Genomic DNA, 111,906 nt, shown 5'->3' with positions numbered 1-111,906 from the left:
GGATGCGTCGGCGTGGGACCGACAACGCCATCGAACGGCGCAAGGGCGGACCGCGAGCGACCCGCAAGGAAGGCTCCGAGCGCTGGGTCGAAACCGTCTTCTTCGGTCTCGCGGAGGTCGTCATATTCGGCTTTCCAACGTTGCTGGCGCTGCTCGATACGCCGTTCGACGCCGAACTGAAGTTCGCCGCACTGGTTGCCGTCACGACGCTCTCGCTCGCTATCGGTACGATCCGCTGGAGCGAGTCGTTCGACTGGCCGTCGCTGAGCTACGAAACGGCTCTCGTCCGTCTCGTCTATCACAGCCTCGCCATCGCGTTCGCGGCCGTCGGCGGCGCTGCGGTCGGCGTGTTTCTTGGCTCGGCGCTCGGTTCGCTCGTGGTTGCAACACTCCTCTCGATCAGTGCTGTCAGACTGTTCCCCCGGCTGGTCGCCGTGCTCGAACGGCTGCCGCCGTGGTGGCAGTGGGGCCAGTAGTTCAGAAGCCGGCCATCCCTCGTGAACGTCCACGATAGAAATATCGGTAGAACATAATATTCAAGTTCGAGTAAACCCTTTATTCGAATATGAACTGGCAACACCGCAGGGATCACACGAGAGCCGAGGAGAAAAACGACGAACCAACGTCGGGAACGAGCTGGTGGTTCGTCGCCGGCGCGGTTCCCGGCGCGTAGACCGACATACTGCTACGAGTTTCGACCGTCCCTTTTCATACGGAACTATCGCGGAACGCAGCCACTGCTTCGCGATCGGGCAGCGCGGCGATCGCCCCCTGTTCGGTCGTCGTCAGCGCGGCGACGGCGTTGGCGAACGCGAGCGCCTCGTCGATCGGTTCGCCGTTCGTGAGTCCGTATAGCACTCCTGCGAGAAAAGCGTCGCCCGCACCTGTCGTGTCGGCCGGGTCGACCGCGTAGCCACCGTGCTCGTATTCGTCGGGTCCCCAGGATGCGTCCTCGCCGGCGACGACATGCGCCCCGTTCGCACCGCGGGTCGAGACGACGGTGTGTGGCCCGGCATCGAGCAGCGAGTCGAGTGATTCGTCGGCGAAGCGCGTGCTCACGAGGTCCTCGTCCGAAACCTTGCAGATATCGGTGAACGTGAGTACCTTGCTGAGCACCCGTTCGTAGGTCGCCGCGTCGGGCCAGAGCTCCGGTCGCCTGTTCGGATCGAGGACGATCGTACAGCCGTGCTCGCGCGCACGTTCGGCGAAATCGAGCAGTCGCGTGCGTGCGGGCTCGCTCGCGAGCGCGACGCCGCCCAGAACGACCCACGAGATAGTTCTGAGTGCGTCGTCCTTGACGACACTGGGATCGATATGCTGATCGGCGGTCGCAGTGCGGTAGAACTCGAAACTTCGGTCGGCGTCGGTGTCGTGAGAGACGAACGCGAGCGTTGTTCGATGCTCCTCGTCGCAAGTGAGGAACCGTTCGGGGATCCCTTCGGCGGCGAGCGTGTCGGCAAGGAACTCGCCGAAGGCGTCGGTCGAGAGGTTCGAGAGGAACCACGGCCGCTCGTCCAGTCGGGCGAGCGCGATGGCGACGTTCGCCGGTGCGCCACCCGCTCGTCGGCTGAACATCTCGACATCCCGGAGCGGCCCTGATCGGTCGGGCAGGAAGTCGACGAGCGCCTCGCCGGCGACGAGAACGTCGGGATCGGGCATACCCGATCGTGTCGGCGGGAGCTATTTGAACGTCGCCCACCGCTCGGTGCGGTCGTTCGTTTACGATGCGTTGCCTCGTTCGGGATCGTAGTTCACTCCAGCTCCGCCTGGCTGAACGACCAGTAGCCGAGCGCCAGCGGAACCAGGGTCCAGAAGCCGAGCACCACGAACCCGTACCAGTCGACCCAGAAGCTCGTCTCCAGATAGGGGAACATCGTGATCGAACGGACGTCGGGGATGACTGCGATCGTCGCGTGGGCAAACGCCGTCGATGGATTCAGATACTTGAGCAATGACACCCACGCCGGGAGCGCCCCCGGCTGGACCACGTAGCCGACGAAGACGACCTGGAGCAGCGTCACGGCCGCGTCCCACAGCAGCAGGAACGTCGCGTACACCGTGGCCGCGCCGGCGAGCGCCCGATATCTCGATTTCGTGCTCGCGGAGAACCCAATCGCGATCGAGATGCAGACCGCCGCGTAGAGCATCGAGAGCAGCGTGTACGTCACGAACTCGGCGAGCGCGAAGGAGTCGTACGAGAGCACGGCGACGAGGGCGGCACAGCCGTAGCCGATCGCGATCGCGACCGTCACAACGGCGGTCCGACCGACGAGTTTCCCGACGAACACCTCTCGTCGCGTGTTCGGCAACCCAAGCAGGAGTTTGATGCTGCCGCTCGCGCGCTCGCCGGCGATCGCCCCATAGCCGACCACGAGGGCGATCAGCGGGACGAAGAAGACCGACGGCTGTCGCATGCTGTTCAGCAGCGCCAGCGTGCTGCGATCGCCGGCGGCGGTCCGATAGAGGTTCGGGATCCACTGGATGGCTGCGAAGAAGACGCCGAAGGCCACGAACAGCGCGACGAGCCCGACGAACGTGTATGAACGACCGGCGTCCAGGAACTCCTTCTTGGTGACGGCGACGACGCTCATTCTCCTGTCGTCGTTCCAACTTCTTATTAATGCTATCGATTCGATCGTTCGTCTTACTACAACACTTCTGAAAACGGTTGATTCACGCTGGTTCCACCGATTCGACGATCAGTCGAGATCGACGTCGACCCACTCACCCGTGCGTGCGGATTCGTAAGCGGCTTCGGTGACGGCGGTGACGCGCAGCGCGTCGTGGACCGTCGCGGGCGGCGCGCTCCCCTTCTCGATGGCCGTGAGGAACGCCTCGGCCTTGTTCACCTGATCGTCGTGATCGATGTAGGGGACGTGTTCGGTGTTGTCGGTGTCGACGTCGGTGACGCTGCGGGGCTCCCACTGCCGGCCGTCGAGCGAGACCGCGCCATCCTCGTTCCAGAGGTGGATATGCTCGCGGACACAGGGGAGATCACCCGAGACCGAGACGTTCGCGGTCGCACCGTTCGCGAACTCGATTAATACTGTTGCTTCGCTGTCGACGCGCCGCTCGTCGTCGACGAACTCCATCCGCGAGAAGACGGCCGTCGGCTCCAGCCCTGAGGTCCAGAGCAGTCCATCGAGCAGATGACTGCCCGTATCGTAGAGCATGCCGCCGCCCGAGAGGTCGGGATCCGTCCGCCAAGTGTCGGTGAACTGGGGGAGCCAGTCCTGGGTGATCTCGGCGGTGATCCACGTCGGTTTCGTGTCCTCGAACCGCTCACGTGCGGAGATGAAGGCCGGATTGAGGTGGCGCTGGTAGCCGACCATCAGCGTGCGATCGCTCGCTGCGACGCGCTCGGCGATCTCCTTCGCGTGGCCGAGATCGGTCGCCAGCGGTTTGTCACAGAAGACGTGCAGATCCGCGTCGAGCCCCGCCATGATCTGCTCGTAGTGGAGCGTGTGCGGCGTCCCGACGAGGATCGCGTCGAGCGCCGCGTCCGCGATCATCTCCTCGTAGTCGTCGTAGAGCGCCGCCGATGGGACCGAAAACCGCTCGGCGGCGGTCGTACGCCTGTCAGCGTCGATCTCGGTGATCGCCGCCACCGTCGATTTCGGATGGTGATGGAACTGGCCGCCGACGGTCGTCCCGATGTAGCCGGTGCCGATGAGACCCACGCGGAGTGACTGGTCGTTCGTCATGGTCGAAACGAACCGTGAGCCGCGGATAAGCGTACTGTCGCCGGCAGATCCACCCGTTATTCGACGGCGACCCACGCGCCGCGTTCGTCGCTGCGTTCGATGGCCCCGAGCACGCGCTGGACCTCACAGGCCGTCGCGAACGACGGCTCGTAGGGTTCGCCCTCGGCGACCGCCGAGAGGAACTCGTAGTCCTCGTGGACGAACGTGTGCTCCCAGCCCAGGACGTGGCCCGGCGGCCACCAGTGCTCAACGTAGGGGTCGGACTCGTCGGTCACGAGGACGGTCTCGTAGCCACGGCCGTCTTCCAGGAGCAACTCCAGTTCGTTCAGCCGTTCGAGCGAAAACTTCAGACTGCCCGCCGAGCCGTGGACCGCGATGGTGTGATCGTTCTTGTGGCCGCTCGCCATCCGGGAGGCCTCGAAGGTGCCCATCGCACCGCCCGCGAATTCGGCCTGGGCCGAGTAGGCGTCGTCGACGGTCACGGGCCGGCGCTCGTCGCTTCCGTCCACCGGTCGCTCCTCGATGAAGGTTTCCAGGTGGCCGCTGACGCGTTCGATGTCGCCGGCCTGCTCGCCGACCAAGAAACGCGCGAGATCGACGGTGTGCGCGCCGAGATCGCCGAGCGCACCGCTCCCCGCGAGCTCCTCGTCCATGCGCCACGACCAGGGGTCCTCGGGGTCGGTCCCCCAGTCCTGGAGATAGCGCCCGCGGACGTGACGGATCTCGCCGAGTTCGCCCGCGTCGATCAGGTTCTTCGCGTACTGGATGGCCGGCACGAACCGGTAGTTGAACGCACAGCCGGCGATCGCGTCGCTCTTGGAAGCCGCCTCGGCCATGCGCTCTGCGTCTTCCACCGTGGGCGCGAGGGGTTTCTCACAGAACACGGGTACGTCGGCGTCGAGCGCCGCGATCGACGGCTCGGGGTGGAGGTGGTTCGGTCCGAGGTTGTAGAAGACATCCACCTCGTCGATGGCTGCCTCCCAGTCGGTCTCCGTGTTGGCGAAGCCGAACCGATCCGCGGCAGCCGCCAGCGCGTCCTCGTCGCGCCCGACGAGCGTGTGGCGCTCGATGTCCGGTGCGTCGTCGAAGAACATCGGGAGGCGCGCGAAGGCGTTCGAATGGGCCCTGCCCATGAACCGATAGCCGAGGACGCCGATTTGCAGTGCCATATCGGGCGTACAGTCGAGGGCGTCTTAGGTTTCAGGGTCCGAACCCCACGTGCATCTATCCAACAGTATCAGTGCCAATCGGCGAGAAATTCGACGACGTTATCGAGCGACGGATACGCACGATCGATCCGTTCGACGGTTCGACGCACGTCCCGCGGAGCCATCCCTTCGTCGGCGATGAACACCCCGACATGATCAGTCACGCCGGCGAAATCCTTTCGATCATAGGTCACGACGATCCGACCGGTGTCCCGGCCCGCAGCGAGCACTGCCCCATCGCTTGCGCCCTTTTGCAGGAGATCACCGACCCGTTTCACGTCGTGGCCGGCCGAATCGAGCGCCGATACGTGTGCCGGCCGGCAGTTCTCGTCAGCGAGGAGCCGCATTACGCCCGCTCGATGATTTCATCGGGATCGACCGGTCGCTCGTCGCGAATCCGATCGACCGCAACACGAGCCTCGCGATCGATCTCGCGCAGTGTTTCAGGGTTGTCGAACGCGTAAGCGAGTGCGGCGTGGACATCGGCGACGGAGATCCCATCGTAGCCCGCAGCGATCTCCTCGGGGGCTTCGCCGTTTTCGTACCGACGGTAGACGTGTGCGACCCCGATGCGCGTTCCGGCGAGACGCGGATCACCGCCGAGCACGTCTGCATCCGTCGTGATGGACTTCATCAGTATCACTACACGGCCGATCGTCCTTAAACTCTCGTGAGGAGTTCACTCCGCCCAGTAGGCGTCGCCGGGCGTAGTTTCGAACACTGCTCGCGAGAGCACGTCGACGGCTTTCTCCAGCCCCTCGCGCGAACTCGTCAGCGAATCCTCGTGCTCGATCGACAGCGCGCCGTCGTAGCCGACCATTCTGAGGGTCGAGACGACCTCCTTCCAGTGGGATTCGCCGTGGCCGTAGCCCACGGTTCTGAACAGCCACGAGCGCTCTGCCTCCTCGGTGTAGGGTGTCGTGTCGAGATAGCCCTTCACGTCGGCGTTGGCCTCGTAGAGCCCGGTATCCTTCGCGTGGACGTGGTGGATCGCCTCGCCGAGATACCGGATCGCCCGCGGCACGTCGATGCCCTGCCAGTAGAGATGCGAGGGGTCGAAGTTCGCGCCGATGCGCTCGTTGGTGGCCTCGCGCAGTCGCTCCATCCCCGTCGGCTCGTAGACGAGCATGTTCGGATGCATCTCGATGGCGACGTTCACGCCCTGATCATCGGCGAATTCGGCGAGCCCCGCCCAATAGTCCTCGGCGATCTCCCACTGGTAGTCGTGGGCCTCCTCGTGCTCAGCCGGCCACGGTGCGGTGATCCAGTTGGGCACCTCGTCGTTCGGTCCACCGGCAGGCAGCCCCGAGAACGTCGTGACGGTGTCGACGCCCAGCTGGGCGGCGAGTTCGATCGCCTCTCGGAGTTCGGTGTCGGCCGCCGCGGCGCGCTCGTCGTCGGGATGGATCGGGTTGTTGTGCGTCGCGAGCGCGCTCACTCGGAGATCGTGCTCGTCGAGTCGATCCAGCAACTCCTCCTGGGCGGCCTCGTCGTCGAGATACTCCTCGCGCACGAGGTGGTCGTCGCCGGGGTTGCCGCCACAGCCCAGTTCGGCGGTGTCGACGCCGAGATCGCCGAGATAGGCGAGCGTTTCGTCGAGCGGCTGGTCGCCAAGGGGCACGGTGAGCACGCCAACGTCCATATGAACGGTTCCCGTGGGCGGGCGAATAAACCTTCACCCTGTCTCCCCACCGACCGACGGACGGGATCGACGAGCGCTCGTGCCGCAGGTTTTTCGTTGCTCGGTCGTTACGCCCCGTCATGGGTGTCAGACCGCCGCAGGACGACGCCGACGAGCCGGAGAGCCTTGCGTTCGGTATCGCCGCGCTCGCCGAGCGCCTCGACCGCGCCAATGTCTCCTATCCCATCGGCTCGGCGGAACTGGTCCGCGTGCTCGACGACCCCGAGATCCCCTGTGATCCCGCCGGCAACGGGCTGGCGCTCTCGACGGCGCTCGACCGCGCGGAGCAAGAACGGTTCGACTCCGCGGACGAACTACACGACGCGCTCCATCCGGTGTTCGAGCGCCATCGCCGTTCGAGCTCGACGGGAATTTTGGGGCGGCTCCGCTCGCTCTTCTAGTCGCGTTCGCCCGCCCGCCCGCTCACGCGTTCGCGCCGGTCGTCCACGCGAGCGCGCTCGGCTCGCGGCTCGTCGTCGGCCGTCGGTCGCGAATCGTCCCGTGCGTTCGCGACGAGTCCCTCGAACCGGCGCGTCTGCTCGCGGTTGATCGCGAGGATCATGTCCGAGAGCACGCCGAACATCACCAGCTGGACGCCGACGATGACCGCAAAGGCCGCCGCGACCGCGAGCACCTCGTGGGAGATGCGAAGCGTGAGCCACTCGACGAGGACGTAGGCGGCCAGGATCGCACCGACGAACCCCGAGAGCGCGCCGGCGCTGCCGAAGTAGAACAGGGGGTTGTTCGTCTTTGCCAGCCGATAGAGCGTGAGCAGGATGCGCGCGCCGTCACGCACGGGCCGGAGGTTCGTCTCCGACTCGGCGGGCCGGGCGCGGTAGGTGATCGGAACGACCCGCGTGGGGATGCCGTGTTTGACGCACTCGACGGCGAGTTCGGTCTCGATGCCGAACCCCTCGGCCGTCGGTCGGCACCGCTCGAACGACTCGCGGGTGAACGCGCGATAGCCGCTGAGAACGTCGCCGACATCGCGGCCGTGGACGGTGCGGAAGGCACGGTTGATGAGCCGGTTGCCCAACCCGTTGAACCGCGTCATCGCGCCGTCGGCCATATCGGCATACCGATCACCGATGACGTGATCGGCCTCGCCAGCGAGGAGCGGGTCGAGCAGCGCCTCGGCGTCGGCCGGCCGGTAGGTGCCGTCACCGTCGAGCATCAGAATGTAGGGGGCCGTCGAGTGGGCGATCCCCTCGCGGACGGCCTGACCCTTGCCGGCACCCTTTCCCTGACCGGACTGTTCGATGACGCGTGCGCCGTGTTCGCGGGCGAGTTCTCGCGTGCCATCGGTCGAGTGACCATCGACGACGAGCACGTTGGAAAAGCCGCGCTCGACGAAGCCGTCGACGACGCCGCCGATGGTCGCGGCCTCGTCGAAGGTAGGAATCAGGACGCAGACGTCACCGCGATCGGCCATTGCCCGCTCTCGTCGGGCCACGCGCAAAACCCTTTGGCACTCCCCGCGCCGGCCTCACTCCTCGTCGCGCTGTTCGCTCAGGTGCTCCCAGATCTCGGTGCAGCCACAGCCGTCCGGGACGTCCGCGAGATGCTCGTCGTCGCTCGACGTGTCCGTTTCCATAGTTACTCGTTCTCCGAGTAACTCCTAACGCCGAACTATTAAATAGCTTTCCCCGACGGCGCGTTTACAACCCCTCCCGCCGGAGGGCGACCATGAGCGACCCCACCGGGACCCTCGACAGGCTGGGTCTCACCGAGTACGAAGAACGCGCGCTGACGGAGCTGTTGACCCTGGGTCGGACGACCGCCCCGACGCTCGCCGAGAGCACCGGCATCCCCAAAGCCCGCATCTACGGCGTGCTCGACGCGCTCGCCGATCGCGGGTTCGTGAAGGTGATCCCCGAACGCCCGAAACGCTACCAGCCCCGCTCGCCCGAGACGATCCTCGAACGCGCCGTCGAGAACCGACGCCAGGAGTACGAGGGGTTTCGCGCCGATCTCGACGAACAGCGCACGGCCTTCTTGGAGGAGTTCGAGCCCCGCTACGAGCGCGCGAGCGAGGACGTGACTCCCACCGAGGAGCTGTTCTCGGTCGTCGACGTTGGCGAACCGAGCGAGTCCGCGACCCGGCGGCTCTACCACGAGGCCGACGAGCAGCTTCGCATCATCTCCAAGAGCTTCGAGTATCTCGACACCGTCGCGCCGACGCTGGCCGACGCCATCGAGCGCGACATCGACATCTCGGTACTGCTGCTCCATCCCGACCAGCTCGACGCCGACAACGCCACGATCCAGGCCGATCTCGTCGATCGCATCGAGACCGAGTATCCGGCCGTCGGCGTGCGATTCAGCACCGAGAAACTGCCGTGGCGGGGCACGCTCGCCGACCCGAGCATGGACTACGAGAGCGGGCGGGCAATTCTCCTCGTCGAGGAGAAGGACGTCCCGTTGTCGATGCGACAGGCTGCACTCACCGAGAACGGTTCCTTTGTGGCTGGGCTCAAGCGCTACTTCGACCTGATCTGGGAGCACGAGAGCGTCGCCGAGTATCCGAAATCGAGTGTGGAGAAAGAGTAATACAGACCCGGACGATAGCGGTGGTGATGAACGTCGCGCTGGTGGTGTTGGATACACTCCGATACGATGCGTTTCAGCGCCATTTCGACTGGCTATCGGGAATACGGTTCGAGAACATGTGGGCAACCGGAAGATGGACGATTCCCGTGCATGCATCGTTGTTCACCGGGAAATACCCGAGCGAGATCGGCGTTCACGCTGGGAACACGACACTCGACTGTTCGGAGCCAACGCTCGCCGAGACTCTCAGCGAATCCGGCCACACGACGCGCGGATTCTCGAACAACGTCAACATCACTCCCCCCTTTGCGTTCGACCGTGGCTTTGATTCCTTCGACGGCGGGTGGCGAGTACAGAACCTCGACACAGACACCTTCGACTGGGAAACGTTCGTCACGGAAACACGCAACCGCGGGCCATGGCGATATCTCACCGGGCTTCGGCGTTGTGTCACCGAAGACTGTGCGACATGGCCGTCGATAAAACGTGGTGCGTTGCTCAAACTCCGGGATCTCGGTATTTCCCAACAGCCCGACGACGATGGTGCGAGTGAAACGCTCGAGTTCGTTCGGGAGACCTCCTTCGGTAGCGACGAGTTCCTCTTCGTCAACCTAATGGAGGCTCATTGGCCATACGAACCACCCGAATCGTATCGACGATCCGATAGCGATTCGTTACAGGACGGTGATAGCTACAACGGTCTCGCCGCAACTCTTGGCGAGGGTCCACCCATCGATTCCGCACTCTTGGAGCGGGCTTACGACGATAGTGTCCGTTATCTCGCCGATATTTACGAGGAGATTTTTTCGGCGCTTCGTGAGGATTTCGATTACGTCATCACGCTCAGCGATCATGGAGAGATGTTCGGTGAACACGGCGTCTGGCAGCATGCATATGGAGTATATCCGGGCCTCACACACGTACCGTGCATTATTTCGGGAGAGGGTGTTCCCGACCAGCAGTGTGCCGCGCCAACTAGCCTTCTCGATGTTCACCAAACGGTACTGGCACTGATGGAGGAGGACGCTCCATCGGATGGCCGAGTTCTTCCAACCGAATCGGTCGGCGAATGGGTAGCCAAGCAGTCGGACAGTGCCACCGACGAGCCGTACGCTTGTTTCGCGGAACACCACGGTATCAACCGCCGAAGCGCTGCACGAGTCACCGCCGACGGTGGAGACCCATCGGAGGCCGATCACGAACTGGCCGGCGTCGCAACGGCATCGGGATACGGATACGAAACACCAGACGGTCTCTCGATAGCAGAGATCGTCGGTGAGAGAAGTGGCGAGTATACGGCCAGTGCGGAGAAGTTCCGGAATCATCTTGCAACCCATCGCGAACGAATTCAACGTCGTGCCGTTGAGGAAACCACCACAACATCGTCCGTAGTTCAGCAACGGCTCGAATCGCTCGGATACGCGTAGATAATATTGTGTATATTACGTACCTTCGTCTGCATAGCCGAGTGCTTCGAGTCGCTCGGCAACCGTTTCGTCGGACGGTTCCGCACCAGTCATTGAATCAACATCAGGATCGCGCGTCCGGTGATCGGTCGCGCTTGTCACGAACCATGGAACGTTCCGGAGGACGTTCAGGGGAACGTTCGGGTGGCCATAGATACCACACTCACCCTTGGCGTTACCGTGGTCGGCGGTGATAGCGACGCGCTCGGCATCGAGGTTTTCGAGAAGAATCGCCACGTCGTCGAGTACATAGCGGAGGTTTTCCACGTATGCCAGCCAAACGTCGCGTTCGGTGAACTCTCCTCGACGTAAGCCCTGCCACGCATGCTCGGACCCGTCGAGCCAATCGTCGAGACCGACCCCGTTCATAAGCGGTGCGGGAACGGAAGGGAAGTGTGGCTGCATGTAATGAACGAGAAGACGGTCATCAGTTCCGACTTCCTCACGGCCAGCGACGATAGCACGGTCCGTCACCGAACGTGCGAGCACTGTTCCGCGAGTTTCGTCCCATGCATCACGCCAGACTGCATCGATTTTTCGAAAATCATCATCGTCGAAAAACCGCTGGGAATGTGGGTTCGCGGTAACCTGCACGGTCCGTTCCATCTCCTTGCGATATTCCTCGGTGAACGTCCGCTCCATCCATTCGTAGGAGGTCGAACCGGGCGAGTGGTGGATGCCCGGGTTATCGAGGAACTCGTATTCGTGGGCGATGCCGTGGAGAACGTCGGCGCGACAGCCGTCGAGGATCACGAGCGCGTCCCACGGGCGGTCGTAGATATTGACGCCGGAGTCGGCGAAGCGGTTGGTCCGGCGGAGCGCGCCGATCCACAGTTCATACGCACTCGCGCAGACGCCAGCCATTCCATCGCTCTCGACCCGCGCTCCGGTCTCGGCGAGCCAGTCGGCGAACGTCATTGTCCCGAAACCGCGTCGCAGCGCCAAACGCCTTCGGCTTTCACCACACAATAGATGTCGACAGTCATCCGACAGCCGGTAGGTTCCGCCGGACGGTCGCCCGGAACCGCCGCGAGAGCGCGGTCAGCGTGGCGAAATAGGCAGCGCCGCCGACGGCGACCAGTGCGACCGTCCACGCGACGCCCGCACCGGCGAACCCGCGGCCGACGAGGACGACGACGCCCATCGCGACCGCGGCGAGCACCTGGCTCGCCAGTTCGCCGAGGGGAATCGGGATCGTGACGTACTGCCGGAGATACCAGTACGAGAGCACCAGTCCGATCGTCGCCGAGGTCGCGGTGGCGACGGCCGCGCCGAGCCAGCCGACGAGCGCGACGAGCGCCACGTTGAGCACGAGGTTGGTGGCGACGAACGCGACGTTGACCCGAAAGGCGCTGTCGGGTCGGTCGATCGCCGCGAGCACGTTCGTGAACTGTGACTGGTAGACGTAGAGCAGTCTGGCGGCCACGAGGACGAGCAGGATCGTGTAGCCACGGGTGAACTCCGCGCCGTAGATGGCGAGCACGCGCCGGCCGACGACCGCACAGCCGACGAGACCGGGGATGACGAACAGGCCGGAGTAGGCCACCGCGTCGTCGATGAGGCCCTCGATACCGTCCTCGCCGGCGCTCGACAGCCTGCTGATCGCCGGGAACAGCGTCGTGCTGACCGACGCGCCGAACACCGCGAGCACCGACGCGAGGTTCCAGGCGACCTCGTAAACGCCGATCTGGCCCGACGAGATCGCGAAGGCAGGGATCGCGAGTACGAGCGTGTCCATCGAGGCGAAGGTACGCGATTCGATGCCCGAAAACCAGGAGTATTTCGCGTAGTCCAGCAGGCTCCAGAGCTGTTCGCGGGTCGGCAGCCGCGGACGGATGGCGAGCAACGAGAGGCCGACGAGCCCCGTCAGCAGTTCGGCGACCGCGTAGCCGGCCAGCAGCCAGCCAACAGTGCCGAGACCGACGACCACGACGCCGATCTGGAGCGCGCCACGGGCGGTGCGGTCGAACGGGCCGAGCAGCGAGGACAGCGCCACCCGATGACGGCCTTCGAGCGCCGCTCGCACCTGCCAAACGAGGAGTCCGGTGGCGAGCAGCGCGATCAGCCCGAGCGCTGCGTCGGTTCTGAGGTAGTCGTTGACTGGCCCGCGGAAGACGAGAATCGTACCCGCGAGCACGACGAACGCGACCAGTTGGAGGGTGAGTCCCGCACCGAAGAACGCCGCCTCCGATTCACCCTCGCTCACGCGCTTGCGGATGGCCATCTGGATGCCCTGCCCGCCGAGCACCTTCAGCCAGACCAACACCGCGACGACGAGGAAGTAGTTGCCGAGCACCGCGTCGCCGAGTTCGCGCGCGAGATAGACGGTGACGACGAAGCCGAAAATCGACGTCGCTATTTGCGAGAGGAAGTTGACGATCGACGTCTGTCCGATGCGCATCGCTGCCGCTCACTCCGCGTAGCCGAGGTCGCGGAGGCGTTTTTTGGTACTCTCGTTCATCTCGACGGTCCGAAGGTCGTCGGCGCTCGCCGCGATCCGCCCTCGATGCTCGTCGAGCACGCTGTGAAGCCGTTCGCACACCTCAGGATTGGCGTCCGCGACGTTCTCGTGCTCGCCGGGGTCGGCCGCGAGATCGTAGAGCACGCGCCCGTCGCCGCGCTCGATGTACTTCCAGCGGCGGTCACGGTAGGCGAACCGTCGCTCGCCGCCGCCACGATTCCCGTCGGCCCAGTCACCGACGACGTGCTCGCGCGGCCAGTCACCCTCACCGTCGAGCAGCGGGTGGAGACTGTGACCGACGAACGAATTCGCCTGCTCGCCACCCGCATAATCGACGATGGTCGGCGTGAGGTCGGCCAATCCGACGAGTTCGTCGTGGGTCGTTACTCGGGAATCGCCCCCGCAACTCACGATCAGCGGGACGTGGAGCATCTCGTCGTGGAAGGTCTGTGTGTGGCTATAACCTCCGTGCTCGCCAAACGCCTCGCCGTGGTCGGCGGTGACGATCACCATCGTGTCGTCGCCCCACATCCCCCGAACGCGCTCGATCAGACGACCGATCTCCGTGTCAGTGAAGCGGATCTCGGCGTCGTAGAGGTCGATCAGTGTCCTGCGTTCGTCGTCGGTGATCTCGTCGGGGGCCTCGATCATCTTCCGGCGGAGCCTGATCGCCTCGCGCTCGGGGACGGGATCGATCCCGAGCGCGCGCTGATGGCGCTCGGGTGGACGGTAGGGATGGTGGACGTCCATGTAGTGTGTCCAGAGGAACCGGGGGCCATCGCGCTCGTTCTCGGCCCAGTCGATGGCCTTCTCGGTGATTTCATCGGCCCTGACGTAGGCCGAGCCGACGTTGATGCCGGCCTCTTTCTCAGCCGTGTCGACCGCTCTCGACAGAACGCCGTAGAGCCAGCCGTCTTCGTCGAGGCGCTCCTCGACGGCTCCTTTCACCCGGGCCGCTGGCGATGGGTCACTCTTCGAGTCGAAAAAGGCATCGAACCCCCGCGAATAACCGAACTCCGCCGAGAGATAGAGGTTCGAGTGAAAGCCCCCCGCTCGGTAGGCGGCGGGGAGCGCCTCGGTGACGAGGGTTCGGTTCTCGGAGAGGGATTCGTACCCGCCGTACATGAGCGCGGTCGACGAGGTGAGGATCGATGGAAACGACGCACGGGTCGCGCAGGCGTGGGCGAAGGCGTTCGCGAAGCGGTGGCCGTTCGCCGCGAGCGCGTCGATGGCCGGCGTCGTTTCCCGCTCGTAGCCGTCACACCCGAGATGGTCGGCCCGGAGCGAATCGACGGTGATGAGCAGCACGTCCCGCATTCGCTTTCGTGTCCTCACCACGTCGGTTAGTACCTTTCCGTCGCCGGCGCTCGTCGAGCGGACTCCGAACGTTCAAGCGAGTGGCCCGATCAGGGACGGCGATGCCCGATTCAGCGGTCTCGCTGCCCGAATCGCTCCAGCAGGGTGGGGGACCGCTCGTATCGGTGATCGTTCCGACCTATGACGACAGCGAGTTGCTCGGCCCGGCGCTCGAATCCATCGCGGCACAGACCCACGGGAACGTCGAACTGATCGTCGTCGATAGTTCCGACGTGTCCTGGCTGCGCGAGCTCGCCGCCCGTGTCGAGGGATTCACCTATCTGAATCAGAAACCCAGCGGCCTCGCGGCGGCACGCAATCGCGGACTCGATGCCGCCACCGGAGAACTGATCGCCTTTCTCGATGCCGACGATCGCTGGCTCCCCGAAAAACTCGACCGACAGCTCGCGGCCGTCGCTGACGGTGCCGACATCGTCTACTCGAACGTCTATCTCGTCGAGGATGGGAGGAAACGCCGGCAGTCCGCGCTGTCGGTCCGCAATCCTGACAGCCACCATGTCGACTTCCTCTACGAGGGCGGGGTGCCGATGCCGACCGTGCTCGCCCGCCGGGAGTGCTTCGCCGACGAGCGCTTCGACGAGCGCCTGCCGGTGGCAGAGGACCGCCACCTCTGGGCACGGCTGTTCGCCAGCTACCGACCCGCGCGCGTGGCCGAACCGCTCGCGTGCTACACCCGTCGAGCAGGGTCGATGAGTTCGGACCTCGAACTGATGTACGAGACCGAACTGACGGTGATCGCGGACCTCGCGAACCGAGTACCTGATGTTGCGGCCCACCGCGCGGTGCTCGAACGCAAGGCGAGATACAAATACGGCAAGCGGCTGCTGCGGGCCGGCAGGAGTTCGAAAGCACGGCGCGAACTCCGGCGAGCGGTCGCCGCCGGCGAGCACGACCCGCGTGCGCTCGCCCTTCTCGTACTGGCGTACGCACCCGCTGGCCACGCACAGCTGCTGGAACTGCTCGAACGGTTCCAGGAGCGTCGCCGATAACCGCTGGCGACGATTTCGAACGGAACGGCGCAGCTACCGCCGGAGCGCCTCGCGATCGCCGAGGAACACGTCGAGTTCGCGCTCGGTCGGTAGTCCCTCGACGTCACCGGTCACAGTGGTGGCGAACGCACCGACAGCGTTGGCACGCTTCGTCGCTTCGACCGCATCGAGGCCGCGAAGACGGCCGTCGAGGAAACCGGCGGCGAACCCGTCGCCGGCACCGATGGGGTCGACGACGCGCTCGACCTCGTAGCCCGGCACGCGGGTGGCCTCGCCATCGTCGACGAGCGCACCCTCGGCACCGAGTTTGACGACCGCGATGGCAGCTCCCCGATCGCGACACGCGTTCGCAATCGCTTCAGGTGTGTCAGTGTCGAACAGCGCCCGTCCCTCCTCGATTCCGGGAAGGACGATGTCGCTCTTCTCGACGAGTGCGAGCAGCGTTCGTCGCATCTCCTCGTTGCTCTCCCAGAGTTTGTGGCGGATGTTCGGGTCGAACGATATCGTCGTCCCCGCCTCGCGTGCGCGCTCGATGGCCGCAAGGGTCGCCTCACGACAGGAATCGCTCAGCGCGGGCGTGATCCCAGTCAGATGGAGATAGTCGGCGTCCGCGATGGCATCGGTGGGGAGATCGTCGGCACTCATCGTGCTCGCGGCCGAGCCGTGGCGGTAGTAGTAGACCGAGGTCTCCCCGAGCGCGCGCCGTTCCTTGAACATGATCCCCGTCGGCGCGTCGTCGGTGAATTCGACGGTCGCGGTATCGACGCCTTCGCCGCGGACGAACGAATTGATGTAGTTGCCGTGCGGGTCCGCACCGAGCTTGCTGTACCAGCCCACGTCGTTGCCGAGCCGCGAGAGGGCGATCGCGACGTTGCTCTCGGCACCGCCGAGGCTCTTCTTGAACGTCTGCTGGTGTTTCGTCGGCCCCGGCTCGTCGGGACTGAACAGCACCATCGTTTCGCCGAGCGTGAGTACGTCCGGTGTCATGAATCGATCTACGGGGGCGGCACGGTAGGCGTTGCGGAATCCGCTCCCCGGACGTTTATGATTACACACCGAGAACGAACGCCATGAGCCACGATGCGACTGCGAACGACGATCCGCTCGATCTCGGCGGCGTCATCCCGCCGATGGTGACGGCATTCGACGAGGACGAATCGGTCGATTACCAGACGACGGCCGACCACGCCCGATTCGTCGTCGATCGGGGCGTCCACGGCGTCTTTCCGTTGGGAACGAACGGCGAGTTCGCCCTGCTCGACGGCGACGAACAGGCCGGCGTCGTCGAGGCGGTCGTCGACGAGGTCGGCGGCGAGGTGCCGGTCATCGCGGGCGTCGGTGCGCCGAGCACGTATCACACGGTCGACCGCGCCCAGCGTGCCGCCGAGGCCGGTGCAGACGGACTCGTCGTCGTCACACCCTACTACTACCCGGTCGACGAGACGGGCGCGGTCGAACACTACCGTCGCGTCGCCGAGGCCACCGAGCTCCCGATCTACGTCTATCACATCCCCTCGAAAACGGGCAACGCACTTAGCCACGCGACGCTCGACGCGCTCGCCGAGATCGACGGACTCGCCGGCGTCAAGGATTCGAGCAAGGACGTCCCCTGGCTCAGTCGCGCCATCGACGACCATCCCGAGTTCGTCTTCCTCGCCGGCTCGGACTCGCTGCAGTTCCCCGGCCGGCTCGTCGGCTGTACCGGCGGCGTGAGCGCGGTGGCGAACGCACTGCCCGAACTGCTCGTCGATCTCCACGAGTCGTACACCGCGGGCGATATCGAGCACGCACGCGAGTGCCAGAGTACCCTCTATCGGGTGCGCGACGCGTTCAAGGGCGGGCCATATCTGGCGGGTGTGAAGGCCGCGCTCTCGCTGCGCGGGTTCGACGCCGGCCCGCTGCGGAGCCCGCTCCGCGGGATGGACGACGAGGAGCGATCGGCGCTCGAAGCCACCATCCGTGCCGAGGGGTTGCTCTGAGTCGGGCGGGCGAACACGCTTATGCGCTCGGCACCCCCGAGGCGACTATGGATCGGTACGATCTCCTCTACGAGCTCTACGAGTCGTTCGACACCGACGGCCTGCGCGACCACCAGCGGTTCATCGACGTCTTCCCGCCCGTCGATTCGCGCGTCGCGCTCGAAGGCTACCAGGAGATCGCCACCGAACTCGACGAGCGAAAGGACGAGATCCGTGACGCCTTCCAGTACGGCGAAACGCTCGCAAATATCGCCGCCCACGCCAGCCGCGAGGAAGCGTTCACCGCGCTCGATCTCCTGACCAAACACGACCGCGGGGTGAACGTCCTCGTGCTCGACGTCGACGAAACCCTCAGATCCGCGGGCGGCACCGACAACGAGATTCCGCGCGAGACGCTCCACTACCTGACCGAGCTCCACGAGGCGGGCATCCCGGTCGTCATCTGCACCGGCCAGACCCTGGAGAACGTGAAGGGGTTCGCCATCCAGGGGCTCGGCAGCGAACTCGTCCACTCCGGAACGTTGAGCATCGTCTACGAGGCCGGCACCGGCGTGTTCACGCCCGGTCACGGCTCGGAGACGAAGAAATTGCTCTACGAGCGTCTCGACGAGCGGATCCAGGACGTCTTCTACGCGTTGCGCTCGCGCGTGTTGCCCGAGGCCCCCGACGGCGTTCGCGAAGGATGTCATCTCCAAGGCAACGAGTTCAACGTCACTCTGAAGCCGAACGCCGAGACCGGCAGCCCGGAAGCTCGGGAGATCATCGATCAGGCGCTCTGCTATCTCGTCGATCTGCTCGGGACGATCGTGGCGGAGGGGACCGACAGCGAGGAGGGAAGCGAGTGGGCACGGGCGTTCTACGCCGCGGCCGACCCCGAGATCCGTGGCGTGCTCGAACGACGTGACCGACTATCCGAACGTGATCCGGACGAACTGCCGGCGGCGCTGTCGGAGGCTTTCGAGCGCATCGACGTCGCCTACTACGAGGCCGACGCCGCCGAGGTCGGCAGCCTGGAGCTGAACAAGGTCGCCGGCGTCGAGACCGCCTTCGACGTGCTCGGTGTCGACGATCCGTTCGCGCTCGTGATGGGCGACTCGAAGTCCGACCTGCGCGTGATGGAGTGGGTCGCCGACGGGAAGGGGATCGCTGCCGCACCCGAACACGCCTCGCGGGCCGTGCTCGATCACGTCATCAGAACCGACGAACTCGTCTACGATCGCGGTGAAGCCGCCGCCGTCCTGCGAATCGTCTCGGCGCTCAATCGGTTGGCGACACTCGACTGATCCGGTACGACATCGTTTTATTAGAATACGAGTAAACATCGAATCATGGGTATCGACTACGCCGACCTGCACGACCCGAACGCCGAGTACACGATGCGCGAGCTCTCGTCGGAGACGATGGGCGTGCGGGCCAAACGCGGCGGCGGGCGCGACGTCGAGATCACCGACGTGCAGACGACGATGGTCGACGGCAATTTCCCGTGGACGCTGGTGCGAGTGTACACCGACGCGGGCATCGTCGGCACGGGCGAGGCCTACTGGGGTGCCGGGGTGCCCGAGATCATCGCTCGGATGACACCGTTCGTCGTCGGCGAGAACCCGCTCGACATCGATCGGCTGTTCGAGCATCTCGTCCAGAAGATGTCCGGCGAGGGCTCGATCGGCGGGACGGTCATCACGGCCATCTCGGGTATCGAGATCGCGCTCCACGACCTCGCCGGCAAGATCCTCGAACTGCCCGCCTACCAGCTACTGGGCGGGAAGTATCGTGACTCGGTGCGCGTCTACTGCGACTGCCACGCGGGCGAGGAGGAAGACCCACAGGCGAACGCCGACGAGGCCGAGCGCGTCGTCGAGGAACTGGGCTACGACGCACTCAAGTTCGATCTCGACGTCCCCTCGGGTCATGAGAAGGATAAGGCCAACCGCCACCTCCGGAACAAGGAGATCGAACACAAGGCCGAGATAGTCAGAGCAGTGACCGAGCGCCTCGATGGGCGGGCCGACGCGGCCTTCGACTGCCACTGGGCGTTCACCGGCGGGAGCGCTAAACGCATCGCGCGGGCGATCGAGGAGCACGACGTCTGGTGGCTCGAAGACCCCGTCCCGCCGGAGAACCACGACGTCCAGCGCGAGGTCACGCGCGGGACGACCACCCCCATCGCCGCCGGCGAGAACGTCTATCGCAAACACGGCTACCGTCGGCTCCTCGAAGAGCAGGCCGTCGACGTCGTCGCGCCCGACCTCCCGAAGATGGGTGGAATGCGCGAGACGAGAAAAGTCGCCGACATGGCCGACAGCTACTACGTGCCGGTGGCGATGCACAACGTCGCCTCGCCCGTCGGCACGATGGCGAGCGCCCACGTCGGCGCTGCCATCCCCAACTCGCTCGCCGTCGAGTACCACTCCTATCAGCTCGGCTGGTGGGCAGAGCTCGTCGAGGAATCGGTCATTCAGGAGGGCGCGATCGAGATCCCCGAGCGACCGGGGCTCGGGCTGACGCTCGATATGGATGCCGTCGCCGAGCATATGGTCGACGGTGAGGAGCTGTTCGATGCAGCGTAGCCGCATCGAGCTCGTGGAGCTCCGTTCCACGGCGTTCGACTGAGCGAGGCGCAGTCGAGCCAGCGGCTACTCAGCTCTCGAAAAATTTCCCGAATCGAGCCTGAAACCGAAAGCGGGCGGTCCGTTCGATCCGTCGAAAAGTATATGATGGTTCGTTACGCCGTTTGAGGCGAACGATGTCTGACTCCGAATCGAACTACTCTCGGCGGACGTATCTGAAGGGCACCGCTGCGGCGAGCGCCGGCGCGATGGTCGGTCTCGCCGGCTGTGTCGGTGGCGGTGGCGGCGGTGGTGGGAACGGGAGCGGTGGAAACAACAGCAGCGGTGGCGGCTCGTCCGGTGGTGGCGGCAAGCTGCAGGTCCTCCACGGCTGGACCGGCGGCGACGGCAAGAAAGCCATCAACAACCTCATCAAGACGTTCGAGGAAGCCCATTCCGACGTCGACACGAACTTCCAGGCCATCGGCGGCGGCGGCAACACCAATCTCGACACGACCATCTCGAACCGTGCACAGAACGGCAACCTCCCCAGCTCGTGGGCCGACTGGCCCGGCAACAACCTCGTCCAGTTCACCAGCGCCGGGCTTCTCGGCGACATCAGCGACGACGTCTGGACCAAGGACCTCAAGCAGAACTACACGAAGGAGGCCAAACAGTACTCGCAGGTCGGTGAAAGCTCGAAATCCGTCGGCTCGGGGCCATACGTTGCGGTACCGATCGGCTCCCACCGGATGAACGACCTCTTCTACAACGTCTCCGTCGTCGAGGAAGCGGGTGTCGACCCGACGAGCTTCTCGAAGCCGAGCGATCTGACGGCCGCGCTCAAGAAGGTCGAGCAGAACACCGACGCCGTCGGTCTCGCACAGGGGCTCGAAGCGCCGTTCACGACGCTCCAGCTCTGGGAGGTCGTCATGCAGGGACAGGCCGGCTATCAGGCGTTCATGGACTACATCAACGGCGAGGGCGACGAGAAGGCGGTGCGCAAGGCGTTCCAGACCGTCCAGAACTACTACGACCACATCAACGACGACGCATCGAGCATCGGCTTCACGCAGGCCAATCAGAAGTTCATGAGCGGTGACGCGGCCTTCGTCCACAACGGCAACTGGGTCGCCGGCTCCTACCGCAACCAGGACGACTTCGAGTACGAGGACGACTGGAACAACGTCACCTTCCCCGGTACCGACGACATGTACGGGATGCATCTCGACTCGTTCCCGTTCCCCGCCGACGGGCCCGCTCCCGAGGCCGCAAAGACCTGGCTCTCCTATCTGGGCACGACCGAGGCACAGGTCGCGTTCAACCAGTACAAAGGGTCGATTCCCCCGCGGACCGATGCCCCCACGGATAAGTTCGGTCCGTATCTCACCAAGACGATCAAGGAGTACAGCGAGGTCTCGCAGAAACCGCCGACGATCGCCCACGGGCTCGCCGTGCTGCCCGATGTCCACTCGGATATCGACGGCGTGATCACCAACGAGTTCCTCGGCTCGGGGAACCTCGACTCCGCAACCAAGGGGATGCTCGATGCCGTCTCCGGATCGAACTGACGTGGGACGGTCGATCCGATCACGGCTGAGTGACCTTCGCACCCGACTCGTGGGCGACACCGGCGACGACGAGAGCCCGGTTCGCACCGACGGCGGGGCGACCGTGAGCCGTGGCTCGGCCGGCACAGGACTATCGGATCGACTGCGATCGCCGCGCAACAGCCGGTTCGTCGGCTCGCTGCCGTTCTGGCTCCCGCCATTCCTGTTGATGGGGCTGTTTGTCTACGGGGCGATCGGCTGGAACTTCCTCATCTCGCTGACGGATATGGAGGGCTTTGGTGATCCGGACTACTCCACGCTCGATTTCCAGCAGTACGCCGAACTGTTCGGTAGTGAGGCGTTCATCAACGCCGCGCGCAACACGTTCGTCCTGCTGATCGCGTTCACGGTCCTCTGTCTCGTGCTCGGGCTGGTGCTCGCGATCCTGCTCGATCGGACGCTTCGATTGCAGAACACGTTCCGGCTGGTGTATCTGCTGCCGTTCAGCCTCTCGTTCGTCGTGACCGCCCAGCTCTGGGCGTGGATGTACGACATCGACAACGGCATCATCAACTCGGTGCTGAGCCTCGGCGGACTTAGTCCGGACTGGATCGGCAACCCACAGCTCGTGCTCGGAGCGGTCATCTTCGCGCTGGTCTGGCAGTTCAGCGGCTACGCGATGGTGGTCTTTCTCGCCGGATTGCAAGCGATCCCCGACGAACACTTCGAGGCGGCGCGTATCGACGGCGCGAGCACGATCAAGATGTACTGGCGAGTCATCATCCCCCAGCTCAGGGGCTCGGTCATCAGCGCGCTCGTCGTGCTGATGATCGGTGCGCTCAAAGCGTTCGACTTCCTGTATGCGCTGTTCGGCCAGTACCGTCCCGCAGCAGGAGCCGACATCCTCGCGACGCTGATGGTTCGTGAAGCGTACTCGAACCAGCACTGGGCGTACGGCTCGGCGATCGCGATCGTGCTCTACGTCCTCGCGTTGCTCGTCGTCATCCCGTATCTCTACAGTCAGTACCGCAGGGGTGCACTATGAGTCAGGAAACCGTTACAGCCGACGCGACCGACGGCGAATCGTCGACGAGCGATCTGCGCGATGCGATCGGCGGGAAACGAATCCTCCTGTACGCAGTACTCGCGCTCATCGCCGTCTACTTCCTCGTGCCCCTCGAAGCAGGGCTCGTCACGTCGTTCAAGACCAACGAGGCAGTCATCAACACCGCGCCGTATCTCCCGCCCGGACCGGACGGGTTCACCCTCCAGAACTGGGCAGAGGCGCTCGATACACTCTCGTCGGGGTTGGTCAACAGCCTCGTGATGACGATCCCGGCGACGGTGCTCGGCGCGCTGTTCGGGAGTCTCGCGGCCTACGGACTGACACAGATCAGCTGGAAGGGGCAGATCCCGATTTTCGCGCTGTTCGTCGCCGGCGTGTTCATCCCGTACCAGGCCGTACTGGTGCCGCTGTCGCAGTTCTGGTCGATGATTCCGCTCGAAACGGCGCTGTCGCCGCTGTGGGCGCTACCGTTGCTCGAACCGTATCACGCGGACCTCATCGAACTGATCGTGACCCACACCTCCTACGGAATCCCCATCAGTACAGTGCTGTTCAGGGGCTACTACATGGGGCTCTCCGACGAGATGGTCGAGGCGGCGCGCCTCGATGGCGCGGGCGTCTTCGAAATCTACCGCCGGATCGTCCTCCCGCTGTCGGGACCGATGTTCGCGGTGGTGTTGATCTACCAGTTCACGCAGATCTGGAACGAACTGCTGTTCGCACTGATTCTCGTCGGCGGCACGGGACCGTCGGCCCCAGTGACGCTCTCGCTCGTGGGACTGGGGACGAGCCTCGAAGGCGTCGACTTCGGGCTACGGATGGCCGGTGCGTTCCTGACCGCACTGCCGACGCTGCTCGTCTTCATCATCTTCGGCGATCAGTTCGCACAGGGTGTTGCCGGTCGAACGTAGACAGACAACGATGATCGAACTACTATCCAAACCAACGAACGGAGGTATCGAATGGCCGAACTGAGTCTCGATGGCGTCACGAAACGGTTCGACGACGGCGGCAACGACATCATCGCCGTCGACGAGGCCTCGCTCGAGATCGACGACGGCGAGTTCCTCGTTCTCGTCGGGCCGTCGGGCTGTGGGAAGAGCACGACGCTCCGGATGATCGCAGGGCTCGAATCCGTCTCGTCGGGAACGATCAGTCTCGACGGGACCGTGATCGACGACCGCCAGCCCGCCGATCGCGACATCGCGATGGTGTTCCAGAGCTACGCGCTCTACCCCCACATGACCGTGCGCGAGAACATGAGTTTCGGGCTCGAGGAGAGCACGGAGATGCCCGACGACGAGATCCGCGACCAGGTCGAATCCGCCGCGAAGATGATGGGCATCGAACAGCTGCTCGATCGAACGCCCAGCGAGCTCTCGGGCGGCCAGCAACAGCGCGTCGCGCTCGGCCGTGCGATCGTCCGTAGTCCGGCGGTGTTTCTGATGGACGAGCCGCTGTCGAACCTGGATGCGAAACTGCGCTCACAGATGCGGACCGAACTCCAGCGGATGCAGGAGGACCTCGGCGTGACGACGGTCTACGTGACCCACGACCAGACCGAGGCGATGACGATGGGCGATCGGATCGCCATCCTCGACGACGGCCGGCTCCAGCAGGTCGCCACACCACTGGAGGCCTATCACGAACCCGCAAACCGGTTCGTCGCGGGGTTCATCGGCGAGCCGTCGATGAACTTCTTCGAGATGGAAGTCGAGGACGGACGTCTCGTCGGCGAGAACTTCGAATATCCGCTCTCGGAAGACACGAGCGCGGACATCGGCGATGTCACCGACGTGACCCTCGGCGTCCGTCCCGAGGACATCGAACTCGTCGACACCACCGAGGGCGATGGAAGACACGATTTCCGTACGGTGGTCGACGTTGTCGAGCCGGTCGGCAGCGGCAACAACGTCTATCTCGCCTTCGAGGGCGACGAGAGCGCCTCGGAGCTCGATATGGACGAATCTCGGACGTTCGTGGCGACGATCGGTGGGCTGCGCCGCATCGATGCGGGCCAGCCGGCGACCGCACGGCTTCCCGAGGACGCGATCCACCTGTTCGACGGCGAGACCGGCGAGGCGCTGCACAACCGTAATCTCGACGACACCGAAAGGATCGAGCCGCAGCTCTGATCGACTCGGTGTGTTTTTCAGCCGTTCGCACCGACCAGGGATATGAGCGAGATCACCGACTACGAACTGTTCGCCGTCCCGCCGCGCTGGCTGTTCCTCCGCGTCGAAACGAGTGACGGACGCGTCGGCTGGGGCGAACCCGTCGTCGAGGGACGGGCACACACGGTCAGAGCGGCCGTCGAAGAGCTGTTCGAGAGCCACCTGCTCGGTGCCGACCCGGATCCGATCGAGGATCACTGGCAGGCGATGTACCGCGGTGGGTTCTATCGCGGCGGGCCGGTACTGATGAGCGCCATCGCGGGCGTCGATCAGGCGCTCTGGGATCTCAAGGGCAAGCAGTTCGACGCGCCCGTGCACGAACTGCTTGGTGGCCCGGTCAGGGATCGGATGCAGGTGTACAGCTGGGTCGGCGGCGATCGGCCGAGCGACGTCGCCGAGGCGGCGAGCGAGCGCGTCGGGGCGGGCTTCGACGCGCTCAAGATGAACGCGACAGCCGAATTTCGGCAGGTCGAATCACCAGCGGCGATCCAGGACGTCGGCGAACGACTCGCGACGGTGCGCGAGGCGGTCGGTCCCGAGGTCGGGATCGGCGTCGATTTCCACGGCCGGGTCGCAAAACCGATGGCCAAGCGCCTCGCGGCGGTGCTCGAACAGCACGACCCGATGTTCATCGAGGAGCCCGTGCTGCCCGAGCACGACGAGCTCCTGCCGGAGATCGCCGCCCATACGACGACGCCGATCGCGACCGGCGAGCGCCACTACTCGCGGACGGATTTCGCGCCACTGCTCGCTGCCGGTGGTGTGGACGTGATCCAGCCTGACCTCTCACACGCCGGCGGCATCACCGAGGTCCGCAAGATCGCGGACATGGCCGCCGCCCACGACGTCGCGCTCGCGCCGCACTGCCCGCTCGGCCCGATCGCGCTCGCCTCGTGTCTCCAGGTCGATGCCTGCGCGCACAACGCGCACATCCAGGAACAGAGTCTCGGGATCCACTACAACGAGGGTAGCGACGTGCTCGACTATCTCGCCGAGCCGTCGGTGTTCGACTACGAGGACGGGTTCGTCGAGATCCCCGATGGTCCGGGGCTCGGCATCGAGATCGACGAGGAGCACGTCCGCGAGCAGGCGGGCGAGATCGACTGGCACAACCCGATCTGGCGTCACGACGACGGTTCCGTCGCCGAGTGGTAGCGGTGCTCTGAACGGCCGACTCAGAGCGAAACCGGCGAATCACTCTCTCCGGCCTCGTAGATGGCTTCAAGCGCGCGCATATCGACCAGTCCGTGCTCGCCATTCGGCTGTGGCTCGGTTTCCGAGAGCACGCGGTCGGCGAAGTAGTCGAACTCCTCGGTCATCTGGCTGCGCTGGTCGAAATCGATCGTGGTGTCGAGATCGCCCCGCCGCAGCCGGAGTTTTCGGGGTTCGTCGGGGAAGAAGACGGGATCGAGTTCGAGTTCGCCCGCCGTGCCCGTGATCCGGAGATGGCTCGACTGGGCGGCGTTTTGACTCGCCGTGCACACAGTCGAGACGTCGTCGGGGAAGTCGACGCGGAAACTCGCGCGTTCGTCTGGCACCGCCGAGAAAGCGTCGTGAGACGAACTTATCGACGCCTGGACCGAGGTGGGATCCGAATCCAGGACGAACCGGGCAGTGTTGAGCGGGTAGATGCCCAGGTCCATCACGCTCGCACCGTAGCCCGCGAGATCGGGGTCGAGCCGCCACTGGTCGGTGTCGGAGTTGATGTCGAGCAGGCGCTGGGTCATCGCGCCGTGGATCGCCACGGGGTCGCCGACAAACCCCTCACGGACCAGCTCGCGCGCCCGCCGGACGGCCGGTTCGGTCTGCATCCGATAGGCGATCATCAGCGGCACCGACTCGCACGCTTCGACCAGTTTCTCGGCACGCTCGACGCTCGCCTCCATCGGTTTCTCACAGAGGATCGCCTTGTCGAGCTCGGCGGCCGTCTCGGCGTACTCCAGGTGGACGGCGTTCGGCGTGGCGATGTAGACGGCGTCGTATTCTTCGCTTGCCGCGCCGTCGTGGAACGCCTCGTAGGAGATGCCGTCCTGGATCGTCTCGTGGCGTTCGGCGGTCGCCGTCGCGCGCTCCGCGTCGCTGCTGACGAGCACCGTCGTCTCGCACAACTCCGCACGCTCGACGGCCGGGAGCGCCTTTTCGAGCGTCCACCAGCCGAGACCGATCATCGCGATCCTGACCGTGCCGTCCGCGTCGCTCCGCCAGTCGCGCTCGGTGAACTCGTCGAAGAACTCGGGGAGGTCGAAGGTACTCATCGACGACGGTTGTCGGGCCGTCGGGGTGAGTGTGTCGGTGCTACCCCTCGACGCGCAGTCCGTCGTAGAGATCACACAGCCGTTGGCCGTCGCGCGCCCAGTTGTACTCGTCCTCGACAGCCGCCCTCCCGTTCGTCCCACAGTCGCTCGCCCGATCCTCGTCGGTGAGTTCGGCGAGCGCCGTGCCGAGCGCGTCGCCGTCGCCGGCCGGCGTGACGAGCCCACAGTCGGTGCGACCCACGATGCGCGCGAGCGGTGCGACGTCGCTCGCGACGACCGGGACGCCCATCGCCATCGCCTGGAAGAGCTTGTGCGGGACGGTCGTCTCAGTGTGTGCCGTCGCGGCGTGGGGCACGGCCGAGACGTCGCTCGCGGCCAGATAGCGGGGAACGTCGGCGAAATCGACCCAGCCGGTGAACGTGACCCGCTCACGAATGCCGAGCGAGCGGGCGAGCGCCTTCAGCCCCCCGACGTAGTTGTCGTTGCCCGTCCCGACGAGCAGGAGCTCGGCATCGGGGCTCTCCTCGACGAGTCGCGCGAACCCCTCGACGAGCGTGTCGAGCCCACGGTGACGCGTGAAGTTGCCGACGTAGGAGACGACGAACGAGTCGGGAGCGAGATCGAGCGTCGCGGGCGGCTCGACGTCGCCGGCGAAGGCGTCGAGATCGACGGTGTTCGAGACGACCGTCACGTCAGCGGGCTCCGCGCCGCAGTCACGGATGTAGTGTGCGCGGGCCTCCTCGCAGACCGTGACGGTGCGATCGGCGTGCTTCACACCTGTGCGTTCGAGACGTTTGAGCCGCCAGGGTGCGAAGGCGACGCGCTGGACGAGCGCCTCCGGATCGCGGGCGATCTCGCCCCAACCGCGCATTTGCTGTATCTGCCGGGCCGCCTCCGGGTAGTTCTCGTGAAGGTCGGCGACGACCGGCACGTCGAGCTCCTCACCGAGCGCCAGCCCCGTCTGTACGAGCGGGAGATCGTGGACGTGGAGGGCGTCGATCGGGTTCTGTCGATCGAGTTCCCGGACGGCGCGCTGCCAGGCCGGATGGACGGCGCTCGCGACGTAGCGGAGCCCGTCGATCATTCCCGAGAGGCCAGCGAACAACCGATCGGCGGGCAGGCGCTCGACGTCGATCCCGTCGAGGCGCGCGAAGCTCTGCTCGGTCGGCCCGCCGCGACAGAGCAGCGTGATGGTGTGGCCGGCCATACGCAGCGCCGACGCCTCCTTCCGGACGCGGATATCCGGCGGGAAGCGCTCGGGGAGGAGCATACAGACGTGCATACCACCCGGAACACGCTCAGGGACTTAAGGCTGGGTTCACGCCGCGACCGCGACACGAGGGGTTTTCACCGTGATGGGTCGAACCCGGTCCATGACCCTCGTCAGCGCTATCCTCCCGACGTACAACCGCGCCGACTACGTTTCCGGGGCCATCGACACCGTTTTGGAACAGAGCCACGACGAGATCGAGGTCGTGGTCGTCGACGACGGCTCGACCGACGACACGGAAGAACGGCTCGCGGCCTACGAGGACGACGACCGCGTGCGCGTCCGCCACAACGGGGAAAATCGCGGCATTTCGGCGAGCATGAATCGTGCGGCAGAGCTCGCCGACGGCGAGTTCGTCTGCGTGCTCAACGACGACGACCGCTGGCACGAGGAGAAGGTCGAAAAACAACTCGCTGCCTTCGAGCGCGCGAACGACGAGGTCGGTATCGTCTACACCGGTGGAGTGGTCAAACAGGGCGAACGAGTGGTCAGAGTCTATCGCCCCGAGCGCCGCGGCGACATCTATCCCGACGTCATCGCCCGGTTCGGTCTCCATCCCCATTCGAGCCACATGCTGCGCGCCGAATGTTTCGAGCTCGGTGGGTTCGATCCCGGCTTTCCCCGCGGCGTGGACTGGGACCACTGCATCCGTCTCGCCAAGGAGTACGAGTTCGAGTACGTCGACGAGCGCCTCGTCGAACGCATCTTCCATACGGACAACATCTCACAGCAGCTCACCCACGGCGTCGATGTCAATCAGATGATCTGGGAGAAGTACCGCGAAGAGATCGAGAGATACCCCGATATCGAGCGTCGCCTCCGCGAGAAGCAGTGTCGAGCGCACGCGCGAGTCGCGCTCGAACGCGGTCAGCGCCGGCGTGCGTTCGCCTATGCACGCCGTGCGATGGGCTACAAGCGCTCCGCCGAGAGCACGTTCATCATGCTGTTCGCGCTGCTCGGTCAGCACGCGCTCGGTGCTGCTCGCCGCGCACGCGACACCGCGATGAACTGGCGGGCGTCGCACGACGAATAGCCGCTATCGAACCAGCGAGTAGCCACGCTGCATCGCGTCCATCCCCACCTGTCCGAACAGCGAGGCGAACAGGGGAATCACCGTCCGGAGCGAGGGCGCGTGATAGCACGCGAGTGCGAACGAACGCACTGTCGAGAACGACCACCGCCGGCCGCGCAGTTCCATCCGGGCTTCCAGTTTGTCGGTGTTCGCCAGGGCGTTCGCCCGCACGGAGGACGGAAAGTCGTCGTAGAGATCGTCGTATTCCTGGATGATCTCCCTGCGCCCGCGGATGAGCCCCGGTGATTTGCCCCGCGAGTCATCGATGACGCCGCGATCGACCAGCGCCTCGTCGACGTACTCGAACTCGTGCTCGCGCGCGAGATCGATCATCAGTCCGAGATCGTCGCCGCCGGGGCGGTCGGGTAGCGGCAGCACCGCTTCGAGCACATCGCGCGCGACGAGCATCGTCGAGGTGACACACGGCGAGAGGGAGAACTCGAGCGCGCGAGCGAGCACGTCGCCACGGGCGGACGGATCAGGAAGGATCGTCGTGCCGTCCTCGTAGGTCATTCCGCAGTAGGCGACGCTCGCACCCGTGCGTTCGAGTAGCGCTACCTGATCGGCGAGTTTCGTGGGCAGTAGTCGGTCGTCGTCGTCGAGGAACTGGACGTACTCCCCCGATGCGCGCTCGGCACCCACGCTGCGGGCGGGGTTCGATCCGATATTGCTATCGAGCTCGACATACGTGAGGTCGTACTCGTCGACGACGGGCTTTGCGTGGCCCTCGCCGGAGTCGTCGACGACGATGATCTCCGTCGGCTGCGTCTGTGAGACGACGCTCTCGATGGCCTCGCGGAGGCGATCGTTGCGGTAGTAGGTCGGGATCACGACCGAAACGAGTGAGTCGTCGGACATGGTCGAGACGAGCGAAGGAATAGCTAAATGTGTGCCGAGAGCGCGTTGCCGACAGTGACCCGCGACGCGATCCTCCGGAAGTGGGTGCGCCAGCCCCCGACTACCCCGCTCATCCAGCAGCTCCGCGACGAGGAACGCCGGCGCGCGCTCGCCGCACTCGGCGGCGGGCGCGTGCTCGATCTCGCCTCCGAAGCGAACGTCACCCGCGGCGTCGCGGCCGACTCGCTCGCGCGCGTCGATTTCTCCGACGACGCGAGTGCCTACGCGAGCGAGACGATCGGCGACGCCGTCGACGAGTACCGAAGCACCGATCCCGAACGGCCATCGCTTCCCTTCGCCGACGATGCGTTCGACGCCGCCGTCTCGATCGGTCCCTACGACTGGAAGTTCCTCGACGTCGAATCGCTCACCGCCGAGGTAGGGCGCGTGATCGACGATGGCGGGAAGTTCGTCTTCTCGGTGCCGACGCCGCGCTCGCCCTACGCCGCGAACGGCTGGCCCGACAACCACTACTACGAGCCGCGCGAGGCCCTCTCGCTGCTCGCACCCGACTGGCGACTGCTCGACGCCGATCTCGTCTTTCAGTATCCCTACTACGTCCACATGGCGCTCAATACCCTCCCGGCGAGCCTTCAGGAACCGTTCGTCGACGCTGCCGAGCGCGCGAGCGACGAGCTCACCGCCCGCAAGCGCTGGGACGACGCCTCGTATCTCGTGCTCGCGGCCGAACCGCTCGACTACCAGGGCTATCTCGACGACGCGCTCGACTGCCTGTTCCGGCCGGTCGACGAAAACGGCTTCTGGGACACTGAGGACGGAAAAATTCTCCGCGGGCTCGACTACGAGATTGCTGGCGGTAGCGGTAGTGGAAATGTCGAGTTCGAGTGGACGCCCGACGACCGCGAGCTGTGGCGCTACGCGCCCTTTGGCCTCATGGGCGCGCTCCAGTGGCGCGTCTCCGCGCTCGGCACCGATCGGTACGACGACGAACTCCGGCGCGCGCTCGACTACTTCGCCGAAGAGATCGAGAACGGGACGCTCTCGGCGATGCCGAGCTACGGCATCGGCCCCCTCATCTGTGCGTTCTCGCTCGCGGCCGAGGTGTTCGACGCTACCCACGAGCGCGTCGCGTGGGAACTGTTCGAGCACTCGCACGACCGCTTTGATTTCACCCACGCTGAGGACAGCTTAGTGGCCTACGGCTGGTCGTATCTCGTCGAGCGCGAGTCCGGATCGGTGGTGCGAGAGGCGCTCTCGGAGGCGTTGGCGCTGATGAACGACCGGCTCACGCCGGACGGACTGTTCGTCTTCGACAACCACACGACCCGTCGCCACCAGAACCAGATGTACGCCTGCTGGGGGTTCGCCCGCGCGATCGAGGTGACCGGACAGACGGGCTACCTCGAAAACGTCGAGCGCGTGTTGGAACGGACGATCGACAAGCGCATGCGCGACGACGGCGCGTTCGTGTGGGAGGACGAGGTGTCGTCGGTTCGGCGCGCGCGCCGCGGGACGACGAAACGCCTCGGCTTCCGCCCGCCCTACTGGGATTTCCTCTACGAGTGCCACCAGACGTTCTTCGTCAACGCGGTCGCCCACTACGAGGCGGCGGGCGGCGAGCGCGACTTCGATCCCGAGGTGAGTCGCGCGATGGCCTGGATCTACGGCGACAGCAGTCGTGGAAATCTCGTCGAGCTGAGCGAACTCGGCGTCCCGATGCGATTTCTCACCGTCGACGATCGCCTCGACATCGACGACCAGATGTACAAGGGTTCCTACGAGATCGGCTCGTATCTGATGGCGCTCACGAATCTGCTCGCGGAACCGTAACGTCGGGTTCCGGCGTCACGAGCAGCGATTCGTACAGTTCACGCAGTTTCTTGGCATCGCACTCGCTGTCGAACACACCCTCGGCCGCCACGCGGGCGTTCGCGGCGAGTTCGTTTCGCCGATCCGGATCGGCAAGCTCCACCAGCGCCCCCGTCAACGCACCCGTTCCGTGTCGCACGCACAGCCCCGCTCCGGTCCGGTCGAGCAGTCGCTTCAGCGGTGGCGTCTCGCCGGCGACCACTGGAACCCCGAGCGCCAGCGCAGTGAAGAACGCCCGTGGAACCGTGGTCTCCGTCGCCTGCGAACGCTCGGGCAGTACGCAGACGTCGCTCGCGGCGAGATAGTTCGCCAGCTCCAGGTTCTCCGTGCGAAAGCTGATCCGACCGGCGGCCAGTTGTCGCCGCGCGAGTCGTTCGAGATCGTCGAGCGCCGCCTCCTCGACGTCGCCGACGATCAGCACGCGAAGGTCGGCAGCACGGTCGGCCGCCCGCGCCGCGGCCGTGACGACCGTTTCGAGCGAGTTCTGGGAAACGCCATCGGCGACGACGGTGACGACGAACGCCGTCTCGTGATCGAACCCGAGTCCGTCGACCGGCTCGGTTCTCGCGGCGAGATCGGATTCGACAGTCTCGCAGACGATCGCGACGCGCTCGGGATCGATCTCCCGCTCGCGGACGTACTCGGCACGCGCCTCCTCACAGGTCGTCACCAGACGATCCACGTCGGGGACCCGCTTGCCGAGCAGTCGGCCGCGTCGCCACGAGGAGTGGAACACGCGGCGGCCGTACTGTCGCAGCCGACCGCCACGCGCGGCCTCGGCTGTCGCGGTGGCGGCCGGGGCGCTCGGCAGATCGGCGACGACGGGGACGTCGAGTTTCGATCCGATTTTCAGTCCCGTTTTCAGCAGGTCGAGATCGGTCACACAGCAGACGTCGATCGACTGTTCGTCGTCGACCGCGCTCGCGGCACGCAGCCAGGCGGGCTGGACGTAGCTCAGCGCGTAGCGCGCGCCGTCGAGGATACCTTTGGGCCCCGAGTAGAGGTCGTCGTCGGGCAGTCGCCGAACGTCGATACCGTCGACGATCGCCTCGGTCGGCCCGCCCGTTCCGCGCGCACAGACCGTCACCGCGTGGCCGCCCGCCCGCAGCGCCGCACCCGCCTGTGCGAGACGCTCGTCCGGCGGAAACGTTCCTGCGGTGAGCAGACAGACGTGCATCTATCGCGGCCCTCCGGACTCTCGGCTGTCGGTCATATCACCCTTCTCTCACGGGTCGGGTTTCGCTCTTGTGGTCGTGCTGGCGGACGGCCGTCGACGAGAACAGTCCTCAGCGGAGCGCCTCGGCCGCGAGATTGCGGTCGTAGGTCGCGAGCAGTTCCTCGGTGACGGTCTCCCAGGCGTACTCGTCGCTTGCCGCTCGTCGGTTCGCCTCGCCCATCGCGGCCACGCGCTCGGGATCGGCGACGAGTTCCGCGAGCGCGTCGGCGAGCCCGTCGGCGTCGCCCGGTTCGACGAGCAGGCCGCGCTCGTCGGCGATCACTTCCGGAATCGCGCCCACCGTCGTCGAGACGATGGCGTTGCCCGCGGCCATCGCTTCGAGCATCGCTATCGGCAGCCCCTCGGCGTGGGAGGGCAGGACGAAGATCGAACCCGCGCCGAGCAGCTCGTGCTTTTTCTCCTCGGAGATGTAGCCGAGATACTCCACGTTGTCGTAGGTCGTGGCCAGCCGCTCGGAGTGGTTCGAGAGCGGTCCCTTGCCCGCGATCGTCACCCGGAACTCCAGATCGCGGTCGGTGAGCTCGTCAACCGCCTCGGCGAACTCGACGACGCCCTTGCGCGGGAGCTGGTTCGAGACCGTCACGATGTGCGGGACGTCGCCGTCGAACGACGGCGTGTAGTCGGCGGCGTCGACCGCGTTCGGGATCACGGTGAGTTTCTCGGGGTCGGTGTGTTTCGAGAGCGTCTCCTTCCAGTATTCGGAGAGGACGACGATCTCGTCGGCGGCACCGAACACGACCGACTGGAACCACCGCACGGGTCGCGACTCCGTCGAGACGAACACGTCGAACGAGGAGCCGTGGACGTGGAAGACGACGGGACACCGCCAGACGTACTTGCTGAAGAGCACGTAGTAACCCGCCCGGTAGAACGAGAACCGGTGCGAGGAGTGGATGTGAACGATATCCGGCCGCGAGCGCACCGTATACGAGAGCATGTTCCAGACGATGACCAGCAGCGAGCGGACGAACGCGCCGACGCCCTCGGTGTCGAACGCGCCGCTCTTGTGCGCCGACACGTGGAGCCGGCCGGCGAGGTGACGGCGCTGCTCGCTGATGTACTGGCCGATCCCGCCCGGTCCCTGCCGTCCGACGATGAGCAGTTCGGTGTCGCGCATTACTCGACGTACCCCAGCCCTCGCAGGCGTTCTTCGACGTCACTGAAGTCCTCGCCGTCGGTGCGTTCGTCGCTACGCGACCCGCTGTCGGAGCTCGTGATATCGACAGTTTCGATCGATCGGTCGGCAGCCGACGAATCGGGTGCGAACAGCTCGTCGAGCACGCGCCCGTCGACGGTCGTGGGCACCGCTGCACCCATACTGTGGAGCACCGTCGGCGCGACGTCGAACACGCTCGCGTCGGTCGGCGTCGCGCCGGCGGCGATATCGGGACCTTCCGCGAGGAAGATCCCCTCTGGACGGTGGTCGGCGGCGTGGCTGCCGGGATCGGAGAACACCGTCTCGGAGAGCGAGGGTTTGACGTAGTAGCCCTCGCGCGGCTCGACGACGAGATCCGGCGCGGCGTCGTCGGTCGGGAACAGCTCGTCGCCGTCGTGGACGTCGAGAACGCGCTCGTCGGTGTCGGGATGGCGGACTCGCGTGAAGGTATCCGTCAGTTCGGCTTTGAGCGCGTCGATCCGCCCCGGCGGGACGATCCCCTGCTCGAAGCGCTCGGTGTCGTTGACGTAGAGAGTTCCCTGTGCGTGGACGAACGCGGTCGTCTTGTCGTATTCGACGTCGTAACGCACGTTCTCGCCGGGGATGCCGGCGGCGAGGCGATCGACGAGCGCGTCCGGCAGCCGTGTGGCGAGTTCGTCGACGTCGATATCGAACCTGTCGAGCGTTCCGAGCACGCGCTCCTTGGTGAGGCCGATCCGCGAGAGCGTGCTGCGCGTACCGGTGTCCGATTTCGGCGTGAGATAGCCGGCATCGGCGAGCACCCGATTGACGTGGACGTTCTTCTTGATGGGGCCGAACCCGTGGTCGGAGACGACGAAGAGGTTCGCGTCGTTGTCGGCCGCCGCCTCACGGGCATCGCCGAGCACGGCATCGAGCTGTTTGTAGTGATCGAGCAATATCTCCTCGTCCCAGAGGAGATGCTGGAGGCGATCAGGAGCGGTGTAGACGAAGAAAAACAGCCGCCAGTCGTCCGCGAGGAAGTCGTTCATCAGTTCGCGACGGGCGGCGACCAGCGACGCGAGCGCGTCGGGGAACTCCCCGGGCCGGTCGCGATACTCGTTCCAGTCGAGCCCGATCTCGTAGTCGGGCACGCGATCGGCGATCGTCGTGGCGAGTTCGGGCGGGTGGGTGAACCCCTCGTCCCGGCTCGGCGTCATCATCCCCGTGACCATCCGCCCGTCGATGGACGATGCGGGGTAGGTCATCGGCATGTTGACGACCGTCGACGGCGAGACGAGCTCCCAGAGCGCGGGCTGGGCGACGTCTTCGCCGGTGTTGACGCGATGGCGGTAGTTCGTCCCGAGCTTGTAGAACGCGTAGATCCCGTGTTTGTCCGGCCGAACGCCGGTGGCGATCGAGGGCCACGCGAGTGCGGTGTTCGCGGGCTGCGTGCTCGCGAGCGGCCCCGCCGCACCCTCGTCGATGAGGGCGGCGACGTTCGGCAGCTCGCCCGCCGCCGCCCACGCGCGCAGGCGCTCCCAGGGCACGCCGTCGAGACCGAGAACGAGCGCTCGGCGTCTGGCATCACCCTCGTTCATAGTTGGTACATACTGGCTGGATTTCCTCTCGTGACGCCCATTACCGTTTCCATTCGCGTCGTCGCCCACACACCGTCCACAACGCCCGTCTACCTGCCGACAGTCGGTCCGCTCGTCGGCGTCGGCGTGTCGTTCGACGATCCGTCGATGATGCCGAATATCGAGTCGGAATCGGTGGTCGTCGGCGTTGCCGTCGGTGTCGCGGTGGCAGTCGCCGTGGCGGTTGCGGTAGTGGTTGGCGTCGCGGTCGCCGTCGGCGTGCGCGACGGCGTCGCTGCGTTGCCGAACACCGAGCGATTCGCCGGCGGTGCCCGCGGCGTCGTCCCGTTCGGACCGGCGGTACGGGTTTCGTTCGCGACGGTGGCGCTCGCTCCGTCGGCGGGCGAACTGCCGGCGACGTGATACAGGTCGAACTCACCGTTCGTCTGAACGAGACTGACACCCGACTGGTGATCGAGCGCGCTGACGTTCTCGCGGCTGTAGCGCAGGCTCCGGTAGACCTCCACCTCGCGCTCGCGGGCGGCCTCTGTCACGGCCACGTACCGATCGTTCGACGTCCGACCCGCGAGCGCACTGAGGTTCTCGCCCGGGATCCCGCGACCATGCTGTGAAACGGGCGTCCCTTCGACACCGAGAGCGCCGTGTTTGTACCGCCACGGCCCGCTCCGCAGTCCGTAGATCGGCGTCTCCTCCACACTGTGCTCGAAGGCGTACCCGTAGCCGGACATCTGGGTCTCGCTCACCTGATCGTTCGGCTGGAAGATGTACGGCGACGGGAAGACGACCACGACCGAGAGCGCGAGCATCGCGACGATAATCACCGATAACACTGCGCGAACGCTGCCGATCGGGGCGATCTCGGAAAGTCCGGAGACGTAGCGATAGAGCGCGATCGAGCCGAGGATCGTCGCGAACAGCATGATGAGTCCAGCGTTGCGGAAGAACAGCTCGGAGACGGTACCGATGTAGAACAGCAGCGAGTACGGGATCAACACCACCAATCCGATGGTGAAGTATTTGATCAGCGCCGTCGTGTCGGGCGCGTCGCGCAACCGACCGAAGAGGCTCGTCACCATCAGGAGGCCCGCAAGGGCGGCGACCACGAGGCTCACGCCGAACAGTTTGAGAAACAGCTCGACGATCGAGCCGCCGATGGCGGTCAGCGACGACGCCTGGCTGGCCGTCGAGGCACCGAGCTCGGCCCCGCCGGTGAGGAAGCTCAACAGTTCGCGAAGCACCGCGTTGACGGAGCTTTCGTACCGCCCCCGGCCGATCGACCAGAGCATGAACGAGCCGATGAGGAACACCGTCGGCCCGTACATCGTTCGGTGAGAGGCGATGGCGCTATCCGGTCGTATGGACCGATAGAGAAGCTGCACGCCCGAGAGCGTGATGAACAGGATGATGAGATTCGCGGCCTGCTGTGAGTGAAAGAGCACGAGGCCACCGAGCGCGACCGCGAAGGTCGCACTCACCGCCGATATCGGCAGGCGTGACTCGAAGACATCGGTCGGACTGGTGAGATAGTTGATCAGCAGATAGACGATGATCGGCGTGATGAGAATCGAATCCGAGATCGGGTGGGGCGTCATGTAGTTCACCCCCATGTGGTTGATCGGCAGCACCAGGAGACCGGCGAGTCCGCTCAGCAACATCGCGCCGCGATGGGAGGTCATCGAGCGGACACAGAGCGGGATGAAGACGAGATAGGCGACGACGTACGCGAGTACGATCAGCAGCAGCGAGCGTGGGACCGTGGTGTTCGCGACACCGCGGACGAACAGCGACGATGTGTGGACGCCCGGATAGAACAGTCCGAACGCGCTCAGCGATCCGTCCAGGAGGTCGCGCGTCCAGCCGAGATGTGTCAGGCCGTCGCCGGAGCCATAGTAGAAGTAGCTCCGCAACAGGGGCAGCCCCGCGATCGCGACGATCCCGCCACCGCCGAGGCTCAGACCCGCGAGACTGACGTAGCCCTCCGGCGCGTACAGCGTGACGAACACCGCGACCAGCAGTGCGATCGCGATGCCGAGCCAGAAGCCGATCGGCGTCGAGCCGTAGATGTCGATCTCGTAGCCCGTGGCGGGCTTTCCGTAGGCGAACAACACGCCGCCGGCGAGGGCGAGATAGCCGACGACGAGCGCGAGTTTCTGTGCGCGGTTGTTCGGTTGTGAGGTCGTGAGCGTACTCATCGTATCAATCCATGCCGCGTCCGTGGCGCAGCCAAACGTACTCGCACTCTCGAAGCGGCGTTATAAACGTTTACCGCTCTCGACCGCCGCGTGGTGTGTCCACACGCGATCGGTGCCGGCGAACGACGCGCCATACCGAGGTGCATAAGCCACCGAGCGTGAAACCCTTCCGGAAGAATGCGACAGCCAAACGTCGTCTGGATAACCCTCGAAAGCACCCGTGCCGATCACACCACGATGGGTGGCTACGCACGCGATACGACGCCCAACCTCGACCGCATCGCCGGGGCCACGCGCGGACGCTCGTTCGACAACTGCCACACGCACGGCATCTGGACGCTCGCGTCGAGCGCGTCGATCCTCACCGGCACGACACCCACCCACCACGGGGCAGGCATGCAGAACGACGCCATCCCCGATGAGCTCGACACGGTGCCCGAACGGCTTCAACGCGCCGGCTACCGAACGACCTGTCTCTCGCCGAACTCTCATCTGAGCGGTGGCACCGATCTCGATCGCGGCTTCGACGAGTTCACGTGGCTGAGCGCCGACACGCTGGTCCAGGAAGCCGGCCCGCGCATCCTGCTCAAATACTTGCGCAACTGCCGTCGCCACGGCCCCGGGCTGACGACTGACACCAGGAAACACGGGACCGGGTTCGTGATGAACGAGATCGCGAAGCGCCGCATCGGCTCGTACGCCGGAAGCGACGAGCCGTTCTTCCTCTACGCCCACTACGGCGACCCCCACCATCCCTACCACCCGCCACGGCGCTTCTTGGAACCCTACGCCGACGATTTCGAGATGAGCATCGACGAGGCGCTCGCGTTCGGCCAGTACCACCACGACAACTTCCACCAGCTCATCGCCGACGGCTGCGAGCTCGGCGACGACGAGTGGAACGTCCTCCACGCTCTCTACGACGCCGAGATCGCCCACACGGACGAGCTGGTCGGCGATCTCTTCGCCCACATCAGGGGGCTCGATCTCGATAACACCGTCTTCGTCGTCACCGCCGATCACGGCGAGCTGTTCGGCGAACAGGGGATGCTCGCCCACCTCGTCGTCGCCGACGACGCCGTGACTCACATCCCCTGCATCGTCCACGGTGCCGACGCGCTCGTCGATCACGACGGCGAGACCGTCCAGCACGCAGATCTGATGACGACGCTGCTCGAATCCGCCGACGCGAACACGACGGGGATGCAGGGTGTCGATCTGCGCGAGGAAACGCGCGAGCACACCCTCACCCAGCGCGGCGCGAAGCGCACGCTGAAAAACCTGGATCGGTTCGAAGAACTGAACCCCGAATTCGATCGGGAGCGCTACCACGAAGCGACGCTGCACGCGCTTCGCACTGACGAGTTCAAATATCTGAAAAGCGAGGAGCGCGCCGAACTGTTCGCTCTCCCCGACGAGACCAGCGACGTCTCCGACGGTGAGTCCGCGGTCGTCGAGAATCTGGACGACGAACTCGAAACGATCCTCGAAACGGATGGCCAACCGATCTCGACGGAGGATCGCGACGGAGAGTTCACGGACGCGATGAAGCAACAGCTCTCCGATCTCGGCTATCTGGTCGACTGAGGGGTCTATCAAAAGACTGCGGTTGTGACATTCAGTTCTCGTCAGGGATGTACCGCCGAATATACGGGATCCGAACCCCGAGGCGATCCTCGACGAGTTCGAGTGGAATTTCGTCCTCAGGCTGGAAACAGCCCGTCATCGCACAGACCACGAGTGTAGCAATCCCTGCGGCGACGCCAAAGACCGGGATCGTCAGCAGATTTAGCGAGACGGCCGACGAGAGCGCGAACGACGGCGGGAACAGGAGCAGGGGAAGGAACACGTACATCTTGACGGTGTAGCGCGAGAACGGCGAGATCCCGGCGACGCGATAGAGGAAGGCGAACGCGACCCAGTTGAGCGTCGCGAACGAGAGCGCCGAGGCCGCCGCCGCGCCGACGATGCCGTAGCGCGGGATCAGAAGCACGTTGAGAACGATGTTGGCGATCGCCGAGATGACGTTCACCGCGAGGATCGAGCGTGTGTAGCCCAGTCCCGAGAGCGCGTTCTGACAGTAGCCGGCCATCCCGCTGACGAAGAAGCCGCTCGACAGGATGGCGAGCGTGGCACCGACGCCCTGACCGATGTATTCGTCGCCGAAGACCACATCAACAATATCCGTCGGAAACGTGGCGAACGTCAGAAAGACCGGGAAGCCGACGAGCACGGTCCATTTGGCGGTGAGTTTGTGGACGCGATCGAGCTCGCCGCGGCGTCCGCTCGCGTCGAACCGCGAGGTCAGCGGGAGATAGATGAAGCCGAACGAGGAGAAGATCACGCCGAGACCGAGCGCGAGCGGGTAGGCGACGTCGTAGATGCCGACGCTCGCGTTGGAGAGGTAGGCACCGAGCATGATCGTATCGATCTGCGAGAGCAGTTTCGTCACCGCCGCCGAGAACAGCAGCGGGAGCGAGAACCAGAGCAGCTGCCGGCCATGCATCCGTACCGGGCCGCGCAGCGACAGTAGCCGATTCAGGAAGTAATGGATGGCGATGAACCCTGCCGCGCCGGCGATGACGTAGGCATAGCCCGCGGCAAATACGCCAAAGCCCGCGAAGAGGAGGGCCACGAGCAGGCCGAGGCGCAGCCCGTTGTAGAGCAGGTCCCGCGCGTACGTCCGATAGATGGTGTTCTCGAAGCCACGAACCCCGCCGACGCCGATCTTCTGGCCGACCAGCACCGGGATGGCGAGGACGAACAGCGCGACCAGCTCCAGCGGGGCCGTGCCGTCGAAGATCGTGTCGATGATCCATTCGAGGCGAAAGAGGAGCACAGCCGTAACGATCAGCGTGACGACCGCCGAGAGGGCCAATCCGGTGAGCCACGTGCCGCGTCTGTCGCGCTCGTCATCGAAGCGCGACATGAATCGCGGGACCCCCTGATCGAAACCGGCGATGCCGAGAGTGAGCCCGAGACTCATCACGGCGATGCCGAGGCTGACCTGGCCGTAGGCACCGGGTGGGAGCAATCGTGCGATGATGACACGCTCGACGAGTTTCGAGGAGGAGCCGAGCAGACTTCCGACGAGTACGAGGCTGGCGCTCGATACCACTCCCGTGAGACCGGTCCGGTCGTCGGCCATGTCCTCGTTGCTCGTCATCTGTCAGTAATTACCGTCTCTGCATACCATCCAGGCTCTCGACCGCGGGGTCGAACAGTCGATGGGCCGTCGATACTACACCCTGAAAAACGGTCGGGGGATTAACGCACCGGTTGCAACCTCACGACAGACGCTTTTGCAGCCGCCGCCAGTTGTTCTTCACGAGCAGTCGCGCGACGAACCGCGGGTTGCGCTGCTGGAGACTGTGTGGGTAGTACGGTCCCAGTTCGTCCGGCTGTGACGGACTGTCTCCCGCCTGGAGTTGTTCGATGCCGGCGGCGAAGACCTCTGTCTGGAGCGTGTAGACCGTGTCCCACACGTCGTCGAGCGTGGGTGTGGGAGGCAGTTCGCGTGACATGACCGTGACGATGCGCCCGCCGTCGATTTCCTCCGAGAGTTGCTGGAGCGTGATCGCGGCGCTCGGATCGTCGTTCACGAACGAGATCTTATGGCCCATACCGCGATACTCCCGGATATCGCTCGTGTGAACGCTGAGAACGCCATGTTCTGGAGCATCTAGGATCGGCCCCTTGAGCAGGCCGAAGCCGAAGCGAATCACCACGTCGCAGGAGTCACCGAGATCCGAAGTCACGTCGTCGGGCAGCGTGTTCCAGGCTCCGCCGGCCGACACCGGCTCACACTCGCGAATCGATGCCTCTCGCAGGCAGTCGACTTCGGTGACGGGTCGGGACTGAAGCCAGTCCATCTGCTCGGTCTCGCCAAGCAGCCAGCCGAGCTTCTCGTCGCCGTGGATGAACGCCTTCAGCCCGCTCTCGTGGACCACGTCGACGAACAGTTTGAGATCCGAGAGCGAGATGCTGGTGCCCTGATTGACCGCATCGGCCCCCGCCGCGAGCGCCGATCCCTCCGTCACCGATCCATCGACGACCACCTCGTCGATCGTCACCCCGTCGAGCGCGGCGACGTTTTCGAGCGCTTCCTCTTCGAACCGGGTGAGCATCGGGTTCGCCAGCACGCCGACGCGCAGTCGTTCGCTCATCGGCGTGTCCTCGCAGTTCCATCGGTATCGGCTGCCCGGTCGATACCGTCGTTCCCGTCACCGTCCGCGCACGTGTCGGTGTACCGCCGGAACGCCCGCTCGTCGAACGCGGCGGGCGGGATGGTGACGATATCGCCGTTGTCGTCGGTCGTGTTGTAGGGGTTGATCAGCAAGCCGCGCTCGGGGTCGGTCGCCAGAAACAGATAGCCGTTCGACGACGGGACCGCATCGACGTGTTCGCCGACCGCGTCGCGGCGCTCGGTCGCGTAGAGTTCGTACCAGTCCTCGTACTCCGACGCCGAGGAGGCTGTGAGCACCCTGGCGACGCCGTCACAGGTGTTCCGTTCGACTCCCGCGGGGGCGGTGCTGTCGATCCGACCCGTCGATGTCGTCGAGACCACGAGCCAGTGTTCGTCCGGCCGATCGACCGTCTCGGCGTAGTACACCGGGCAGGCGGTCGTCGCGAGCGTCTCCAGTTCGGGATCGGAATCGTCGATGCGCTCGCGCGGCAGGCGGAGGATCGCCGACCGATCGGTGTACGAACTATCCACGCCCCAGAGGATCGCCGCCGGCGTGAAGGCGAGACTGACGGCACGCCAACGCTGGCTGCCGCTGCCGACCGGCTCGAACCCCTCTTCCGAGAGCACGCCGATCGCGCTCTCGGTATCGGTGTCGCCGGTCGTCGCCCAGAGCCGGTCGCCATAGGGATCGGCGAACAGCCCGTGGAAATGCCGGACGTCCGTTTGCTCGACGAGCGGTTCCCACATTCGCCCGCCGTCGTCGCTCACGAGCACGCGCGCCGGCTCGCCGCCGAGCGGGTACTCGGCGAGATACACCCGTCCATGGTGCTCGCAGAGCGCCGTCGGGAGAACGCCCATCGGCCCCGAGGAGTCCGGGAGTTCGTGCACGACCGTCCATGACCGCCCGCCGTCGGCGGAACGAAACAGCCACCGCGAGACCGTCGCGAGCAGCTGGCCATCGCCGAGCGGCCAGACGTTCGCCGTCGTGTACAGCCCCGTCAGCGGCCGGAGCAGGCGTTTTGGAGCGCGCCGGTTCATCGCGTCGAAGCGGAGTTTCTCGCCACCCGACTCGGGGTTCGGTAGCGAGCCGAGCGTCAGAAATCCGTCGTCGGCGCTCCACGTTCCAACGTCGAGTCCGTGCGTGCCGTACACCGTTCCGTCGCGGACCCCGCCGAGTTTCATGTATGCCTCAAGACAAGATATCGAGGTATATGATTTGCGACCCAGCTGATCACGACGCCCGCAGCGTTCGCAACACTGCCGCCCAGTCCTCGGCGGCGCGTTCGGCCGAAAACCGATCACTGACGGCCGGCGCGGCCGCCGACAGCCGTTCGGAGATGTCGTCGTCGAGCCGTTCGAGCGCGGTCGCGAACGCGTCGGCCGTCCGGTCGTCGAGGACGATCCCACTCTCGCCGTCGGTCACGGCGTCGCGAACGTTGCCGACCGCGGGAACGACAGGGACAAGTCCGCACGCCATCGCTTCGAGCAACGTCAGCGGCAGTGCATCCCGTTTCGAGGTCAACACGAACGTCCGCGAACGGTGGTAGTAGTCAGCCGGCTCGTCGACCCATCCGGGAAGCTCGATCCGGTCGCCGAGATCATGGTCGTCGATCGCCGCGCGGACGTCCTCGACGAGCGGGCCGCGTCCGAGCATCACTGCTCGCGGTGATTTGCCGCGCTCGACGAGTTCGGACATCATGTGCACGAACAGCAGCGGATCCTTTTCGGCCGAAAACCGTCCCACCCAGATGTAGTCGTACTCGGCGGGAGCGTCGGCCGGGCTGTAGATCGCGCGATCGACGCCGTTGGCCAGGATCTCGATGCGCTCGCCGGGAACGCCGAGCCGTTCGAGCTGGTCGCGATGCGTGGTGCCCGGCACCGTGATCGCATCGAACCGGCGAAAGAGCGCCGCGGCGAGCGCACCGTAGCCGGCGCGGGCGTGGACGTCGAGATCGACGCCGATGATGGCGAGATGCGTCGGCAGTCCACAGACCCGGCCCACCGCCAGCGCGAAGCAGCCGTAGGGGACGAGCGAGATCGAGACGACGCCGTCGTACTCGTTGCGCAGCCCTTCGAGCAGCGCAACGGCGAACAGCGAGAGCAGATCGAGCGCGCGCACACCCGTCGTCGGTGCCTGTCGGTAGGCGAGCTGTTCGACGCTCTCGTCGGGAGCCAGGCAGACGACGGTCGTCTCGGCATGCTCGCCGAGCGGTCCGAGATGTTCGGCCATCCGCCCGGTCTCGCTGACGCCACCCGAAAAGTCGCTGATGGCGAGATACGACTCGGACACTACCCGATCGATGGTCGTGGCGATGACAAATATTTTGTGGAGGATATCTGATAATCCAATCCACAGCCGGTTCGCGACACCCGGGGACAGCTATCCTCACCCGCAAGCTGCTCGATCGAGGGTGTATCTCTCGTCGCTATCTAGAAATATCTGTTCGCGGACCGGCGGATCGCCCACCGCAAACCGTCGTCAAGAGCGGTCGGCACGCTGGCGCACCGCCGACGCGAGCGCGAAGCACATCCAGGCCTGACTCCAGCGGATGTACGGCGTTTCGTCGTCGATGAACCGTCCGCGCTGGCGGTAGAAGTAGCCCGTCTCGTCGAACAGTTCGTCGAGACTCCAGTCGAGCACCTGCTCGGCGAGTTCGACGCTCTCCGGTCGGCCGTCGCGAACGAACGTCCGGATCGACTGGGCAGCTGCGTGAGCGTCGTGAGGGTAGCTCTGATCGTGTTCGAACTTCGGTGCGCCGTCGGCCTCGAAGAGGTGCTCCCGATAGAACGTGAGCCCGCGCTCGTAGCTCGCCGCCGCCCCGGCGACGTCGCCGCCGGCGTCGAGATACTCCCGGATCGATTCGAGCACGAACCCTGTGTGGAAGTTGTCGTGGCTGATATGCGAACGGTCGGCCGGCATCGAGTAGTGCCACGCACCGCTTTCCTCCTGGGCCGTGAGCACGAAACGGACGAGCTCGTCCGCGCGCTCCATGAGCGCGTTGTCGTCGTTTTCGGCCGCGACTAGGGCGAACAGCCGGGCGGCGAGGGCGTTGACGTTGATGACGACGAACGAATCGTCGGTGGTATAGGTGTAGGCCTCGTGGCCGGCGACCTCGCGGGTGTTGATCTCGTTTCGGATGAACTCGCAGGCCCCTTCGGCGATCGCCAGCGATTCGTCGTTGCCCGTGAGGCGATGGTGCTGGACGAACGCCTGGGCACAGAAGACCGTCACGACGACCGACGGCCGGTAGGCCGGCAGGTAGAACTTCCGCGCGTTCTGCCAGTCGAAGTTGTAGCCCCAGCAGGGCTCGTCGAACGCGCGTGACTGATACTCGCGCAACCAGTCGAGCAGCCGCTCGGCCTCCTCTAGATCCGCTTCCTCGCCCGTCGCCTCGTAGCGGTGGAGATAGGAAAGGACGAACAGCGCGACCCCCTTCGGGTTGCGCTCCTCGGGGATCGACAGCGCCGGCCGGAGATTGATCGGGAACCGACTCACCGCGTGCGTCCAGGCGAGACGGGTGAACCAGTTCCGTTTGAACGGCTCCGCGTATGGGCTGTTCAGCCCGTCGTATGGGTCCCAGCCGGCATAGTCGCGCTCGCGCGCCCATTCCAGCGCACGCGTCAGCGCGTTCGCCGGCACGAAGGGATCGTCGTTCATCGTTCCCCACAGCACGACCGCAGCAGTTCGTTCGTCAGTGCGACGAGCTCGTCGCGCACCGCACGCGCCCGGTCGCGATCGGGGGCGACGTCGCTCTCGTCGAGCCCGGTGATGTGGTCGATGATCGCGTCCGCATCCCGCGAGTGGAAGATGCGCCCGTCGGCGACGAGCTCCTGATCGACCGACAGCAGCGTGTTCGGGAAGAAGGAGACGGCGGGTTTCTCCATACAGGCGGCCTCGCGCGACATCGTGCCCGAGCCCGTGAGCACACAGCGGGCGTGCCACGCCAGCTGGAGTCCGTTGACCGCTCCGTCGGGGACGAACACGTCGTCGTCGGCGTAGTCGTGTGCGTGAACCTCGTCGCCACGCCCGCGCGGGAGGTAGACGACACCGATGTCGCGCTCGTCGGCTGCCGCGAGCAGTTCAGGGACGATCGAATCGGCATCGACGTACGCCGCCGTCAGCGCCTCCGGGCGGACGACGATATACTCGCCGCTCGCGAACGGCAGCCGCTCCGGGAACTCCGGGTCCGGATCGAAGTTCGCGACATAGACGTCCTCCTTGTAGCCGTCGTAGGTGTGGATCGCGCTCTCGTCGGCCCCCCAGCGCGTCAGCTCGTGGGTCGCGAACGCCGACGGAACGACATTGTGCGTCGCGGCGGCCTCGAAGCGGTTGTAGAGCTCCTCGACCCAGAGTCCGTCGATGTGGGCGGTGATGTCGTTGTCGGTGAAATGGATCGAAGGGATGCCCCGGAGCTTCGAAGCGAGCACGCACATCGCGTTGCGCGAGGAGAGCGAGACGTCGCCATCGGGTGCTTCGAGGGCCAGCTGGGCCGTCCGCAGCGGGATGCCGACCTTCCGCACCAGCGCGTTGTCGAAATCGCGACCCACGACGCGATGGGTGAAGCCGACCTCGCGGGCGAGCGAGACGGTCTCGGTCTTCTCGCGCACCGTCGTCGCCACCGCTACGTCGTCGAGTCCCTCCGCGAGCGCCGCGAAGAAGAACGGATGTGAGGGGCTCACGAGATCGATCCACGCCCGAATCGGCCGCGTTCGCGTGGCTGCTGTCTGGTCGGCGCGCGCCCCGTGACCGCTCATAGCCGGACAACCCGCAGTCCGGCCGCTTCCCATCGATCCCTGTCGAGCAGTCCCTTCGCGTCCACGACGACGTTCCCCGCGAGCCGCGCCGCGACGTCCTCCGGATCGAGCGCGGCGTACTCGTCGTGGTTGGTGGCGACGACGATCGCGTCGGCCCCTGCGAACGCCTCGTCGAAGGGGGCGAGCGCGAACCGCTGATCGGTGACGTACGGATCGTGCAGGCGAACGTCGACGCCCGCCGTGCCCGCTCCGGCGGCTCCCGCCACCTGCGTCCGGGCCTGGAGCACCTCGGCGAGGCGCAGCCCGGGGCTCTCGCGTGCGTCGGCGACGTTGCCCTTGTAGGCGACGCCGAGGATCGCCACCGACGACTCCGCCAGCGAATCCAGTTCGTCGTCGAGCAGATCGGTGACGTACTCGGCCATCCCGTCGTTGATCTCACGGGCCCGCTCGATGAGGTCGAGGTTCTCCGAGCTCTGGCCCAAAAAGAGCGGATCGATGGGGATGCAGTGACCGCCCACGCCGGGACCAGGCTGGTGGAGCTCGACCCGTGGGTGATGGTTCGCGAGCGAGATCGCCTCGCGCGCGTCGAGTTCGTAGTCGGCCGCGATCATCGCCAGCTCGTTCGCCAGCGCGATGTTCACGTCGCGATACGTGTTCTGTATGAGTTTGACGAACTCTGCAAGCGTCGGGTTCGCCGTCGTTCGGAGGTCGCCCTCGACGAACGAGCCGTACAGCGCGGCCGCGCGCTCGACCGACCGCTCGTCGATGCCGCCGACCGCGCGGTCGTTCGCGCGTAGCTCCGCGATGACGTTGCCCGGCAGCACGGTCTCGGGCGAGTACGCGAGCGAGAACTCGCCGACGGAGTGGCTGGATCGTTCGAGGATCGGCGCGACCGTCTCGACCGTCGTCCCCGGCGGGACGGTGGATTCGAGGATCACCGTGTCGCCCGCCCGGAGCACTTCGGCGACCGTCCCGGCGGCGCTCTCGACGTACGCGAGGTCGGCCCGATCGCCGTCGAGCGGCGTCGGCACGCAGACGAGGTGGTAGTCGGCCGCCGGCACGTCGTGGGAGACCGACAGCCCGTCCGCGAGCGCGTCCGTGACGAACTCGTCGAGCCCCGGTTCGTCGACGGGCACCTCGCCGCGATCGAGTCGGTCGATCAGGTCCGTATCGACGTCGTAACCCGTGACGTCGTGGCCGCTGTCGGCGAGCATCGCCGCCGTCGGCAGACCAATATAGCCGAGTCCGTGCACGCAGACCGAGCTCATCCGTGCACCTCCCCGACCGAGGTGGCGGAGCCGATCCCCGCGATATCAAGAATGCGCTCGGCGCTGTGGCCGTCGCCGAAGGGATTCTCCCAGCCGTTCTGCTCGGCGAGCGCCTCGCGCGCGCCGGTGACGATCCCGTCGGCGGTGACGCCGACGACACGGTTCGCCCCCACGTCGACCGTCTCCGGCCGTTCGGTGTTGTCACGGAGGGTGACGCAGGGCGTGCCGAGAATACAGGTTTCCTCCTGAACGCCGCCGGAATCGGTGAGCACGAGCGTCGCCGTGCTTTCGAGCCGGAGGAAATCCAGGAAATCCTGTGAGTCGATCGGCGTGATCTCGTCGGGCATCGCGAGATCGAACGCCGCGAGGCGTTCGTTTGCTCGCGGATGGACCGGATAGACGACGTCGAGATCGGATTCGCTGGCGAATCGGGCGACGCCGTCGAGCAGGCTCGAAAAGCGCTCGCGATCGTCGACGTTCTCGGCGCGATGGGCAGTCAGAAGACAGAAATCGCCGGCATCGAGATCGAGCTCGTCGAGAACGTCGCTCTTTGCGGCCGCGAGATCGCGATAGCCCATCACCGCATCGACGATCGTGTTGCCGGTCACGTGGATCGCGTCGTCGGCGATCCCCTCCTCGCGGAGATAGCCGGCAGCCTGTTCGGTCGGCGCGAAGCGGTAGTCGGCGGCGTGGTCGGCGAGCACGCGATTCACCTCCTCGGGCATCGTCCGGTCGAAACTCCGCAGGCCGGCCTCGACGTGGCCGACCTCGCAGTCGAGCTTGCCCGCCGCGATCGCCCCCGCGAGAACGGAGTTCGTATCGCCCTGAACGAGCACCAGTTCGGGCTGCTCGTCGAGCAACACCGTCTCGATCTCGCGGATCATCGCGCCGGTCTGTTCGCTCTGGGAGCCGGAACCGACGCCGAGGTTGTGGTCGGGCGCTGGCAGTTCGAGCTGGTCGAAGAAGACGGTGTCCAGCTCCTCGGAGTAGTGCTGGCCGGTGTGGACGACGCTGTAGGCGATCTCCCGTTCTTCGCAGGCGTCGATGACGGGCGCGAGCTTGATGATCTCCGGGCGCGTGCCGAGCACGATCGTCACGGTCGTCCCGTCGGTCATCGACATCCCTCCCCGTTCGGTGCACCCAAACCGCAGGGCGACCCACCGATCGTGGGTTCGTCGCTCACAGCACCGCCCCTCTCTCTGACGGTGGCCATACACAAAGCGGCGGCATCATTACCCCTCCTTCTCCAGCAAGCTTATCAAACCTGTCGAAACCGACCGGCGTCGTTCCGGCTTGGACGCACGTTCGGCTCAGGCCGACGACGCGCGCTGCTCGAGATAGGTCGCCAGCGCGTACGCCATCGACGCCTCACACCACCGCATCAGCGTGACGCGCCTGGTGAAAAAGCGCTCGCGCCGGAAGCGGAACTTCCCGTCGCCGGCGTACAGCGTGCCGAGCACCCAGTCGATGATCCGCTCGGCAGCCGCGAACTCACCGGCACGACTGAAGACGATGATCCCCTGGGCGGCGGCGTTGATGTCCCGCGGATAGCTGTTCGATTCGTCCCAGTTTGGCGCACCGTCGTCCGCGAACAGCTCCTCGCGATAGAACGCGAGCGCGTCGTCGAGCACCCCCTCGTACCTGTCGGCACCGGTGAGCTCGCGGTGGCGCAGCAGCGACTCGATGATGAACCCGTTGTGATGGTTGTCCATCGATAGATGCGACGCCGACGGCGGATCGCGATACATCCAGCCGCCTTCGGGCCGCTGGCACGAGACGACGTAATCGAGCAGTTTCTCGCCGCGCTCGCGATGCTCGCCGCCGAAGCGCGCGCCGAGTTCGAGCAGCGTCACGCCGCCGAGTGCGACCGCGTTGAGCGTGTAGTGGTCGGACGACCACGTCGGAACGTACTTCATCCGCGCACCATCGTCGATCTCCTCGTATTCGAGATCCTCGTCGATGAAGTCGGCGACCGAACGCACGGTCTCGGCATAGTCTATACCGCCCGTATCGAGCCCGGCGTCGTGGGCCGCGAGCAGCGCTCGCACCGCGTATGCCGTCGAGACCATGTCGGGGTAGGAGGGCAATCCCTTGATGTCGAGATGCTGGATTTCGTGGCGGTGTGCACCACAAAAACCCGCATAGCCCGGCGTCCGCTCTTCGACGAGCCACTCGGCGAGATCGTGCGCCTCGCGCCCGTAGTCAACGCCGCTGCCCTCGCCGAACTCCAGTTCGTGGGCCGCGAGGTTCGCCATCGTGAACATGGCCGTCCCCTTGTAGTTGCGGCGCTGTTCGACGAGAAAGAGCGGTCGAACGTTGACCGGCGCGCGCTTGATCGTCTCCTGAACCGCGATGTTCACCCACTTGTTGTCGACGGGCAGCGCCTGCAACAGCCGGCTGCTCATCCCGTCACCGTAATCCCAGCCGGTGTAGTCGCGCTCGCGGGCGTAGCCCAGCGTCTTTCCGAGCAGCTCGCCCGTGAGTCCGGTCGGCCGGAGTTGCGATGCTGTCATCACCCGACCGCAATCGGTCGAGACAAATCCGTTCGTCGGAAGCCGATCGAAACGGCGGGTCGGTTAGCGCCCGCGTCGCGTCGCGAGCAGCGCAGCGCCGAGCAGCGCGACGACGGCCACCGCGATGCCGAAGCCGGGGCCGCTCGAACTGCTGCCGCTACCGTTGCCCGAGCCGTTCCCGCTGGCGTTGCCCGAACTGTTGCCGCCGGCATCGTTGCCACCGGCAGCCGTGCTCGCGCCGCCGCTCGCGTTGGCACTACTGTTGTTCCCACCACCGCCGGCCGCGGTCGATTCGGTGAACTGCTGACCGGTGATGGTGATGCTGTCGTCCTGCGCACTGGTCGTGCTGTCGTTGTCGAGACTGACGACCGAGCCGTCGTCGATCCGCGTGATGACGTACTGCCCCTGCTGGAGGTCGGTGGTGTCGATCGTCGCCGAGCCGTTCGCGGCAGTCTCGAACTGGTTCACCGTTCGCCCGGGGCTGCCGTTCTCGACCGCACGGAGCTGATAGCCAGTGCTCGCTTCGCCCTGGTCGAGGTAGAGCCGCGCACCCTGGTCGTACTCGCTGCCCGACTGGACGCGGCCGTCGGCGTCGACGGTGGTGACGTAGCCGGTCGCGTTCGCCGGCTGACCGTTGTTCGTCACGACCGCATCCTCGTTCGGATCGAACGTACCGTTCAGCCGTTCGGACTGGCTGCTCCCGCTGGTCTCGTAGTAGGCAACCGCCATGAGCTGCTGACTCTCGTTGACGTTGCCGTTGAGATTGACGGTGTAGTTGCGCTCGTTGTACAGCGCGACGATGGGCTGGCTACTGCCGACCGGCTGCCCGCGCGAGCCGTTGTCGGCCACGGTAAATATCCCGATGTAGCCGGCGTTCGGGACGACCCCGGAGACGTTCACCGACTGGTTCGCGCTGAACTGCGAGGCGCTCTGGTTCGGGAACGACAGCGAGGCGCTCTCGATGCGATAATCGTCGGTCACCGGGCCGTCGGTCGTCCCCGAGGGCGTCGTCGTCGAGACGCCGACCGAGTAGCTACCGTCGCTCGTCGGCGTCGTCACGTTCGCGACGTTGGCGATGATGCGGTCGTCGGCGCTCACCGACACCGGCTGCTGGAAGGTGAGCGTGATCTGGCCGTCCGACGTCGTCGAGACGTTCGACGGATCGATCGTTTGCTGCCCGTTCGAACTGGCGACGGTGACCGAGACCGACCCGACGCTGACGTTCTCGACACTGCCGTCGAAACTGCCGCTCGCCCCGAAGTCGACCGTCATCGATTTCATCCCGTCCTGCGTGATGGCATCGCTCCCCTGAGCGACGACCGAGACGGGGAAATCGGTCGCGCTCGTCCCCGGCGAGTGCGGGTATGGTGCCGCCGTATCGGAATCGAGCGCCGCCGCCGACCCGCTGACGGCGATGCCGCCGACGAGTGCTGAAACGAGCACTACGGTGATCATGAATGCGCTGCGTCGTACCGTCGTCATGGCTGTAGGTCCTTCATTGGTTGGTCTCCGAGAGCCGCCTCTGACCGGTGCAACGGCCGATAGCAGCCGTTTCGGTCACGGTTCGGCTCTCCGTTGGCGTAACTGTCAGCCCCATCATACTCATTTCTATCGGTTCGTATCCACATACCGTGACCGATCGAGATCCGTCCACATGCTACGCTGCAACTATCGATTCGAGAGAATAGTCGGAAAATGCGGATGCCGCAGCGTCCGATTCAGCGGTTGCGTCGCGTCGCGAGCAGCGCCGCGCCGAGCAGCGCGACGACGGCCACCGCGATGCCGAAGCCGGGACCGCCCGAGCTGGTGCCGGTGCCCGAGCCGTTCCCGCTGGCGGTACCCGAACCGTTTCCGTTGGCGTTGCCGCCGGTTGCGGCGTCACCCTCGCCGCTGCTGGCGGTCGCGGTAGCACCGGTATCGGTCGCACCACCACTCGCGTTCGTCATGTTTGCCTGTGTGGTCGCCTGCTGGCCGGTGATCAGGATACTGTCGTCCTGTGCGCTTGTCGTGCTGTCGTTGTCGAGGCTCACGAGCGAGTCGTCGGCGATCCGCGTGATCGCGTACTGCCCCTCCGAGAGATCGCTCGTGTCGAGGATCGTCGTGTCGTTCGCGCCCGTCTGGAACTGTGTCGCGGCGGAGCCGAGTTCGCCGTCCTCGACCGACCGCACCTGGTAGTTCGTTTCCGGTTCACCCTGCGGGAAGTAGAGCCGTGCGCCCTGTGCGTACTCGCCGCCGGCCTCGACTTGCCCGTCAACGTCGAGCGTCGAGACGTTCGCGGTCGCGTTCACGAGCGTGCCGTTGGTCCGCAGCCGTTCGTCGTCGTTCGGATCGAACGTCTGGTTCTCGCGGAGGCTCGCCGAGCGACCGTTCGTCTCACTGTACGCGACGGCCATCAGCTGTTGGCTCTCCGTGACGTTGCCGCTCACGTCGATGCTGTACTGCTGGCTCGACGTGGCCGTGGCGACGTCCGTCGAACCGACGAGCTCACCCGGCGAGCCGTTCGGGGCCGTGGTAAACAGCCCGACGTACCCGCCGCCCGGTACCGACGCCGAGACGTTGATCGACTGCTGATCGCTGAACTGCGAGAGGTTCTGGTTGTCCATCGACAGCTCCGGCGCAGTCGTCGAGTAGGAGACCGACGTCGGTCCGTCGGTGCTCCCCGATGCGGTGGCGAACGTCGCGTTGACCGAGTGGCTGCCCGGTCGGTCCGGCGTCGTGAAGTTCCCCACCTTGACCGCGACTTCCGCCCCGGTGTTCGGGCTATCGGAGGCGAACTGCGGCTGGACCGGCCGCGGAAGCGTGATGGTGACCTCGTCGCCAGCCTGATTCGAGGAGACACTGATGTTCGCGACATCGACGATGTCGGTGTTGTTCTCGGCGATCTCGATGCGCTGACCGCCACGCACCGCGATGAACACGTCGTCGTCGGTCACGTTGGAGACGTCGGCATTCGGCCCTGCATCGAGCGTGATCTCCTTGATGCCGTTCTCGGCGACCGAATCACCCGGTCTGACGACGTAGACGAACGTTCCGAGCGTGTCGGAGCTTGGCGTCAGCGGATAGGTCGCGCCCGCGCCGGGATCGAGCGCCGCCGCCGTTCCACCGAGGGCGACGCCGCCGACGGCCGCCGAGAGCAATACCACCAGTACCATTCCCGCAGTTCGTATCCGTGTCATGATTGTCGTCCAACAGCGTCGAGCGTATCGCTTCAACTGGCGCGGCCCGATCGTATATGAGTAACGGCTTCGCCCGACCGATGTCGGGACGGGCGGACCGACGTGTTTAGGAGCATCGAGTTCCTCGCCGGAAGCAAGACTGAATGAACTATCTGTTTTTCACGAACACTCCTGCGCACGTCCATCTCTACAAACACGCCGTCGCGGCCCTCGAACGTCGCGGTCACGACGTGTTGATTCTCGGTCGTGACTACGGCTGTACGAAGGAACTCCTCGACTATCACGATCTCCCCTACCGGCTCTACGGACGGCTGGCGACGAAAAAGCGGTCGCTGTTCTACCAGCTCCCGCGTCACTATCTCTCGATCCTCCGACAGACGTGGCGGTATTCTCCTGACCGTATCTTCGGCATGGGTGCGTACGCCGCCCACGCAGGCGCGCTCTCGCGGACGCCGGTGACGCTGATCCTGGACTCGGAGCCGACCTCGATCGATCACACCGTCTCGCGGCCGTTCGCCGACGCCATCCTCACGCCCGACGCCTTCGGCAAGGATCTCGGGGCGAACCACTATCGCTTTCGCGGCTTCAAGGAGTGTGCCTACCTCCACCCCGACGTGTTCACCCCTCGCGACGACATCCGCGAACAGCTCGGCGTCGGCCCCGACGAGAAGTACGTCATCTGCCGGTTCAACGCCTTCGGCTCACATCACGACGTCAGCCAGTCGGGCATCGGCCCGGCCGAGCGACGCACGCTGATCGAACGCCTCGGCGACGACGCGACCGTCTTCGTCTCCGACGAGAGCGGGACGATGGAGTTCGACGGGATCGACGCCCGGCCGTACGATCTCCATCCCGGGCTGTTGCACGACGCACTCAGCGAAGCCCACCTCCTGGTCGCCGACACGCAGACGATGGTCACCGAGGCCGCGCTGCTCGGGACGCCCGCCATCCGGTCGAACTCCTTCGTCGGCGAGGAGGACATGGGCAACTTCATCGAGCTCGAAAGCCAAGGGCTGATCTTCAACATCGCCTCCTTCACCGAGGCGATCGAGCGCGCGGAGTCGCTGCTCGACGACGATAGCCTCACAGAGACCTGGGCCGCCAAACGCGACGCGTTCATGGCCGACAAGGTGAACCTCACCGACGTCATCGTCGAACTCGCCACCAGTCCGAACGGGGCCGCCGGGGTCGACGGCCTCTCGCACGGTAGCCCGCCGCGACGGACCGACCCGCCGACGCCCGAGCGTTAGAACCGATCGATGGCCCGATTGACCAGCTGATAGCCGCTTTTTGCGACGTCCATCGCCATTCCGCCGGATTCGGCGACGTAGTAGGGCGTCAGCTCACCCCCGAACTTCGATTTGTACCGGCAGAGCTGTTCGGTGTTCGCGCCGACGAGGTCGTACTGGTTCACGGAGTCGATCGGCGGATCGTCGGCGATATCGTTGATGATCCGCCAGTGGAGCAGGCTGTTGATGCTGACGTTCTCGTGGGTCGCGCGCGTGCCGCCGAGCCAGTAGTACGCCGCATCGTTCGAGAACAGCGTGATGACCCCGCCCAGATGATCGCCGTCGGCACGGGCGACGTAGACGCGACAGCGCTCGCCCAACTCCTCGATGACGTCACGCACGTACGGCCACGTCGGGCCGAACGATTCGGATTGTTCGGCGTAGCGGGCGGCGGTCTCTCTGAAGACGCGCTCGCCGCCCCTGATTCCAGCGGTCTCGATATCGATATCGAGGTCAGCGCCCGAGCGGATCTCCCGGCGGAGGCTCCGGCTAAAGGAGTCGATGAGTTCGTCGGGATCGTCGGCCGTAAGGCGGTAGGTGAAGGCCGGTTCGACCGACAGCCCGTTCCAGCGGTACGGGCGCGGGTCGGTGTAGTCGGGCGGGCAGAGAATGCGGACGAACGTTCGCGGCGAGTCGGCATCGAGCGCCTCCAGGAGTTCTGCGGTGAACTCGCGGTTGACCTTCTCGCGCTTTCGCTGTTTCGGGCTGGTCGGCATCACGAGCGGTCCCAGATTGGGGATGGCCATGCCCGGCGGTGGCGAGGAGACGATCCGCAGCCCGCCGACGTGGCGGACGAACAGCGGCACCATCGCCACCAGCTGCTCGCCGCGATAGCCGCCGAAGAGATGGCAGTCGCCGGATGCGTGGCGATCGAGGACGGACAGCGCCTCGGGAGTGTGGAAGACCTCGAAGCCACGCTCGGGAAGCGCCCCCGCCCACGTGTCGCGATCGAGCCGCTCGATTCTCATTGATCGAACGGGCGTGCGCTGGCGTTCATCATTCGGTGTCTATTACGCCCCGGCAGCCGAATAAAGGGGTTGTCCTTTGCTCGTCGTGCCGTACTCTGTTTGTCATGGCAACGGCTACCGAGTGGAACGAAACGGACGGGACGGGGTGGGTCGAGTCCGGATCCGAGTGGGGGTGCGCGGCGGGACGAGCGCTGTGTGCCGGCTGCGACGAGAAAAGCGTCACGTACCGGCAGTTACAGGAAGGCGTCGATGCCTGATAAGCCCCTCGCTTCTATCGCCGATCACGGAGCGCCGGGAACTCCTCGCGCACGCTCGTCACGCGTTCGGGATCGATGTCGGCGGTGACGATCGTCGGTTCGTCGGCGGCGTGCTCGCCGGCACCCGCTTGCGCCGAAATCTCTCCCCAGGGATCGTAGATCGCCGATCGCCCACAGAGTGCAGTCTCGCCGAACACGCCGGAGCCGTTGCAGGCCGCCACGAACAGCTGATTCTCGATCGCCCGCGCCCGCGGAAGGAGTCGCCAGTGGTCGACGCGCGGATACGGCCACGCGCTCGGGACGAGAATCAGGGTCGCCCCTGCATCGACGAACTCGCGATACAGTTCGGGAAAGCGCAGATCGTAGCAGGTCGTGGTACCGATCGTGAACCCGTCGAATGCGGTCAGTCCGAGCGAGTCGCCGGGAACGAGCAGTTCGGCCTCCCGCGACTCGTAGCCGAAGAGGTGGTGTTTGCGGTAGATCGCTCGCCGCTCGCCGCTGCGATCGAAGAACACCGACGTGTTCGCCAGACCGCTCTCGCTCGGTGTCTCGAACCCGTCACGCGTGCTCGCCGCGAGGTCTTCGACGATCGAGCCGGCGAGCACGCCGACGTTGTGGGCGCGCGCCGTGTCGGCGACCCGCGCGAGCGTCGGTCCGGTGAGCGACTCGGCCGCCCGCTCGTACTCGTCGAACGCGAAGTAGCCGACGGAGAATATCTCGGGGAGACAGACGAGATCCGCGCCGTCGTCCGCAGCTGTGGCGATGGCCGCGAGCGCGCGTTCGACGTTCGCCTCGATCGCGCCGGGTTCGATGTCGTGTTGACAGCAGGCGAGGCGCATCTACGGCTCGGCCGCCGTGTCCGCGCGGATGGCGGCTTCGAGGTTGTCGAGCTCGTCGTCGAGGTTGCGTTTGAAAAACCCCTCGACGCCCGGCATCTTCCCCTCGACGGTGAAGCGATTTCGCAGGCGAGTGCCGTCGTCGACGGCTTCGAGATCGTGTTCGCCGACGACCCGGAGCACGCGCGAGCGCCCGACGAACTCCACGTGGGTTGGCGGGTCACGTTCGGTGTCCTCGGTCTCGACGGCGATCGTGCGATCGACGAACGGGATCGGCAGGGAGATATGCCAGGTAGCGTGGGTCTCGTCGTGGATATCGAACGAGTCGACGACGCTGATCGCTTCGGCGCGCTTGCCCGGATCGGCGATGAAGGCCCAGACCTGTTCGGGCGGGACGGCGAGCTCGAACGTGCGTTCGATCCGGACTGTCATATCATCAGTAGACGTTCAGTCGGTAAAAATCCGCCGACCCGAACGTGAGAGCGCCCGATCACTCAGCCGGGCGTGACGCGCCACGTGGTCGATTTCGCACGACTCCATTTCTCGATGTCGATCTCCTCGGATTCCTCGTCGAGCCGCGGCAGCCGGACGCCGACCTGTTTGGCGCTCAGCCCGAGCTGGTCGGCGATGTTCTTCGAGCGGAAGTAGCGCTCGCCACGCGCGACGCTGTCGTGGAGATACGCGAGGATCCGCCGATCCTCGTCGGAAAAATCGGTCATTACGATCACTACGGTCGTGAGACTCTTAACGCTTTGTGGCAGCCGCTCACCCCGACAGATGTATCGCCACGATCGCGATCGCGCCGGCGATCGAGGCCGCGGCGAACCCCCAGGCGGCGGTGAGTTGGGTTTCGAGCAGTCCACCGACGAGCGCGGCGAGCGCGCCGACGAGCGCGAGGACGACGAACAACACGGCGAAGCCGACGCCGCGGTCGGTCCCGACGGATGTGGCCATGCCGGCGCTATCACCGGCGGGGACTTAGTTCGTTCCATCACGGCGGGTGCTGTGGCGGCTCACAGCTGAATCGTGGCGGCCGATCGACAGCCTATTTCCTCCGACCGCGAAAGCATACCCGATCGAATGAATCGTACGCGCGCCGCCGTTCTCGTGATCGTCGTTCTCGCCGCGATCGGCGGCGCAGCCGTCCTCACCGTCGATCGTCCGTCAGTCGCGGGAACCGAGAGCCGCTTTGCGGGCGTGAACGATTCGACGACGCTCGTCACGACCGAACTCCGCGTCACGAACCCGAACCCGGTCCCGATCGAGCTCGGCAACACGACGGTGACCCACTCGATACGGATGAACGGCATCGAGATGGGCACCGGAAGCCGTGACGACATCCGGGCCGCACCGGGCACGTCGACGGTGAACTTCACGACCGCCATCGACAACCGGAACATTCCGGCGTGGTGGGCGAGCCACGTCGAGCGCGGCGAGCGCACGCGGGTCGTCACGGGTGCGGCCGTCGACGTGCCGGTGTTCGGGACCGCGCGCGTGAGCGAGAACCGAACGCTGACGACCGACATCACCGGCGCGCTGAACACGAGCGAGCCACGGCCGATCAACGCGAGCCTCCCGTTCGTCGACGATCCCGTCCTCGTCGTCGAGCGCACGTCGGCGACGTGGGGGAACGTGACACGCGAGACGACGCCGCTCGACATCGCCCTCCAGATACGGAACCCGACCGAGATCCCGATCCCCGTCGCTCGCATCGACTACACGCTCACGATGAACGGGATCGCCGTCGGCAACGGCACGACGGGCGAGGGAACGGTACTCTCACCCGGCAGCGAGCAAACGATCACGGCAAAGGCAGCCATCCGCAACGACGAGCTCGACGACTGGTGGGTCAGCCATATCGAGCGCGATCAGCGGACCGATCTCGGTATCTCGCTTACCGCCGTGCTCGAACTCCCCGACAACCGAACGGTCGAACTGCCGCTCGACGATCTCGGCGGCAACACCACCATCGACACCGACGTGTTCGACACGGGGAACGGGCCGAACGGCTCGACGAGTTCGATTCGACTGACGCGCTGAGGGTGCTCCTGACCGACAGGATATTACCCTCGGCTGTTCCGTCGTTGGGTATGGATGTCCGTCTGCTCGAAGCGACAGCGGATCCGGAGCGAGTGATCTGTACTGCCGCGCGCAGCGATTATTCCTCGGGCTTCGTCGGCGAACAGTCGTTCGCGGAGACGATGAGCACCGTCGACGGGGAGACGACCGAGGAGAAAAAACGTACACTCATCGGCCGCCTGCTCGATCACGGCCACTTCGGCCCGTTCGAGCACCCCCAAGCAACCTTCGGCGTCAAGGGGATCAGCCGCTCGTGTATGGCCCAGCTCACCCGCCATCGCCACGTCTCCTTCGACGTCCAGTCGATGCGCTACGTCTCCTTCGACGAGGTCGATCCCGCCGACGTGCGTGAGGGTGCGATGGTCGTCACGCCGCCGTCGGCGACCGATCCCGATTGGGTGGGACGCAATCAGAGCGGTGGTGCGGTCGACGACGAGGTGGTCGAAAAACGCGAGCGGATCTTCCGCGAATCGGTCACGGAATCGGTCGAATCGTATCAGGAGCTGCTCGATACGGGGATGCCCCCGGAGGACGCCCGGTTCGTGCTGCCGATCGGCACCGGGGTGAACATGGTGCTGTCGATGAACGTCAGAATGTTGATGCACGTCGCGGACATGCGCGCCGCCGCCGACAGCCAGTGGGAAATTCGCCATCTCACCGAGTCGATCCTCGATCACGCCGCCGAGTGGTGTCCGCTGACGTTCGCCCACTACGACGAGCAGATGAAGGGGCGCAAGAACCGGCTCGCGCCCTGAGTTCGGACGGTCGTGGTCATAGCGTTTTTATATGATGGTCCGATCATCTACGATGGATGAAGCGGCTGTCGGTGCTCGGCCTCGTCGCCGCGATAGTGCTCGGAGCAGTGTTGCTCCCCGCCGTAGCGGTCGGCGACGCACAGGCCGCCCCGCCGAACGGCTCCGACACCGCGACGTCGTTCAACGACGCACGGTTCGTCGTCACGGTCTACGAGAACGGCTCTGCGCGCTGGACCCAGCGCTACAACCAACCGCTCACCAACGAGAGTCAGACCAGTCGCTTCCGCGCCTATGCGAACCGGTTCGGCAGCGAAGAAACGCCGTTGTACACCGATTTCAGGGAGCGAGCGACGACGCTCACTGCGGGCGGCTCGAACGCGACGGGACGGTCGATGGACGCGCGCGATTTCAGGCGTGACACGCGCGTGAGTTCGCAGCCACAAACGACGGGCGTCGTCGAGATGTCGTTCCTCTGGACGAACTTCACGTCCACCGAGGGCGGCCACACCGTCGGCGAGAGCTTCGAGAGCGGGCTCTATCTCTCCAGGGGAATGTCACTCGAATTCCGTGCCGGGCCGAACCTCGAAGTCGACTGGGAGTCGGTCGAACCCGCAGCCGACGCCTCGACCAACGGCTCGGCGAACACGACCGATTCGCTGACCTACTTCGGGCCGGCACAGTTCGCGAGCGGGCAGCCCCACGTCGTCTTCACCGAGGAATCGGCGCTGGCGGACGACGAGGGCTCGTCGTCAGAACTGCCGCTCCTGTGGGGTGCTGGTATACTCATCGTCATCCTCGTCGGCGGCGTGATCGCCTGGCGATCGGGCATCGCCGGGACGGGTGACGAGCCGCCCGATCCCGGGGCGGCCGCCGAAGCCGAGACCGGTGACGACGCCACGAGCGAGGACGGACCCGCGACGAGCGCGCCGCCGGAACCGGCCGTGAGCGCCGCCGAGATGAAGACCGACGCCGACCGGATCGCCGAGCTGCTCGATGCCAATGGCGGGCGGATGCAGCAGGGCGACATCGTCGAACGGACCGACTGGTCGAAATCGAAGGTGAGCACGCTGCTCTCCGAGATGGCCGAAGAGGGACGGGTGAGCAAGCTCCGCGTTGGCCGTGAGAACATCGTCAGCCTCGACGGTCACGAGCCCGACATCACCGGCTCGCCGTTCGACGACGGGTAGGCCCAAAGCGCAACGGTTAAACCCGATTCGTCGCTACAAACGAGTGCAGTCACAGAGGCGTGCTCTGGTGGTGTAGTCCGGCCAATCATATCACCCTCTCACGGTGATGACCAGGGTTCGAATCCCTGCCGGAGCATTCTGCGACGAACACGAGTGAGGAACCGATGCGACGCGGATTCGAGCACGCGAGTCGCAGCGCGCGGGCGCGACCGTCTCGCGCCAGTTCGAATCCCTGCCGGAGCATTTTCTGGCGATCACGATACGTAGCGATCGCTCGGTCGCGTGCCACAACAGCCAAAAGCGTGCGCCCCCTTCGATAGGTATGTCGAACGAACCGGCGACGACCGGCGAGAGTCTGCCCGAGACCGACGAGGAATGGCGCGAACTGCTGACCGACGAGGAGTACGAGATCCTGCGCGAGCAGGGGACCGAACCGAAGTTCAGCGGCGAACTGCTCGACGAGGACGACGACGGTACCTTCGTCTGTGCCGGCTGTGGCACCGAACTGTTCTCCTCGGACACGAAGTTCGACTCCAAAACTGGGTGGCCGAGCTTCTCGGACGCCGCCGACGAGAACATCGAGTTCCGGCGCGACACCAGCCACGGGATGGAGCGCACCGAAGTCGTCTGTGCGACCTGCGGCGGCCATCTCGGCCACGTCTTCGACGACGGTCCCGAGCCGACGGGCAAGCGCTACTGCATCAACTCGGCAGCGCTCGGTTTCGACGAAGAGGACGCCTAAGTCCGCCAGCCGTGCGGACCCGTACCGCTATATAGATTTCATAGTAGAGTATTTATCCTCCCTGTGGCTACCGACAGACGATGCAGGGAACGCCTGTGAGTCGGCGTACGGTACTGGCTGGCGGGGCCGGGCTGTGCGCGGGGCTCGCTGGCTGTATCAGCACGAGCGCGACGCCGCCGGACAGTGCCAGCGGGAACGACTCCGAGGGGGGTGGGGCGGGCGACGTCCCAACACTCCAGGCCGGCGGCTCCTCGACGGTGTACCCGATCGTCGACAGAGCGGCCTCCTTCTGGGGAACGAACGCGGCCCCGCCCGATGGAAAGTACTGGAAACCCGGGAAGTACGGCATCGAGACCGAGGAACGGCTCGCCGACTACTGGGCCGGGCTGTACGGCTTCGACGCGACCGAGAGCGACTCGCCGCCGATCGCGATAAGCGTCAGTCTCAGCCACTCGGGGACCGGTCTCGAAAAGCTGCGCAACGGTCGCCTCGATATCGGTAATTCGAGCGCACCGGTGAAGGCGGAGTTCCCCGATCTCGCCGAGAAGAAACTCTCGAAATACGTCGATCACGTCGTCGGCGTCGACGCCCAGCCGATCGTCGTCAGCAAGGCGATCAAGAAGGCTGGCGTCACCGAAATCTCGGCGAAGACGTTGAAAGCCATCTACAAGGGCGAGATCACCGACTGGAAGGGAGTGCCGGGCTACTCCGGGCCGAGCACGGAGATCCAGGTCGTCGGGCGCGCGGAGGGGTCGGGCACCGACACCGCCTTCCGCAACAACCTCTTCGGCGACCCGAACGCCACGATCCCCGGCGTCGACATCCGGAAGGGCGAGAACCAGCAGGTGAAACAGATCGTCACCAACTCCGAGAACGCCCTCGCGTACATGGCGCTCGCGTTCGTCGACGACTCGGTGCCGGCCATCGCGCTCACCTTCCAGGGGACGAAATACGTCCCCGGTGAAAACCTCGCCGAGGGCGGCTACCCGCTCGCACGTGATCTCCACTGTTACACCTACGACGGCACCTCGAAGAAGGAGGCCGCGCTGCTCCGGATGCTCGTCAGCGAGTACGGCCAGCAGTCGTTCGTCAAGGCCGTCGGCTACTCGGCACTGCCACCGAAACGGCGGAAGAAACAACGGCGTAAACTCCCAGACACCCAGCAATGAGCGTCGAACGCGGGCTCGTCGGCCGGTTGGGTCTGGGTGACAGCCCCATCGGCGTGCTGCTCGGCGTCACGCTGCTGGCGGTCGCGCTGACCTTCTTCCTCGCGCCCGGGCTGGCGATCTACCCGCTCGCGGCGTTCGCGATCGTCGTCGTCTACGGGATCTTCAGGGAGCAGGGGACGACCGCCCGCATGCTCGCGCTCGCGGCGACGGTCGTGACAGTGCTCGTGCTCGGACTGATCACGATCTATCTGGTGGCGCAATCGATCCCGGCCTTCCGGATCATGGGCATCGACATTCTGACGAAGACGGGCGGCAAACTCTGGAATCCGAGTTCGGCGATCTATTCGCTCGTGCCGATGATGTGGGGCACAGTTGTAACGACGCTCATCGCCACCGCCATCGCCGCCCCGCTCGGCGTCGCCGGCGCGGTGTTCATCGCCGAGATGGCCCCCGACTGGGCGCGCGGCCTGCTCAAACCCGCCGTCGAGGCGCTCGCGGGCATTCCTTCCATTGTGTACGGCTTCATCGGCTTCGTCGTCCTCAACCCGTTCATGGCCGAGGAGCTGTCGCTGCCGACGTTCGGCAGCCTGTTCGTCGTCGGCATCGTCATCGGCGCGATGGCGCTTCCGACTGTGGTCTCGGTCGCCGAGGACGCCATCGCGAGCGTTCCCGGTCCGATGAAGGACGGTTCGCTCGCGCTCGGCGCGACCGACTGGCAGACCACGACCGCCGTGACGCTGCCGGCGGCATTTTCGGGCGTCTCGGCCGCCGTCCTGCTGGGCATCGGCCGCGCCGTCGGCGAGACGATGGCCGCGACGGTGATCCTCGCGCACGCACAGGTGCTGCCCGACCCGCTCTACGACGTGTTCGGCAACACCGAGACGCTCACGAGCCTCATCGCGAGCCAGTACGGCATCGCCAGCGGCTCGCAGATGAGCGCGCTGTTCGCCGCCGGCGTCGTTCTGTTCGTCACTGTGCTCGGCCTGAGCATCGGCTCGCAGTACGTCGAGCGGCGGATGGAGCGCACGCTCGGAGGCGACACATGAGCACGGACACGGGCGTTGCGAGCGCGCTTGACCGAGGCAGCACCGGCCCGCTGCGGTACGCCGGCGGGGCGGTCGTCGCGCTCGGTGCCATCGTGCTCGTCGCGAGCCTGCTCGCGTTCGTCCAGGTCGTCCCCACCACGATCGCGGGCGCGTCGCTGTTCGACGTGCTCGCGCTCGCGCTCGTCGCGGCGGCGTGCTGTCTGATCGCGGTCGTCGTCGCCGCCAAGCTGGGCGTGCTCGACACCGCGCCAGATCACACCGCCGGCACGTCGCTCGCGGCCGTCTTCGGTCTCGTCGGGGTCGTCACTGGCGGGCTCGTGAGTGCACAGACGCTCGGATTCGGTACCCTCTGGCCGATCGGTGCGCTCGTCGGCGCGGCACTCGGGATCGTGCTGGCGATCGTCCCCCGGGAGGATAGCGCGCTCGCGGCGACCGGTGGCGGGTTCGCGCTTCTCGTCGGCGCGATCGTTTTGACCGACGTCATCGGCCCGGACTGGCGATGGCAACCGGAGGGGCTGTCGGCCGCGTTCACGCCCGAAACCACCATTCCGATCCTGCTCGGCGTCACCGGCCTGCTGCTCGCGTGGGTCGGCGCGCAGGCGGCTGCCGGCTTCGGCACGCAGGGGAAGGCGCACGGCGCGTCGCTGCTCGTGAGCGCGAACGCGGCGGGCATGATCGCGCTGCTGGTCGTCCTCATCTCGTTCATCGCCGTGCGCGGCTGGGGACCGATGACCGAGGGCATCCGTTTCGGGCTGTTCTGGGAACCGGTGACGTGGTTCCAGCCACCCGGCTGGGATAAATACGTCATCATCAGCGCCCCCCTGCTCTGGTTCCACTGGCCGTTCGTGATGGAGGGGTTTGCGATCACCAACGCGATCAACGGCGTCGCGCCGGCCATCGTCGGCACCGTCTGGCTGGTCGTCGGCGCGGTGTCGGTCGCCATCCCGCTCGGGGTCGGCACAGCAGTATTCCTGACCGAGTACGCTGAACAGGGTCGAATCACGTCGCTCGTCGAGATCGCCACGAACGGGCTCTGGAGCACGCCGAGCATCGTCTACGGGCTCTTCGGGCTCGCCTTCCTCGTGCCGCGCATCGGCAACGGGAGCAGTCTGCTGTCGGGCATGCTGGTGCTCAGTTTCATGCTCCTTCCCCTGGTGATCATTACGAGCCGCGAGGCGCTGCTCAACGTGCCCGACCAGTACCGCGACGCGAGCGCCGCCCTCGGCGTGAGTCGTTGGCAGACAATCAAGAGCGTCGTCCTGCCGGCGGCGATGCCCGGCGTCGTGACCGGCGCGATCCTCGGCGTGGGCCGTATCGCGGGCGAGACCGCGCCCATCCTGCTCGTCCTCACCGGCGAGCCGTTCCCCGAGACCGGACCCGATCTGCTGAACTTCGGGGCGGCGTTCACCTCGTCGTTCCCGTTCGTCGAACTATCGTTCCTCAACACTGACGCACTGCTCCAGCCGGCGACCGCGCTCCCCTATCAGCTGTTCGCGACCATCACCGCCGGCGTCGGCGACGTCGGCGAGGGATTCTCGTGGGGGACGGCGCTCGTTCTCCTGCTGGTGGTCTTCGCCTTCTACGCGGTCGGCATCGCCTCGCGGCGCTACTTCGACACCAAACTCCAATCATGAGCACGCTACAACAGGACCGAGACCGGACCGCCGGCGAAAGCGACGAGCGCATCGAACCGGAGTGGACGAACTACGACTTCGACAACGGGACGAAGTTCGCCGTCGACGACCTCGACGTCTTCTACGGCGACGAGCAGGCGCTCGAAGGGATCGAACTCGACATCCCCGAAGAGAGCGTCACGGCACTCATCGGCCCGTCGGGCTGTGGGAAATCGACGTTCCTCCGCTGCCTGAACCGGATGAACGATCGCATCAAGGCCGCACGCGTCGAGGGGAGCGTCGCACTCGACGGCCAAGAGATCTACGGCGACGACGTCGATCTCGTCGAGCTCAGAAAGCGCGTCGGGATGGTGTTCCAGCAGCCGAACCCGTTCCCCAAATCCATCCGAAAGAACGTCTCGTACGGCCCGCGCAAACACGGCGACGTCGAGACCGGCCTGCTCGCGCGGCTGTTCGGCGACGACGCCGGCGACGAGGACGCGCTCGTCGAGCGCGCGCTCCGGCAGGCCGCCCTCTGGGACGAAGTCGACGACCGCCTCGGCGACAACGCGCTCGGATTGTCAGGAGGGCAGCAACAACGTCTCTGCATCGCGCGCTGTCTCGCGGTCGATCCCGAGGTGATCCTGATGGACGAGCCCGCGAGCGCGCTCGATCCGATCGCGACCGCGAAGATCGAGGATCTCATCGAGGAGCTCGCCGACGACTACACCGTGGTCGTCGTCACCCACAACATGCAGCAGGCCGCGCGCATCTCCGATCAGACCGCCGTCTTCCTCACCGGTGGCGAACTCGTCGAGTACGGCGACACCAACGAGATCTTCGAGAACCCCGAAAGTCAGCGCGTCGAGGACTACATTACTGGTAAGTTCGGCTGACCCCAGGAACCTTTTTGCGTCCGTCACCGTAAGGTGAGTTAACGAACCGTGAGCGAGCCACGCGAGGAGACGAAAAGCATCTGCCCGCTCTGTGCGGTCGGCTGTAGCGTCCGCTACGACGGAGCCACGGGCCGGGCGCGTGGCTGGCCGGGCGCGCCCGTCAACGAGGGCGGCGAACTCTGCCCGAAGGGGATCGCCGCCTTCGACGTGTTCGACGACGCGGAGCGCCTCACCCGTCCCCTGATGCGCCGGAACGGTGACCTCGAACCCGTTTCCTGGAACGAAGCCTACGATCGTATCGAGCGCGAATTCGGGGAAATCGTCGCCGACCACGGCCCGGACACATTGGCTTTTCTCGGCGCGCCACACTGTACGAACGAGGAGAACTACCTCTTCGGGAAGCTCGCGCGGAGCCTCGGGACGAACAACGTCGACAACCGCGCACGACTCTGCCACGATTCCACTGTTTCTGCGATGGAAGAGCGCCTCGGCTCCGGCGGGATGACGAACTCGCTCGCCGATCTCACCGAGGCCGAGGCGTTCATCGTCATCGGCTCGAACCCGGCCGACCAGCAGCCGGTCGCCTTCGATTCGTACATTCGACCCGCGGTCAACGCGGGCGCACAGCTGATCCATATCGATCCGCGCGCGAACGCGACGACCCGCCTCGCCGACACCCACGTCGCGCCACGGCCGGGCACGGACGAACTCGTCGTCGCGCTACTCGTGAAGACGATCTTGGACGAGGGGCTGGTCGACGAGGAGTTCGTCGCCGATCGGACCGATGGATTCGTGGCGTTCGCCGCGTCAGTCGACGAGATGGATGCGGAGATCCTCGCCGAGCGTGCCGATATCGACCCGGCGGCGATCCAGGAAGCCGCCCGTGCGTTCGGCGGGGCCGAGCGGGCGGCCGTCGTCGCGGGCACCGGCGTCGAGGGCGACGGCCCCGACGACAGCGCCACCGCCGACACGCTGTTGAACCTCCTCCTGGTCACCGGAAACCTCGGCAAGCGCGGCGCAGGCATGAATCTCTTTCGCGGGCTCAACAACGAGCAGGGTGCCTGCGATGCCGGCGCGCTCCCTCACCAACTGCCCGGCGGCAGATCCGTCACTGACTCGGCGGCGCGCGCGCAGGTGACTGACGTCTGGGGCGTCGAACCGCCCGCCGAGCCCGGACCGACGGAACTCGACCTCGTGCGCGGGTTCGGCAGCGAGGTTCGCGGCGCGTTCGTTCTCGGCGAGAACCCCGCCGTGACGAAACTCGACAGGCAGGGCGTCGCACGCGGCCTCCGGTCGCTCGATTTCCTGCTCGTGCAGGACGTCACCCACACCGAGACGACCGCCCACGCCGACATCGTCCTGCCGGCAGCCGTCTGGTCAGAGAAGACAGGAACCGTGACCAACCTCGATCGACAGGTTCAGCGAACGCGCGTGCTCGAATCGCCGCCGGGCGCGGCACGCAGTGATCTCGAAATACTGTGTGCGCTCGGCGAACGCCTCGTCGGAGACGGATTCGGCTACGAAAACCCACGGGAGGTGTTCGACGAACTCACTACCGTCAACCCGCAGTACGCGGGCATGAGCTACGAGGGGATCGGGATGGACAGCCAGCGCTGGCCGTTCCCCGACGATGCGGACGCGGGAACCGACGTGCTCCACCGCGAGGAGTTCATGACTGGCGAGCGCCGCGCACCGTTCGTCTCGATCCCCACCGCCGAGCCCGATGAAGAGGTTGCGGACGACGAGCTCGTGTTGCTCACCGGCTCGCGCAGCGGCGACGTCGCCACGACGACGATGGGGAGCGAGGTGGGGGCACCAGACGACACCCTCCTCGTCCACTCCGCGGACGCCGACGCGCGAGGCGTGGCCGACGGCGAGCGGGTCGTCGTCGAGAGCCAAGATGGGCGCATCGAACTCGTCGCCGAGCGGAGCCAGGGCGTTCGACAGGGAACCGTCTTCGTCCACGCCGGCGTCGCCGACCCGCTGCTCGGTGCCGGACGGACGCGCGTCCGAATCGCATAATCGCAGTGGCAAGACGCCGGTTTTGCCGTCAGCCAAACCCAATACTTCCCGCAGTTCGACTGTGAGTGTGTGTCTACCAAAGACGCGACCAAGAACCGGTGGCTGATCGCGGCGTCGGCCGTCGCGATCCACCTGTCGATCGGGAGCATCTACGCGTACAGCATCTACCAAATACCCCTGAACGAGGCACAGGGCTGGAGCACGGGAAGCGTGACGACCGCCTTCTCGATCGCCATCTTCGTCCTCGGGATCACGGCCGCCTTCCTCGGGAGCTACGTCGAGAAATACGGCCCACGAGCGTCCGGGCTGGCCGCGGCCGTCCTCTACGGACTCGGGATGATCGGCTCCGGCGCGAGCGTGCTTCTCGGAAGCCTTCCGCTGTTCCTCATCACGTTCGGCGTCGTCGGCGGGATGGGGCTCGGTCTCGGCTACATCTCCCCGATCGGGACGCTCGTCGAGTGGTTCCCCGATCGCCGCGGGATGGCGACCGGGCTCGCGGTGATGGGGTTCGGTGCTGGCGCGCTGCTCACCGGTCCGCTCGGCAACTTCCTGATCCAGGGCTACGGCGTCGCGACGACCTTCTTCGCCCTCGGCGTGCTCTATTTCGTGTTGATGACCGCGGGCGCGAGCTATCTCGCCAAACCGCCAGACGGCTGGCTGCCAGCCGGGATGGAGGACACGCCGGAGAACCAGGAGGAGGCGAGAAGCGCGCTGTCGGGGCTCACCAACCTCACCGCGACGGAAGCGCGCACGTCGCTTCGCTTCTGGATGGTCTGGCTCATCATCTTCATCAACGTCTCGGCGGGGATCATGCTGCTCGCGTTCGCCTCGCCGATGCTCCAGCAGATCGCCGGCGCGAACGCGACGACCGCGGCGTTCATCACCGGCTACATCGGCATCTTCAACGGCGGTGGCCGCATCGTCTGGGCCACCCTGTCGGACTACATCGGCCGGACGACGACCTACGCGGCGTTTTTCGTCATCCAGATCGTCGCCTTCTTCGTGATGCCGCAGGTCGCGGGCGTCTGGCTGCTCGCGGGACTGATCTTTCTCGTCATCACCTGTTACGGTGGCGGCTTTTCCTGTTTGCCAGCGTATCTCAGCGATCTCTTCGGCACTGCGGAGGTCAGCGCGATCCACGGCTACGCGCTCACGGCGTGGGGATTCGCCGGCGTCGCCGGTCCACAGCTCGCCTCGACGATCCTCGAATCGACCGGGAGCTACACGAGCGCGCTGTACGTCATGAACGGAGCGCTCGTCGTCGGGCTCGTCACGGTCGGCCTGCTCCGCTGGCGGATCGGCAAGCTCCAGAGCACGAACCGGACACCGAGCGCCGCGGAGGCGGCGACCGACTGACGATCGATATCGCTTCGGATCGTCCGGCCCAGCGTGCCGAAACGCCGAAGCGCCTGCGCTCGAAGACGTCGTATCGACTCTCAGGATACGTCGGCGCGGCGCGGCGCGCTCGTCCTCGCCGGCGGTCACTCGACACGCTTCGGTGAGCGCGACAAAGTCCTCGCGGAGCTCGCTGGCGTACCGCTGGTTCGACGGGTCGCCGAGCGACTCGCGGCCCTTGACGAGATCGTCGTCAGCTGTCGGGCCGACCAGACGGCGGCCATCGAGCGCGCGCTCTCGGGGATGGAGTTCCGCTATGTCGAGGACCCAGACCCCGACGGCGGGCCGCTCGTCGGCGTCCGAGCCGGACTGCGCGCGCTCGGTACCGACTACGCAGCCGTCGTGGCGGCCGACATGCCGTTCGTCGATCCCGAACTCGTCGCCTTCCTGTTCGCGCGCGCGGCTGGCCACGACGCGGCCGTGCCACGATACGATGGGTGGCTCCAGCCGACGCAGGCGGTCTACCGCACTAACGCGATGGCCGACGCCTGCGCGGTGGCGTTCTCGTGTGGCGAGCGTGAACTCCGCGCAGCGCTCGACGCGCTCGATCACGTCGTCGTGACAGCAGAGGAGATCCAGAAACACGCCGACTCGCGAACGTTCACGAACCTCAATACGCGCAGGGAGTTCGCCGCCGCCGAGCGCGCGCTCGAAACGGACGACTGCTCGTGAAGATTCTCGATCCGCGCTCTACGCGCCGACGTACTCCTCGTTGACTTCCCAGCCACCGTCGCCGTCGCGGATCATGTACTCGCCGTAGTAGGGCACTCTGTTGTCGACGACCTCGCGGAAGGCCGTGCGGATCTCGTCCTTGCTCATCGCGCCCATCGGGCGGAGATCGTCGTTGCGATTCAGACAACCCTTGAGATAGCCCTCGTGAGTGACTCTGACCCGGTGACAGTTCGCACAGAACGTCTCGTTCTCGACGGGATCGACGATCTCGACCATCCCGCCATCGACCCAGTAGCGCCGCCGATCGTGCATCTCGCGGTGTTCGATCCGGTCAGCGCGCTCGGAAAGCCACTCGTGGACACGCGCGATATCGATCGCCAACTCGGGATGGCCGGCGATCTCGGGCATGTACTCGATGAGCTGGAGCCTGAGCCCCGAACTGCCCCCGACGTGCTCGACCATCTCCGGGATGAACTCTGCTGTTCCCTCGAAGACGACCATATTGAGCTTCACCGGATCGAGCCCGGCATCGAGTGCCGCCTCGACACCTTCGAGCACCTTATCGTATGCGCCGGATTCGGTGATCTCGGCGAACGCTTCCCGATCGAGGGCGTCCTGTGACACGTTCACCCTATCGAGCCCCGCTGCGCGGAGCTCCTCGGCACGACCTGGCAGGAAGGTGCCGTTAGTGGTGAGCGAGGTTTCCATTCCGTCCGGCGTGCGCCGGATGATCTCCGCCAGATCCTGGCGGAGCATCGGCTCGCCGCCGGTGAACTTCACCTTCTCGACGCCGAACTCACGGACGACTTCGAGGAATCGCACCACGTCGTCGGTCCCCATCTCGTCGTCGGCCGGCTCCATCGGGCCGCGCGTGTCGCCGAGCCCCTCGTTGTGACAGTAGACGCAATCGAAGTTGCAGCGGTCGGTCAGCGAGATCCGCACCCCCGAGACCTCGCGGCCGAACCCGTCGACGAGCATACTCACCCGTTCGTTCGTGAACGGTTAAAACTGCGCGCCGCTCACGGGCTCGCGTAACCGAACATCGTTACAAAATCACGGATACGAAACGACACGTGCGGTCGCGAAGTCGACACTGATCCATCGCCTACTCAGTCGAGGGTCGCGAGCGAGCGAATCCTCGTCGAGATGGTGCCGAGCGTCGTCCAGCCATCGACTTCGCGGGCGAGCAGTCGTCCCTCGTTGGTACCGGCGAGTACGCGCCCGTCGCGGACCGTCCACGCGAGGACGACCTCGGTCGGTGCGCCCGGATACGGGACGTTGCCGAACGAATCACCCCCGTCGGTCGACTCGAACAGCGCCGCGTCGGCACCGCGCGACCCCTCCCAGTTCGGCGGTGCCCCGCTCGCCGCGGCGGCATACAGCCGTCCGTCCGCCACGATCGTCTCGCGGAAGTAGCGCTGATCGACATCCGTATCGAGTCTCGTCCACGATCGGCCGGCGTCGTGAGTGCGATAGCAGCCGTCGCCGCAGGCGGCGACGTAATCGTCGGGTCCGACGACGAGCACGTGGTGAACGTCGTCGTGGAGGCCGTCGCGTCGCTCGGTCCACGTCTCGCCGCGGTCCTCGCTCACGTGGACGCCACCGACCTCGACGCCGGCGACCAGCCGATCGGGCGCATCGGGATGGACGCCGAGGCTGCGAAGGTGGGCTTCGTTGCGATGGCGCGGCGTGTGCCACTCGTCGCGACTGGGCAACTCCAGAAACCCATCGAGTTCGCGCCACGTCGCCCCGTCGTCCGTCGAGACGTACAGATGGGCGGGATGCGTCCCGGCGTAGAGGCGTTCACTGTCGGGGCTCGTGACGACCGAGAACACCTCCTCGCGCGGCACGCCGAGATCCGTCCACGAGTCGCCGTCGGTCGATCGGTAGAGCCCGCTTCTCGTCGCGGCGAAGGCGATGCCGTCGAAGATTCGAACACGGAGCGCATCGTCCGCACCGAGCACTCGTTCGGTTTCGTCGAGCGTTCCCGCTGCGGATCGAACGACGCCGTCGTCGGTACCGATGAGCAGCGCCATGCGGAAAGAATACCGCGGGTAGACATAAGCGGTACTGTGATGTCTCGCGATGTCGCGGGCACTCGTTACGAAACGGTTTCACGGAACATCGCCACGTTCCACCCAGTAGGCGGTCCGAAAGCATATCACCGTGGCATGCTATAATTTACCACGACTATGATGGACGTTCAGCTCACGCTCGGCGAACTGCTGGACCGCGCCGTACGTCTCTTTCCCGACCGGGAGATAGTTACCAAGCAGCCGGATGGAGACCGTCACCGCTACACGTACGGCGAGGCGGGAGCGCGAATCAATCAGCTCGCACATGCGCTCGACGAACTCGGAGTGGAGTCGGGTGAGCGAGTTGCGACGGTGGCACTCAACCACTACCGCCACTTCGAGTTGTACTTCGCACCACCGTGCTCGGGGCGGTCGATTCACATGTGCAACATGCGTCTGCCCGACGAGCATTTCCAGTATATCATCAACGACGCCGCCGACCGCGTCGTCTTCGTCGATCCGGCGTTCATCGAGAAGATCGAGGCAAACGCCGATGCCTTCGAGACCGTCGAACAATACGTCGTTCTCGCTGACGACGTCCCGGAGACGTCGCTCTCACCGGTCGTGGCCTACGAGGACCTCATCGAGAGCCAGCCCACGGCGTACGACTGGCCCGCCATCGACGAAGACGACGAGTGTGGAACGTGCTACACCTCCGGAACCACGGGCAAACCGAAAGGTGTCAGCTACTCTCATCGAGGGGTCTATCTCCACAGCATGATGTCCGGTCACACCGACACCAATGGCATCAGCCAGCGCGATACCGTTCTCCCCGTAGTGCCGATGTTCCACGCCAACGGCTGGGGAGTACCCTACGCTGCGACGTTCGTCGGCGCGAAGCAGGTGCTTCCCGGTGTTCACACCGACCCCGGCCCGGTCGCAGAGCTCATCGACGACGAGGGTGTCACGATGTCCGCCGCCGTCCCGACCATCTGGCTCGAGATGGCCGAGTATCTGGACGACAACTCCGGCGTGGACATCTCGAACATCGACCGACTCACCGTCGGCGGGGCTGCCCCACCCGAATCACTGATTCGCCGTTACGACGAGGAGTACGACGCCCCGATCATACAGGGGTGGGGAATGACCGAAACCAGTCCGCTGGGAACGATGAGCACGCTCCGCAAAGAACTAGAAGATCGCGATCCCGAGGAACGGTATGCCTATCGGGCGAAAGCCGGCATACCTGTCCCCGGATTCCGGACGCGCATCATCGACGACGATGACGAAGAAGTCCCGGCAGACGACGAAACGATGGGCGAGTTAACGGTGCGAGCGCCATGGGTTGCCGACACCTATCATGATCGCCCGGCGGCGAACCGCGAGTCGTTCACCGAGGACGGATGGCTCTGCACCGGCGACATCGCCACCCACGACGAGCAGGGCTATATCGACATCGTGGACCGAACGAAGGACGTCATCAAATCGGGCGGCGAGTGGATCTCCAGTGTGGAGCTCGAAAACGAACTGATGGCCCACGACGCCGTCACGGAGGCGACGGTCATCGCTGTTGCCCACGAGAAATGGCAAGAACGACCGTTGGCGTGTGTCGTCACCGGCGAGCACGAGGTGACCGCCAACGAACTCCGTGACCACCTCGGCGAGCGGTTCCCCGACTGGTGGCTCCCCGATGAGTTCGAGTTTCTCGATGAAATCCCGCGCACTTCGACCGGAAAGTTCGACAAAATGGCGCTGCGCGAGCGACTCGACGACGCGACCGTCGACACCGAACCCTGAACCAACCCGGCTGGACCACCTGTTACATGTCGCTCCAGGAGCGTGCCGCGCGCTGCACCGACGTGATCGACTCGATCCAGCGCGCCGAGATCGCCTTCTTGACGATGCGCGCGCCGAGTCCGCCGAAGGTGTTGATCGGGATACCGATGACGTCGTGGGCGACGGCCGCATCGCCGATCGAGACGACCGTACCCTTGTTCATGTACGCCCAGTGCCCGCGATCGCGGCCCGCGACGGCGCGCGCGACGTTCTCGCCGATGTGTTCGCCCTCCTCCCAGGCGGCCTCGGCGGTCGGCGGCGGCACGTCCGCGAGGTCGTCGTCGACGATCGTCTCCCAGACGGCCTCCTCGGTGAGCGGTCCCCCCTCGGCGTCCTGATGGACCAGCGCCGAGTCGCCGAGCGCGAACACGCGATCGTCGCTCGTTTCGAGGGTCGCGTCGGTGTAGAGTCGGTTGTGATCCTTGTCGACGTCGGTCGTTTCGAGCGCATCCCGGCCAGTGACACCGCCGGCCCAGATCAGCACGTCGTACTCCATCGGATCGCGCTCGTCGAAGGCGATCCGATCGTCCTCGACGGCCGTTATCGCGGTCCGGGTGTCGATCTCGACGTCGTGGGCTTCGAGCTGATTTCGGATCGCTCCCTGAAACTCGTGATCGTGGCCGGGGAAGACGTCCGCCGAGTGTTCGACGAGATGGACGTCCATCGCTGCGTCGTGCTCGTCGATCCACGATGCCACCTCGCCAGCGACCTGAATACCCGTGAGACCCCCACCGCCGACGACGACCCGTGCGGGATCGCTCCGCGAGGCCTCGCGCGTGGCGTCGACGAGATGCTCGTTGATCGCCAGCGCGTCGCCGAGACTCTTGACCGTGAGCGCGTGTCCTTCGAGCCCGTCGATGCCGTGGAAAGCGGTTCGACTCCCGAGCCCGACGACGGTGTAGTCGTAGTCGATATCCTCGCGATCGGTGAGTTCGACAGTCCGATCGTCGACGTCGATGCCGGTCACGGTCGCCTGCACGAACCGGGTGTCGTCGTCCTTGATCTCGCCGACCGGGATCGTGACCGATTCGCGAGCGTCGGGCGTCCGGATACACCGGTGGACCTCGTGGAGCAGGAGATGGTAGTCCTCCTCGGCGATCCAGACCAGTTCGTTCTCGTCGTCGAGTTCGTCTTCGAGGCTACGAACGGCGGCGGAGCCGCCGTAGCCTGCGCCAAGAACGACGATGCGCTCGGTCATCGCGTCCCGAAATCCGACGGATCGTTCGTCGCGCCGTCCGTCCGCCATGCGTCGTCCGTTGGCCGTGCGCCAGCCGTCGGCCATGCGGCGTCGCTATCCATGCCCAGTCGTCTTCGGCGGTCAAGTAAACAGTGGGGCTTGAATCGGCAGGCTCAGTCGTCGACGGCGGGCGCACCCGATGGGGCGCTGTCGTCGCTCGCCCAGACACCGTCGTCGAGATCGATCGCGTCGTTCCATTTCGCTGCGAGCGTCGAGACCGCGAGATCGCCGGTGACGTTGTTGAGGGTCGCCACGCGCCCGAGCACCGGATCGACGGCCGCGACGAAGCCGACGATGGTGAGTGGCAGTCCGGCCTGCTGGAGCACGACGGTGAGCATGATTAGCCCCGCACCGGGGACGCCGGCGGTGCCGATACTGATCAGCACGGTCACGAGGAGGATGGCGACCTGTTCGCCGAGGCCGAGCGACTGGCCGACGACGTTCGCGGCGAACACCACAGTCACGGCCTGGCGGATCGCCGCGCCATCCATGTTGGCGGTCGATCCCAGCGGGAGCGAGAAGCCGTAGATGCTCTCGTCGATCTTGAGGTTCTCCTCGGCGTCGCTCATCGTCACCGGCAGCGTCGCGCTCGACGAACGGATGGTAAACGCCGTCACCATCGCGTTGCGCGCGCCCTGGAGGAACGAGCTCGGGGATCTGCCGACGAGTCCGGAGACGATGACGAGCAGATAGGTGAAGGCGATGTGGATGGCGATCGCGAGCGTGACGACGGCGACCAGCGAGCCGAGTGCGACGATCGCGCCGACATCCTTGCCGGCGAGCTCGGCCGCGACGAGCGCGAACACGCCGAGCACGCCGAACTCCATGACACCCCAGACGATCGTGAACATCGCCTCCATGCCGGCCTCGGCCAGCGAGAAGAACGTCTCGACACCCTCGCGCACCGTCTCGTCGTCGGTGCGATCGCGGACGAGCGCCAACGCGATGGCGAAGACGATGATGAAGAAGATGATCGCCAGCAGATCGCCGCTGGCCAGCGCGCTGATCGGGTTTTCCGGGACGATCCCGAGAACGACTTCGCGCAGGCCCGGCGGCTGTGCGGAGTCGCTGCCGCCACCCGTGAGCATCACGCCGGTTCCCGGATCGAGCAGGTTCGCTACGGCTAGCCCGATGATCCCGGCGATCGTCGTCGTTACCGCGTAGAGCCCGACGACGATCCCGCCGACGCGACCCATCCTGGCCGGCGAGAGCCGCCGCACGCCCGATAACAGGCTGAAGGCGACGATCGGGACGACGATCATCCCGAGCAGCCGCAAGAAGAGATCGCCGATCGGCGCGAGCGCCGACGCCGGCGGGCCGACGGTGAACGCGACGATGACCCCAAGAACGAACGCGGCGGCGAGGCGATAGACGATCGGGACGGAGCGATACCGATTCCACACGCTGACGACCGTACTGCCAAGAGCCGACATCGACGGGGATTGTACGTCGAGAGGGCTATGGCTGTCGGCTCCGCGCATATTTTCGCGCCGGTCGGGCTCGGTATCGATCGTCTCACCGACATCGTATTGGCGCGCTCGATCGAGGCGCAAGCATGGACGACATCCACGAACGGATCGCGAACGATCCGTACTGTTCCCACCTCGGCATCACCCTCGAAACGCTCGCTGCAGGTCGGGCTGTCACCGCGCTCGAACTCGACGAGGCGCTGTGCAATTTCCATGGGACGCCACACGGCGGGGCGATCTACTCGCTCGCGGACGCGGCCTTCGCCGCCGCCTCGAACGCAGAGGGGCGGACCGCGCTCGCGCTCGAAACCAACATCTCCTATCTCGCGCCGCCGACAGTCGGCGAGACGATCACGGCCGTCGCCGAGGAGAGCCACGACGGCGGGCGCACGGCCGAATACGACGTGCGCGTCAGCGACGCACACGACGACCCGATCGCGACGTTCCGCGGACGCGTCTATCGCCCGGACTGAGTCGAACACGGCGACGGATCCGGCCACACACGACGCGTCGGTGCGCTTTTGTGGACGGTGGGAGTGGATTCGAACATGGACAGCGAGGACTTCTTCGGTGAAATGCCGTTCACGGACCTCCTCGGCATCGAAGTGACCGAGGCCAACGACGGCCACGCCGAGGGCCACGTCGAGATGCGCGAGGAGTTGTCTTGGAACACGAACCGAACGATGGCCCACGGCGGTGTGACGTTCACGCTCGCCGATACGGTCGGCGGCGCGGCGCTGGTCTCGCTGCTCGATCAACCCGTGCCGACGATCGACATGCGCATCGACTACCTCGAAGCGGGCACCGGCGATCTCACCGCCACCGCCGACGTCGTGCGCGAGGGCGGGGCCATCGGCGTCGTCGACGTCGAGGTCCACACCGACGACGGAACGCCGATCGCCGACGTACGTGGCGTCTACAAGACCGACTGAGCGGGCGCGAAAGCGGTCGAGTTATCCGCACGCCCGGCGAGAAGCCGCCATGTCGACGGACGACGACCACGAGGCGTACATGGAACGGGCGTTCGAACTCGCGCGCGAGGCCGGCGAGCGCGGCGACGGCCCCTACGGCTCGCTGCTCGTTCTCGACGGCGAGATCGTCATGGAGGCGAACAACCACGAGAACACCGACGACGACATCGCCGCCCACCCGGAGCTCGCGCTTGCCCGACGCGGCGCGAGCGAGCTCACGCCCGAGGAGTGCGATCGCACGGTCATGTACACGAGCACCGAGCCCTGTCCGATGTGTTCCGGCGGGATGGCGATCGCCGGTCTCGGCGGCGTCGTCTACAGCGTCGCCGCGGCCCGCGCCGCCGAGGAGTTCGACGGCGACGCGGCGATGATCCCCTGTGGTGAGGTTTTCGAGAGCTTCGACCACGACGCCGAGGTCGTCCGCGGCGTCCGCGAGGACGAGGGACTCGACATCCATCGCGAGTACCGGTCGGTCTGAGTTCGGTCGAAAAGTACGAAATGCCAGCCGGCGTTCAGGAATCGACGCTTGAATCGCGGAGGTTGTCGGCGTTTTCGGGGAGACGGACGCGTGCGTTCGGATGCTGGTCGGCACCCTCCACGAGTTCGTGCTGCTCACGCAGGTCTTCGAGCCTGGATTTCACGGTCTCGGAGTCGGCTCGGCCGACGATGCTGGCGACCTCGAGCAGGAGCTGTTCGGGCACGCCGCCACCGTTCGCCCCGAGTTCGGCCCCGTTCTCGTCGTCGAGATCGAGATTCGTGAGAAAGCGGACGTACTCGCGGAGATCGATCTCGCCGCCGAGTGCGTCGTGCCAGCTCGCCGGATAGGCGCTGACGCGATCGTCGCCGACGCGGTAGACGGCGTCGGTGCGGTACTCGCCGTCGGTGAGGCGGTCGTCGATCGCATCCAGGACGCCCTCCATGTCGTGGCTGTGGCCGTGATCGGTGCCCGCCATCGCCTCGGTGTACGCTTCGAGGGTTGCCCACGCGATGCCGGGGCGCTCGTGGGAGTGGTATTGTTCGATGAGCCTGAGGAACTCGTCGACGAGCAGCGACTCGCCGCGGTCGTCGGCTTCGGCGACGATTCGCTCGTTGATCTCGGTCACGGTAGCCATTGGGGAGACACGCTGTTAGCGTTGTCGCCCACCGCCCGGCGACAGACCGATATGCCCGCTCTCACAACGGTCGTCCACATGCAGAGAAACGAATTTCCTCGCGGCGTGAGGCGATGAGCGACTACAAACCGCTGTCGGATTACGGCATCATCGGCAACCTGGAGACCTGTGCACTCGTCGGCCGCGACGGCGCGATCGACTGGTGTTGTCTCCCCCGACTCAACTCCTCGAGCGTTTTCGCGGCCCTCCTCGACGACGAGATCGGCGGCCGGTTCGCCATCCACCCGACGGGCGAGTACGAGGCCGAACAGCAGTACATGGAGCGGACGAACGTGCTCCAGACGACCTTCTACACGGAGTCGGGCACCGCGCGCGTCACGGACTTCATGCCGCTGTCGCCCGACAACGAGGGCAACCAGCCGAAGGTGCGCGGCATCTACCGAAACGTGAGCTGCACCGAGGGCGACGTCGATCTCGCCGTCGAGTTCGACCCCCGTTTCGACTACGCCCGCGCCGACTCGCGCGTCGAATCGATCAGCGACGGCGTCGTCGCGACGGGCGACGCCAGGCGACTCACGCTGTCGAGCCCACTCGATCTCGACTGCGACGATAGTGCGGCCGACGGCACGCTCTCCCTCTCCGAGTACGACAACGAGTGGTTCGTCCTCGGATACGGGACGCGCGCGCCGACCGACGACGACTCGTGTGAGCACTTGCTCGACAACACGGTCGAATTCTGGCGCGACTGGGCACACACCTGTCCCGATGGGGAGGACTGTCCCTTCGCCAACTACGGCCACGATATGGTCGTGCGCTCCGATCTGACGCTCAAACTGCTCACCTACCAGGGCACCGGCGGGATCACCGCCGCACCGACGACGTCGCTGCCGGAGGTCGTCGGCGGGGTGCGCAACTGGGACTACCGCTACAACTGGATCCGCGACGGGGCGTTCACCGTGCGCGCGTTCGGCAACCTCGGCGACACCCAGGAGGCGGTGAACTATCTCGACGACTTCCTCGAACTCGGCCAGTCGGTCGACCCGGCCGATCTCCAGCCGATCTACGGCCTCCAGCACGGCTCGACCTATGAGGAACAGGAGCTCGACCATCTGGAGGGGTATCGCAACTCCGCACCCGTCCGCATCGGCAACGGCGCGGCCGATCAGCTCCAGCTCGGCATCTACGGCGAGCTCGTGCTGGCGATCAACCAGCTCTCCTGGTCGGATCGCTCGATCGCCGGTGACGACTGGGAGGCCGTCCGCGAGATCGTCGACTACGTCTGCGAGGTCTGGGAGCGCCCCGACGCCGGCATCTGGGAGATGCGTAGCGGCCCGAAACAGTTCGTCCACTCGAAGGCGATGTGCTGGGTCGCCGTCGATCGCGGCATCCGAATGGCCGAGAACGACGGCCACGACGCCCCGCTCGACGAGTGGCGCGACGAACGCAGCCGCATCAAAGAGACCGTCCTCGAGCGCGGGTTCGACAACGAACAGAACAGTTTCACCCAGGCGTTCGACGACGACCAGCTCGACGCCAGCCTGCTCCTGCTTCCGCTGTCGGGCTTCCTCCCGTTCGACGATCCGCGTATCCAGGGGACGATCGAGTCCGTCATCGACCGCCTGGCGACCGACGACGGGCTCGTCTATCGCTACGAACACGACGAGATGCCGGGTGACGAGGGGACGTTCGTGCTCTGTTCGTTCTGGCTCGTCGACTGCCTCGCGCGCATGGGCCGCGTCGATCGTGCCCGCGAGATCTTCGAGACGATCGAGGGCCACTTCAGCCCGCTCGGCCTCGTCTCGGAGGAGATCGATCCCGAAACGGGCGATCTGCTCGGCAACTACCCGCAGGCGTTCAGCCACATCGGCTTCGTCAACAGCGCGCTGTTCCTCCACGAGGCCGAGACCGACACCGAGATCCAGCCGTTCGGCCACCGCTCGGTCTGACCCGACCGAGCCAACCGCGCTCGTCAGCAGTCAGCGGTCATCGTGTCAGTTAGTGTCCGCATCGTCGGCTTCAGCCTCGGATTCGCTTTCGGTACTGGAGACGTCTGGCTCGGTCCACCGATCGTCGGGATCGACCGGCGCGAGCGCGTGATCGAGCTCCTCGTCGCTGTACTCCCGCTCTTCGAGTTCGAGCGCCCGGCGTCGCCACCGCTCGCCGACGGTCGTCTCGCCGTTCGGGCCGACGCGAGCACCGTGGACGGTGAAGTAGCGCCCGCCGCGATCCATCTTCTTCCCCTCGTAGGTGTGCTGGTCGAAGATCACGTCGTGTTTCCCGCCGGGTTCGAGATCCCCCACAGGGAAGTCGTATTTCGGCTCGCGTCCCTCCTCGCGCGCGGCGGCTCGCTCCGCGGCGACCTGCTCGAAGTAGCCGTTGGCGTAGGTCGCCTCCCGTGTCGAGGGGGCGCGAGCAGCCGCCAGCGCGGCGTGAATCCCGCAGAGGCGGCCCTCCCAGCTGTCGGTGTCCCAGAACTCGGTCGCCAGCTCCTCGTAGCGCTCGATGAGCAGGACGATCTCCTCGCCCGCACGCAGATCCTCGACGACGTAGAGCGCGAGGCGATCCCAGAGGTTCCACGCGTGGCCTGACCGGGTGAGCTCCCACGCCGCCCAGGCCGCACACTCCTCGTCCGAGCGGCGCACGGCCTTCTGAAGCAGGCTCGACACGTCGTAGCGGTTGTAGCCGCCCTTGGTTCCGTTCTCGTCGAGCTCCTCGCCGAAGTCGTCGGTCATCGGCTCGCCGTCCTCGACCGCGCCGCCGCCGAGGGTCGCCTGTCTGTCCTCGCTCATGGAGACGAAAACCCATCCGCGTACATGTGATTGACCATCTTCAGACGAAGAAAGAACAGCCGGGTCGGCGCTGCCGGAAAACGAACCGTTCGCCGGACTACTCGATCCAGACGGTCTTGCGGTTGACGAACTCCTTGATGCCCGGCTCGGAGAGTTCGCGGCCGTAGCCGGACTTTTTGACGCCGCCGAAGGGGACTCTGGGGTCGGACTTCGTGAGCTGGTTGATGTAGGTACAGCCGGCGTCGATGCGGCGGGCGACGCGCTGGCCGCGCTCGCGATCCTCGGTCCAGATGCTCGCGCCGAGGCCGAACTCCGTGTCGTTGGCTTTCGCGATGGCCGCTGCCTCGTCGCCCACCGAGTAGACCGATGCGACCGGGCCGAACAGCTCCTCGCTGTCGGCCGGACAGCCCTCGGGCACGTCGGTGAGGACGGTCGGCGGATAGAAGGGACCGTCCCGATCGAGCGGCTCGCCGCCGATGACGGCGTTCGCGCCAGCGTCGACGCTCGCTTCGACCTGATCCTGGAGCTCGTCCATCAGGTGCGCCTGGGCCTGCGGGCCGATATCGGTGTCCTCCTCTGTCGGATCGCCGACGGTGAGCGCCTCGCACTCCTCGACGAACCGATCGAGGAACTCGTCGTAGACGTCCTCGTGGACGATGAACCGCTTGGCGGCGATACACGACTGGCCGCCGTTCTGGTTGCGCGCCCACGCACCGGTCTCGGCGGCCGCGTCGACGTCGGCGTCGTCGAGTACAACGAACGGATCGCTCCCGCCGAGTTCTAGTACTGTCTTTTTCAGATTCTCGCCGGCGGTCGAGGCGACGGCACGGCCGGCCGGCCCGCTGCCGGTGAGCGTCGCCGCACGCACGCGGTCGTCGGCGAGCACGTCATCGATCTTGTCCGAACCGGCCAGCAGTGTCTGAAACGCGCCGTCGGGAAAGCCGGCCTCGTCGAAGACCTCCTCGATGGCGAGCGCGCAGCCGGGAACGTTCGAGGCGTGTTTGAGCAGACCGACGTTACCCGCGACGAGGTAGGGCACCGCGAAGCGCATCGCCTGCCAGAACGGGAAGTTCCAGGGCATCACCGCGAGCACGGGCCCCATCGGGTCGTAGACGGTTTTGACGGTCGTGCCGGGCGGGCTGGGATGGGTTTCGGGTTCGAGATACTCGCTCGCGTGTTGGGCGTAGTGATCGCAGAGCCACTGGCACTTCTGGATCTCCGAGTGGGCCTGTGAGATCGGTTTGCCCATCTCCTCGGTCATCAGTTCGGCGTACTTGCGCTCGTTGTCGCGGAGCACGTCGCCGGCGGCCGCGATGAGCTCCTCGCGCTCGCGGAGGGGGACGTCGCGCCACTCCGCGAAGGTGTCCTCGGCACGCGCGAGCGCGTCGTCGATGTCGCTCGCACTGGCCTCCTCGTACGCATCGACGACTTCGCCGGTTGCCGGGTTGACCGTCTCCATGTCCTACCGACTCGTCGTGTTCGTGATTAACGTTGTGGCCGGCCATGTCATGCCCGACGGCCGCCGATCACGTTCGGGTGGTCGATCGTCTCGTTCGACGTCGATCCGTCGAGGATGCTGTTCTGGAGGGCGTTCGAGAGCCCACGGCGCAGCCGCTCGGAGGCTGCCTGCGTGGAGATGTCGAACTCCGACGCGAGGTCGCCCATCGTGATGCGGCGCGGGACGTCGAAATAACCCTTATCGACGGCCGCGGCGAGCAGTTCGGTCTGTGGAGCCGTGAGGTCGTGGGCGTCTTCGGGCGCGTCGTCCGTGCATTTCAGTCCGGTGAGTTCGAACGTACAGCCCCGCGCCTGGCAGTGGTCGTGATACGCCGAGAACGCCTCCCGATCGGGATAGCGCATCCGCATCCACATGCCGGTATGGCTGAGGGTTCCGTCGAGCAACACGCCGCCGAGATCCGTCCACGCCCAGTAGGTCGTCGTCGCGGCCGGCAGGCGGATCTGATACAGTTTCCGTCCGTCGACGCGGTCGCTCAACGGCTGCACGTCGTGGATCATCGACGCCTCGTCGAGTCCAGCTTCGAGCGTCCCGAAATCGTTGCCGTCGGCCCAGAACGTCACCGAGAGCGTCTCGGGATCACACGCGGTCATCCCTTCGATGACGAGTTCCATATCGGTCACGCCGTCGAGGACGCCCTCGAATCTCGGCAGGCGGACCGTGAACTCCGCGACGAGACTCATTGCCCCCTATTGCGGCCCGGCGGCTGCCGGCACGACTGACGGCCGTGCCGTCGTGGTGTTCGTCCGATCGGCACATCGATCATCGAATGCAGTTTCACACGTTTCCTATCAACCATAGTTGTTTTCGTACTGAAAGACGATCCGCTGGCGATACGCATAAAACTGGCTCTCGACCGCATTCTTGCTCCAGCGGCCGAACGATCGTGTAGGTTTCGATCGCGCCGTCAGAAGAGCAGCGAGAAGACGAGATAGGAACCGAGTGCCGACACCGTCGGCGTGAGCAGCCACATCGTGACGATGCGACCGGTGGCCGCCGCGTCGAAGAGGTCGTCCGTCGGCAGCTCTTCGGGCGCTTCCTCGCCGATCTTCGGCACTTTCCCGCTCGGTGCGGCGACCGGCGACGACCCCGTCGGGGCTTCGGCGGTGGCAAGGTCGCCGACGGTCGGGCCGGCCGGTGGTCCGCCGTCGTCGCCCCCTTCAGCGGCGAGTGCGCTCACCGAGAAGTCCGGTCTGCCCTCGCCCTCGATCGCCGAGCCGGCGGCGTCGGTGAGCGTCACGGACCGGCTCGATCGACCCCAGCCGAGACCGATGATGCAGGAGGTCATGCTCACCGCGAGGCTCGCCGGGATGCCCAGATTCGAGAGGATCGTGATGATCGTCGCGGCGACGAGCGAGACGAGGATCGCCGCCAGGATCGGCAGGTCGGTGATGCCGTCGCCGACCGTATCGAGCGTGCGCCGGGCGATCGTGAACGCACCGATCGCCATCGCGCCCACGGCGATGAGAACGCCCTGTTCGACGGTGATGGCGTTGCTGCCGATCAGCGGCGCGACCGCGTTGGCGACGTTCGACGCACCGGCCGAGAAGGCGTTGTAGCAGGCGACCAGCAGGACAACGGCGGCCCCGACGAGATCGCGAGTGGTCGCCCCCTCCTGGAGCACTGGTCGGGGGATCGTTCCGGAACGGTCGAGCCTGAGCAGGCCGTTTTCGAGTCGGCCGAAGGAGATGCGTGCGTTGAGATGTGGGTAGATGTAGCGACCGATGACGACGCCCGCCCAGAAGGCGACCAGCGGGGCGACGATCCACGCCGAGACGATGCCGAACATCACGGTTTCGTTGAGCGAGTCGGTCACGACGCCGAGGCCGACGATCGCGCCGACGGCGGTCATCGAGGTCGAAGCCGGAACGCCGAAGAGGTTGGAGATGAGCAGCGAGAGACCGGTGAAAAAGAGCACGACGACGCTCGCGACGAGCGTGAACTGGCTCGACGGGACGATCTCGCCGCCCATCGTCGTCACGACCTCGCGGCCGACCGTCCAGCCGCCGAGTAGCGCGAACCCGGTGAACAGGACGGCAGCGAGCGTCTTGCCGGTGATCCGACTCCCGACGGCCGGGCCGAACGCCACGCCAGTCGAGGAGCCACCGATGTTGTAGCCAACGAACACCGCCACGGCGATGCCGACGAGCAGTAGTACTGATACCATCGATTGCTCCCTCGAAGCCCGTGACAAAACGCGTTTCGCCTCCCCGTGTCGATATGGCAGGCAGCCACGCCATGGCGGACGGCCACGCCAGCGTCAAATCGGGGATGGGGCCCGCTAGCGGTCGTGGACAGTCGTGCGCGGTATGCACAACTCCTTTAGCCGTCGTTCGCCTACCTTCGCCATGCCCGATGCACTGGTCGAGTATCTCCGCTCCGACATGGAGTGTGAGGGGTTGCTCGAATGTTTCCACGGTCTCACGGCTCTCGACCGCGAGTGTTTCGCGGTCGTCGTCGAGAGCGACGCGGCGCTGACGGTCGACGATGTCGCCGCCGAGGTCGACCGCGAGCGATCGACGGTCTACCGCTCGCTCCAGCGGCTACTGACGGCGGGGTTCGTCCGAAAGGAGCAGATCAACTACGAGCAGGGCGGCTACTACCACGTCTTTCGCCCGGCCGACCCCGACGCCATCGCCGACGAGATGCAGCGCATGCTGAACGACTGGTACGCACAGATGGGGCAGCTCATCGGCGAGTTCCGCGAGAAATACGACGTCGCCGACGCGGAGGCGGCACCCGCCGAAGGCTGAGTAGCGGGGGTTTCGAGACACGGACCAGAACCGGCTTTTCGCTGTAGCACCTTCAGCAACCATGCCACACGGCACCGAACGCGGTCTCTCCCGGCGCGCGTTCGTGAAGGCCGCCGTCGCGATCGGCGGCTCGGCGGCGCTGTCGGCCTGTCTCGCCCGTGAGAGCGCCCCCGATCTCCCGCAGGGCCCCGACGACCTCTCGACGCTGCCGTCGCGCCAGCACGCCTGGAACGAGTTCCTCGCGCTCGGCGACAACGACAACCACCTCGGCCCGCGCCACCGCGTGCTGCTGTATTTCCGCTACGGAAAAGAGGGGCCGCCGACGCGAGACGATCGTCGGCAGACCGAACGGGCGCTACAGGCGCTCGAACGGGCCTATCCTCACTCGCACGACGGCCTGCTGTTCACGGTGAGCTACTCGCCGGCGTATTTCGCCCGCTTCGACGAGTCGCTGCCGGAATCGGTGGATCTCCAGCAGCCGAAAGCGCTCACGCCGTTCGAGGACCCCGAACTCGACCGGCCGGACGCGGTCGTCCATCTCGCAAGCGATCACGGACAGGTCGTCCTCGGCGCGGAGGAGGCGCTGCTTGGCGACACCGAGAAACTGAACGGCGTCGATATCGACGCCTCGCTCACGGGAGTGTTCGAGCGGATCGACCGGCGGACGGGGTTCGTCGGCGACGGCCTGCCCGCCGACAACCAGGACGTCCAGGGGATCCCCGATTCGGAACCCGTGCCCGACGACTCGCCGATGTACATGGGTTTCAAATCTGGGTTCGACAAGAACCAGGCGACCGAGGACGGCGTGACGATCGACGCGGGCCCGTTCGCGGGCGGAACGACCCAGCAGATCTCGACGATCAAACTCCATCTCGATCAGTGGTACGACCAGGACAGTCGCTCGCAACGCGTCGGCAAGATGTTCTGTCCCGCTCACGCCGAATCGGACGCTGTCGAGGGCGTCGGCGACAATCTCGGGGATTCGAGCAAGATGGACGACTGTCCGCCCGCCGAGACGGCCGCCCGCGAATCGGGGCTGGTCGGTCACTCACAGAAGGCCGCTCGTGCGCGCGAGAACGACCGGCCGATCATCCTCCGGCGGGATTTCGATTCGACCGATGGCGAGGAGGCGACGCTGCATTTCCTCTCGCTCCAGCAGGCAATCGCCGATTTCACCGACACGCGCGAGTCGATGACCGGCACCGATCTCGCCGAGGAGTCCGCGCTCGGCCGGAAGAACAACAACGGCATCCTCCAGTACATGAGCGTGACGCGCCGCGGTAACTACCTCCTCCCGCCGCGTGAGCGACGGGCCCTGCCCGCCGCCATGCCACGACAGTGACCGCGCCCTCGACACGTATCGATAGCATCGCACCTATCGTGCGAGTTACCGAGCGCGATTTCGACTGCCGAACCAGAACGCACTCGAAGCGAGCAGTTATAGAGGAAGCAATGGATCGACGAACGTTTCTTCGTGCCGGCACGGCCGCGAGCGCGGCGGGTGCCGGCCTTCTCGCCGGCTGTTCCGGGCTGTTCTCCGTCCAGACGGGATATCGAGAGCAGATGCCGCCGCTGCCCGAGAACCGCCCCGCGGCCGTCTACTACCCCTCGCATATCGAAGGGATGGAGATGGCTGGCGTCGAGACGATCGCCGGGAACGGGGCGAACGCGACGAGCGCGACGAACGGGACGGGTTCCGGCGGAACGAACAACTCGAACGGGTCGGGAGGCGATTCGGGGATGGCCGGAGGCTATCGGTGTGCGCTCACGTACAGCTACCCGCACCGGTTCTGGACCGTCACCGGCACGGAGACCGAGAAGATCACGATCGAGGACAACGACTCGCTCCATCTCATGGTGAGCGTCTGGGATCCGGCGACGGGCGTCTTCCCGCTGGATACGAACCCGACGATAACAATCTCGCAGAACGGTGATTCGGTGACGACGCTCTCACCGTGGACGATGCTCTCACAGAACATGGGATTTCACACGGGCGACAACCTCTCGCTCCCCGGTGCCGGCGACTACACGGTCGCAGTCGATATCCCCCCGACGTCCGTCCGGCGAACCGGCTCCTTCGAGGGGCGGTTCGACAGTCAGCGATCCGTCGAGTTCTCGTTCACGTTCGACCCCGAGAAAGTGAGCGACATCATGTTCGAGGAACTCGGCGAGAAGGCCGGCACGCGCGGCGCGGTCGAGCCGATGGAGATGAAGAAGATGCCGCTCGCGCTCGCGCCGAAGACGAACGAACTCCCGGGTCGCGCGCTCGGAACGGTCCGAACCGGCGATGCCGTCTTCGATGTGCGGGCGCTCGACGACGTCTCCCGATTCGGCGGAGCCGAAAAGACGTATCTTGCTGTCTCGGCACGGACGCCACACAATCGGTACGTCCTGCCAGCGATGTCGCTGTCGGCGACGGTAACACGGGGCAACGAGACGGTTTTCGACGGCGCGCTCCAGGCGACGCTCGATCCGGAACTGAACTACCACTACGGAGCCGGCGTCGAGAGCATCGAATCCGGTGATAAGATCGAGATCACGACCGACGCACCGCCGCAGGTCGCCCGCCACGAGGGGTACGAGACCGCCTTCCTGGAGATGCCGTCGCGAACGCTCACCGTCGGCGATAGCTGATTATTCCCCGGCCGCGTCCTCCAGCAGTCGATCGGTCAGGCGAACGAACCGATCGACCATGCGCGCTGGCGACGAAGGGCTGACCTCCCGCAGCAGTCGCGCCGTCTCGGTCGGCCGAACGAGCGCGAGCGTGACGTGGTTGCGCTCGTCGCGCTCTTTCACGACGACGTCCTGTTCGACGAGGCGATCGAGATTATCGCCGCGACGTTCGGCGGGCGGGTCGTCGCGCTCGACGGCGAGCGCGGGACGGTCCAGTGGCGAAAGAACTTCGGGGATCTCGCAGCGGTCCACGCCTTCGGAGACGGTGACGGCGATGGCGACGCCGAAGTCTACGCGACCGCCAAGGACGGTAAACTCAGGAGTCTCGACGCGAGCGACGGCACCGTCGAGTGGACCACCCAGCTCACCGCCGAGGACGTGCCGATGACGCCCCCGCCGAGCATGGGCGATGTCGACGGCGACGGCGAGCCCGAGATCGTGGCCGTGACGAACGACGGGATCGTCTCGGTCGTCGATCCGAACTCCGGCGACGTCCGGGCGTCGTACGAGCGCAACGTGCCGATCTACGTCCATCCGACGGTCGCGAACACCGACGGCGACCGGGCCGCGGAGCTGTACACGGTCTACGGCGACGGTCGCGTCGTCGCGCTGTCGTACACCGAATCGTGATGGGGCACGACGCGACAGGGATCGACCCGCCGGAGCGGTCGGTAGCGGCGCTCGATCGCTCACCAACGGGCGATTTCCTGGAGCGAACACAACGACTATCCGACCGCTTGCCCTCCCGTCACCATGACCGACTATACGACCGTCTCGATCCCGAAGGACCTCGCCGATCGGGTCGAGGAGACGATCGAGGGGACGAGCTTTCAGAGCACCTCCGATCTCGTGCGCTTTCTCCTCCGCAGCATCGTCATCCAGCACCAGAAACAGGGCGAGCTCACCGAGGCCCAGTTCGACGAGATCGCCGAGCAGCTCCGCGATCTGGGCTATCTGGGGTAATCGAGCGACTCCGTCGGCGGTTCGGCAGCCACGAGATCGAGCGATCGCTCGATGCCGTCACGCGAGAAGACCGCGACGTCATTCCGACCCCACGGCGGGACCGCGACGAACACGATACCATGGAGATCGTCGGTCCGCGCGAGTGCGAGCCGCCCCTGTGGATGTGAGACGAATCGCCCCTGCGTCTGGCCCGCGGGCGTACCGAGATCCATCCCGAACACCGCCGACAGCGATCGACCGGCCTCGGGAAAGTAGAAATGGGTGAACACCGGCGTCTCTGGCGGTAGCGATTCCGCGAACTCGCCGGCCGGTGTCGTCGCGAGCGCGATCGTCGCCTCTTCGGGTTCGGCCTCGCGGGCGAGATCGAGCAGCGCCTCCACCAGTCCGGCGGTCGCGTACACCGCGGGTCGGCCGTCGGTCGCGTCGTGAGCGGCAGACATGGGTTCAGTCGCCTCAGTTCGCGAGGAACAGCCGGGCGGTTTTCAGATAGAGCGACGGCGCACGACGGCGCGATCCCGACAGCGCCGCACCGAGCGCCGGGTTCGCGTGTTCGTGGACGCCCGCGCCGTGCCCCACGAGCACGCGCTCGGGCGTAAAATCCTCGAACGACTGTCGTGGCGGGAGCAGTCGCAGCGCCGGATGGACACCCAGTCGTTCGCTGTCGGTCCGCATGTACTCGGCCGTCCCGAACGTCTCCGAGACGACGAGCGTGCCATCGTCCTCGTGGTAGAGCGCGCCCTCCTGCCATAGCGGCGTGGCGACCATCCGGAGCCGGTAGCCCGTCTCGCCGAGAGTACCATCGAAGCGTTCGATCGGCGCGTCGATCTCGTCGGCGACGCCGTCCATCCACGATGGGACGTACACCGAGACGTCGTGGCGCTCGGCGAACGCGGCGGCGTCACGTTTGTGGCGGTCCAGCAGGACGACGACGCCGGCGACGTCGCCGAATTCGGCGAGCAGGTCGTCGATCCCCGCGGCGTCGACGGGATCGACTAGCCAGACACCCTCGTCGGTCGCGAGCGCGTGGCTCGCGCGCTGCATTCGCTCGTCGGGGTAGGCGAGCCAGCCGACGCCGCCGTCGAAGCGGTCGATCTCCTCGTACTCCGCCGAGCCAGAGCCCTTCATCGGCATACCCACCCCTCGGGGCGGCGGCGGATGAGCGCGTCGGTGGCGGATATTTATACTCGGCGACCGTTTGGGACGCATGATTTCGGCGCTGCGCTGGCTCGCCCTCGAAGTCAAACGTCTCGATCACGCGAGCGCGTTCTACCGCGAACAGCTCGCCCTCGATACCGTGCGTGAGAGCGAGAGCGAGGTCGTCCTCTCGGCCGGCGAGACCGACCTGGTGCTCCGCCGGCCGTCGGCCATCCCGCGCGGGGGGCTCCACACTCACTACGCGCTCTCGATCCCCGTGAGCGAGTACGACGACTGGTACGACCAGCTTGCGGAGTCGTTCGATCTCGACGAACACACCTTCGGCAGCGCGCGCTCGCTGTATTTCTACGATCCCGACGGGAACTGTGTCGAACTCGGCGAATCGGATGGGGAGGAGTCGGGCGTACACGGGCTGTTCGAAGTCGTCCTCGAAGTCGAGGAGCTCGCCCGGGCCGAATCGTTCTACACCGAGCTCGGGCTGGAGATCGTCGATCGGGGGAGCGAGCGCCGCCGGACGCGGCTCGCGGCCGACGGGTTCGCCCTCGAACTCTGGGAACCCCATCTGGGACTGGCCGACGCCCGCGGCGGCGTCCACGTCGACCTCGGCGTCGCCGTCGAGGATCCGGACGCGGCGCTCGACACCGTAGTGGGATCGGTGCGATCGGTCGAACGGCTCGACGACGGGATCAGGGTTCGCGATCCCGACGGCCACTTCGTGACGTTCGTCGAGGGTTAGTCGAGCCGGTCGGTGTCGATGTGGACGCCCGGTGGCGTCACCAGCAGGAACTTCCGGAAATGGATCAGTTCGCCGTCCATCTCGCGGACGTCGCTCGCGAACCCGCTCGCGAGTCGGTTCAGGTCACCCTCGACGGCGAGGACGAGCACCGCGTCGTCGGCGATTTCGGCGATCCATTCCTCGCTCGGCGTTCGCCCGTCGAGCACGCCGAGAACGACCCGGTGGGTGCGCCCGCCGGTCTCGTCCTCGATTTCGTTTTCGACGGTCTGAAGGTCGAGATCGAACTCGCTCATGGCCGACTCTCATCGCGCCGGGAGAAAAATCCTCGTTTTAGGGCGCGAACGGTCGGGACACCGATCGTTCCGTGCGAACGCCGGCCGGACGACCGACGAATCAGTCGAGAAAGGACTCCAACCGCGCCCGATAGTAGCCGTAGCCGATCAACAGCAGACCGATGGCTACGAGTCCGTACTGAACGAACCACGCCAGACCGTCGAGCAGTCCGACACCGACGAGCACGACCGCCAGCCCGCCGACCAGAAACGCGACCCACATGTTGCTCTGCTCCGCCATTGTCCTTCGATCACCACAATCGAGGAATCAACCTTTGCATTGTCGGTCGTCGCGGTTGCCGTCGTGAGGTGGGATCGCGATCCAAGAGCGCAGGCTGAGTTGCTGTTCGATGAACGCCGCATCTCACAGAAAGCATATATCTCGTCGAAGAGTGGATGGCGCTATGGGTCTGGAAAAGTTGGTGCAACGAGGCTCACTGTACGGGTTCGGAGCCGGAGCAGTAACGACGGGTGTCGTCATGCTTGTCGCCAGCCTGTTCGACGTCGCACTCGGTGCTGTCGCGCTCGCGTTGATCGCTATTGCGACGTTGGCACTCGTCTTGTTGCTCGGGGCTCCCGGCATCGGTCCGGGCCCTGCGGTCGGCGAAATGCAATCCAGTACCGGTGGCGAATCCGGCGGGATGCAGATGGCGAGTCCGGTAGAGGCCGGTGGTGCATCGAGAAATCCCGCCGAGATGGCAGCGATCGTCCCGACGACACAACTGGAGTACGTGCTGTACTTCGCCGGGTTCGGCACGGCCGCCGTCGTCGCGCTCGTCGTTCTCCTCGGCTGAAATCCTGTAGCATCGGAGAACGACCTCGGAGCGGTGATGATGATGATCCGTACTGCTTCGATGCGACGCAAACACCTCGTCGATTCACCATTCCGTTGTCAGTCGTCGCTCGTGCTCGCAGCCCTCGCGTCGGTCGTCCCCGTCGACTGCCGCGAGAAGTACGTCGCGAGCGCTGGGCCGGTGACGTTGTGCCAGACGCTGAACAGTGCGGGCGGGAGCGCCGCGAGCGGGCTGAAGTAGGCCGTCGCGAGCGCGACCGCGAGCCCGCTGTTCTGGAGGGCGACCTCGAAGGTACACGCCCGCACCCGATCGGGCGACATCCCGCTCGCACGGCCGACGCCGTAGCCCGTGGCGAGCCCGATGGCGTTGTGCGCGACGACAGCGACCAACACCACCGCGCCCGCGGTCAGGATGTTCTCGACGTTCGCGCCGACGACTGCCGCGACGATGGCGACGATGGCGACGACGCTGACCGCCGGAAAGACGTTCAGCCCGGCCGCGGCGAGACGCGGTGCGGAGCGATCGAGGGCCAGTCTGAGCACGAAGCCCGCGATTACGGGGATGAGGACGACCTGGACGATGGAGGTGAACATCTCGGCGAACGTCACCTGGAGCTGTTCGCCGGCGAGCGCGACGACCCACGTGGGCATCACGATCGGGGCGGCGAGCGTCGTCACGGTCGTGATCGCCACCGAGAGCGCGACGTCACCCTTGCCGAGATAGGTCATCACGTTCGAGGCCGTGCCGCCCGGTGCGGCACCCAGAAGCACTACCCCGATCGCGAGCGCGGGCGGCAGCGAGAGCGCGACCGTGATCGCCCACGCGGCGAGCGGCATCACGATCCACTGGGTGAGCGCACCGATGGCCACATCGCGCGGGCGCTCCACGATACGTCGGAAGTCGTCGGGCCGCAGCGTCAGTCCCATCCCGAGCATGATGACGCCGAGCAACGGCGTGATATACGGCGAGATCCAGGTGAACGTCTCCGGGGTGAGGAGCGCCGCGCCCGAAAACAGCAGCACCCATACCACGAAGTAGGTGCTCGCGACGTTACCGATCCGTTCGAGCGTGTCGAGCCCGCTCACGCCGATCCTCCATCGGTTCGCGACGGTCGACCGCCATGCGGAAACATACCGCTACCGTCCGCCACAGCGGCGCAAAAACCTTCGGACGTGAGCCGTCCGTCATCGATCGGGTGCGCGCGAGCAGCGGTCGGCCGATTCGCCGTCCGATCGAATGCGATCGTGGGCCGATCGCGCCATCTACTGCGCCGCCGGTGATTGTATAATATAAGGAACTATCGAGGGGACAAGGCCGTCGATGGCTGCCGATCCGTCGTTTTCATCGGGTGAATCCGCCCGAACGGAAATTCCGGAGCGATAGGTTTATCCGTGGGATGGACATCGGACCGAGTACAATGTCCCACAACGACACGGACACGGAGGATTCGTCGGTGACCCCGGCGGATCGAGTTCTTCCAGGGCACCCTGGGAGAGACGACTGAAGTAGACACAGTTCGAGTTTTCGATACGACTCTGCGCGACGGTGAGCAGTCGCCACGAACCTCGTTCAGCTACGACGACAAGCGAGAGATCGCGGCCGTCCTGGACGAGATGGGGACGCATGTCATCGAGGCGGGCTTCCCGGTGAACTCCGACGCGGAGTTCGAGGCCGTCAGCGACATCGCCGAGAGCACCAGTGTGACGACCTGCGGACTGGCACGCGTCGTCGAGAAGGACGTGGAAGCGGCGCTCGATTCGGGCGTCGAGATGGTCCACGTGTTCGCCTCGACGAGCGACGTCCAGCTCGAGGACGCGATGCACGCCAGTCGTGCGGAGATGAAGGAACGATCGGTGAACGCCGTCGAGCGCGCCAAAGAGGCGGGCGTCGAGGTGATGTTCTCGCCGATGGACGCCACGCGGACCGACGAGGAGTACCTCGTCGACGTCATCGAGGCGACCGCCGCGGCGGGGGCCGACTGGATCAACATCCCCGACACCTGCGGGGTGGCGACGCCCTCCCGGTTCGGCGAGCTCGTCGCCCGGGTCTGTGAGGTCGCCGACGCGCGGGTCGACGTCCACACCCACGACGACTTCGGGCTGGCGAGTGCGAACGCGCTCGCTGGCTTCGAGAACGGCGCGGCGCAGGCCCAGGTGAGCGTCAACGGCATCGGCGAGCGCGCCGGCAACGCCGCCTACGAGGAGGTCGTGATGAGCGCCGAATCGCTCTACGGCATTGAGTCAGGGATCGACACGACCCGCATCACCGAACTCTCTCGACTGGTCGAGCGCGCGAGCGAGATCGAGACTCCCGGCAACAAGCCGGTGGTCGGGCAGAACGCCTTCAGCCACGAGTCGGGCATCCACGCGGCCGGCGTGATCGAGAACTCCGACACGTTCGAGCCGGGCGTGATGACCCCCGAGATGGTTGGCGCACAGCGCGAACTCGTCCTGGGCAAACACACCGGGACACACTCGGTGCGCGAGCGGCTGCACGAGGCCGGGTTCGACCCGACCGACGACGAGGTGCGCGAGTGTACCCGGCGGGTGAAGGAGTTCGGCGCGGAGAAAGAGCGCGTCACGATGAGCGTGCTCGAACGGTTCGCCCGCGAGGTCGGCATCGAGCAGGTCGGCACGACGGAGGTCAACGCCTGAGTATGACCCCGTCGCACGCCTCCACCCACCAGCCACAGGTAGCGCCCGAACCGCGCGTTCGGGGCAACGTTTGCACGGCGCGCAAAGGTTATAACCGATCCCCTGGTGGGGACGATAACGATGATGCGACCGACCACCGCCCGAGGGACGCGAACTCGGAGCGGCGCACTCGGCGCGCGCGGCCTCATTATTGTAGGGGTCTAGCCCCTACAGAGCCACTTCCTTCGACCCCGACGCGTTTCGCCCGCCGAACAGCATGCGCGACAGCCGACGACACACCGATGAGCACACGAGACCCAGCACCGACCACACGCGACAATCGAGCGGCATCGACGACGAACGACGGAGGCGACCGATGAGCGAGGGCCAGCAGCCCCCACGGACGGGCGAGCCCGAGCGCGCCGAACCGGAGACGGCCGAGGCGACCGAAGCCAGCGAGCGCCCCGTGACCAGCGGTGCGGAGTCGGTGGCGCGGGCGCTCGAACGGACGGACGTCGAGACGCTGTTCGGCGTCCAGGGCGGGGCCATCATGCCGGTCTACGACGCGCTGTACGACTCGCCGCTCGACCACGTGACGATGGCACATGAACAGGGCGCGGCCCACGCGGCCGACGCCTTCGGCATCGTCTCGGGCGAACCCGGCATCTGTCTGGCGACCTCGGGACCGGGCGCGACGAACCTCGTGACCGGGCTCGCGGACGCCTCGATGGATTCGGATCCACTGGTGGCGCTCACCGGTCAGGTCCCCTCCACAATGGTCGGGACCGACGCCTTCCAGGAGACCGACACCACCGGTGTTACGAACCCGGTGACGAAGGAGAACTACTTCGCCGGCGACGCCGACTCGGTCGGCGATACGGTCGGTGAGGCGTTCGCGCTCGCGGATGCCGGCCGACAGGGCCCCACGCTGGTCGATCTCCCGAAGGACATTACAACTGGGTCGACCGACAGTGAGCCGGCCGCGGGAACGACGCCCGAGACGTACGACCCACCCGAGCGCGCCGATAGCGAGGCGGTCGAGACGGCCGCCGGCGTGCTCGCGCGCGCCGACAAGCCCGTGATCCTCGCGGGCGGCGGCGTCATCAAGGGCGAAGCCTGTGCCGAGCTCAGGGAGTTCGCCACCGAGTACGGGATCCCGGTGGTGACGACGATGCCCGCGGTGGGCGCGTTCCCCGAGGATCACGAGCTCGCGATGGAGATGGCGGGGATGCACGGCACGGGCTACGCGAACATGGCCATCACCCACTGTGACGCCATGTTCGCGGTCGGAACGCGGTTCGACGATCGCCTGACGGGTGGCGTCGAGACGTTCGCCCCGGAGGCCGAGATCATCCACGCCGACATCGATGCGGCGGAGATCTCGAAGAACGTCGCGGCCGACTATCCACTCTTGGGCGAGGCGAGCGTCGTCATCGAACAGGTGCACGGGGCGATGGCCGACGAGCGCGCGGCGGACATGGCGGCCACCGGCGAGCGGTTCCAGGAATGGGTCGAGCAGTGCCAGCAGTGGCAGACCGACTACCCGATGGATTACCCGATGGACGAGGACGATCCGCTGAAGCCGCAGTTCGTCGTCGAAACCGTGGACACGGCGACCGACGACGACACCATCGTCACCACGGGCGTCGGCCAGCACCAGATGTGGGCGGTCCAGTACTGGACGTACACCGAGCCACGGACGTGGGTCTCCTCGCACGGACTGGGCACGATGGGCTACGGGCTGCCGTCGGCCATCGGCGCGCGGTTCGCGGCCGACGACGACCAGTCGGTCGTCTGTTTCGACGGCGACGGGTCGTTCCTGATGACGCTGCAGGAGCTGGCGGTCGCCGTTCGCGAGAATCTCGACATCACCGTGTTCATCCTCAACAACGAGGCCGTCGGCATGGTGCGTCAGTGGCAGGACAGCTTCCACGGCGGCCGACGGATGGCCTCGGAGTACCCGTGGGTGCCCGATTTCGCCGCGCTCGCTGAGGCGTTCGGTGCGCGCGGGTTCCGAATGGAGGGCCACGATGAGGTCGCCGACGTCATCGAGGACGCGCTGGCTTACGACGGTCCGTCGGTGGTCGACGCGTTCATCGACCCGACCGAGGACGTCTATCCGATGGTCCCCAGTGGGGGAGCCAACGGCCAGTTCGTGCTGGCGGAGGAGCAGCTATGACGGAGGGTCTGCAGGGACCGGCCCCCGAGGAGCGCCCCCAGCCGTCGGGGCGGCGCAACGCCCAGGGCATCCGGATCGATCCCGAGATGGAGGCCGTCCACGACCCGCGGCGAACGGCACTATCGGCGCTCGTCCAGAACGAGCCGGGTGTTCTGGCGAAGATCTCGGGGCTGGTCTCGCGCCGGCAGTTCAACATCGAATCCTTGACTGTCGGCACGACGACCAATCCCGAGACCTCGCGCGTGACGCTGGTCATCGAGGAGCCCGAACCGGGCATCCGCCAGGTCGAAAAGCAGCTCGAAAAGCTCGTCAACGTCATCTCGGTGCGCGAGCTCGGCGACGACGCAATCCGCCGTGAGCTGGTGGTGTTGAAGGTCCACGGCGAGGAGCCGGACAAGGTCAACGCCATCACAGACATGTACGGCGGCGAGACGCTCGACGCCGGCCCACGCACCATCACGGTGCAGATCACCGGCGACGAGCAGAAGATCGACGACGCGATCGACGCCTTCCGGCAGTTTGGCATCCGCGAGCTCGCCAGAACCGGTCAGACGGCGCTCGCGCGCGGCGAAGAGTGGACGACACACGCGGAAGAGGAGCGGTACGAACGAACGCAGGTACGACAATGACAGAACACGCAACGATCTACTACGACGACGATGCAGACAGCACCGCACTCGAAGGCAAAACTGTAGCCGTCATGGGCTACGGCTCACAGGGCCACGCCCACGCGCAGAACCTCGCCGACAGCGAGGTCGACGTGGTCGTGGGTCTCCGAGAGGATTCGAGTTCGCGCGACGCCGTCCGCGAGGACGGTCTCGACGTTGCAACACCCGTCGAGGCCGCCGCACGCGCGGACGTCGTCTCGATGCTCGTTCCCGATACCGTCCAGCCCGCAGTGTACGAGGACATCGCCGAGGAGCTCGACGCCGGCGATACCCTCCAGTTCGCCCACGGGTTCAACATCCACTTCGGGCAGATCGAGCCGGCCGACGACGTGGACGTGACGATGGTCGCACCGAAGGGGCCGGGCCACATCGTCCGCCGGGACTACGAGCGCGGCGAGGGAACGCCGGGGCTGCTGGCCGTCTACCAGGACGCCACGGGCGAGGCAGCCGACGAAGCGCTCGCGTACGCGCAGGGGATCGGCTGTACCCGTGCGGGCGTCGTCGAGACCAGTTTCCGCGAGGAGACCGAGACCGATCTGTTCGGCGAGCAGGCGGTGCTCTGCGGTGGCGTGACGAGCCTGATCAAGCAGGCCTACGAGACGCTCGTCGATGCGGGCTACTCGCCCGAGATGGCCTACTTCGAGTGTCTCAACGAGATGAAGCTGATCGTCGATCTGATGTACGAAGGTGGGCTCGGCGGCATGTGGGATTCGGTCTCCGATACGGCCGAGTTCGGCGGTCTCACCAAGGGCGACGTCGTGGTCGACGAGCACGCCCGCGAGAACATGGAGCAGGTCCTCGACGACGTGCAGAGCGGGGCGTTCGCCCGCGAGTGGATCGCGGAGAACCAGGCCAACCGACCCGCCTATCGCCAGCTGCGGCAGGCCGAGAAAGACCACGAGATCGAGGAGGTCGGCGAGCGCCTGCGCGATCTGTTCGCGTGGGCCGAGGAATCCGAATCGAACGAGGAACGAAACGAAACCGAACGAGTGCAAGCAGATGACTGAAACACGACACGAACGAGAGACGACGATGAGCACGGTCGACCACACCCATCCCGACACCGGACGACCGTTCGGCGACGCCGTGGTCTATCGGCGTGGGCCGACCGTCGCGGCCGACGGCGGTGAGAGCGAACGAAGTGAGCACGAACCTCGTCGGAGCGCGGAGCGGTCCGACGGCGGTGAGAGAACCAACGGTTCTCGAACGACGGAAGACGGAACGTCTTCCGGAAGTGAGCGCGACGGACACGAGGAGACCACAGACGCGGAGACGGACGCAAACGCCGATGCCGACGAGCCGGTCGACGGGGAGCGGATGAAGGACATCGACCACGAACCGCCCACGCAGGCCGAGCCCAATCGGGTGTTCGAGCGTGGCACCGAAGGCCGCGACGACGCCCGATGAGCGAGCGCACGCTCTACGACAAGGTCTGGGACGAACACACCGTCACCGAACTGCCCACGGGCCAGACACAGCTGTTCGTGGGCCTCCACCTCATCCACGAGGTGACGAGCCCGCAGGCGTTCGGCATGCTCGGCGAGCGCGACATGGAGGTCGCCTATCCCGACCTGACCCACGCGACGGTGGACCACATCGTGCCGACCGCGGACCAGTCGCGGCCGTTCGCCGACGACGCCGCCGAAGAGATGATGAGCGAACTGGAGGCGAACGTCCGTGACTCCGGAATCGAGTTCGACGATCCCAGCAGCGGCGACCAGGGCATCGTCCACGTCATCGGCCCGGAGCAGGGACTCACCGAGCCCGGGGCGACGATCGTCTGTGGCGATTCGCACACCTCGACGCACGGAGCCTTCGGCGCGCTCGCGTTCGGTATCGGTACCTCGCAGATCCGCGACGTGCTCGCCACCCAGACGGTGGCGATGGAGAAGAAGAAGGTCCGGAAGATCGAGGTCACGGGCGAGCTCGATAGTCATGTGGGCGCGAAGGACGTCATCCTCACCATCATCCGGAAGCTCGGCGTCGACGGCGGCGTCGGCTACGTCTACGAGTACGCTGGCGAGGCGATCGAGTCGCTCGACATGGAGGGACGGATGAGCATCTGCAACATGTCGATCGAGGGCGGCGCGCGAGCGGGCTACGTCAACCCCGACGAGACCACCTACGAGTGGCTTCGCGAGACGGATGCCTTCCGTGACGACCCCGAGAAGTTCGAGGCGCACAAGGAGTACTGGGAGTCGATCACGTCGGACGCGGACGCCGAGTACGACGACGTCGTCACGATCGACGGCGACGAGATCGAACCCGTCGTGACGTGGGGGACGACGCCGGGCCAAGGGATCGGCGTGACCGAAGCGATCCCCGAACCCGACGCGCTCCCGGCGGACAAACAGGAGACCGCACGGGGCTCTCAGGAGCACATGCGCGTCGAGCCCGGAGAAACGATGCAGGGCTACGACATCGACGTGGCGTTTCTGGGTTCGTGTACGAACGCCCGACTGCCCGATCTCCGGGCCGCCGCCGACGTCGTCGACGGGCGGGAAGTCGATGCGAGCGTTCGCGCGATGGTCGTCCCGGGCAGCCAGCGCGTCAAGGAGGCCGCCGAGGCGGAGGGGCTCGACGAAATCTTCACCGAGGCAGGCTTCGAGTGGCGCGGTGCGGGCTGTTCGATGTGTCTCGGGATGAACGAGGATCAACTGGAAGGCGATCAAGCCTGTGCCTCCTCGTCGAACCGGAACTTCGTCGGGCGGCAGGGCTCGAAAGAGGGTAGAACTGTGCTGATGAGTCCGGTGATGGTCGCCGCGGCGGCAGTGACAGGAAAGGTCACCGACGTGCGCGAGCTGCCGGAGGTGGCGGTCCAATGACCGAGGAGGTCGTCGAGACCGTCGAGCGCGTCGCCGGTACCGGGATCCCGGTTCGCGGCAACGACATCGACACCGATCAGGTGATCCCGGCGCGGTTCATGAAGGTGATCACCTTCGACGGGCTCGGCGAGTTCGCCTTCTTCGACCAGCGGTTCGACGACGAGGACAACGAGAAGGACCATCCGATGAACGAGGAGCGGTTCCGTGACGCCTCGGTGATGGTCGTCAACGCCAACTTCGGCTGTGGCTCCTCGCGCGAGCACGCGCCCCAGGCACTCATGCGCTGGGGGATCGACGCACTCATCGGCGAGAGCTTCGCCGAGATCTTCGCCGGAAACTGTCTCGCGCTCGGGATCCCGACCGTGACCGCCGATCACGAGACCGTCTCCGAAATTCAGGCATGGACCGAGTCGAACCCCGATGACGACATCGAGATCGACGTGGCCGACGAGACGGTGCGCTACGGCGATCACGAGGCCACCGTCACCGTCGACGAAGCCCAGCGCCGGGCGCTCGTCGACGGCGTCTGGGACACGACTGCATTGATGCAATCGAATTCGGGTGCGGTCGAAGAGACGGCCGCCGGACTCCCCTATCTCGATGACTGAGGAGATCGCGGTGATCCCGGGCGACGGGATCGGCCAGGAGGTCGTCCCGGTCGCGGTGTCGGTGCTCGACGAGGTCGGCGAGTTCGCGTTCACCGAGTACGATGCCGGCGATCGAGTTCGGGAGGAAACTGGCGAGCCGCTGCCAGGAGAGACGAAACGAGCGGCCGAGACGAGCGACGCGACGTTGTTCGGTGCGGCCGGCGAGAGCGCGGCGGACGTGATCCTCCCGCTCCGGAGCGCGGTCGGCTCGTTCGCGAACGTCCGCCCGGCGCGGGCCTATCCGGGCATCGACGCACTCCATCCCGATGCCGACCTGGTGTTCGTCCGCGAGAACACCGAGGGCGTCTACGCGGGCATCGAGAGCGATCTCACCGACGAGGTGCGGACGCTGACCCGCGTGATCACCGAACCCGCCTCGCGACGGATCGCCGAGTTCGGGTTCGACTACGCCGCCGAGCACGACTACGACGTGACGGTGGCGCACAAGGCGAACGTGATGGCTCGGACCGACGGGCTGTTCGTCGAGACTGCCGGTCGGGTGGCCGAGGAGAAGGCGGCCGACCACGAGACCCAGCTGATGGACGCGTTGGCGACCGATCTCGTGATGAACCCGGCTGACTACGGCGTCGTGATCTGTCCCAACCTCGCGGGCGACGTGCTCTCGGATCTGGCGGCCGGGCTCGTCGGCGGACTCGGACTGCTGCCGAGCGCGAACATCGGCCCCGAGCGCGCGCTGTTCGAACCAGTCCACGGGAGCGCGCCGGACATCGCCGGCGAGGGGATCGCCAACCCGGTCGCGACGGTGCTGAGCGCCGCGATGTGCTGTGAGTTCTTGGGGAGAGCCAACGAGGCCGAACGGATCCGGACGGCGGTGATGGAGGTTCTCGCCGACGGCCCGCACACGCCGGATCTCGGTGGCGAGGCGACCACCGAGGAGATCGAGAGTGGATTGCTAGCACGGCTCTGACCGCCGAGGTTAAGCCGTTCGCGCTCGCACGACGAATCAATGCCCGAGATAGCACTCGACGAGGAGACGATCGATCGCCTCGACAGACTCCGCGTCGACGAGGAATCCTACGACGAGATCGTCTCCGAACTGATCAACATCTACGAGACCGAGGAACGGACGCTCTTTCGCGGCGGCAGCCCCTAGTCGCGCGCGGCAGCGCGGATCTCGTCCCATTTGCCCTGTTCTTCGAGATGGGTCTGTAACTGCTCGGCATAGCGATCGGCGAGACGCTCGGCCGCCGCGAGCTGTTCGTCGTGATCGTCGTCACCGCCGCCGAACAGTCCGCCGAGCGAGTCGAGAATGCCACCGCCCGAATCGTCGCTCGCGGCCATCGGGTTCCGCGCATCGATGTCGTCGAGCTCGTCCATCACGTGCGGGAGTTTCTCCGTGTCGGCGACGAGTGCGGCCGACTCGTCGCTCGGATTTTCGATATCGAACTCGACGGCCGTCATGATGAGGCCCCATTGCTGGCGGCTGAACTGTGAACTCTCGACCGTATCGGTGAACTCTTGATCGACGGTCATCCGGTCGCCGACGATGCGATCCTCCCATGGGCGCGTGCTCATGAGTGCGATTGCGCGAGCGATGGTATCAGGCTTTCCGCGCCACGGCAGATCGCAATGGGCTGCTACTGTGCCTGCTCGACGGCGTCAAGCGCGTCGGGGTTCTCGATGGAGTCCATATCGCCGAGCTCCTCGCCCCGGTAGACCGACGCGATGGCGCGGCGGATGATCTTCCCCGACTGGGTCTTCGGGAACTCGTCGACGAACAGCACCTCGCGGGGTTTGAACGGCTTGCCGAGCTCCGCGCCGACCTGCTCGCGCAGTTCCTCGCGCAGTCCGTCCGACGGCTCCGCATGATCTTCGAGAACGACGTAGGCGACCACCGCCGTCCCGGTCGTGTCGTCGGGGACGCCGACCGCGGCGGCCTGATTGGCGTCGTCGTGGTCGATGACGGCGGCCTCGACCTCGGCGGGCCCGACTTTCCGGCCGGCGACGTTGAGCGCGTCGTCGGCGCGGCCGTGGAGGAACCAGAGCCCGTCCTCGTCCTTCTGGGCCCAGTCGCCGTGGTTCCAGAGCGGTGGATCCTCGAAGGTCGACCAGTATTCGTCGAGATAGCGGTCGTCGCCGCTCCAGAGCGATTTCGTCATCGAGGGACACGAATCACGCGCGACGAGATAGCCGCGTTCGTTTTCGTCGGCGACGCTCTCGCCTTCCTCGTTCACGATGTCGATGTTCATGCCGATCCCGGGCCCGCCGAGCGTACAGGGTTTGAGCGGCTGAATCGGCATCGGCATCAAGAAACAGCCACAGATCTCCGTGCCGCCGGAGATGTTGATGATCGGCGTCTCGCCGTTGCCGACGTTCTCGTAGAACCAGTTCCAGGATTCGGGATCCCAGGGCTCGCCGGTCGAGCCGAGCAGTCTGAGACTGGAGAGATCGTGCCCGTCGATCCAGTCGTCGCCCTGCTTGCGCAGCGCGCGGATGGCCGTCGGCGAGATGCCGAACTGCGTGACGTCGTGGTCGTCGATCATCCGCCAGAACCGATCGGGTTCGGGGTGATCGGGTGCGCCCTCGTACATCACCACCGTCCCGCCGAAGGCGTGGTTGCCGATCAGCGTCCACGGCCCCATCATCCAGCCGATATCCGACACCCAGAAGAAGCGGTCATCGTCCTGCTGGTCGAAGCCGAAGTGGATCTCCTTCGCGCACTGCATGAGGATGCCCGCGTGCGTGTGGACGATCCCCTTCGGGGTCCCCGTCGTTCCCGAGGAGTAGAGCAGTATCGACTCCTGTGAGGCGTCGAGTTCCTTGGTGTCGTACTCGGCGGACTGACTCGCGACCGCTTCGTCCCACGTCTCGTCGCGCGCGTCGTCCCACGGCGCTTCCCCGCTGTCATCCGGCATGCGTCCGAGTCGATCGAAGACGACGGTGTGCTCGACGTGGCCCGCCGCGTCGATGGCGTCGTCGGCCGCCTCCTTCAGATGGACCTCGCTACCGCGACGATAGAACCCATCGCCGGTGAACAACACCGTGGGTTCGGCGTCCGCGATCCGTGTGGCGGTCGCGTCGACGCCGAAGCCCGAGAAGATCGGGACGGCGATCGCACCGACCTTGAAACAGCCGTACAGGATCGCGATCACCTCGGGTACCATCGGCATGTACAGCCCGACGGTGTCGCCGGTCTCGATGCCGCGCTCCTCCAGGGCGTTCGCGACGCGATTCGCCTGTGCGTGCAACTCGCCGAAACTGATCTCGCGGACCTCACCCGGTTCGCCCTCCCAGAGGCACGCCGTCTTCTCGCGCGTATCACCCTCGGCGTACCGGTCGAGCGTGTTGTGGGCGACGTTTATTTTCCCGCCGGGATACCACTCCGAGAACTGTGGCCCGTCGGAATCGTCGCGGACGCGGTCGTAGTCCTCGTCGAACTCGATGTCGAGGTAGTCGACGAGTTCGTCCCAGAACCAGTCGATGCCCGACTGCTCGACGCCGTCGACCTCGTTGCAGGTCCGCGCGATCAGCTCGTCGTAGTCGTCGATGTCGTACTCCTGCATGAACGCCCGGACGTTCGTCGATTCGACGAACTCCTCGGACGGTTCGTGGACGATCTCGTCGGTGCCGGGAGCGGCTGTCATCGTGGTGTGGCTATTTCTGCGGATTCCACAAGAATCTTTGCGCCCTGTTTCTCGAAATCGGAGATCCCGTACACCATCCGATTCTCTTCCTAAGCGACCCTTTTTGTATCCGCCGCGGCTATCGCCCGTATGTACGTCCGGAACGCGAGAAACCGTGAGGAGGTCTGGCTTCTGGACCATATCGAGGCGATGAGTCTCGACGCCGCCGCCTTCCGCTCGCGCGATTACGTCATCGCCATCGACGAATCCGGGAACGAGAAGGTCGGCTTCGGTCGGATACGCATCCATCGTGCCGACGAACGCGTCTGCGAACTCACCGGGATCGGCGTCCTTGAGGGCTGGCGCGGCCAGGGCGTCGGTGCACACGTCATCGAGCGCCTCGTCGACCGCGCGAGCGACGAGGGGTTCGACACGGTCTATTCGCTCACCGATCAGCCCCGCTATCTCGATCGGTTCGGCTTCGACCGGATCGACCGCGAGGAACTCCCCGCGAAGCTCGAAACGCGACTCGACGAGAAACGCGACGGCAGCGTCCCCGACGCCGTCCCGCTCGCGCTCGCCACCGACGCGTTCTCGATGCCCGAAACCCTGCGTGAACGGTTCAAACACGCCAGCTCCGTGGGGGAAGGCGACGGTGAACCCGAGGAAACGCCCGAGAACTTCGGTATCGACAGCGAGAACGCGACCTACAAGTACGACACGGGGTAGGCCGTCAAAGGTTAAGGGCGTTCGACGCGCAGCGAAGTCATGTTCGATGCTGACGATCTCGCCGACATCCGCTCGGCGAAGGAGGAATGGGAGGACGACACCCTCGGGCCGACGCTCGATCGCTTCGGCGAACGCAAGGAGAGCTTTACTACCGACACCGACGGCCACGAAGTCGACCGCCTCTACACGCCCGACGACGTCGGCGAGCGCGAGTACGACGACGAGTTCGGCTTTCCCGGCGAGGAGCCCTATACCCGGGGGGTGTATCCGACGATGTACCGCGGTCGCCTCTGGACGATGCGCCAGTACGCGGGCATGGGCACCGCAGAGGAGACCAACGAGCGCTACCGCTATCTCATCGACGAGGGCCAGACGGGGCTCTCGATGGCGTTCGATCTCCCCACACAGATGGGCTACGACTCCGACGACGGGATGGCTGCCGGCGAGGTCGGGAAGTCGGGCGTCGCGATCGACTCGATCCACGACATGGAGACGGTCTTCGATGGCATCTCGCTCGACGACGTCTCGACGAGCATGACGATCAACGCGCCGGCGTCGATCCTGCTGGCGATGTACATCGCCGTCGGCGACCGCCAGGGCGTCGATCGCGAGAATCTCAGGGGGACGATCCAGAACGACGTGCTGAAGGAGTACGTCGCGCGCAACACCTACATCTACCCGCCAGAGCCTTCGATGCGAATTATCACCGACATCTTCGAGTTCTGTGCGGCGGAGGTGCCGAACTTCAACACGATCTCGATCTCGGGCTATCACATCCGCGAAGCCGGCGCGTCGGCGGCCCAGGAGATCGCCTTCACGCTCGGCGACGGCATCGAGTACGTCGAGCGCGCGCTCGATGCCGGCCTCGCGGTCGACGAGTTCGCCCCGCAGCTCTCCTTTTTCTTCGCCTCGTACAACAACATCTTCGAGGAGGCCGCCAAGTTCCGAGCTGCCCGCCGGATGTGGGCGAAGATCATGGACGAGCGCTTCGACGCCGACGATCCGGACTCGAAGAAGCTCAAGTTCCATACACAAACTGCTGGCTCGACGCTGACCGCCCAGCAGATCGACAACAACATCGTCAGGGTCGCCTACCAGGCGCTCGCCGGCGTTCTCGGCGGCACCCAGAGCCTCCACACGAACGGGAAGGACGAGGCACTCGCCCTCCCCACCGAGGAGAGCGTCCGCACGGCGCTGCGCACCCAGCAGATCCTCGCGCACGAGTCGGGCGCGGCCGACACGATCGACCCGCTCGCGGGCAGCTACTACGTCGAGAACCTCACCGACGAGCTGGAACAGGAAGCGTTCGACATCCTCGATTCGGTCGACGATCGGGGCGGGATGCTCCAGGCGATCGAGGATCAGTGGGTCCAGCGCGAGGTCCAGGACGTCGCCTTCGAGCGCCAGCGCGAGATCGACGAGGGTGAGCGCGTCATCGTCGGCGTCAACGAGTACGAGGTCGACGAGGAGCCGGAAGTCGATATCGAGGAAGTCACGGAAGAAGACCAGCAGCGCCAGCGCGAGCGCCTCCAGGACGTCAAGGACGAGCGCGACGACGGACCGGTCGAGGACGCGCTCGCGGCGCTGCACGACGCGGCCGAGGGCGACGACAACCTGATGCCGTACATCGTCGACGCGGTGAAAGCCGAGGCCACGACCGGCGAGATCGCCGACGCGATGCGCGATGTCTTCGGCGAGCACCAAGGCGGGGCCGCGCTGTGAACTTCGATCACGCCGGCATCGCCACCGACGACGCCGACGGGCTCGCCGAACTGTACGCCGACCTGTTCGACACGCCGGTCGTCCACGAGGAGCGCTTCGACGGGATGGCCGTTCGCTTTCTCGACTGCGGCGAGAGCTACTTCGAGTTGCTCGAACCCCGCGAGGAGGGTACCATCGCGCGCTATCTCGACCGGAACGGACCGGGCATCCACCACTTCGCGCTCGCGACCGACGACATCGCAGAGGCGCTCGACCGGATGGACGACCGAGGCGTCGAACTCATCGACGAGGAGCCACGACCGGGCGCGTGGGGTCACGACGTCGCCTTCCTCCATCCGAAGTCGACTGGTGGTATACTCGTCGAGATGGTCGAACACTAATCGCCAGCGAGCGCGTCGAAGATCCGTTCCTCGTTTTCGTCGATGGTCGAGAGATGGCCCTGCTCGGGGTAGATGTGAGCCTCGGCGGTCGGGATCGATTCGGTGTAGTGGATAGCCATCGACAGCGAAACGATCCGGTCGGCCTTGCCGTACCACAGCGAGGTCGGCACGTCGATCGCTCCGGGATCGAACCCCCAGTCGCGAGCGGGTACAGCGAGATCGGTGACGAGCGGGCCGGAGCCATTGTGTGCCGTCGCTTCCAGACCGCTTTCGAGCAACACCCGTCCCATCTCGCCGCGCCAGCGCTCGCCGTCCACGTCGGCGGTCTCGTCTGCCTGTGCGGCGAGGTACTCCTCGGGATCGCGTCGGGCTGCTCGGCCATCGGCCCACAGCGAGAGCGTCGCCAGCGGTCGGGCGTGTTCGGCCAGCAGAAAGGGAAGGCGATCGCCGAAACCGACCGATTCGAGCGGTGCGAGCCCACAGACGATGGCCGCACGATCGACGCGTGGGAGTGTCGCCGCGCAGGCGGCCGCGTAGGGAGCACCGCCGGAGACACCCAGCACTGGGAACGAATCGAGTCCAAGGGTATCGGCGAGATCGGCCACGTCGGCGGGCCAGTCGGCGACCGTTCGCTCGGGCAGTGGATCCGAGAGCCCGAGACCGGGACGCTCGGGAGTGATGATCCGCAGCCCGCGCTCGCGGCCGATCCGATCGAACAGCGCGCCGAACACCCGTGAGTTCGGGAAGCCGTGGCAGACGATCACCGGATCACCGGCCGGGTCGCCACAGTCGGCGTAGCCGAGCACTCGCCCGTCGCGGCAGTCGATGGTGTATGGAGTCTTCCGGATTTCGCGTGCCACGTCGAGCATCGTCCGTTCGACGGCGTCGATCTGTTCGTCAGTGCGACGCCCCGTGGAAAGACGATCGACGAGAGTGGCGAGCGGGCTCTGCATGATCTCACGTCGTACGAGCAACAGTTAATCGTTGTTCCCGAATTCATCCGGCGGGTCGGCGAACCACTGTGCTTCGAGAATTTCTTCGTCCCCTGCGGCGGATGCCAAGCCCTCACCGCGGGCGACGAACGCCACCGTGAGCATCTGATAGGACCGCTGCTCGTCGCGGTGTTCGATGGTCTTGATCCGTGCCGAGCGGATGTCCATTATCGTACAGCGAACGGCGGTTTCCTCTCGAACTTCGCGGATCGCCGTCGCTACGAGCGAACCGTCTCCTGCTTCGTACCCACCGCCCGGTGTCGTCCACGTCTCGGGTGCAGCAGGATGGCGAACGAGCAGTGTTCGATCCCGTCGATCACGGACGAGTGCTCCAGCATCGGCGAGCATCCCCGTTCGCCGGACGTGATCGAGACCATGCTCGTAGAAACCGGGATCGTTCTCGACGGCCGTCTCTGTGACGTCGAACGCACCGAAGCGCTCGTGCAGTCGATCGAGTTCGGTGTCGACCACCCGACGGGCGTCGTCCTCGGTCGTCATCCGACTGTTTTGCCGTGGCCAGTTGCTTGGCGGTCGGTTCAGTTCTCGGCGGGCGCTTCCATCGTCTTCGTGTCGAGGATGATCGTGTTGTCGGTGTCGACCACGCCATCGACCTTGCCCGTGATGGCGAGGCTCGATTTCGGTGTCGGGCCGACGGTGACGGTATCACCCTCGTGGAAATCCCGAACGGAGCCCTGGATGTGGATCTCCGCGCGACATTTCTCGGGGTGGTGGACGCTGTGGAGCTCGATCTCCTGTACGTTGGCGCTCTCGACCATATCGCCGTTGTGACTGAGCGGGACGGATTCGGGCTCGTCCATCTCCTGAATGTCGAGCGCGCTGTAGGCGTTGGCCGTGGGCTTGTAGCCGCCCTTCGGCCCCGGGACGCCCTCGACGAGCTGGAGTGCTTTCAGACTCTGCATCTGGTTGCGGATGGTGCCCGGGTTCCGGTCGACCATGTCGGCGATGGCCTCGCCCTTGACCGCGCTCTCGCTCTCGCGATAGAGGTCGACGAGTTCCTGCAGGATCTTCTTCTGGCTATCGGTGAGTTCGATAGATGACATATCGTGTTATTCGTCACAGCGCACCTTAAACCCGACGGCTGCCGCTTCCCAGCCCGGACGAGCCGATCGAATCCACCGCGATGAACGCATTCGCCTTCCGATACAAACTTGACCTCCCGCACACGCAGTTGACGCATGGATGGACATCGCGTACTCGTCACCGGCGGGGCGGGCTTTATCGGCTCGAACCTCGCGAACCACCTCGCGGCGGACAACGACGTCGTCGCCCTCGACGACGGCTATCTCGGCACGCCCGAGAACCTCGACTCAGATGTGGAGTACGTCGAAGCGAGCGTTCTCGACGACGACCTCCCGACCGACGTCGACGTCGTCTTCCACCTCGCGGCGCTCTCGTCGGGCCCGATGCACGAGGACGACCCCCAGAAGGGCGCTCGGGTCAACGTCGAGGGGTTCGTCAACACCGTCGAGCAGGCGCGCAGCGACGGCTGCGAACGGGTCGTCTACGCCTCGACCTCGTCGATCTACGGCGACCGAACCGAACCGTCGCCCGAGGAGATGGACGTGAAAGCCCGCACCGGCTACGAGGCCTCGAAGCTCGCCCGCGAGCGCTACGGTGAATACTTCGCCCACTACTACGACATGGACATGGCCGGCCTCCGCTTCTTCTCGGTCTATCAGGGCTACGGCGGGGCCGAAGAGCACAAAGGCGAGTTCGCCAACCTCATCGCGCAGTTCGCCGACGACATCGCCAACGGCGAGTCGCCGGTGATCTACGGCGACGGCACACAGACGCGCGATTTCACCCACGTCGACGACATCGTTCGCGGGCTCGAACGCGCCGCCGAGGAGCGCCTCACCGGGATCTACAATCTCGGTACGGGCGAGAGCCACACCATCAACACGCTCGTCGAACGCCTCACCGACGAACTCGACTCAGAGATCGAACCGGAGTACGTCGAGAACCCGATCCCCGAGCACGCCTACGTCCACGACACGATGGCCGACACCACGAAGATGACGGAGGCAACCGGTTGGGAGCCCGCGATCGACTTCGAGGAAGGACTCCGGCGCGTCTGCGAACAGTATCAGTAGCCGATACAGCGACTTTTATATCGGCCCCTCGCAGCCCCC

General features: G+C 65.7%; 108 protein-coding genes, 1 tRNA gene and 1 pseudogene. 54 read left to right on the top strand and 56 right to left on the bottom strand.

What is annotated here, in order from left to right; all coding sequences use genetic code 11:
- Positions 1 to 2: 2 nt before the first annotated feature.
- The gene (locus tag NO363_RS04440) at positions 3 to 476 is read left to right on the top strand and encodes a DUF8215 family protein (RefSeq protein WP_256687172.1); all 474 of its coding nucleotides are present in this window, start codon (positions 3 to 5) and stop codon (positions 474 to 476) included.
- 232 nt (positions 477 to 708) lie between these two features.
- Here NO363_RS04440 and NO363_RS04435 read toward each other — a convergent pair whose 3' ends face one another.
- From NO363_RS04435 to NO363_RS04405, 7 genes are all read right to left on the bottom strand, one after another.
- Entirely contained in the window at positions 709 to 1,659 is a 951-nt protein-coding gene (locus NO363_RS04435; protein WP_256687171.1) for a carbohydrate kinase family protein, read from the bottom strand.
- Positions 1,660 to 1,751: 92 nt separating this feature from the next.
- The gene (locus tag NO363_RS04430; RefSeq protein ID WP_256687170.1) at positions 1,752 to 2,591 is read right to left on the bottom strand and encodes an ABC transporter permease subunit; all 840 of its coding nucleotides are present in this window, start codon (positions 2,589 to 2,591) and stop codon (positions 1,752 to 1,754) included.
- A gap of 108 nt (positions 2,592 to 2,699) precedes the next feature.
- Complete coding sequence (locus NO363_RS04425) at positions 2,700 to 3,704, bottom strand: Gfo/Idh/MocA family protein (protein WP_256687169.1); 1,005 nt, start codon at positions 3,702 to 3,704, stop codon at positions 2,700 to 2,702.
- Positions 3,705 to 3,760: 56 nt separating this feature from the next.
- Positions 3,761 to 4,873 (bottom strand): Gfo/Idh/MocA family protein, encoded by a 1,113-nt coding sequence (locus tag NO363_RS04420; RefSeq protein WP_256687167.1) that lies wholly within the window; start codon positions 4,871 to 4,873, stop codon positions 3,761 to 3,763.
- 68 nt (positions 4,874 to 4,941) lie between these two features.
- Positions 4,942 to 5,259, bottom strand: a complete 318-nt coding sequence (locus NO363_RS04415) for a DUF5615 family PIN-like protein (protein WP_256687166.1) — start codon at positions 5,257 to 5,259, stop codon at positions 4,942 to 4,944.
- Positions 5,259 to 5,546 (bottom strand): DUF433 domain-containing protein, encoded by a 288-nt coding sequence (locus NO363_RS04410; protein ID WP_256687165.1) that lies wholly within the window; start codon positions 5,544 to 5,546, stop codon positions 5,259 to 5,261. The genes NO363_RS04415 and NO363_RS04410 overlap by 1 nt, the downstream gene beginning before the upstream one ends.
- 45 nt (positions 5,547 to 5,591) lie before the next feature.
- Positions 5,592 to 6,554 (bottom strand): sugar phosphate isomerase/epimerase family protein, encoded by a 963-nt coding sequence (locus tag NO363_RS04405; protein WP_256687163.1) that lies wholly within the window; start codon positions 6,552 to 6,554, stop codon positions 5,592 to 5,594.
- Between the two features lie 119 nt (positions 6,555 to 6,673).
- Here NO363_RS04405 and NO363_RS04400 point away from each other — a divergent pair, with 119 nt between their 5' ends.
- Positions 6,674 to 6,994, top strand: coding sequence for a DUF5789 family protein (locus tag NO363_RS04400; RefSeq protein WP_256687161.1), 321 nt, complete (start codon positions 6,674 to 6,676; stop codon positions 6,992 to 6,994).
- Here NO363_RS04400 and aglJ read toward each other — a convergent pair.
- Together aglJ and NO363_RS14225 are read right to left on the bottom strand one after the other, a co-directional pair.
- Complete coding sequence (gene aglJ / locus NO363_RS04395; protein WP_256687160.1) at positions 6,991 to 8,025, bottom strand: S-layer glycoprotein N-glycosyltransferase AglJ; 1,035 nt, start codon at positions 8,023 to 8,025, stop codon at positions 6,991 to 6,993. The genes NO363_RS04400 and aglJ overlap by 4 nt on opposite strands.
- 54 nt (positions 8,026 to 8,079) lie before the next feature.
- Positions 8,080 to 8,187, bottom strand: a complete 108-nt coding sequence (locus tag NO363_RS14225) for a DUF8595 family protein (RefSeq protein WP_502306396.1) — start codon at positions 8,185 to 8,187, stop codon at positions 8,080 to 8,082.
- A gap of 92 nt (positions 8,188 to 8,279) precedes the next feature.
- Here NO363_RS14225 and NO363_RS04390 point away from each other — a divergent pair, with 92 nt between their 5' ends.
- Complete coding sequence (locus NO363_RS04390; protein WP_256687158.1) at positions 8,280 to 9,143, top strand: TrmB family transcriptional regulator; 864 nt, start codon at positions 8,280 to 8,282, stop codon at positions 9,141 to 9,143.
- 26 nt (positions 9,144 to 9,169) lie between these two features.
- A complete protein-coding gene (locus NO363_RS04385) occupies positions 9,170 to 10,570 on the top strand; it encodes a sulfatase-like hydrolase/transferase (RefSeq protein WP_256687154.1) in 1,401 nt (466 codons plus the stop codon).
- 15 nt (positions 10,571 to 10,585) lie between these two features.
- On the opposite strand, the gene NO363_RS04380 is transcribed toward NO363_RS04385, so the two are convergent.
- The 3 genes from NO363_RS04380 to NO363_RS04370 form a co-directional block, all read right to left on the bottom strand.
- The gene (locus NO363_RS04380; protein ID WP_256687153.1) at positions 10,586 to 11,527 is read right to left on the bottom strand and encodes an alkaline phosphatase family protein; all 942 of its coding nucleotides are present in this window, start codon (positions 11,525 to 11,527) and stop codon (positions 10,586 to 10,588) included.
- 64 nt (positions 11,528 to 11,591) lie between these two features.
- Positions 11,592 to 13,010: an oligosaccharide flippase family protein gene (locus NO363_RS04375; RefSeq protein ID WP_256687151.1), complete on the bottom strand. Its 1,419-nt coding sequence runs from the start codon at positions 13,008 to 13,010 to the stop codon at positions 11,592 to 11,594.
- A 9-nt stretch (positions 13,011 to 13,019) separates the two neighbouring features.
- Positions 13,020 to 14,387, bottom strand: a complete 1,368-nt coding sequence (locus tag NO363_RS04370; RefSeq protein WP_256687149.1) for a sulfatase family protein — start codon at positions 14,385 to 14,387, stop codon at positions 13,020 to 13,022.
- Positions 14,388 to 14,488: 101 nt separating this feature from the next.
- On the opposite strand from NO363_RS04370, the gene NO363_RS04365 reads away from it, so the two are divergent.
- Positions 14,489 to 15,436 (top strand): glycosyltransferase family 2 protein, encoded by a 948-nt coding sequence (locus tag NO363_RS04365; protein WP_256687147.1) that lies wholly within the window; start codon positions 14,489 to 14,491, stop codon positions 15,434 to 15,436.
- 33 nt (positions 15,437 to 15,469) lie between these two features.
- Here the strand turns inward: NO363_RS04365 and NO363_RS04360 are convergent, their stop codons facing one another.
- A complete protein-coding gene (locus NO363_RS04360) occupies positions 15,470 to 16,423 on the bottom strand; it encodes a sugar kinase (RefSeq protein ID WP_256687146.1) in 954 nt (317 codons plus the stop codon).
- 83 nt (positions 16,424 to 16,506) lie between these two features.
- On the opposite strand from NO363_RS04360, the gene NO363_RS04355 reads away from it, so the two are divergent.
- The 8 genes from NO363_RS04355 (at position 16,507) to dgoD (ending at position 25,906) form a co-directional block, all read left to right on the top strand.
- Positions 16,507 to 17,415 (top strand): dihydrodipicolinate synthase family protein, encoded by a 909-nt coding sequence (locus NO363_RS04355; RefSeq protein WP_256687145.1) that lies wholly within the window; start codon positions 16,507 to 16,509, stop codon positions 17,413 to 17,415.
- A 47-nt stretch (positions 17,416 to 17,462) separates the two neighbouring features.
- On the top strand, positions 17,463 to 18,698 hold the full coding sequence (locus tag NO363_RS04350; RefSeq protein WP_256687144.1) for an HAD family hydrolase: 1,236 nt from the start codon (positions 17,463 to 17,465) through the stop codon (positions 18,696 to 18,698).
- A 45-nt stretch (positions 18,699 to 18,743) separates the two neighbouring features.
- Positions 18,744 to 19,982 carry a mandelate racemase/muconate lactonizing enzyme family protein gene (locus tag NO363_RS04345; protein ID WP_256687143.1) on the top strand — a complete coding sequence of 413 codons (1,239 nt, stop codon included), beginning with the start codon at positions 18,744 to 18,746 and terminating at the stop codon, positions 19,980 to 19,982.
- A 176-nt stretch (positions 19,983 to 20,158) separates the two neighbouring features.
- Positions 20,159 to 21,532, top strand: coding sequence for an ABC transporter substrate-binding protein (locus tag NO363_RS04340; protein WP_256687141.1), 1,374 nt, complete (start codon positions 20,159 to 20,161; stop codon positions 21,530 to 21,532).
- Positions 21,510 to 22,556, top strand: coding sequence for a carbohydrate ABC transporter permease (locus tag NO363_RS04335; protein ID WP_256687139.1), 1,047 nt, complete (start codon positions 21,510 to 21,512; stop codon positions 22,554 to 22,556). The genes NO363_RS04340 and NO363_RS04335 overlap by 23 nt, the downstream gene beginning before the upstream one ends.
- Complete coding sequence (locus NO363_RS04330) at positions 22,553 to 23,488, top strand: carbohydrate ABC transporter permease (RefSeq protein ID WP_256687137.1); 936 nt, start codon at positions 22,553 to 22,555, stop codon at positions 23,486 to 23,488. Before NO363_RS04335 ends, NO363_RS04330 begins: the two co-directional genes overlap by 4 nt.
- A gap of 51 nt (positions 23,489 to 23,539) precedes the next feature.
- Positions 23,540 to 24,712 carry an ABC transporter ATP-binding protein gene (locus NO363_RS04325; RefSeq protein ID WP_256687135.1) on the top strand — a complete coding sequence of 391 codons (1,173 nt, stop codon included), beginning with the start codon at positions 23,540 to 23,542 and terminating at the stop codon, positions 24,710 to 24,712.
- Positions 24,713 to 24,754: 42 nt separating this feature from the next.
- A complete protein-coding gene (gene dgoD / locus NO363_RS04320; protein WP_256687134.1) occupies positions 24,755 to 25,906 on the top strand; it encodes a galactonate dehydratase in 1,152 nt (383 codons plus the stop codon).
- Between the two features lie 20 nt (positions 25,907 to 25,926).
- Here dgoD and gfo6 read toward each other — a convergent pair whose 3' ends face one another.
- The gene (gene gfo6 / locus NO363_RS04315) at positions 25,927 to 27,006 is read right to left on the bottom strand and encodes a D-xylose 1-dehydrogenase Gfo6 (protein ID WP_256687133.1); all 1,080 of its coding nucleotides are present in this window, start codon (positions 27,004 to 27,006) and stop codon (positions 25,927 to 25,929) included.
- A gap of 40 nt (positions 27,007 to 27,046) precedes the next feature.
- Positions 27,047 to 28,288, bottom strand: coding sequence for a glycosyltransferase family 4 protein (locus NO363_RS04310; protein ID WP_256687131.1), 1,242 nt, complete (start codon positions 28,286 to 28,288; stop codon positions 27,047 to 27,049).
- A gap of 91 nt (positions 28,289 to 28,379) precedes the next feature.
- Here NO363_RS04310 and NO363_RS04305 point away from each other — a divergent pair, with 91 nt between their 5' ends.
- Positions 28,380 to 29,309, top strand: coding sequence for a glycosyltransferase family 2 protein (locus NO363_RS04305; protein WP_256687130.1), 930 nt, complete (start codon positions 28,380 to 28,382; stop codon positions 29,307 to 29,309).
- A gap of 3 nt (positions 29,310 to 29,312) precedes the next feature.
- Here NO363_RS04305 and NO363_RS04300 read toward each other — a convergent pair whose 3' ends face one another.
- Entirely contained in the window at positions 29,313 to 30,206 is an 894-nt protein-coding gene (locus NO363_RS04300) for a glycosyltransferase family 2 protein (RefSeq protein WP_256687128.1), read from the bottom strand.
- A gap of 27 nt (positions 30,207 to 30,233) precedes the next feature.
- Between NO363_RS04300 and NO363_RS04295 the strand changes: the two genes are divergently transcribed.
- Positions 30,234 to 32,036 carry a class I SAM-dependent methyltransferase gene (locus tag NO363_RS04295; RefSeq protein ID WP_256687126.1) on the top strand — a complete coding sequence of 601 codons (1,803 nt, stop codon included), beginning with the start codon at positions 30,234 to 30,236 and terminating at the stop codon, positions 32,034 to 32,036.
- Here the strand turns inward: NO363_RS04295 and NO363_RS04290 are convergent.
- From NO363_RS04290 to NO363_RS04275, 4 genes are all read right to left on the bottom strand, one after another.
- On the bottom strand, positions 32,011 to 33,252 hold the full coding sequence (locus tag NO363_RS04290; protein ID WP_256687125.1) for a glycosyltransferase: 1,242 nt from the start codon (positions 33,250 to 33,252) through the stop codon (positions 32,011 to 32,013). The genes NO363_RS04295 and NO363_RS04290 overlap by 26 nt on opposite strands.
- Before the next feature lie 109 nt (positions 33,253 to 33,361).
- Positions 33,362 to 34,429, bottom strand: coding sequence for a glycosyltransferase family 4 protein (locus NO363_RS04285; protein ID WP_256687124.1), 1,068 nt, complete (start codon positions 34,427 to 34,429; stop codon positions 33,362 to 33,364).
- The gene (locus NO363_RS04280) at positions 34,429 to 36,027 is read right to left on the bottom strand and encodes an alkaline phosphatase family protein (RefSeq protein ID WP_256687122.1); all 1,599 of its coding nucleotides are present in this window, start codon (positions 36,025 to 36,027) and stop codon (positions 34,429 to 34,431) included. Before NO363_RS04280 ends, NO363_RS04285 begins: the two co-directional genes overlap by 1 nt.
- Positions 36,028 to 36,116: 89 nt before the next feature.
- Entirely contained in the window at positions 36,117 to 38,219 is a 2,103-nt protein-coding gene (locus NO363_RS04275) for a hypothetical protein (protein WP_256687121.1), read from the bottom strand.
- Positions 38,220 to 38,396: 177 nt separating this feature from the next.
- Between NO363_RS04275 and NO363_RS04270 the strand changes: the two genes are divergently transcribed.
- Complete coding sequence (locus tag NO363_RS04270) at positions 38,397 to 39,806, top strand: sulfatase (RefSeq protein WP_256687120.1); 1,410 nt, start codon at positions 38,397 to 38,399, stop codon at positions 39,804 to 39,806.
- Positions 39,807 to 39,837: 31 nt separating this feature from the next.
- On the opposite strand, the gene NO363_RS04265 is transcribed toward NO363_RS04270, so the two are convergent.
- From NO363_RS04265 to NO363_RS04215, 11 genes are all read right to left on the bottom strand, one after another.
- Positions 39,838 to 41,385: an oligosaccharide flippase family protein gene (locus NO363_RS04265; RefSeq protein ID WP_256687119.1), complete on the bottom strand. Its 1,548-nt coding sequence runs from the start codon at positions 41,383 to 41,385 to the stop codon at positions 39,838 to 39,840.
- A gap of 121 nt (positions 41,386 to 41,506) precedes the next feature.
- Positions 41,507 to 42,385: a methionyl-tRNA formyltransferase-like protein gene (locus NO363_RS04260; protein WP_256687118.1), complete on the bottom strand. Its 879-nt coding sequence runs from the start codon at positions 42,383 to 42,385 to the stop codon at positions 41,507 to 41,509.
- Positions 42,382 to 43,587, bottom strand: coding sequence for a WD40/YVTN/BNR-like repeat-containing protein (locus NO363_RS04255; protein WP_256687117.1), 1,206 nt, complete (start codon positions 43,585 to 43,587; stop codon positions 42,382 to 42,384). Before NO363_RS04255 ends, NO363_RS04260 begins: the two co-directional genes overlap by 4 nt.
- A gap of 49 nt (positions 43,588 to 43,636) precedes the next feature.
- Positions 43,637 to 44,695, bottom strand: a complete 1,059-nt coding sequence (locus NO363_RS04250) for a glycosyltransferase family 4 protein (RefSeq protein WP_256687116.1) — start codon at positions 44,693 to 44,695, stop codon at positions 43,637 to 43,639.
- A gap of 189 nt (positions 44,696 to 44,884) precedes the next feature.
- On the bottom strand, positions 44,885 to 46,063 hold the full coding sequence (locus tag NO363_RS04245; protein WP_256687115.1) for a hypothetical protein: 1,179 nt from the start codon (positions 46,061 to 46,063) through the stop codon (positions 44,885 to 44,887).
- Positions 46,060 to 47,160 carry a DUF354 domain-containing protein gene (locus NO363_RS04240; RefSeq protein WP_256687113.1) on the bottom strand — a complete coding sequence of 367 codons (1,101 nt, stop codon included), beginning with the start codon at positions 47,158 to 47,160 and terminating at the stop codon, positions 46,060 to 46,062. The genes NO363_RS04245 and NO363_RS04240 overlap by 4 nt, the downstream gene beginning before the upstream one ends.
- Positions 47,157 to 48,428 (bottom strand): nucleotide sugar dehydrogenase, encoded by a 1,272-nt coding sequence (locus NO363_RS04235; protein ID WP_256687111.1) that lies wholly within the window; start codon positions 48,426 to 48,428, stop codon positions 47,157 to 47,159. The genes NO363_RS04240 and NO363_RS04235 overlap by 4 nt, the downstream gene beginning before the upstream one ends.
- Positions 48,425 to 49,543, bottom strand: a complete 1,119-nt coding sequence (gene wecB, locus NO363_RS04230) for a non-hydrolyzing UDP-N-acetylglucosamine 2-epimerase (protein ID WP_256687109.1) — start codon at positions 49,541 to 49,543, stop codon at positions 48,425 to 48,427. Before wecB ends, NO363_RS04235 begins: the two co-directional genes overlap by 4 nt.
- Positions 49,544 to 49,738: 195 nt before the next feature.
- Positions 49,739 to 50,941: a prenyltransferase/squalene oxidase repeat-containing protein gene (locus NO363_RS04225; protein ID WP_256687108.1), complete on the bottom strand. Its 1,203-nt coding sequence runs from the start codon at positions 50,939 to 50,941 to the stop codon at positions 49,739 to 49,741.
- A gap of 63 nt (positions 50,942 to 51,004) precedes the next feature.
- Entirely contained in the window at positions 51,005 to 52,396 is a 1,392-nt protein-coding gene (locus tag NO363_RS04220; protein ID WP_256687107.1) for a PGF-CTERM sorting domain-containing protein, read from the bottom strand.
- Between the two features lie 263 nt (positions 52,397 to 52,659).
- Entirely contained in the window at positions 52,660 to 54,093 is a 1,434-nt protein-coding gene (locus NO363_RS04215; RefSeq protein WP_256687927.1) for a PGF-CTERM sorting domain-containing protein, read from the bottom strand.
- Between the two features lie 167 nt (positions 54,094 to 54,260).
- Between NO363_RS04215 and NO363_RS04210 the strand changes: the two genes are divergently transcribed.
- Positions 54,261 to 55,367: a DUF354 domain-containing protein gene (locus NO363_RS04210; RefSeq protein WP_256687106.1), complete on the top strand. Its 1,107-nt coding sequence runs from the start codon at positions 54,261 to 54,263 to the stop codon at positions 55,365 to 55,367.
- Here the strand turns inward: NO363_RS04210 and NO363_RS04205 are convergent.
- The 5 genes from NO363_RS04205 to NO363_RS04185 all read right to left on the bottom strand — a co-directional run bounded on the left by NO363_RS04205 (position 55,364) and on the right by NO363_RS04185 (position 58,421).
- Positions 55,364 to 56,374 (bottom strand): lipid II:glycine glycyltransferase FemX, encoded by a 1,011-nt coding sequence (locus NO363_RS04205; RefSeq protein ID WP_256687105.1) that lies wholly within the window; start codon positions 56,372 to 56,374, stop codon positions 55,364 to 55,366. The two genes, NO363_RS04210 and NO363_RS04205, sit on opposite strands and share 4 nt — an antisense overlap.
- Before the next feature lie 271 nt (positions 56,375 to 56,645).
- Positions 56,646 to 57,470: a carbon-nitrogen family hydrolase gene (locus NO363_RS04200; protein WP_256687103.1), complete on the bottom strand. Its 825-nt coding sequence runs from the start codon at positions 57,468 to 57,470 to the stop codon at positions 56,646 to 56,648.
- Positions 57,471 to 57,899, bottom strand: a complete 429-nt coding sequence (locus tag NO363_RS04195; protein ID WP_256687101.1) for an SRPBCC family protein — start codon at positions 57,897 to 57,899, stop codon at positions 57,471 to 57,473. It lies immediately after the preceding gene.
- Between the two features lie 62 nt (positions 57,900 to 57,961).
- Complete coding sequence (locus NO363_RS04190) at positions 57,962 to 58,186, bottom strand: DUF7123 family protein (protein WP_004054626.1); 225 nt, start codon at positions 58,184 to 58,186, stop codon at positions 57,962 to 57,964.
- A gap of 46 nt (positions 58,187 to 58,232) precedes the next feature.
- On the bottom strand, positions 58,233 to 58,421 hold the full coding sequence (locus NO363_RS04185; RefSeq protein ID WP_007742733.1) for a DUF7525 family protein: 189 nt from the start codon (positions 58,419 to 58,421) through the stop codon (positions 58,233 to 58,235).
- Between the two features lie 126 nt (positions 58,422 to 58,547).
- Between NO363_RS04185 and NO363_RS04180 the strand changes: the two genes are divergently transcribed.
- The 12 genes from NO363_RS04180 (at position 58,548) to mobA (ending at position 71,043) form a co-directional block, all read left to right on the top strand.
- Positions 58,548 to 59,507 (top strand): LEA/WHy family protein, encoded by a 960-nt coding sequence (locus tag NO363_RS04180; RefSeq protein WP_256687098.1) that lies wholly within the window; start codon positions 58,548 to 58,550, stop codon positions 59,505 to 59,507.
- Positions 59,508 to 59,557: 50 nt separating this feature from the next.
- Entirely contained in the window at positions 59,558 to 60,301 is a 744-nt protein-coding gene (gene thyX, locus NO363_RS04175; protein WP_256687097.1) for an FAD-dependent thymidylate synthase, read from the top strand.
- Positions 60,302 to 60,357: 56 nt separating this feature from the next.
- Positions 60,358 to 61,488 (top strand): helix-turn-helix transcriptional regulator, encoded by a 1,131-nt coding sequence (locus NO363_RS04170; protein ID WP_256687095.1) that lies wholly within the window; start codon positions 60,358 to 60,360, stop codon positions 61,486 to 61,488.
- Positions 61,489 to 61,549: 61 nt separating this feature from the next.
- Positions 61,550 to 61,624: transfer RNA gene (locus tag NO363_RS04165), tRNA-Glu, on the top strand.
- 186 nt (positions 61,625 to 61,810) lie between these two features.
- On the top strand, positions 61,811 to 62,230 hold the full coding sequence (gene msrB / locus NO363_RS04160) for a peptide-methionine (R)-S-oxide reductase MsrB (RefSeq protein WP_256687094.1): 420 nt from the start codon (positions 61,811 to 61,813) through the stop codon (positions 62,228 to 62,230).
- Between the two features lie 80 nt (positions 62,231 to 62,310).
- A complete protein-coding gene (locus NO363_RS04155) occupies positions 62,311 to 63,399 on the top strand; it encodes a PstS family phosphate ABC transporter substrate-binding protein (protein WP_256687092.1) in 1,089 nt (362 codons plus the stop codon).
- Positions 63,396 to 64,445 carry a phosphate ABC transporter permease subunit PstC gene (gene pstC / locus NO363_RS04150; protein WP_256687091.1) on the top strand — a complete coding sequence of 350 codons (1,050 nt, stop codon included), beginning with the start codon at positions 63,396 to 63,398 and terminating at the stop codon, positions 64,443 to 64,445. The genes NO363_RS04155 and pstC overlap by 4 nt, the downstream gene beginning before the upstream one ends.
- Positions 64,442 to 66,079, top strand: a complete 1,638-nt coding sequence (pstA, locus tag NO363_RS04145) for a phosphate ABC transporter permease PstA (protein ID WP_256687090.1) — start codon at positions 64,442 to 64,444, stop codon at positions 66,077 to 66,079. Before pstC ends, pstA begins: the two co-directional genes overlap by 4 nt.
- On the top strand, positions 66,076 to 66,954 hold the full coding sequence (pstB, locus tag NO363_RS04140) for a phosphate ABC transporter ATP-binding protein PstB (RefSeq protein WP_256687089.1): 879 nt from the start codon (positions 66,076 to 66,078) through the stop codon (positions 66,952 to 66,954). The genes pstA and pstB overlap by 4 nt, the downstream gene beginning before the upstream one ends.
- Before the next feature lie 48 nt (positions 66,955 to 67,002).
- The gene (locus NO363_RS04135) at positions 67,003 to 68,976 is read left to right on the top strand and encodes a molybdopterin oxidoreductase family protein (RefSeq protein ID WP_256687088.1); all 1,974 of its coding nucleotides are present in this window, start codon (positions 67,003 to 67,005) and stop codon (positions 68,974 to 68,976) included.
- Positions 68,977 to 69,045: 69 nt separating this feature from the next.
- Positions 69,046 to 70,332, top strand: a complete 1,287-nt coding sequence (locus NO363_RS04130; protein WP_256687087.1) for an L-lactate MFS transporter — start codon at positions 69,046 to 69,048, stop codon at positions 70,330 to 70,332.
- A 72-nt stretch (positions 70,333 to 70,404) separates the two neighbouring features.
- Complete coding sequence (mobA, locus tag NO363_RS04125) at positions 70,405 to 71,043, top strand: molybdenum cofactor guanylyltransferase (RefSeq protein WP_256687926.1); 639 nt, start codon at positions 70,405 to 70,407, stop codon at positions 71,041 to 71,043.
- A gap of 18 nt (positions 71,044 to 71,061) precedes the next feature.
- On the opposite strand, the gene moaA is transcribed toward mobA, so the two are convergent.
- Both moaA and NO363_RS04115 read right to left on the bottom strand, forming a co-directional pair.
- Positions 71,062 to 72,021, bottom strand: a complete 960-nt coding sequence (gene moaA / locus NO363_RS04120) for a GTP 3',8-cyclase MoaA (RefSeq protein ID WP_256687086.1) — start codon at positions 72,019 to 72,021, stop codon at positions 71,062 to 71,064.
- A gap of 131 nt (positions 72,022 to 72,152) precedes the next feature.
- Positions 72,153 to 73,079 (bottom strand): WD40/YVTN/BNR-like repeat-containing protein, encoded by a 927-nt coding sequence (locus NO363_RS04115; RefSeq protein WP_256687085.1) that lies wholly within the window; start codon positions 73,077 to 73,079, stop codon positions 72,153 to 72,155.
- A 159-nt stretch (positions 73,080 to 73,238) separates the two neighbouring features.
- On the opposite strand from NO363_RS04115, the gene NO363_RS04110 reads away from it, so the two are divergent.
- The gene (locus tag NO363_RS04110) at positions 73,239 to 74,855 is read left to right on the top strand and encodes a long-chain fatty acid--CoA ligase (RefSeq protein ID WP_370525589.1); all 1,617 of its coding nucleotides are present in this window, start codon (positions 73,239 to 73,241) and stop codon (positions 74,853 to 74,855) included.
- Positions 74,856 to 74,877: 22 nt separating this feature from the next.
- On the opposite strand, the gene NO363_RS04105 is transcribed toward NO363_RS04110, so the two are convergent.
- Together NO363_RS04105 and NO363_RS04100 are read right to left on the bottom strand one after the other, a co-directional pair.
- Entirely contained in the window at positions 74,878 to 76,092 is a 1,215-nt protein-coding gene (locus NO363_RS04105; protein ID WP_256687925.1) for an NAD(P)/FAD-dependent oxidoreductase, read from the bottom strand.
- Between the two features lie 152 nt (positions 76,093 to 76,244).
- Positions 76,245 to 77,564 carry a dicarboxylate/amino acid:cation symporter gene (locus NO363_RS04100; RefSeq protein ID WP_256687081.1) on the bottom strand — a complete coding sequence of 440 codons (1,320 nt, stop codon included), beginning with the start codon at positions 77,562 to 77,564 and terminating at the stop codon, positions 76,245 to 76,247.
- Between the two features lie 122 nt (positions 77,565 to 77,686).
- On the opposite strand from NO363_RS04100, the gene NO363_RS04095 reads away from it, so the two are divergent.
- The 3 genes from NO363_RS04095 to NO363_RS04085 all read left to right on the top strand — a co-directional run bounded on the left by NO363_RS04095 (position 77,687) and on the right by NO363_RS04085 (position 79,049).
- The gene (locus NO363_RS04095) at positions 77,687 to 78,073 is read left to right on the top strand and encodes a PaaI family thioesterase (protein ID WP_256687080.1); all 387 of its coding nucleotides are present in this window, start codon (positions 77,687 to 77,689) and stop codon (positions 78,071 to 78,073) included.
- 75 nt (positions 78,074 to 78,148) lie between these two features.
- Positions 78,149 to 78,532 carry a PaaI family thioesterase gene (locus NO363_RS04090; RefSeq protein WP_256687079.1) on the top strand — a complete coding sequence of 128 codons (384 nt, stop codon included), beginning with the start codon at positions 78,149 to 78,151 and terminating at the stop codon, positions 78,530 to 78,532.
- 49 nt (positions 78,533 to 78,581) lie between these two features.
- The gene (locus tag NO363_RS04085) at positions 78,582 to 79,049 is read left to right on the top strand and encodes a nucleoside deaminase (RefSeq protein WP_256687077.1); all 468 of its coding nucleotides are present in this window, start codon (positions 78,582 to 78,584) and stop codon (positions 79,047 to 79,049) included.
- 34 nt (positions 79,050 to 79,083) lie between these two features.
- On the opposite strand, the gene NO363_RS04080 is transcribed toward NO363_RS04085, so the two are convergent.
- Positions 79,084 to 79,683: a hypothetical protein gene (locus NO363_RS04080; RefSeq protein WP_256687075.1), complete on the bottom strand. Its 600-nt coding sequence runs from the start codon at positions 79,681 to 79,683 to the stop codon at positions 79,084 to 79,086.
- 113 nt (positions 79,684 to 79,796) lie between these two features.
- Here NO363_RS04080 and NO363_RS04075 point away from each other — a divergent pair, with 113 nt between their 5' ends.
- Complete coding sequence (locus NO363_RS04075) at positions 79,797 to 81,629, top strand: glycoside hydrolase family 15 protein (RefSeq protein ID WP_256687073.1); 1,833 nt, start codon at positions 79,797 to 79,799, stop codon at positions 81,627 to 81,629.
- A gap of 45 nt (positions 81,630 to 81,674) precedes the next feature.
- Here NO363_RS04075 and NO363_RS04070 read toward each other — a convergent pair whose 3' ends face one another.
- From NO363_RS04070 to NO363_RS04055, 4 genes are all read right to left on the bottom strand, one after another.
- Positions 81,675 to 82,472 carry a hypothetical protein gene (locus tag NO363_RS04070; RefSeq protein WP_256687071.1) on the bottom strand — a complete coding sequence of 266 codons (798 nt, stop codon included), beginning with the start codon at positions 82,470 to 82,472 and terminating at the stop codon, positions 81,675 to 81,677.
- A gap of 97 nt (positions 82,473 to 82,569) precedes the next feature.
- Positions 82,570 to 83,931: an NAD-dependent succinate-semialdehyde dehydrogenase gene (locus tag NO363_RS04065; RefSeq protein WP_256687070.1), complete on the bottom strand. Its 1,362-nt coding sequence runs from the start codon at positions 83,929 to 83,931 to the stop codon at positions 82,570 to 82,572.
- 47 nt (positions 83,932 to 83,978) lie between these two features.
- Entirely contained in the window at positions 83,979 to 84,671 is a 693-nt protein-coding gene (locus NO363_RS04060) for a helix-turn-helix domain-containing protein (RefSeq protein WP_256687068.1), read from the bottom strand.
- Between the two features lie 224 nt (positions 84,672 to 84,895).
- Positions 84,896 to 86,155 carry an inorganic phosphate transporter gene (locus NO363_RS04055; protein WP_256687067.1) on the bottom strand — a complete coding sequence of 420 codons (1,260 nt, stop codon included), beginning with the start codon at positions 86,153 to 86,155 and terminating at the stop codon, positions 84,896 to 84,898.
- 181 nt (positions 86,156 to 86,336) lie between these two features.
- On the opposite strand from NO363_RS04055, the gene NO363_RS04050 reads away from it, so the two are divergent.
- The 3 genes from NO363_RS04050 to NO363_RS04040 all read left to right on the top strand — a co-directional run bounded on the left by NO363_RS04050 (position 86,337) and on the right by NO363_RS04040 (position 89,375).
- On the top strand, positions 86,337 to 86,741 hold the full coding sequence (locus NO363_RS04050) for a helix-turn-helix domain-containing protein (RefSeq protein WP_256687065.1): 405 nt from the start codon (positions 86,337 to 86,339) through the stop codon (positions 86,739 to 86,741).
- Between the two features lie 61 nt (positions 86,742 to 86,802).
- The gene (locus tag NO363_RS04045) at positions 86,803 to 88,083 is read left to right on the top strand and encodes a DUF7405 family protein (RefSeq protein WP_256687063.1); all 1,281 of its coding nucleotides are present in this window, start codon (positions 86,803 to 86,805) and stop codon (positions 88,081 to 88,083) included.
- A 110-nt stretch (positions 88,084 to 88,193) separates the two neighbouring features.
- A complete protein-coding gene (locus tag NO363_RS04040) occupies positions 88,194 to 89,375 on the top strand; it encodes a DUF7350 domain-containing protein (protein ID WP_256687062.1) in 1,182 nt (393 codons plus the stop codon).
- Here NO363_RS04040 and NO363_RS04035 read toward each other — a convergent pair.
- Positions 89,376 to 89,570 (bottom strand): annotated as a pseudogene (locus NO363_RS04035) (winged helix-turn-helix transcriptional regulator); the annotation flags it as partial.
- On the opposite strand from NO363_RS04035, the gene NO363_RS04030 reads away from it, so the two are divergent.
- Positions 89,511 to 90,044, top strand: coding sequence for an outer membrane protein assembly factor BamB family protein (locus NO363_RS04030; RefSeq protein ID WP_256687060.1), 534 nt, complete (start codon positions 89,511 to 89,513; stop codon positions 90,042 to 90,044). The pseudogene NO363_RS04035 and the gene NO363_RS04030 overlap by 60 nt on opposite strands.
- Positions 90,045 to 90,167: 123 nt before the next feature.
- Positions 90,168 to 90,377, top strand: coding sequence for a ribbon-helix-helix domain-containing protein (locus tag NO363_RS04025; RefSeq protein ID WP_004054695.1), 210 nt, complete (start codon positions 90,168 to 90,170; stop codon positions 90,375 to 90,377).
- Here the strand turns inward: NO363_RS04025 and NO363_RS04020 are convergent.
- Both NO363_RS04020 and NO363_RS04015 read right to left on the bottom strand, forming a co-directional pair.
- On the bottom strand, positions 90,365 to 90,817 hold the full coding sequence (locus NO363_RS04020) for a JAB/MPN domain protein-containing protein (RefSeq protein WP_256687058.1): 453 nt from the start codon (positions 90,815 to 90,817) through the stop codon (positions 90,365 to 90,367). The two genes, NO363_RS04025 and NO363_RS04020, sit on opposite strands and share 13 nt — an antisense overlap.
- A 13-nt stretch (positions 90,818 to 90,830) precedes the next feature.
- A complete protein-coding gene (locus tag NO363_RS04015; RefSeq protein ID WP_256687056.1) occupies positions 90,831 to 91,508 on the bottom strand; it encodes a hypothetical protein in 678 nt (225 codons plus the stop codon).
- A gap of 73 nt (positions 91,509 to 91,581) precedes the next feature.
- On the opposite strand from NO363_RS04015, the gene NO363_RS04010 reads away from it, so the two are divergent.
- Entirely contained in the window at positions 91,582 to 92,268 is a 687-nt protein-coding gene (locus NO363_RS04010; protein ID WP_256687055.1) for a VOC family protein, read from the top strand.
- Here NO363_RS04010 and NO363_RS04005 read toward each other — a convergent pair.
- A complete protein-coding gene (locus tag NO363_RS04005; protein WP_256687054.1) occupies positions 92,265 to 92,561 on the bottom strand; it encodes a DUF5779 family protein in 297 nt (98 codons plus the stop codon). The genes NO363_RS04010 and NO363_RS04005 overlap by 4 nt on opposite strands.
- A 100-nt stretch (positions 92,562 to 92,661) precedes the next feature.
- Complete coding sequence (locus NO363_RS04000) at positions 92,662 to 92,841, bottom strand: hypothetical protein (protein ID WP_256687053.1); 180 nt, start codon at positions 92,839 to 92,841, stop codon at positions 92,662 to 92,664.
- A gap of 238 nt (positions 92,842 to 93,079) precedes the next feature.
- Between NO363_RS04000 and NO363_RS03995 the strand changes: the two genes are divergently transcribed.
- Positions 93,080 to 93,394 (top strand): hypothetical protein, encoded by a 315-nt coding sequence (locus NO363_RS03995; RefSeq protein WP_256687051.1) that lies wholly within the window; start codon positions 93,080 to 93,082, stop codon positions 93,392 to 93,394.
- A gap of 98 nt (positions 93,395 to 93,492) precedes the next feature.
- On the opposite strand, the gene NO363_RS03990 is transcribed toward NO363_RS03995, so the two are convergent.
- Positions 93,493 to 94,479, bottom strand: a complete 987-nt coding sequence (locus NO363_RS03990; RefSeq protein WP_256687049.1) for a bile acid:sodium symporter family protein — start codon at positions 94,477 to 94,479, stop codon at positions 93,493 to 93,495.
- Between the two features lie 381 nt (positions 94,480 to 94,860).
- Between NO363_RS03990 and NO363_RS03985 the strand changes: the two genes are divergently transcribed.
- The 9 genes from NO363_RS03985 (at position 94,861) to NO363_RS03945 (ending at position 103,460) form a co-directional block, all read left to right on the top strand.
- Entirely contained in the window at positions 94,861 to 96,048 is a 1,188-nt protein-coding gene (locus NO363_RS03985) for a LeuA family protein (RefSeq protein ID WP_256687924.1), read from the top strand.
- A gap of 355 nt (positions 96,049 to 96,403) precedes the next feature.
- Positions 96,404 to 98,206, top strand: a complete 1,803-nt coding sequence (gene ilvB / locus NO363_RS03980) for a biosynthetic-type acetolactate synthase large subunit (protein ID WP_256687047.1) — start codon at positions 96,404 to 96,406, stop codon at positions 98,204 to 98,206.
- Positions 98,203 to 98,835, top strand: a complete 633-nt coding sequence (gene ilvN, locus NO363_RS03975) for an acetolactate synthase small subunit (RefSeq protein WP_256687045.1) — start codon at positions 98,203 to 98,205, stop codon at positions 98,833 to 98,835. The genes ilvB and ilvN overlap by 4 nt, the downstream gene beginning before the upstream one ends.
- Complete coding sequence (gene ilvC, locus NO363_RS03970; protein WP_256687044.1) at positions 98,832 to 99,881, top strand: ketol-acid reductoisomerase; 1,050 nt, start codon at positions 98,832 to 98,834, stop codon at positions 99,879 to 99,881. Before ilvN ends, ilvC begins: the two co-directional genes overlap by 4 nt.
- Positions 99,882 to 99,906: 25 nt before the next feature.
- Entirely contained in the window at positions 99,907 to 100,281 is a 375-nt protein-coding gene (locus NO363_RS03965; RefSeq protein WP_256687042.1) for a DUF7989 family protein, read from the top strand.
- Positions 100,278 to 101,699, top strand: coding sequence for a 3-isopropylmalate dehydratase large subunit (gene leuC / locus NO363_RS03960; protein WP_256687041.1), 1,422 nt, complete (start codon positions 100,278 to 100,280; stop codon positions 101,697 to 101,699). Before NO363_RS03965 ends, leuC begins: the two co-directional genes overlap by 4 nt.
- Complete coding sequence (gene leuD / locus NO363_RS03955; protein WP_256687039.1) at positions 101,696 to 102,307, top strand: 3-isopropylmalate dehydratase small subunit; 612 nt, start codon at positions 101,696 to 101,698, stop codon at positions 102,305 to 102,307. The genes leuC and leuD overlap by 4 nt, the downstream gene beginning before the upstream one ends.
- Positions 102,300 to 103,274, top strand: coding sequence for an isocitrate/isopropylmalate dehydrogenase family protein (locus NO363_RS03950; protein WP_256687036.1), 975 nt, complete (start codon positions 102,300 to 102,302; stop codon positions 103,272 to 103,274). The genes leuD and NO363_RS03950 overlap by 8 nt, the downstream gene beginning before the upstream one ends.
- Positions 103,275 to 103,313: 39 nt before the next feature.
- Positions 103,314 to 103,460, top strand: coding sequence for a DUF7557 family protein (locus NO363_RS03945; protein WP_007742638.1), 147 nt, complete (start codon positions 103,314 to 103,316; stop codon positions 103,458 to 103,460).
- Here the strand turns inward: NO363_RS03945 and NO363_RS03940 are convergent.
- Both NO363_RS03940 and NO363_RS03935 read right to left on the bottom strand, forming a co-directional pair.
- The gene (locus NO363_RS03940) at positions 103,457 to 103,882 is read right to left on the bottom strand and encodes a DUF5799 family protein (RefSeq protein ID WP_256687033.1); all 426 of its coding nucleotides are present in this window, start codon (positions 103,880 to 103,882) and stop codon (positions 103,457 to 103,459) included. The genes NO363_RS03945 and NO363_RS03940 overlap by 4 nt on opposite strands.
- Positions 103,883 to 103,944: 62 nt before the next feature.
- A complete protein-coding gene (locus tag NO363_RS03935; RefSeq protein ID WP_256687032.1) occupies positions 103,945 to 105,951 on the bottom strand; it encodes an AMP-binding protein in 2,007 nt (668 codons plus the stop codon).
- Between the two features lie 129 nt (positions 105,952 to 106,080).
- On the opposite strand from NO363_RS03935, the gene NO363_RS03930 reads away from it, so the two are divergent.
- From NO363_RS03930 to mce, 3 genes are read left to right on the top strand one after another with little or no spacing between them, the layout of a single operon-like run.
- Entirely contained in the window at positions 106,081 to 106,659 is a 579-nt protein-coding gene (locus tag NO363_RS03930) for a GNAT family N-acetyltransferase (RefSeq protein WP_256687031.1), read from the top strand.
- Positions 106,660 to 106,698: 39 nt separating this feature from the next.
- Entirely contained in the window at positions 106,699 to 108,381 is a 1,683-nt protein-coding gene (locus NO363_RS03925; RefSeq protein ID WP_256687029.1) for an acyl-CoA mutase large subunit family protein, read from the top strand.
- Positions 108,378 to 108,761, top strand: coding sequence for a methylmalonyl-CoA epimerase (gene mce, locus NO363_RS03920; protein WP_256687027.1), 384 nt, complete (start codon positions 108,378 to 108,380; stop codon positions 108,759 to 108,761). The genes NO363_RS03925 and mce overlap by 4 nt, the downstream gene beginning before the upstream one ends.
- Here mce and NO363_RS03915 read toward each other — a convergent pair.
- From NO363_RS03915 to NO363_RS03905, 3 genes are read right to left on the bottom strand one after another with little or no spacing between them, the layout of a single operon-like run.
- Positions 108,758 to 109,714: an alpha/beta fold hydrolase gene (locus NO363_RS03915; protein WP_256687025.1), complete on the bottom strand. Its 957-nt coding sequence runs from the start codon at positions 109,712 to 109,714 to the stop codon at positions 108,758 to 108,760. The genes mce and NO363_RS03915 overlap by 4 nt on opposite strands.
- Positions 109,715 to 109,738: 24 nt before the next feature.
- Positions 109,739 to 110,251, bottom strand: coding sequence for an NUDIX hydrolase (locus tag NO363_RS03910; RefSeq protein ID WP_256687024.1), 513 nt, complete (start codon positions 110,249 to 110,251; stop codon positions 109,739 to 109,741).
- Between the two features lie 38 nt (positions 110,252 to 110,289).
- Positions 110,290 to 110,814 (bottom strand): Rrf2 family transcriptional regulator, encoded by a 525-nt coding sequence (locus NO363_RS03905; RefSeq protein WP_256687023.1) that lies wholly within the window; start codon positions 110,812 to 110,814, stop codon positions 110,290 to 110,292.
- A gap of 135 nt (positions 110,815 to 110,949) precedes the next feature.
- On the opposite strand from NO363_RS03905, the gene NO363_RS03900 reads away from it, so the two are divergent.
- Positions 110,950 to 111,867, top strand: coding sequence for an NAD-dependent epimerase/dehydratase family protein (locus NO363_RS03900; RefSeq protein WP_256687022.1), 918 nt, complete (start codon positions 110,950 to 110,952; stop codon positions 111,865 to 111,867).
- The last annotated feature ends 39 nt before the right edge of the window (positions 111,868 to 111,906 follow it).

The organism is Halococcus qingdaonensis, from assembly GCF_024508235.1.
Lineage (GTDB): Archaea > Halobacteriota > Halobacteria > Halobacteriales > Halococcaceae > Halococcus > Halococcus qingdaonensis.
The sequence above is the reverse complement of the archived record's forward strand: the minus strand, read 5'-3'. Positions and strand labels throughout refer to the sequence as shown.

What these genes read in the sequence shown, in the direction of transcription:
- NO363_RS04440 (WP_256687172.1), top strand. Translation starts at nt 3, where the DNA reads ATGCGTCGGCGTGGGACCGACAACGCCATCGAACGGCGCAAGGGCGGA.
- NO363_RS04435 (WP_256687171.1), bottom strand. Translation starts at nt 1,659, where the DNA reads ATGCCCGATCCCGACGTTCTCGTCGCCGGCGAGGCGCTCGTCGACTTC.
- NO363_RS04430 (WP_256687170.1), bottom strand. Translation starts at nt 2,591, where the DNA reads ATGAGCGTCGTCGCCGTCACCAAGAAGGAGTTCCTGGACGCCGGTCGT.
- NO363_RS04425 (WP_256687169.1), bottom strand. Translation starts at nt 3,704, where the DNA reads ATGACGAACGACCAGTCACTCCGCGTGGGTCTCATCGGCACCGGCTAC.
- NO363_RS04420 (WP_256687167.1), bottom strand. Translation starts at nt 4,873, where the DNA reads ATGGCACTGCAAATCGGCGTCCTCGGCTATCGGTTCATGGGCAGGGCC.
- NO363_RS04415 (WP_256687166.1), bottom strand. Translation starts at nt 5,259, where the DNA reads ATGCGGCTCCTCGCTGACGAGAACTGCCGGCCGGCACACGTATCGGCG.
- NO363_RS04410 (WP_256687165.1), bottom strand. Translation starts at nt 5,546, where the DNA reads ATGAAGTCCATCACGACGGATGCAGACGTGCTCGGCGGTGATCCGCGT.
- NO363_RS04405 (WP_256687163.1), bottom strand. Translation starts at nt 6,554, where the DNA reads ATGGACGTTGGCGTGCTCACCGTGCCCCTTGGCGACCAGCCGCTCGAC.
- NO363_RS04400 (WP_256687161.1), top strand. Translation starts at nt 6,674, where the DNA reads ATGGGTGTCAGACCGCCGCAGGACGACGCCGACGAGCCGGAGAGCCTT.
- aglJ (WP_256687160.1), bottom strand. Translation starts at nt 8,025, where the DNA reads ATGGCCGATCGCGGTGACGTCTGCGTCCTGATTCCTACCTTCGACGAG.
- NO363_RS14225 (WP_502306396.1), bottom strand. Translation starts at nt 8,187, where the DNA reads ATGGAAACGGACACGTCGAGCGACGACGAGCATCTCGCGGACGTCCCG.
- NO363_RS04390 (WP_256687158.1), top strand. Translation starts at nt 8,280, where the DNA reads ATGAGCGACCCCACCGGGACCCTCGACAGGCTGGGTCTCACCGAGTAC.
- NO363_RS04385 (WP_256687154.1), top strand. Translation starts at nt 9,170, where the DNA reads ATGAACGTCGCGCTGGTGGTGTTGGATACACTCCGATACGATGCGTTT.
- NO363_RS04380 (WP_256687153.1), bottom strand. Translation starts at nt 11,527, where the DNA reads ATGACGTTCGCCGACTGGCTCGCCGAGACCGGAGCGCGGGTCGAGAGC.
- NO363_RS04375 (WP_256687151.1), bottom strand. Translation starts at nt 13,010, where the DNA reads ATGCGCATCGGACAGACGTCGATCGTCAACTTCCTCTCGCAAATAGCG.
- NO363_RS04370 (WP_256687149.1), bottom strand. Translation starts at nt 14,387, where the DNA reads ATGCGGGACGTGCTGCTCATCACCGTCGATTCGCTCCGGGCCGACCAT.
- NO363_RS04365 (WP_256687147.1), top strand. Translation starts at nt 14,489, where the DNA reads ATGCCCGATTCAGCGGTCTCGCTGCCCGAATCGCTCCAGCAGGGTGGG.
- NO363_RS04360 (WP_256687146.1), bottom strand. Translation starts at nt 16,423, where the DNA reads ATGACACCGGACGTACTCACGCTCGGCGAAACGATGGTGCTGTTCAGT.
- NO363_RS04355 (WP_256687145.1), top strand. Translation starts at nt 16,507, where the DNA reads ATGAGCCACGATGCGACTGCGAACGACGATCCGCTCGATCTCGGCGGC.
- NO363_RS04350 (WP_256687144.1), top strand. Translation starts at nt 17,463, where the DNA reads ATGGATCGGTACGATCTCCTCTACGAGCTCTACGAGTCGTTCGACACC.
- NO363_RS04345 (WP_256687143.1), top strand. Translation starts at nt 18,744, where the DNA reads ATGGGTATCGACTACGCCGACCTGCACGACCCGAACGCCGAGTACACG.
- NO363_RS04340 (WP_256687141.1), top strand. Translation starts at nt 20,159, where the DNA reads ATGTCTGACTCCGAATCGAACTACTCTCGGCGGACGTATCTGAAGGGC.
- NO363_RS04335 (WP_256687139.1), top strand. Translation starts at nt 21,510, where the DNA reads ATGCCGTCTCCGGATCGAACTGACGTGGGACGGTCGATCCGATCACGG.
- NO363_RS04330 (WP_256687137.1), top strand. Translation starts at nt 22,553, where the DNA reads ATGAGTCAGGAAACCGTTACAGCCGACGCGACCGACGGCGAATCGTCG.
- NO363_RS04325 (WP_256687135.1), top strand. Translation starts at nt 23,540, where the DNA reads ATGGCCGAACTGAGTCTCGATGGCGTCACGAAACGGTTCGACGACGGC.
- dgoD (WP_256687134.1), top strand. Translation starts at nt 24,755, where the DNA reads ATGAGCGAGATCACCGACTACGAACTGTTCGCCGTCCCGCCGCGCTGG.
- gfo6 (WP_256687133.1), bottom strand. Translation starts at nt 27,006, where the DNA reads ATGAGTACCTTCGACCTCCCCGAGTTCTTCGACGAGTTCACCGAGCGC.
- NO363_RS04310 (WP_256687131.1), bottom strand. Translation starts at nt 28,288, where the DNA reads ATGCACGTCTGTATGCTCCTCCCCGAGCGCTTCCCGCCGGATATCCGC.
- NO363_RS04305 (WP_256687130.1), top strand. Translation starts at nt 28,380, where the DNA reads ATGACCCTCGTCAGCGCTATCCTCCCGACGTACAACCGCGCCGACTAC.
- NO363_RS04300 (WP_256687128.1), bottom strand. Translation starts at nt 30,206, where the DNA reads ATGTCCGACGACTCACTCGTTTCGGTCGTGATCCCGACCTACTACCGC.
- NO363_RS04295 (WP_256687126.1), top strand. Translation starts at nt 30,234, where the DNA reads ATGTGTGCCGAGAGCGCGTTGCCGACAGTGACCCGCGACGCGATCCTC.
- NO363_RS04290 (WP_256687125.1), bottom strand. Translation starts at nt 33,252, where the DNA reads ATGCACGTCTGTCTGCTCACCGCAGGAACGTTTCCGCCGGACGAGCGT.
- NO363_RS04285 (WP_256687124.1), bottom strand. Translation starts at nt 34,429, where the DNA reads ATGCGCGACACCGAACTGCTCATCGTCGGACGGCAGGGACCGGGCGGG.
- NO363_RS04280 (WP_256687122.1), bottom strand. Translation starts at nt 36,027, where the DNA reads ATGAACGAGGGTGATGCCAGACGCCGAGCGCTCGTTCTCGGTCTCGAC.
- NO363_RS04275 (WP_256687121.1), bottom strand. Translation starts at nt 38,219, where the DNA reads ATGAGTACGCTCACGACCTCACAACCGAACAACCGCGCACAGAAACTC.
- NO363_RS04270 (WP_256687120.1), top strand. Translation starts at nt 38,397, where the DNA reads ATGCGACAGCCAAACGTCGTCTGGATAACCCTCGAAAGCACCCGTGCC.
- NO363_RS04265 (WP_256687119.1), bottom strand. Translation starts at nt 41,385, where the DNA reads ATGACGAGCAACGAGGACATGGCCGACGACCGGACCGGTCTCACGGGA.
- NO363_RS04260 (WP_256687118.1), bottom strand. Translation starts at nt 42,385, where the DNA reads ATGAGCGAACGACTGCGCGTCGGCGTGCTGGCGAACCCGATGCTCACC.
- NO363_RS04255 (WP_256687117.1), bottom strand. Translation starts at nt 43,587, where the DNA reads ATGAAACTCGGCGGGGTCCGCGACGGAACGGTGTACGGCACGCACGGA.
- NO363_RS04245 (WP_256687115.1), bottom strand. Translation starts at nt 46,063, where the DNA reads ATGAACGACGATCCCTTCGTGCCGGCGAACGCGCTGACGCGTGCGCTG.
- NO363_RS04240 (WP_256687113.1), bottom strand. Translation starts at nt 47,160, where the DNA reads ATGAGCGGTCACGGGGCGCGCGCCGACCAGACAGCAGCCACGCGAACG.
- NO363_RS04235 (WP_256687111.1), bottom strand. Translation starts at nt 48,428, where the DNA reads ATGAGCTCGGTCTGCGTGCACGGACTCGGCTATATTGGTCTGCCGACG.
- wecB (WP_256687109.1), bottom strand. Translation starts at nt 49,543, where the DNA reads ATGACCGACGGGACGACCGTGACGATCGTGCTCGGCACGCGCCCGGAG.
- NO363_RS04225 (WP_256687108.1), bottom strand. Translation starts at nt 50,941, where the DNA reads ATGACAGCATCGCAACTCCGGCCGACCGGACTCACGGGCGAGCTGCTC.
- NO363_RS04220 (WP_256687107.1), bottom strand. Translation starts at nt 52,396, where the DNA reads ATGATCACCGTAGTGCTCGTTTCAGCACTCGTCGGCGGCATCGCCGTC.
- NO363_RS04215 (WP_256687927.1), bottom strand. Translation starts at nt 54,093, where the DNA reads ATGGTACTGGTGGTATTGCTCTCGGCGGCCGTCGGCGGCGTCGCCCTC.
- NO363_RS04210 (WP_256687106.1), top strand. Translation starts at nt 54,261, where the DNA reads ATGAACTATCTGTTTTTCACGAACACTCCTGCGCACGTCCATCTCTAC.
- NO363_RS04205 (WP_256687105.1), bottom strand. Translation starts at nt 56,374, where the DNA reads ATGAGAATCGAGCGGCTCGATCGCGACACGTGGGCGGGGGCGCTTCCC.
- NO363_RS04200 (WP_256687103.1), bottom strand. Translation starts at nt 57,470, where the DNA reads ATGCGCCTCGCCTGCTGTCAACACGACATCGAACCCGGCGCGATCGAG.
- NO363_RS04195 (WP_256687101.1), bottom strand. Translation starts at nt 57,899, where the DNA reads ATGACAGTCCGGATCGAACGCACGTTCGAGCTCGCCGTCCCGCCCGAA.
- NO363_RS04190 (WP_004054626.1), bottom strand. Translation starts at nt 58,186, where the DNA reads ATGACCGATTTTTCCGACGAGGATCGGCGGATCCTCGCGTATCTCCAC.
- NO363_RS04185 (WP_007742733.1), bottom strand. Translation starts at nt 58,421, where the DNA reads ATGGCCACATCCGTCGGGACCGACCGCGGCGTCGGCTTCGCCGTGTTG.
- NO363_RS04180 (WP_256687098.1), top strand. Translation starts at nt 58,548, where the DNA reads ATGAATCGTACGCGCGCCGCCGTTCTCGTGATCGTCGTTCTCGCCGCG.
- thyX (WP_256687097.1), top strand. Translation starts at nt 59,558, where the DNA reads ATGGATGTCCGTCTGCTCGAAGCGACAGCGGATCCGGAGCGAGTGATC.
- NO363_RS04170 (WP_256687095.1), top strand. Translation starts at nt 60,358, where the DNA reads ATGAAGCGGCTGTCGGTGCTCGGCCTCGTCGCCGCGATAGTGCTCGGA.
- msrB (WP_256687094.1), top strand. Translation starts at nt 61,811, where the DNA reads ATGTCGAACGAACCGGCGACGACCGGCGAGAGTCTGCCCGAGACCGAC.
- NO363_RS04155 (WP_256687092.1), top strand. Translation starts at nt 62,311, where the DNA reads ATGCAGGGAACGCCTGTGAGTCGGCGTACGGTACTGGCTGGCGGGGCC.
- pstC (WP_256687091.1), top strand. Translation starts at nt 63,396, where the DNA reads ATGAGCGTCGAACGCGGGCTCGTCGGCCGGTTGGGTCTGGGTGACAGC.
- pstA (WP_256687090.1), top strand. Translation starts at nt 64,442, where the DNA reads ATGAGCACGGACACGGGCGTTGCGAGCGCGCTTGACCGAGGCAGCACC.
- pstB (WP_256687089.1), top strand. Translation starts at nt 66,076, where the DNA reads ATGAGCACGCTACAACAGGACCGAGACCGGACCGCCGGCGAAAGCGAC.
- moaA (WP_256687086.1), bottom strand. Translation starts at nt 72,021, where the DNA reads ATGCTCGTCGACGGGTTCGGCCGCGAGGTCTCGGGGGTGCGGATCTCG.
- NO363_RS04115 (WP_256687085.1), bottom strand. Translation starts at nt 73,079, where the DNA reads ATGGCGCTGCTCATCGGTACCGACGACGGCGTCGTTCGATCCGCAGCG.
- NO363_RS04110 (WP_370525589.1), top strand. Translation starts at nt 73,239, where the DNA reads ATGGACGTTCAGCTCACGCTCGGCGAACTGCTGGACCGCGCCGTACGT.
- NO363_RS04105 (WP_256687925.1), bottom strand. Translation starts at nt 76,092, where the DNA reads ATGACCGAGCGCATCGTCGTTCTTGGCGCAGGCTACGGCGGCTCCGCC.
- NO363_RS04100 (WP_256687081.1), bottom strand. Translation starts at nt 77,564, where the DNA reads ATGTCGGCTCTTGGCAGTACGGTCGTCAGCGTGTGGAATCGGTATCGC.
- NO363_RS04095 (WP_256687080.1), top strand. Translation starts at nt 77,687, where the DNA reads ATGGACGACATCCACGAACGGATCGCGAACGATCCGTACTGTTCCCAC.
- NO363_RS04090 (WP_256687079.1), top strand. Translation starts at nt 78,149, where the DNA reads ATGGACAGCGAGGACTTCTTCGGTGAAATGCCGTTCACGGACCTCCTC.
- NO363_RS04085 (WP_256687077.1), top strand. Translation starts at nt 78,582, where the DNA reads ATGTCGACGGACGACGACCACGAGGCGTACATGGAACGGGCGTTCGAA.
- NO363_RS04080 (WP_256687075.1), bottom strand. Translation starts at nt 79,683, where the DNA reads ATGGCTACCGTGACCGAGATCAACGAGCGAATCGTCGCCGAAGCCGAC.
- NO363_RS04075 (WP_256687073.1), top strand. Translation starts at nt 79,797, where the DNA reads ATGAGCGACTACAAACCGCTGTCGGATTACGGCATCATCGGCAACCTG.
- NO363_RS04070 (WP_256687071.1), bottom strand. Translation starts at nt 82,472, where the DNA reads ATGAGCGAGGACAGACAGGCGACCCTCGGCGGCGGCGCGGTCGAGGAC.
- NO363_RS04065 (WP_256687070.1), bottom strand. Translation starts at nt 83,931, where the DNA reads ATGGAGACGGTCAACCCGGCAACCGGCGAAGTCGTCGATGCGTACGAG.
- NO363_RS04060 (WP_256687068.1), bottom strand. Translation starts at nt 84,671, where the DNA reads ATGAGTCTCGTCGCGGAGTTCACGGTCCGCCTGCCGAGATTCGAGGGC.
- NO363_RS04055 (WP_256687067.1), bottom strand. Translation starts at nt 86,155, where the DNA reads ATGGTATCAGTACTACTGCTCGTCGGCATCGCCGTGGCGGTGTTCGTT.
- NO363_RS04050 (WP_256687065.1), top strand. Translation starts at nt 86,337, where the DNA reads ATGCCCGATGCACTGGTCGAGTATCTCCGCTCCGACATGGAGTGTGAG.
- NO363_RS04045 (WP_256687063.1), top strand. Translation starts at nt 86,803, where the DNA reads ATGCCACACGGCACCGAACGCGGTCTCTCCCGGCGCGCGTTCGTGAAG.
- NO363_RS04040 (WP_256687062.1), top strand. Translation starts at nt 88,194, where the DNA reads ATGGATCGACGAACGTTTCTTCGTGCCGGCACGGCCGCGAGCGCGGCG.
- NO363_RS04025 (WP_004054695.1), top strand. Translation starts at nt 90,168, where the DNA reads ATGACCGACTATACGACCGTCTCGATCCCGAAGGACCTCGCCGATCGG.
- NO363_RS04020 (WP_256687058.1), bottom strand. Translation starts at nt 90,817, where the DNA reads ATGTCTGCCGCTCACGACGCGACCGACGGCCGACCCGCGGTGTACGCG.
- NO363_RS04015 (WP_256687056.1), bottom strand. Translation starts at nt 91,508, where the DNA reads ATGCCGATGAAGGGCTCTGGCTCGGCGGAGTACGAGGAGATCGACCGC.
- NO363_RS04010 (WP_256687055.1), top strand. Translation starts at nt 91,582, where the DNA reads ATGATTTCGGCGCTGCGCTGGCTCGCCCTCGAAGTCAAACGTCTCGAT.
- NO363_RS04005 (WP_256687054.1), bottom strand. Translation starts at nt 92,561, where the DNA reads ATGAGCGAGTTCGATCTCGACCTTCAGACCGTCGAAAACGAAATCGAG.
- NO363_RS04000 (WP_256687053.1), bottom strand. Translation starts at nt 92,841, where the DNA reads ATGGCGGAGCAGAGCAACATGTGGGTCGCGTTTCTGGTCGGCGGGCTG.
- NO363_RS03995 (WP_256687051.1), top strand. Translation starts at nt 93,080, where the DNA reads ATGCTTGTCGCCAGCCTGTTCGACGTCGCACTCGGTGCTGTCGCGCTC.
- ilvB (WP_256687047.1), top strand. Translation starts at nt 96,404, where the DNA reads ATGAGCGAGGGCCAGCAGCCCCCACGGACGGGCGAGCCCGAGCGCGCC.
- ilvN (WP_256687045.1), top strand. Translation starts at nt 98,203, where the DNA reads ATGACGGAGGGTCTGCAGGGACCGGCCCCCGAGGAGCGCCCCCAGCCG.
- ilvC (WP_256687044.1), top strand. Translation starts at nt 98,832, where the DNA reads ATGACAGAACACGCAACGATCTACTACGACGACGATGCAGACAGCACC.
- NO363_RS03965 (WP_256687042.1), top strand. Translation starts at nt 99,907, where the DNA reads ATGAGCACGGTCGACCACACCCATCCCGACACCGGACGACCGTTCGGC.
- leuC (WP_256687041.1), top strand. Translation starts at nt 100,278, where the DNA reads ATGAGCGAGCGCACGCTCTACGACAAGGTCTGGGACGAACACACCGTC.
- leuD (WP_256687039.1), top strand. Translation starts at nt 101,696, where the DNA reads ATGACCGAGGAGGTCGTCGAGACCGTCGAGCGCGTCGCCGGTACCGGG.
- NO363_RS03950 (WP_256687036.1), top strand. Translation starts at nt 102,300, where the DNA reads ATGACTGAGGAGATCGCGGTGATCCCGGGCGACGGGATCGGCCAGGAG.
- NO363_RS03945 (WP_007742638.1), top strand. Translation starts at nt 103,314, where the DNA reads ATGCCCGAGATAGCACTCGACGAGGAGACGATCGATCGCCTCGACAGA.
- NO363_RS03940 (WP_256687033.1), bottom strand. Translation starts at nt 103,882, where the DNA reads ATGAGCACGCGCCCATGGGAGGATCGCATCGTCGGCGACCGGATGACC.
- NO363_RS03935 (WP_256687032.1), bottom strand. Translation starts at nt 105,951, where the DNA reads ATGACAGCCGCTCCCGGCACCGACGAGATCGTCCACGAACCGTCCGAG.
- NO363_RS03930 (WP_256687031.1), top strand. Translation starts at nt 106,081, where the DNA reads ATGTACGTCCGGAACGCGAGAAACCGTGAGGAGGTCTGGCTTCTGGAC.
- NO363_RS03925 (WP_256687029.1), top strand. Translation starts at nt 106,699, where the DNA reads ATGTTCGATGCTGACGATCTCGCCGACATCCGCTCGGCGAAGGAGGAA.
- NO363_RS03915 (WP_256687025.1), bottom strand. Translation starts at nt 109,714, where the DNA reads ATGCAGAGCCCGCTCGCCACTCTCGTCGATCGTCTTTCCACGGGGCGT.
- NO363_RS03910 (WP_256687024.1), bottom strand. Translation starts at nt 110,251, where the DNA reads ATGACGACCGAGGACGACGCCCGTCGGGTGGTCGACACCGAACTCGAT.
- NO363_RS03905 (WP_256687023.1), bottom strand. Translation starts at nt 110,814, where the DNA reads ATGTCATCTATCGAACTCACCGATAGCCAGAAGAAGATCCTGCAGGAA.
- NO363_RS03900 (WP_256687022.1), top strand. Translation starts at nt 110,950, where the DNA reads ATGGATGGACATCGCGTACTCGTCACCGGCGGGGCGGGCTTTATCGGC.